97 protein-coding genes and 2 pseudogenes (1 of these 99 cut by a window edge) are annotated in these 94,924 nt (G+C 43.0%); 48 read left to right on the top strand and 51 right to left on the bottom strand.

What is annotated here, in order from left to right; genetic code table 11:
- Window positions 1-935, bottom strand: partial view of a formylglycine-generating enzyme family protein gene (locus ACFSYC_RS04335; protein ID WP_377123907.1) — the start only. Its footprint begins 1,198 nt before the window's first position; the window shows 935 of its 2,133 coding nt (coding positions 1-935); the start codon lies at window positions 933-935; the stop codon falls past the left edge of the window.
- A 368-nt stretch (window positions 936-1,303) separates the two neighbouring features.
- Here ACFSYC_RS04335 and ACFSYC_RS04340 point away from each other — a divergent pair, with 368 nt between their 5' ends.
- The 3 genes from ACFSYC_RS04340 to ACFSYC_RS04350 all read left to right on the top strand — a co-directional run bounded on the left by ACFSYC_RS04340 (window position 1,304) and on the right by ACFSYC_RS04350 (window position 3,384).
- Entirely contained in the window at window positions 1,304-2,473 is a 1,170-nt protein-coding gene (locus ACFSYC_RS04340; protein WP_377123909.1) for a Gfo/Idh/MocA family protein, read from the top strand.
- Between the two features lie 207 nt (window positions 2,474-2,680).
- On the top strand, window positions 2,681-2,977 hold the full coding sequence (gene trxA / locus ACFSYC_RS04345; RefSeq protein WP_377123911.1) for a thioredoxin: 297 nt from the start codon (window positions 2,681-2,683) through the stop codon (window positions 2,975-2,977).
- A 155-nt stretch (window positions 2,978-3,132) separates the two neighbouring features.
- The gene (locus ACFSYC_RS04350) at window positions 3,133-3,384 is read left to right on the top strand and encodes a hypothetical protein (protein ID WP_377123913.1); all 252 of its coding nucleotides are present in this window, start codon (window positions 3,133-3,135) and stop codon (window positions 3,382-3,384) included.
- Between the two features lie 4 nt (window positions 3,385-3,388).
- Here ACFSYC_RS04350 and ACFSYC_RS04355 read toward each other — a convergent pair whose 3' ends face one another.
- From ACFSYC_RS04355 to ACFSYC_RS04365, 3 genes are all read right to left on the bottom strand, one after another.
- Entirely contained in the window at window positions 3,389-3,874 is a 486-nt protein-coding gene (locus ACFSYC_RS04355) for a hypothetical protein (RefSeq protein ID WP_377123915.1), read from the bottom strand.
- A 57-nt stretch (window positions 3,875-3,931) separates the two neighbouring features.
- On the bottom strand, window positions 3,932-5,008 hold the full coding sequence (locus tag ACFSYC_RS04360) for a DUF3810 domain-containing protein (protein WP_377123917.1): 1,077 nt from the start codon (window positions 5,006-5,008) through the stop codon (window positions 3,932-3,934).
- Between the two features lie 123 nt (window positions 5,009-5,131).
- The gene (locus ACFSYC_RS04365) at window positions 5,132-5,665 is read right to left on the bottom strand and encodes a DUF2911 domain-containing protein (RefSeq protein ID WP_377123919.1); all 534 of its coding nucleotides are present in this window, start codon (window positions 5,663-5,665) and stop codon (window positions 5,132-5,134) included.
- A 262-nt stretch (window positions 5,666-5,927) separates the two neighbouring features.
- On the opposite strand from ACFSYC_RS04365, the gene ACFSYC_RS04370 reads away from it, so the two are divergent.
- The 14 genes and pseudogenes from ACFSYC_RS04370 (at window position 5,928) to ACFSYC_RS04435 (ending at window position 21,944) form a co-directional block, all read left to right on the top strand.
- Window positions 5,928-7,577: an ArnT family glycosyltransferase gene (locus tag ACFSYC_RS04370; RefSeq protein WP_377123921.1), complete on the top strand. Its 1,650-nt coding sequence runs from the start codon at window positions 5,928-5,930 to the stop codon at window positions 7,575-7,577.
- A 43-nt stretch (window positions 7,578-7,620) separates the two neighbouring features.
- Window positions 7,621-8,112: a D-glycero-alpha-D-manno-heptose-1,7-bisphosphate 7-phosphatase gene (locus ACFSYC_RS04375; protein WP_377123923.1), complete on the top strand. Its 492-nt coding sequence runs from the start codon at window positions 7,621-7,623 to the stop codon at window positions 8,110-8,112.
- 30 nt (window positions 8,113-8,142) lie between these two features.
- The gene (locus tag ACFSYC_RS04380) at window positions 8,143-9,648 is read left to right on the top strand and encodes a hypothetical protein (protein ID WP_377123925.1); all 1,506 of its coding nucleotides are present in this window, start codon (window positions 8,143-8,145) and stop codon (window positions 9,646-9,648) included.
- A gap of 250 nt (window positions 9,649-9,898) precedes the next feature.
- A complete protein-coding gene (gene hisG / locus ACFSYC_RS04385) occupies window positions 9,899-10,750 on the top strand; it encodes an ATP phosphoribosyltransferase (protein WP_377123927.1) in 852 nt (283 codons plus the stop codon).
- Between the two features lie 70 nt (window positions 10,751-10,820).
- On the top strand, window positions 10,821-12,104 hold the full coding sequence (gene hisD / locus ACFSYC_RS04390; RefSeq protein ID WP_377123929.1) for a histidinol dehydrogenase: 1,284 nt from the start codon (window positions 10,821-10,823) through the stop codon (window positions 12,102-12,104).
- An 85-nt stretch (window positions 12,105-12,189) separates the two neighbouring features.
- Entirely contained in the window at window positions 12,190-13,257 is a 1,068-nt protein-coding gene (gene hisC / locus ACFSYC_RS04395; RefSeq protein WP_377123931.1) for a histidinol-phosphate transaminase, read from the top strand.
- The gene (gene hisB / locus ACFSYC_RS04400) at window positions 13,254-14,396 is read left to right on the top strand and encodes a bifunctional histidinol-phosphatase/imidazoleglycerol-phosphate dehydratase HisB (RefSeq protein WP_377123933.1); all 1,143 of its coding nucleotides are present in this window, start codon (window positions 13,254-13,256) and stop codon (window positions 14,394-14,396) included. Before hisC ends, hisB begins: the two co-directional genes overlap by 4 nt.
- Window positions 14,397-14,413: 17 nt before the next feature.
- A complete protein-coding gene (gene hisH / locus ACFSYC_RS04405; protein ID WP_377123935.1) occupies window positions 14,414-15,004 on the top strand; it encodes an imidazole glycerol phosphate synthase subunit HisH in 591 nt (196 codons plus the stop codon).
- A gap of 3 nt (window positions 15,005-15,007) precedes the next feature.
- A complete protein-coding gene (locus ACFSYC_RS04410) occupies window positions 15,008-15,757 on the top strand; it encodes a 1-(5-phosphoribosyl)-5-[(5-phosphoribosylamino)methylideneamino]imidazole-4-carboxamide isomerase (RefSeq protein WP_377123937.1) in 750 nt (249 codons plus the stop codon).
- 101 nt (window positions 15,758-15,858) lie between these two features.
- A pseudogene (locus tag ACFSYC_RS04415) lies at window positions 15,859-16,085 on the top strand (endonuclease domain-containing protein); the annotation flags it as partial.
- A gap of 33 nt (window positions 16,086-16,118) precedes the next feature.
- Complete coding sequence (hisF, locus tag ACFSYC_RS04420) at window positions 16,119-16,925, top strand: imidazole glycerol phosphate synthase subunit HisF (RefSeq protein ID WP_377124092.1); 807 nt, start codon at window positions 16,119-16,121, stop codon at window positions 16,923-16,925.
- 2 nt (window positions 16,926-16,927) lie between these two features.
- Window positions 16,928-17,515 carry a bifunctional phosphoribosyl-AMP cyclohydrolase/phosphoribosyl-ATP diphosphatase HisIE gene (gene hisIE / locus ACFSYC_RS04425; protein ID WP_377123939.1) on the top strand — a complete coding sequence of 196 codons (588 nt, stop codon included), beginning with the start codon at window positions 16,928-16,930 and terminating at the stop codon, window positions 17,513-17,515.
- Between the two features lie 73 nt (window positions 17,516-17,588).
- Entirely contained in the window at window positions 17,589-18,494 is a 906-nt protein-coding gene (locus ACFSYC_RS04430) for a WD40 repeat domain-containing protein (protein ID WP_377123941.1), read from the top strand.
- A gap of 144 nt (window positions 18,495-18,638) precedes the next feature.
- The gene (locus ACFSYC_RS04435) at window positions 18,639-21,944 is read left to right on the top strand and encodes a T9SS type A sorting domain-containing protein (protein WP_377123943.1); all 3,306 of its coding nucleotides are present in this window, start codon (window positions 18,639-18,641) and stop codon (window positions 21,942-21,944) included.
- Here the strand turns inward: ACFSYC_RS04435 and ACFSYC_RS04440 are convergent.
- Together ACFSYC_RS04440 and ACFSYC_RS04445 are read right to left on the bottom strand one after the other, a co-directional pair.
- Window positions 21,941-22,702: a C40 family peptidase gene (locus ACFSYC_RS04440; protein ID WP_377123945.1), complete on the bottom strand. Its 762-nt coding sequence runs from the start codon at window positions 22,700-22,702 to the stop codon at window positions 21,941-21,943. The genes ACFSYC_RS04435 and ACFSYC_RS04440 overlap by 4 nt on opposite strands.
- A 114-nt stretch (window positions 22,703-22,816) precedes the next feature.
- Window positions 22,817-23,170: a 4Fe-4S dicluster domain-containing protein gene (locus ACFSYC_RS04445; RefSeq protein WP_377123947.1), complete on the bottom strand. Its 354-nt coding sequence runs from the start codon at window positions 23,168-23,170 to the stop codon at window positions 22,817-22,819.
- Between the two features lie 101 nt (window positions 23,171-23,271).
- Between ACFSYC_RS04445 and ACFSYC_RS04450 the strand changes: the two genes are divergently transcribed.
- The 3 genes from ACFSYC_RS04450 (at window position 23,272) to ACFSYC_RS04460 (ending at window position 25,298) form a co-directional block, all read left to right on the top strand.
- Complete coding sequence (locus ACFSYC_RS04450) at window positions 23,272-24,297, top strand: acyl-CoA reductase (protein ID WP_377123949.1); 1,026 nt, start codon at window positions 23,272-23,274, stop codon at window positions 24,295-24,297.
- Window positions 24,298-24,404: 107 nt separating this feature from the next.
- Window positions 24,405-24,608 (top strand): fructose-6-phosphate aldolase, encoded by a 204-nt coding sequence (locus tag ACFSYC_RS04455; RefSeq protein ID WP_377124094.1) that lies wholly within the window; start codon window positions 24,405-24,407, stop codon window positions 24,606-24,608.
- 6 nt (window positions 24,609-24,614) lie between these two features.
- Window positions 24,615-25,298, top strand: a complete 684-nt coding sequence (locus ACFSYC_RS04460) for a cell division ATP-binding protein FtsE (RefSeq protein WP_377123951.1) — start codon at window positions 24,615-24,617, stop codon at window positions 25,296-25,298.
- On the opposite strand, the gene ACFSYC_RS04465 is transcribed toward ACFSYC_RS04460, so the two are convergent.
- Window positions 25,295-26,209, bottom strand: a complete 915-nt coding sequence (locus ACFSYC_RS04465; protein WP_377123953.1) for an EamA family transporter — start codon at window positions 26,207-26,209, stop codon at window positions 25,295-25,297. The genes ACFSYC_RS04460 and ACFSYC_RS04465 overlap by 4 nt on opposite strands.
- Before the next feature lie 156 nt (window positions 26,210-26,365).
- On the opposite strand from ACFSYC_RS04465, the gene ACFSYC_RS04470 reads away from it, so the two are divergent.
- The 3 genes from ACFSYC_RS04470 (at window position 26,366) to ACFSYC_RS04480 (ending at window position 29,273) form a co-directional block, all read left to right on the top strand.
- The gene (locus ACFSYC_RS04470) at window positions 26,366-26,929 is read left to right on the top strand and encodes a nucleotide exchange factor GrpE (protein ID WP_377123955.1); all 564 of its coding nucleotides are present in this window, start codon (window positions 26,366-26,368) and stop codon (window positions 26,927-26,929) included.
- Between the two features lie 98 nt (window positions 26,930-27,027).
- The gene (dnaJ, locus tag ACFSYC_RS04475) at window positions 27,028-28,200 is read left to right on the top strand and encodes a molecular chaperone DnaJ (protein WP_377123957.1); all 1,173 of its coding nucleotides are present in this window, start codon (window positions 27,028-27,030) and stop codon (window positions 28,198-28,200) included.
- A gap of 137 nt (window positions 28,201-28,337) precedes the next feature.
- Window positions 28,338-29,273, top strand: coding sequence for a Ppx/GppA phosphatase family protein (locus ACFSYC_RS04480; RefSeq protein WP_377123959.1), 936 nt, complete (start codon window positions 28,338-28,340; stop codon window positions 29,271-29,273).
- A 24-nt stretch (window positions 29,274-29,297) separates the two neighbouring features.
- Here the strand turns inward: ACFSYC_RS04480 and ACFSYC_RS04485 are convergent, their stop codons facing one another.
- Complete coding sequence (locus tag ACFSYC_RS04485; protein WP_377123961.1) at window positions 29,298-29,870, bottom strand: Maf family protein; 573 nt, start codon at window positions 29,868-29,870, stop codon at window positions 29,298-29,300.
- A gap of 301 nt (window positions 29,871-30,171) precedes the next feature.
- Between ACFSYC_RS04485 and ACFSYC_RS04490 the strand changes: the two genes are divergently transcribed.
- The 6 genes from ACFSYC_RS04490 to ACFSYC_RS04515 are packed head-to-tail and all read left to right on the top strand — an operon-like array spanning window position 30,172 to window position 36,058.
- The gene (locus ACFSYC_RS04490; protein ID WP_377123963.1) at window positions 30,172-31,161 is read left to right on the top strand and encodes a carboxypeptidase-like regulatory domain-containing protein; all 990 of its coding nucleotides are present in this window, start codon (window positions 30,172-30,174) and stop codon (window positions 31,159-31,161) included.
- A gap of 8 nt (window positions 31,162-31,169) precedes the next feature.
- Window positions 31,170-32,135: a hypothetical protein gene (locus tag ACFSYC_RS04495; protein WP_377123965.1), complete on the top strand. Its 966-nt coding sequence runs from the start codon at window positions 31,170-31,172 to the stop codon at window positions 32,133-32,135.
- Window positions 32,136-32,144: 9 nt separating this feature from the next.
- A complete protein-coding gene (locus tag ACFSYC_RS04500) occupies window positions 32,145-33,158 on the top strand; it encodes a carboxypeptidase-like regulatory domain-containing protein (RefSeq protein ID WP_377123967.1) in 1,014 nt (337 codons plus the stop codon).
- A 12-nt stretch (window positions 33,159-33,170) separates the two neighbouring features.
- A complete protein-coding gene (locus tag ACFSYC_RS04505; protein ID WP_377123969.1) occupies window positions 33,171-34,127 on the top strand; it encodes a hypothetical protein in 957 nt (318 codons plus the stop codon).
- Window positions 34,128-34,140: 13 nt separating this feature from the next.
- Window positions 34,141-35,112 carry a carboxypeptidase-like regulatory domain-containing protein gene (locus tag ACFSYC_RS04510; protein WP_377123971.1) on the top strand — a complete coding sequence of 324 codons (972 nt, stop codon included), beginning with the start codon at window positions 34,141-34,143 and terminating at the stop codon, window positions 35,110-35,112.
- 7 nt (window positions 35,113-35,119) lie between these two features.
- Window positions 35,120-36,058, top strand: coding sequence for a hypothetical protein (locus ACFSYC_RS04515; protein ID WP_377123973.1), 939 nt, complete (start codon window positions 35,120-35,122; stop codon window positions 36,056-36,058).
- 2 nt (window positions 36,059-36,060) lie between these two features.
- Here the strand turns inward: ACFSYC_RS04515 and ACFSYC_RS04520 are convergent, their stop codons facing one another.
- The 17 genes from ACFSYC_RS04520 to ACFSYC_RS04600 form a co-directional block, all read right to left on the bottom strand.
- Window positions 36,061-36,621 carry a DUF4256 domain-containing protein gene (locus ACFSYC_RS04520; protein ID WP_377123975.1) on the bottom strand — a complete coding sequence of 187 codons (561 nt, stop codon included), beginning with the start codon at window positions 36,619-36,621 and terminating at the stop codon, window positions 36,061-36,063.
- A gap of 1 nt (window position 36,622) precedes the next feature.
- On the bottom strand, window positions 36,623-37,006 hold the full coding sequence (locus ACFSYC_RS04525) for a DoxX family protein (protein ID WP_377123977.1): 384 nt from the start codon (window positions 37,004-37,006) through the stop codon (window positions 36,623-36,625).
- 1 nt (window position 37,007) lies between these two features.
- Window positions 37,008-37,472: an SRPBCC family protein gene (locus tag ACFSYC_RS04530; RefSeq protein WP_377123979.1), complete on the bottom strand. Its 465-nt coding sequence runs from the start codon at window positions 37,470-37,472 to the stop codon at window positions 37,008-37,010.
- Between the two features lie 2 nt (window positions 37,473-37,474).
- Entirely contained in the window at window positions 37,475-37,798 is a 324-nt protein-coding gene (locus ACFSYC_RS04535; protein ID WP_377123981.1) for a metalloregulator ArsR/SmtB family transcription factor, read from the bottom strand.
- A 128-nt stretch (window positions 37,799-37,926) separates the two neighbouring features.
- Entirely contained in the window at window positions 37,927-38,448 is a 522-nt protein-coding gene (locus ACFSYC_RS04540) for a KdsC family phosphatase (RefSeq protein ID WP_377123983.1), read from the bottom strand.
- A gap of 21 nt (window positions 38,449-38,469) precedes the next feature.
- Window positions 38,470-38,712: a Fe-S cluster assembly protein IscX gene (iscX, locus tag ACFSYC_RS04545; RefSeq protein ID WP_377123985.1), complete on the bottom strand. Its 243-nt coding sequence runs from the start codon at window positions 38,710-38,712 to the stop codon at window positions 38,470-38,472.
- Window positions 38,713-38,764: 52 nt separating this feature from the next.
- Window positions 38,765-39,097 (bottom strand): 2Fe-2S iron-sulfur cluster-binding protein, encoded by a 333-nt coding sequence (locus ACFSYC_RS04550; protein ID WP_377123987.1) that lies wholly within the window; start codon window positions 39,095-39,097, stop codon window positions 38,765-38,767.
- Between the two features lie 19 nt (window positions 39,098-39,116).
- Window positions 39,117-39,953: a Rossmann-like and DUF2520 domain-containing protein gene (locus ACFSYC_RS04555; protein ID WP_377124096.1), complete on the bottom strand. Its 837-nt coding sequence runs from the start codon at window positions 39,951-39,953 to the stop codon at window positions 39,117-39,119.
- Between the two features lie 38 nt (window positions 39,954-39,991).
- Entirely contained in the window at window positions 39,992-42,469 is a 2,478-nt protein-coding gene (gene ccsA / locus ACFSYC_RS04560) for a cytochrome c biogenesis protein CcsA (RefSeq protein WP_377123989.1), read from the bottom strand.
- Window positions 42,470-42,485: 16 nt separating this feature from the next.
- Window positions 42,486-42,896: a cytochrome c maturation protein CcmE domain-containing protein gene (locus ACFSYC_RS04565; RefSeq protein ID WP_377123991.1), complete on the bottom strand. Its 411-nt coding sequence runs from the start codon at window positions 42,894-42,896 to the stop codon at window positions 42,486-42,488.
- Between the two features lie 101 nt (window positions 42,897-42,997).
- Window positions 42,998-44,707: a gliding motility-associated C-terminal domain-containing protein gene (locus tag ACFSYC_RS04570; protein ID WP_377123993.1), complete on the bottom strand. Its 1,710-nt coding sequence runs from the start codon at window positions 44,705-44,707 to the stop codon at window positions 42,998-43,000.
- Window positions 44,708-44,860: 153 nt separating this feature from the next.
- Window positions 44,861-46,297, bottom strand: a complete 1,437-nt coding sequence (locus ACFSYC_RS04575) for a Glu/Leu/Phe/Val family dehydrogenase (RefSeq protein ID WP_377123995.1) — start codon at window positions 46,295-46,297, stop codon at window positions 44,861-44,863.
- A 152-nt stretch (window positions 46,298-46,449) separates the two neighbouring features.
- A complete protein-coding gene (locus ACFSYC_RS04580; RefSeq protein WP_377123997.1) occupies window positions 46,450-46,659 on the bottom strand; it encodes a CcmD family protein in 210 nt (69 codons plus the stop codon).
- On the bottom strand, window positions 46,660-47,334 hold the full coding sequence (locus ACFSYC_RS04585) for a cytochrome c biogenesis protein (protein WP_377123999.1): 675 nt from the start codon (window positions 47,332-47,334) through the stop codon (window positions 46,660-46,662).
- A gap of 43 nt (window positions 47,335-47,377) precedes the next feature.
- Entirely contained in the window at window positions 47,378-48,562 is a 1,185-nt protein-coding gene (locus ACFSYC_RS04590; protein WP_377124001.1) for a carboxypeptidase-like regulatory domain-containing protein, read from the bottom strand.
- Window positions 48,563-48,675: 113 nt separating this feature from the next.
- On the bottom strand, window positions 48,676-49,887 hold the full coding sequence (locus tag ACFSYC_RS04595; RefSeq protein WP_377124003.1) for a carboxypeptidase-like regulatory domain-containing protein: 1,212 nt from the start codon (window positions 49,885-49,887) through the stop codon (window positions 48,676-48,678).
- Between the two features lie 74 nt (window positions 49,888-49,961).
- Window positions 49,962-50,645 (bottom strand): heme exporter protein CcmB, encoded by a 684-nt coding sequence (locus ACFSYC_RS04600; protein WP_377124005.1) that lies wholly within the window; start codon window positions 50,643-50,645, stop codon window positions 49,962-49,964.
- Between the two features lie 40 nt (window positions 50,646-50,685).
- Here ACFSYC_RS04600 and ACFSYC_RS04605 point away from each other — a divergent pair, with 40 nt between their 5' ends.
- Entirely contained in the window at window positions 50,686-51,210 is a 525-nt protein-coding gene (locus tag ACFSYC_RS04605) for a methylated-DNA--[protein]-cysteine S-methyltransferase (protein ID WP_377124007.1), read from the top strand.
- Here the strand turns inward: ACFSYC_RS04605 and ACFSYC_RS04610 are convergent.
- The 8 genes from ACFSYC_RS04610 to ACFSYC_RS04645 form a co-directional block, all read right to left on the bottom strand.
- Window positions 51,194-53,137: a response regulator gene (locus tag ACFSYC_RS04610; RefSeq protein WP_377124008.1), complete on the bottom strand. Its 1,944-nt coding sequence runs from the start codon at window positions 53,135-53,137 to the stop codon at window positions 51,194-51,196. The genes ACFSYC_RS04605 and ACFSYC_RS04610 overlap by 17 nt on opposite strands.
- A 26-nt stretch (window positions 53,138-53,163) precedes the next feature.
- Complete coding sequence (locus ACFSYC_RS04615; RefSeq protein ID WP_377124010.1) at window positions 53,164-53,751, bottom strand: chemotaxis protein CheB; 588 nt, start codon at window positions 53,749-53,751, stop codon at window positions 53,164-53,166.
- A complete protein-coding gene (locus ACFSYC_RS04620; protein ID WP_377124012.1) occupies window positions 53,741-54,571 on the bottom strand; it encodes a CheR family methyltransferase in 831 nt (276 codons plus the stop codon). The genes ACFSYC_RS04615 and ACFSYC_RS04620 overlap by 11 nt, the downstream gene beginning before the upstream one ends.
- Before the next feature lies 1 nt (window position 54,572).
- Window positions 54,573-58,016 carry a response regulator gene (locus ACFSYC_RS04625; RefSeq protein ID WP_377124014.1) on the bottom strand — a complete coding sequence of 1,148 codons (3,444 nt, stop codon included), beginning with the start codon at window positions 58,014-58,016 and terminating at the stop codon, window positions 54,573-54,575.
- A gap of 106 nt (window positions 58,017-58,122) precedes the next feature.
- Window positions 58,123-58,530 carry a hypothetical protein gene (locus ACFSYC_RS04630; RefSeq protein ID WP_377124016.1) on the bottom strand — a complete coding sequence of 136 codons (408 nt, stop codon included), beginning with the start codon at window positions 58,528-58,530 and terminating at the stop codon, window positions 58,123-58,125.
- A gap of 12 nt (window positions 58,531-58,542) precedes the next feature.
- On the bottom strand, window positions 58,543-58,875 hold the full coding sequence (gldC, locus tag ACFSYC_RS04635; protein WP_377124018.1) for a gliding motility protein GldC: 333 nt from the start codon (window positions 58,873-58,875) through the stop codon (window positions 58,543-58,545).
- Complete coding sequence (locus tag ACFSYC_RS04640; RefSeq protein ID WP_377124020.1) at window positions 58,875-59,141, bottom strand: hypothetical protein; 267 nt, start codon at window positions 59,139-59,141, stop codon at window positions 58,875-58,877. The genes gldC and ACFSYC_RS04640 overlap by 1 nt, the downstream gene beginning before the upstream one ends.
- A 62-nt stretch (window positions 59,142-59,203) precedes the next feature.
- Complete coding sequence (locus ACFSYC_RS04645; RefSeq protein WP_377124022.1) at window positions 59,204-60,550, bottom strand: DEAD/DEAH box helicase; 1,347 nt, start codon at window positions 60,548-60,550, stop codon at window positions 59,204-59,206.
- A 101-nt stretch (window positions 60,551-60,651) separates the two neighbouring features.
- Between ACFSYC_RS04645 and ACFSYC_RS04650 the strand changes: the two genes are divergently transcribed.
- Window positions 60,652-61,236 carry an NUDIX hydrolase gene (locus ACFSYC_RS04650; RefSeq protein ID WP_377124024.1) on the top strand — a complete coding sequence of 195 codons (585 nt, stop codon included), beginning with the start codon at window positions 60,652-60,654 and terminating at the stop codon, window positions 61,234-61,236.
- A gap of 30 nt (window positions 61,237-61,266) precedes the next feature.
- Window positions 61,267-62,601, top strand: a complete 1,335-nt coding sequence (locus ACFSYC_RS04655; RefSeq protein WP_377124026.1) for a dihydroorotase — start codon at window positions 61,267-61,269, stop codon at window positions 62,599-62,601.
- A gap of 87 nt (window positions 62,602-62,688) precedes the next feature.
- Here ACFSYC_RS04655 and ACFSYC_RS04660 read toward each other — a convergent pair whose 3' ends face one another.
- On the bottom strand, window positions 62,689-63,126 hold the full coding sequence (locus tag ACFSYC_RS04660) for an SRPBCC family protein (protein ID WP_377124028.1): 438 nt from the start codon (window positions 63,124-63,126) through the stop codon (window positions 62,689-62,691).
- A gap of 88 nt (window positions 63,127-63,214) precedes the next feature.
- Window positions 63,215-65,071: a Fe-S protein assembly chaperone HscA gene (hscA, locus tag ACFSYC_RS04665; protein ID WP_377124030.1), complete on the bottom strand. Its 1,857-nt coding sequence runs from the start codon at window positions 65,069-65,071 to the stop codon at window positions 63,215-63,217.
- Window positions 65,072-65,172: 101 nt separating this feature from the next.
- Between hscA and ACFSYC_RS04670 the strand changes: the two genes are divergently transcribed.
- Complete coding sequence (locus ACFSYC_RS04670) at window positions 65,173-68,028, top strand: TolB family protein (protein WP_377124032.1); 2,856 nt, start codon at window positions 65,173-65,175, stop codon at window positions 68,026-68,028.
- 25 nt (window positions 68,029-68,053) lie between these two features.
- On the opposite strand, the gene ACFSYC_RS04675 is transcribed toward ACFSYC_RS04670, so the two are convergent.
- From ACFSYC_RS04675 to ACFSYC_RS04690, 4 genes are read right to left on the bottom strand one after another with little or no spacing between them, the layout of a single operon-like run.
- Window positions 68,054-68,809: a copper homeostasis protein CutC gene (locus ACFSYC_RS04675; RefSeq protein ID WP_377124034.1), complete on the bottom strand. Its 756-nt coding sequence runs from the start codon at window positions 68,807-68,809 to the stop codon at window positions 68,054-68,056.
- A gap of 11 nt (window positions 68,810-68,820) precedes the next feature.
- Window positions 68,821-69,837 carry a N(4)-(beta-N-acetylglucosaminyl)-L-asparaginase gene (locus ACFSYC_RS04680; protein ID WP_377124036.1) on the bottom strand — a complete coding sequence of 339 codons (1,017 nt, stop codon included), beginning with the start codon at window positions 69,835-69,837 and terminating at the stop codon, window positions 68,821-68,823.
- Window positions 69,838-69,877: 40 nt separating this feature from the next.
- Window positions 69,878-70,114, bottom strand: coding sequence for a hypothetical protein (locus tag ACFSYC_RS04685; RefSeq protein WP_377124038.1), 237 nt, complete (start codon window positions 70,112-70,114; stop codon window positions 69,878-69,880).
- Window positions 70,115-70,124: 10 nt separating this feature from the next.
- Window positions 70,125-70,553 (bottom strand): putative signal transducing protein, encoded by a 429-nt coding sequence (locus ACFSYC_RS04690; protein ID WP_377124040.1) that lies wholly within the window; start codon window positions 70,551-70,553, stop codon window positions 70,125-70,127.
- 43 nt (window positions 70,554-70,596) lie between these two features.
- On the opposite strand from ACFSYC_RS04690, the gene ACFSYC_RS04695 reads away from it, so the two are divergent.
- Window positions 70,597-71,556 (top strand): helix-turn-helix transcriptional regulator, encoded by a 960-nt coding sequence (locus ACFSYC_RS04695; protein WP_377124042.1) that lies wholly within the window; start codon window positions 70,597-70,599, stop codon window positions 71,554-71,556.
- Window positions 71,557-71,702: 146 nt separating this feature from the next.
- Here the strand turns inward: ACFSYC_RS04695 and ACFSYC_RS04700 are convergent, their stop codons facing one another.
- Complete coding sequence (locus ACFSYC_RS04700; protein WP_377124044.1) at window positions 71,703-71,993, bottom strand: hypothetical protein; 291 nt, start codon at window positions 71,991-71,993, stop codon at window positions 71,703-71,705.
- 94 nt (window positions 71,994-72,087) lie between these two features.
- Here ACFSYC_RS04700 and ACFSYC_RS04705 point away from each other — a divergent pair, with 94 nt between their 5' ends.
- Window positions 72,088-73,257, top strand: coding sequence for a tetratricopeptide repeat protein (locus ACFSYC_RS04705; protein WP_377124046.1), 1,170 nt, complete (start codon window positions 72,088-72,090; stop codon window positions 73,255-73,257).
- Here the strand turns inward: ACFSYC_RS04705 and ACFSYC_RS04710 are convergent.
- Window positions 73,243-73,827: a riboflavin synthase gene (locus ACFSYC_RS04710; protein WP_377124048.1), complete on the bottom strand. Its 585-nt coding sequence runs from the start codon at window positions 73,825-73,827 to the stop codon at window positions 73,243-73,245. The two genes, ACFSYC_RS04705 and ACFSYC_RS04710, sit on opposite strands and share 15 nt — an antisense overlap.
- 43 nt (window positions 73,828-73,870) lie before the next feature.
- Between ACFSYC_RS04710 and ACFSYC_RS04715 the strand changes: the two genes are divergently transcribed.
- Window positions 73,871-74,341 (top strand): NUDIX domain-containing protein, encoded by a 471-nt coding sequence (locus tag ACFSYC_RS04715; protein WP_377124050.1) that lies wholly within the window; start codon window positions 73,871-73,873, stop codon window positions 74,339-74,341.
- A gap of 62 nt (window positions 74,342-74,403) precedes the next feature.
- Here the strand turns inward: ACFSYC_RS04715 and accC are convergent, their stop codons facing one another.
- From accC to ACFSYC_RS04730, 3 genes are all read right to left on the bottom strand, one after another.
- Window positions 74,404-75,882, bottom strand: a complete 1,479-nt coding sequence (accC, locus tag ACFSYC_RS04720; protein ID WP_377124052.1) for an acetyl-CoA carboxylase biotin carboxylase subunit — start codon at window positions 75,880-75,882, stop codon at window positions 74,404-74,406.
- A gap of 98 nt (window positions 75,883-75,980) precedes the next feature.
- Entirely contained in the window at window positions 75,981-76,514 is a 534-nt protein-coding gene (locus ACFSYC_RS04725) for a c-type cytochrome (RefSeq protein ID WP_377124054.1), read from the bottom strand.
- Window positions 76,515-76,578: 64 nt separating this feature from the next.
- On the bottom strand, window positions 76,579-77,421 hold the full coding sequence (locus ACFSYC_RS04730; protein WP_377124056.1) for an SDR family oxidoreductase: 843 nt from the start codon (window positions 77,419-77,421) through the stop codon (window positions 76,579-76,581).
- A 102-nt stretch (window positions 77,422-77,523) separates the two neighbouring features.
- Here ACFSYC_RS04730 and ACFSYC_RS04735 point away from each other — a divergent pair, with 102 nt between their 5' ends.
- The 3 genes from ACFSYC_RS04735 to ACFSYC_RS04745 all read left to right on the top strand — a co-directional run bounded on the left by ACFSYC_RS04735 (window position 77,524) and on the right by ACFSYC_RS04745 (window position 80,888).
- Window positions 77,524-77,886: a BlaI/MecI/CopY family transcriptional regulator gene (locus tag ACFSYC_RS04735; protein ID WP_377124058.1), complete on the top strand. Its 363-nt coding sequence runs from the start codon at window positions 77,524-77,526 to the stop codon at window positions 77,884-77,886.
- 5 nt (window positions 77,887-77,891) lie between these two features.
- The gene (locus tag ACFSYC_RS04740; RefSeq protein ID WP_377124060.1) at window positions 77,892-79,553 is read left to right on the top strand and encodes a M56 family metallopeptidase; all 1,662 of its coding nucleotides are present in this window, start codon (window positions 77,892-77,894) and stop codon (window positions 79,551-79,553) included.
- A 123-nt stretch (window positions 79,554-79,676) separates the two neighbouring features.
- On the top strand, window positions 79,677-80,888 hold the full coding sequence (locus tag ACFSYC_RS04745; RefSeq protein ID WP_377124062.1) for a carboxypeptidase-like regulatory domain-containing protein: 1,212 nt from the start codon (window positions 79,677-79,679) through the stop codon (window positions 80,886-80,888).
- Here ACFSYC_RS04745 and ACFSYC_RS04750 read toward each other — a convergent pair.
- Window positions 80,885-81,970 (bottom strand): DNA topoisomerase IB, encoded by a 1,086-nt coding sequence (locus ACFSYC_RS04750; RefSeq protein ID WP_377124064.1) that lies wholly within the window; start codon window positions 81,968-81,970, stop codon window positions 80,885-80,887. The genes ACFSYC_RS04745 and ACFSYC_RS04750 overlap by 4 nt on opposite strands.
- A 304-nt stretch (window positions 81,971-82,274) precedes the next feature.
- Here ACFSYC_RS04750 and ACFSYC_RS04755 point away from each other — a divergent pair, with 304 nt between their 5' ends.
- Window positions 82,275-83,303: an aldo/keto reductase gene (locus ACFSYC_RS04755; RefSeq protein ID WP_377124066.1), complete on the top strand. Its 1,029-nt coding sequence runs from the start codon at window positions 82,275-82,277 to the stop codon at window positions 83,301-83,303.
- A 42-nt stretch (window positions 83,304-83,345) separates the two neighbouring features.
- On the opposite strand, the gene ACFSYC_RS04760 is transcribed toward ACFSYC_RS04755, so the two are convergent.
- A complete protein-coding gene (locus ACFSYC_RS04760) occupies window positions 83,346-84,365 on the bottom strand; it encodes a threonine aldolase family protein (RefSeq protein WP_377124068.1) in 1,020 nt (339 codons plus the stop codon).
- A 72-nt stretch (window positions 84,366-84,437) separates the two neighbouring features.
- On the opposite strand from ACFSYC_RS04760, the gene ACFSYC_RS04765 reads away from it, so the two are divergent.
- Entirely contained in the window at window positions 84,438-85,115 is a 678-nt protein-coding gene (locus tag ACFSYC_RS04765; protein ID WP_377124070.1) for a hypothetical protein, read from the top strand.
- A 98-nt stretch (window positions 85,116-85,213) separates the two neighbouring features.
- Here the strand turns inward: ACFSYC_RS04765 and ACFSYC_RS04770 are convergent, their stop codons facing one another.
- Complete coding sequence (locus tag ACFSYC_RS04770) at window positions 85,214-86,389, bottom strand: glycosyltransferase family 87 protein (protein ID WP_377124072.1); 1,176 nt, start codon at window positions 86,387-86,389, stop codon at window positions 85,214-85,216.
- A gap of 28 nt (window positions 86,390-86,417) precedes the next feature.
- Window positions 86,418-87,632, bottom strand: coding sequence for a BaiN/RdsA family NAD(P)/FAD-dependent oxidoreductase (locus tag ACFSYC_RS04775; protein ID WP_377124074.1), 1,215 nt, complete (start codon window positions 87,630-87,632; stop codon window positions 86,418-86,420).
- Here ACFSYC_RS04775 and ACFSYC_RS04780 point away from each other — a divergent pair.
- The 4 genes from ACFSYC_RS04780 to purE all read left to right on the top strand — a co-directional run bounded on the left by ACFSYC_RS04780 (window position 87,631) and on the right by purE (window position 90,521).
- A complete protein-coding gene (locus ACFSYC_RS04780) occupies window positions 87,631-88,245 on the top strand; it encodes an NADH-quinone oxidoreductase subunit A (RefSeq protein ID WP_377124076.1) in 615 nt (204 codons plus the stop codon). The two genes, ACFSYC_RS04775 and ACFSYC_RS04780, sit on opposite strands and share 2 nt — an antisense overlap.
- Window positions 88,238-88,720, top strand: coding sequence for an NADH-quinone oxidoreductase subunit B (locus tag ACFSYC_RS04785; protein ID WP_377124078.1), 483 nt, complete (start codon window positions 88,238-88,240; stop codon window positions 88,718-88,720). The genes ACFSYC_RS04780 and ACFSYC_RS04785 overlap by 8 nt, the downstream gene beginning before the upstream one ends.
- Window positions 88,721-88,796: 76 nt before the next feature.
- On the top strand, window positions 88,797-89,936 hold the full coding sequence (locus tag ACFSYC_RS04790) for a 5-(carboxyamino)imidazole ribonucleotide synthase (protein ID WP_377124080.1): 1,140 nt from the start codon (window positions 88,797-88,799) through the stop codon (window positions 89,934-89,936).
- A gap of 87 nt (window positions 89,937-90,023) precedes the next feature.
- On the top strand, window positions 90,024-90,521 hold the full coding sequence (gene purE, locus ACFSYC_RS04795; RefSeq protein ID WP_377124082.1) for a 5-(carboxyamino)imidazole ribonucleotide mutase: 498 nt from the start codon (window positions 90,024-90,026) through the stop codon (window positions 90,519-90,521).
- A 72-nt stretch (window positions 90,522-90,593) separates the two neighbouring features.
- On the opposite strand, the gene ACFSYC_RS04800 is transcribed toward purE, so the two are convergent.
- From ACFSYC_RS04800 to ACFSYC_RS04810, 3 genes are all read right to left on the bottom strand, one after another.
- Entirely contained in the window at window positions 90,594-91,010 is a 417-nt protein-coding gene (locus ACFSYC_RS04800) for a hypothetical protein (RefSeq protein WP_377124084.1), read from the bottom strand.
- Window positions 91,011-91,190: 180 nt separating this feature from the next.
- The gene (locus ACFSYC_RS04805; RefSeq protein ID WP_377124086.1) at window positions 91,191-91,607 is read right to left on the bottom strand and encodes a hypothetical protein; all 417 of its coding nucleotides are present in this window, start codon (window positions 91,605-91,607) and stop codon (window positions 91,191-91,193) included.
- A 52-nt stretch (window positions 91,608-91,659) separates the two neighbouring features.
- On the bottom strand, window positions 91,660-92,223 hold the full coding sequence (locus ACFSYC_RS04810; RefSeq protein ID WP_377124088.1) for a YqgE/AlgH family protein: 564 nt from the start codon (window positions 92,221-92,223) through the stop codon (window positions 91,660-91,662).
- 117 nt (window positions 92,224-92,340) lie between these two features.
- On the opposite strand from ACFSYC_RS04810, the gene pdxH reads away from it, so the two are divergent.
- From pdxH to ACFSYC_RS04825, 3 genes and pseudogenes are all read left to right on the top strand, one after another.
- Window positions 92,341-92,988 (top strand): pyridoxamine 5'-phosphate oxidase, encoded by a 648-nt coding sequence (pdxH, locus tag ACFSYC_RS04815; protein ID WP_377124090.1) that lies wholly within the window; start codon window positions 92,341-92,343, stop codon window positions 92,986-92,988.
- A pseudogene (locus ACFSYC_RS04820) lies at window positions 92,985-93,446 on the top strand (NADH-quinone oxidoreductase subunit C); the annotation flags it as partial. The gene pdxH and the pseudogene ACFSYC_RS04820, both read left to right, overlap by 4 nt.
- A gap of 159 nt (window positions 93,447-93,605) precedes the next feature.
- On the top strand, window positions 93,606-94,733 hold the full coding sequence (locus ACFSYC_RS04825) for an NADH-quinone oxidoreductase subunit D (protein WP_377124098.1): 1,128 nt from the start codon (window positions 93,606-93,608) through the stop codon (window positions 94,731-94,733).
- Window positions 94,734-94,924 lie beyond the last annotated feature (191 nt).

The following is a 94,924-nucleotide window of genomic DNA, read 5'->3' on the forward strand; positions in this document are numbered from 1 at the left end:
GAAATGCGTCTGATACTTTCGGCGTCTCTTTCCGGGATTTGGTTCCAAATGGCCCAAACATTTTCCCAGGTATTATAACCTATACCGTTAAAAAAGGCGTATTGCAGGTCATCAGTTTTATTAGTTGCCCAGCGGTTGGTGATATTTACCTGATGTTTTGGCTCGAACCATTTGTAAATACTTATACCGGGATCATGCTCGTAGCCCCAAAAGTAGCCCCAGCTAAGGGTGTTCCATTCTATCATCTTCAGGTCCTTCAAACTTAGCTCGGGTTGAAACGCCAGTGGATAATTTTCGCTCTTGGCAAAGCCATAAAAATCATCAGACACGCCAGACATTGTGTCGCCATTCAATCCATCGGCCCCAAGGTCTTTCATTTCTTTTACCAGGGCTTCGGGCATGGTTTGTTTTATGCGTTGCGTGCCATGATCCCAGATCATTATCGGGAAGAAAACCCTTACGCCGTTAGCTTTAAAATCTTTGATCATTTGTTTTACGGCGGCTTTGCCACCGGGCATATTAGCAGTAAGGTCATACTGATTACGGTTATCAACACCTATGTTTGGGTAGGTGGGCCATATCAACACCGCATCTATGCCACCGTAGCGTTTTTTCAGGTCATTAAGGTATTTGGTTACAGTATACTTACGGGTTACAGGGTCATAAAAATAACGATCGTGTGCCATCATTTGCACATCTATAAAGGTGTGCTTAACCCATTGCAGCTTAGGGTTGGCATATAAGATATCGTTGTATTTGATCTGCGTCCGTTGCCGCTCGCGCCAGCTTTTTAAATCTGCCAACCATTGATCGCGCTTGTCCGGGCTTACCGGGCCTTTAAAAACTTCTTTCCAGGCACTAACCACTACTGGCTCCTGGGCCTGCGCTGTTGCAGCTGCCAGCAATATTAAAAATAGGTATAATTTATTCTTCATAAAGGTGATTCTTGTTTGAGCCGGTAAGCCCATTGGTTATCAGGACATGAAACTAAGACTTTTTACTGTTGAAACGAAATATTTGTATATACAAGTCACCAACCTAATCAAGTAGGTCCATATAAAGCCATAGATTTTTAAATGATGATCTGCTAACTAAGATCAGATACTTACAGACAAGTAATACCCCAGCTATTATCCATATCCTTCATCCTCCGCTCCCCTGTTACGTTTGATAAATTATTACTTACACCGTCGGTTGCTATTAATAATTTTTTTACCTTCAAAAAAATTATAACCCTATATCGCGCATTTTAGTTAGTAACCACTACGTCAATTAACACGTGTGCTGTAACCATATTATATTCATGAAAAGTTCATCATCATCTAATCGGCGTAATTTTATTAAAGATACCGCTGCACTTGCCGCAGGTATGGCTATAGCGCCATCCATTATCCCGGCAACAGCTACGGCAAAAATTATTTATGAGCCTGCGGTGTATGTGCCGGAGAAACTGATAGGAACCCGTATAAAATTTGCAGTTATCGGTATTAATCACAGCCATATTTATGGCATGATAGGCGCTGTTACAAAAGGCGGTGGCGAAATGGTGGCCTATTACATCAAAGAGGCCGACCTGGCTGCACAGTTTGCCAAGCGTTATCCAAAAGTAAAACAGGCAAAAAGTGAGAACGAGATTCTTGAAGACCCTGCCATACAAGTGGTATTAAGCTCTGGTATACCTATAGACCGTGCGCCGCTTGGTGTACGTGTAATGCAGCACGGTAAAGATTATCTGGTTGATAAACCAGGCGTTATCACCCTGGATCAATTTGTCGAGGTTAAAAAGGTTCAGAAACAAACCGGTCGCATTTATTCTATTATGTTTAGCGAGCGTTTTGAAAGCCGTGCTACCGTACGCGCCGGCGAATTGGTTAAAGCGGGCGCTATTGGCAAGGTGATACAAACCGTTAACCTGGCCCCGCATAAAATGAGCCCGAGCACGCGCCCTGAATGGTTTTTTGACCCCAAATATTGTGGGGCTATTTTAACCGACATCGGGTCGCATCAATTTGACCAGTACCTGTTTTTCACCGGCAGTAAAAAGGCCGAAATTACAGCCTCGCAAATGGGCAACGTAAACCATCCGCAATACCCTAAATTATATGATTTTGGCGATGTGATGCTGAATGGCGATGGTGGCATGGGCTATATCCGGCTGGATTGGTTTACCCCTAAAGGTGTAAGCACTTTCGGCGATGGCCGCTTAACCATTTTAGGCACCGAGGGTTATATCGAAGTTCGTAAAACAATAGATCTGGCCGGTAAACCGGGCGGAGATCACTTATTTCTAGCTAATAATGAAGGCGTTAAATACATTGATTGCAGCAAAGACAACCTACCGTTTGGTGAGCTATTTATCAACGATGTAATCAACCGTACAGAAACGGCGATGCCGCAAGCGCACTGCTTTTTAGCTACCGAGCTGGCGCTGCTAGCTACCAAAAAAGCTAAAATTCTTGATGTGCATTTATAATAATTAACGTAACATATAAGATAAGTAGAGACGCAATAATGCGTCTCTACTTGTTTAACAGCCTTTCACGTTCGTCACTGTGGGATTCTATGCAGAGGCATTGTAATGCGCTTATGGTTCTTTCCCCTAAATTCTGACCAAAAAAATCCACCTATCTAAAACAGATTGTATCCGTCGTTGGTTATGTATCTATAAACCGTTTGTGCCATGGCAAACTTTCAGGACATCATAGCATCAAAGATACCCGTATTGGTTGATTTTTCGGCCGAGTGGTGCGGGCCTTGTAAAGCGATGGGGCCAATTTTGCAGCAACTTAAAAGCACTATGGGCGACAAGGTAACTGTTATTAAAATTGACGTCGATAAAAATCCGGCGGCAGCCAGCGCTTATCATATTCAGGGTGTGCCAACACTGATGATATTTCAGAACGGCGAAACCAAATGGCGACAAAGCGGGGTTATACAAGCGGCGCAGTTGCAGCAAATTATAACGCAGTATTTATAACATAAACTTAACGACCATTTAGCGCTGATTTTATATTCTACCGTTACCTTAGGGTAATGTCTTTTGTAAAAGCAAAAGCAGCACCTTATACTATTGTATAAAATCAGTACTACCATTTGCCTTAACAATTTAGTAGAAATCTAAATCGAATCATTATGTCACAGCAAACCGGATTTATGCCGCATCGCCAGTTTCATGTACTGGTTGCCGAAGCTAACGAAGAGCAATACCTAACCGTTTTGCCCGACCCACAAGGCAACTTCAGGGTTATAAAGCACGGCGAAGTTTTGGGGGAGGTGAACTATCGCCCTAAAAACAAAATTGTATGCTATAAAGGTAAATTGAAACGCACTTTGATGGATCAGCTAAAGAAGCATATAGACCACCAATACAGCTACGCTTATTAAGCTATTATTGAACAAGCGCGTGTTTTTGAGTAATATCTATTACGCCTTTTGAATTATTAATAGCCAGGCGTATTACCACGTGGTACAAAAAGCTCTCATAGATATAAATATTATCTCTGGCATCAGACCCCTGAAAAAACATATTAAGGCCGGCTTTTTTTGTTTCAGCCACCAGATTGATAACATACTGAACATTTGGGCTTACGTAGCTCACCGTATGGAGCACAGAACCGGTAGCTGTTTTAAAACCCACACCCCCAATAATAGTTTCTTTTTTTACCGGTTGGGCAGTAGTTTGATAATGCTCAACAACAAAACCATCAAGCTCTTCGCCATACTGCATGGCCCAAACCTTATTAGACGTTAAGGTGCTACCTATTTGAGTATTATTAAGATTAGCTAAATTGATAAGATTTAATAACGATATACTTTGCGCCTGCAACTGGTTGCAGTACAGATAAAACAATACTATGAGCAGGTATTTTTTCATTAGTTTAAGTCCGGGGGTAAAAACAGCCGAAAATTACTAATTTTTTCTGATTCAAAGTCATCGCTTTGTGTACCAAGCCATTAGCAACAACACCATTTGGTTGTAAGTTTGTAAACCCTGGGGCTGGTTATTGGCTTTTAAATAATCGTCGTAAAACATACTGCTCACTATGCCCACATTACCCCTAAATTTCATCCAGTAAGCACGTTGTGCACGCAGGTCGGCCCGTACTTCTTTTGATATATAGGGCTTCATTTCTTTACTGGCTGTGCTGTCCCTCCGGTATAGCGCATGCATACACTCGTCCAAAGCCATTTGGTAAGCAGAGTATCGCAGCAGGCGGTCCTCAGATCCTATCCCAGCCAAAAAACCGGCGAAATTAGCTTCATCCTCCGGCCCGTAACCCATTTGGTGCGACATTTCATGACAAGCCACAAAAGGCCGCTCAGAAACGGGCATCTGATAATTTATTTGTGCTTCGGTTGTAAAAGGATTGTAATAGCCGGATGTGCCCAGGTAGTTCATGAAAGGAGTCAATAATGACGTTTTTATTCGCGGATGATACGTGCGGAAGCTTGCCGAATCCTTAGATATTTTCTTAATAGCATTAACAGCGGTTTGATAAATAGCAGCATTATTTTGCAACGTGTCAGCACCGGTGATACGTGCACGTGTAGCGTTAGCGCTGTCAATAATAATGCAGGTAACGGTTTGCATATCAGCCACGCTAAAAGTAGTATCGCGCAGGTTAAGACGTTGTGCGGCCGAGGGGCGGAAATAATTCAATCCCCAAAAAAGGTAAAAGACGATCATGCCTGCTTGCACGCCTGCTACAATACCCAATAGCAAATTGGCTACTCGCATAAATTGCTTTTTAAATAGCAGGTAAATAATTTTAAAAAGCAAATAGATAAAAAAGCCAACTACCCCGATGTAAACGATATCGCCAACACTAAACGGAATGATATTTAATATCGGATGCAGCACACGGCATATCCCAACATATAGTCCGTTTGAATAATACTTCTCAACCGTCTGTGGATGTTCTTGAAAGATCCCCAACAAAAACCATACTATCGCCAATATAAAAATGGTGAGTAAGCGTTTTTGTATGGTTTTAAGTTTGATGGGCATACCTAACAAATGTACAAATTAGCGACGGGTTTGAGACGCATTGCTATAGGTGGTAGTAATAAGCACAAAAAATAGCGATGGGGTCCTCTCCCATCGCTATCGTACATCAAATCTTATCCCGGTTTATTTAATACTTACTGGTATTGAGATGGTATCCCAAACCAGTTCGAACCCTTTTGAGGAAATTACATATTTAAGACGCTCGGCCATAGGAGCGCTTTTAGTTTTAACAGTTACGGCTATAACGTCTTTAGTTGGATCTTCGTTGGCTATCCCACCGCCTTTTATACCCCATTGGCCAACCTGCGAGTTAAATGTAACAACCGCGTCTTTATCGGTTAGTGTTACAAATACAGAGTACGAACCGGCAGGCAGTTTTTTACCTTCAACAGTTATTTCTTTGTCAGTGGTAAATTTTGTAGCCTCGTTAGCACCGGCCCTCCACATCTTTCCGTAAGGAACCAACTCTCCGTAAATTTTACGTCCTTTTGCCGCAGGTGATCCATAGTCGATGGTGATGTTTGCACCGTTAATGCTTCCGGTCACAGTCTCGCGTGGACTAGCCGGCACTTTACCACCTTGTGCCATGGCTGTGGCCGATATTAAAAACGCGATTACAAATGTCGCTATCGCTTTAAATTGAAATGCTTTTTTCATGTTTTAGTTGGTATTGATTTACAACATAAAGATAGGCTGATTTTTGAATGCTGCAAGACCAATAAAAAATCTATTTTTTATACCTGTTAAAACTTGGTTTACTTTTTGATGTTATAACATCGTACTCACCTTGCAGTTAGGAATTGACTGCGGGTTTCATAGCCCAAGGTTAAACAATTGTTGTGAGTTGGCCCTTGTCTTTCAAAAGATGAGGGTTTTTTTGTGCCCTAAAATCAGCTTCAAAACCCGTATTATTGCAGCAATGAAGAAAACCGACAAGCCGATATACCTGTTATTGTTTGTGGTAGCTTTTGCTGTTAATATGGCCGGCATCAATGTGAATTTCTTTACAGACGATCCGGGCTTGTATGCTGCAATAGCCAAAAACATGATCTACAAAAAGGACATATTGCAGCTGTTTACCCACGGGCAAGATTGGCTCGATAAACCTCACTTTCCATTTTGGATGGCGGCACTTAGCTTTAAATTATTCGGCATAAGTGTTTGGGCCTATCGCCTGCCTGCCTTGTTGTTCTTTTTAATCAGTGCCAGATACACCTACCTTTTCGCCCGTAAATATTATGACTGGGAAGTATCAGCAGTAGCGGTACTGATATTGATGACTTCGCAATATGTATTGATGGCCAATACAGACGTACGCGCCGAACCTTACCTTATGGGCCTTATTATCGGCAGTATTTACCACATAGCCGGTTTAGAGGAACGCTTTAACTATAAGGACCTATTGCTGGCTGCCCTGCTCACTGCCTGCGCTATCATGACCAAAGGCATATTTGTTATTGTGCCGATATATGGTGCTTTGCTGGGGCAATTGCTATTTAAGAAGAGGTTTGTTACTGTATTTAGTCCCCGCTTTATAGGCTTGTACTTGCTGACATTGTTATTTACCCTGCCCGAAATTTATGCGCTTTATGTGCAGTTCGATTTGCACCCGGAGAAGACCGTTTTTGACAAGCAAAATGTATCAGGCATTAAATGGTTTCTGTGGGACAGCCAGTTTGGGCGTTTTGTTAACACGGGGCCAATTGCCCGCAAAGGCGGCGACCCATCGTTTTACCTGCATACGCTACTATGGGCTTTTGGCCCGTGGTGCTTGATGTTTTATTACGCCGTTTACAAAAGTGGCCGTAAGATTTACAATAAGGTACAGTTACCTGAATACTACACCATTTCGGGCGGCTTGCTATTGTTGGTGTTATTTTCCCTGTCGGGCTTTCAACTGCCCTTTTATACCAATATTATCTTTCCGCTTTTTGCCATTGTTACCGCGCCCTATTGCTATAAGCAACTATCGGTACGCGGCAACAAATTCAGGCTGATAAACCAGTGGGCTTATATTGTTTTGTTTACGGTACTATGTTTTACTGTCAATTTACTACTAAAACCTGCTAATTGGTGGTTGTTTTACCTGGATTGCGCTGGGTTTTTCCTACTAATTACCCTTATAAACAAACAAATTAAAGACCTCCATCGTAAAGCATTTTTTATTAATTGCGCTGCCGCCCTTTTTGCCAATTTGTACCTGGTCACGGCACTGTATCCTATCATAGCTTCATACAACGGGCAGATAGCTGCGGCAAAGTTTATCAACCAAAATCAGTATGCCGACTACCGTATATATGCAGCGCGGCTAGAGAACAATACCTTTCAATTTGAATGCAATAAACCCGTTGATTATTGGCCAATAAAGCAATTTACCAGCTATAATAGCAATGAAAAAGCGGTCTTTTTTGTAACCCAATTTTCATTAAACCACCTTATTAATAACCATATACCGTACAAAATATTAGGCGCTTTTGAAAACTATTCGCAAGAGCGGATATTGCCAAAATTCATCAATGCAGACACCCGGCCGCAATTGCTGGACAAGGTGTATTTGATAACACGGTAGGCATTTGCGCTGTTTTTTGTAATTTTGCCCAAATTTAAATTTAATGTCTGACAAGAAAAAAGCTGTTTTTTTGGATCGCGATGGTGTTTTAAACCGTGAAATGGGCGATTACGTGTGCAAAGTGGAAGATTTCCATATCCTTGACAATTTTGACGCGCTTAAGACCTTGCAAGACAGAGGTTATTTGCTACTGGTAGCCACCAACCAGGGCGGTCTTGCAAAAGGCTGGTATACTGAAGATGAATTGGGCAAAATGCACAAGCTACTAAAGGAAACTTATCACCAGCACGGCGTTGAGCTTACAGACTTTTTTTACTGCCCGCACCACCCCAACTTCACCGGCGACTGCGATTGCCGCAAACCCAAACCGGGCCTGCTGTTGCAAGGCATAGCTAAATATAACATCGACCCATCAAAATCATACTTTATTGGCGACCGAGAGCGCGATGTGGAGGCAGGCACTACCGCCGGCGTTAAAGGAATTTTGATTGACAGCGACCAGCCGATAAGTACGGTGCTGAATATGATCGACTAATATCAAGGTGGTCATCTTTATATCTAGTGTATGAAAACAGCCGCTTACTTAAAACATATCGACACCCTAATAGCCGCCATCCTTGGCGCTATTGCTGTCTATATGTTGACTAAGTATAGCGGCGTGGGTATCTCTCCGGATTCTATCATGTATGCTAGTACGGCAACCAATATGCAGGCGCATGGTTCATTGCTTACTTATAACGATACGCCACTGGTATTCTTTCCGGTTTTTTATCCGTTCTTCTTAGCTGTTGTTCAGTTTATTTCCGGTGTCGATCCATTTGCTGCCGGGTCGATAATAAACATGGCATTATTTGCGTCGGTAATTTTGGTGAGCGGTTATATTTTAGAGCGATATCTTGTTAAGCCGAGGATTTATAAATGGTTGATATTGATAGCGGTTGTGCTTAGTCCCGCCTTGTTACAGATTTACAGCCTTTTATGGTCTGAAACCTTGTTTATACTTGAGGTGATGATATTTCTGTTGGCGTATCAGCGGTATAATCAGAGACAGTCCACGGGCAGATTAGTGGTTATTACAATTATTGCAGCCATAGCCTGCATTACACGCTATGCAGGTATTACGTTAATTGGCGCTGGTGGTTTGCTGCTTATATTGGACAATCGGCTTATCATTCGCTATAAAATAAAGCACCTCCTCGTTTTCGGTTTTGGCTCAGTTAGTTTGCTAATCGCCAATCTTATCGTAAATAGTATTAACACAGGTTTAAGCACCGGCAAGCGCCTACCTTCTATTACCTCACTTACCGAAAATTTACATTACGCCGGCGTAATGTTTTGCCACTGGCTGGGATTTAAAGAAAGCTTAGACCATTTCGCCATAATCGTTGCAGCATTGCTCCTTCTATCGCTCGCGGGTTTATTAATTTGCAAGTTCGTTAAAAGTAAGATCTGCAACAGCGAAACCATCATTATAGCGTTTGCATTTACCTATGGCATGTTTATGATATTACTGGCTACCTTTTCGCGCTTTGAGCGCTTAGATAGCCGGTTGTTGTCACCTATGTTTATTCCGCTGCTGATAGGCATTACGGCTTGGGTGCCCGATGCTATACAGCATATTCAATCAAAGACGATCAAATATGCTGTATCGGGCATAGGGATTCTTTTGATGCTGGCATTCAACTCCAATATCTTAAAAACAGACCTGCAACGCTACGATGATGAAAAGGATTATGGCGTACCCGGTTATGCTGATGATGACTGGAACAAATCGCCATTCGCGGCATTCTTAAGATCAAACAAAAACCTGCTGAAAACCGGCGTGCCTGTCTACACCAATGCAGATGAAGCCTTTTACCTGTTCACCGGCAAACCTTCAAAATTACTTCCGCACCGTTATTTCAAGGATGATGTCGCAAAATTCTATGCGACCACGCACTACTATATCATTTGGTTTAAGGCTGCGACTAATGTCGAGCTTATCGAGATCAAAGAAATTCAAAAAGCTCATCAGCTTAACAAACTTCATGACTTTGAAGATGGTGCTATTTATGAGTACGTTCATAAATAATCCGCAACAAATCTCATATCTCACGTCTCAAGTCTGATTTTAGTTTTGATTTTAGTTTTGATTTTAAAATCAACTTTCTATATTTGCTGTTCTTATCTATAGTTTTACTATATAATAAAAATGGGATTCAATAACTTACATCATCTTCATTTGCACCATCACCTTTTGGTGATGAATAGATAATGTATGTTTCTACGCGAAATAACAGCCCCAGTTTATAATTTTTATTATAGTTTCTTAATCTTAATCAGTGAAAACACTTAAAATAGCGATCCAGAAATCGGGTCGGCTCAACGAAAAGTCCGTTGAATTGCTAAAAAATTGCGGCCTAAATTTTGAAAATTACAAAAGCTCGCTTATCTCTCCTGTGTCAAACTTCCCGCTTGAAATCCTTTTTTTGCGCGATGATGATATCCCTGAATATGTGCAAGACGGCATTGCCGATTTAGGCATAGTTGGCGAAAACGTGATTGAAGAAACCGAGGTTTCTGTTAGCTATCTTCAAAAATTAGGTTTCGGTAAATGCTCGCTTAAAATAGCTATTACCAATAACAGTGATATTACTGACCTGAAGCATCTGGAAGGCAGGGCAATAGCCACGACCTATCCGGTGATACTAGGTAAGTTTCTGCAAAAACAAAATATACATTCTGACATTCGCACTATTTCAGGTTCAGTTGAGATTTCTCCGGGCTTAGGTTTAAGCGATGCGATATGTGACCTGGTATCAACCGGTGGCACTTTGAAAAGCAATGGCTTAAAACCATTTGCCGATGTAATGACATCAGAAGCGGTATTGATTGGCTCAAAAGGCAGCGAAAATAATGATTTAGTACAAGAGTTGATGCAACGCATACAATCTGTACTACGCGCTAAAGAAACCAAATACGTGGTCTTAAATGTACTGAAAGACAACCTTACGGCAGTGCTTGCATTGCTCCCTGGCGTAAAAAGCCCGTCCGTATTACCCCTGGCTGAAGAAGGCTGGGTTGCCGTTCATACAGTAATCCCCGAGCGTGATTTTTGGGATCGTATTAGCCAGCTAAAACAGGCCGGCGCACAGGGCATTGTGGTAATGCCTATTGAGAAGATTATTTTATAGTGGGCAGTTTGCTGTAGGCGGTTGCAATACATGCGGCTGGCAAATGCAAACTGAAAATTGCCAACTGAAAATGAAGACATACAATTATTCAGATCTATCCAAAGACGATATCATTAAATTGGTGCAACGCAATGTTGACCCGGCTAACGAAATACGTGCTATTGTTGAAGAGGTACTTAGTACTGTGCAACAAAACGGCGATCGCGCTTTGTTTGATTATGCATCAAAGTTTGATAAAGTAATACTTGATAAACTTTATTTAGACAAAGCCGAGCTGGAAGAACTTGCATCGAACGTTTCAACTGACCAAAAAGCGGCTTTAGATACTGCTTACAATAACATTTATAAATTCCATTTAACCCAGTTAAAAACTGAGGATAAGGTAGAAACTATGCCCGGCGTTACCTGCTGGCGCGAGTTAAGGCCAATTGAAAAAGTTGGCTTGTACATCCCCGGTGGCACAGCTGTTTTGCCGAGTACGTTTTTAATGCTGGGCATACCGGCACGCATTGCCGGTTGCCATGAAATTGTGGTTTGCTCGCCACCGCAAAAAAGCGGTAAGGTTAACGCGTTTATTGCCTATGTAGCATTGCTGTTGGGTATTGATAAGATATACATGGCTGGTGGCGCGCAGGCTGTTGCCGCTATGGCATATGGCACAGAAACCATTAGTAAGGTTGATAAGATATTTGGCCCGGGTAACCAATTTGTAACCAAAGCTAAAACCATTGTACAAAGCACCACCACTACCGCAATTGATATGCCTGCGGGCCCGTCAGAAGTATTGGTAATTGCTGATGAAACAGCACAGCCGGAGTTTATTGCTGCGGATTTGTTAGCACAAGCAGAGCACGGTATTGATAGCCAGGCGGTTTTGGTTACCACATCAACACACATAGCAGAAGTTACTTTGGCTGAAGTTGAAAGGCAAGCAGCTGTACTACCCCGTGCTGAAATCGTCCAGCAAGCACTCTATAATTCGTACGTAGTTATTACCAATACGTTAAGCGAAGCTATGAATTTCAGCAACGTTTACGCACCTGAACATTTAATATTAGCGACCGACAACTGGCAAGAGATTACCGGGGAAATAATTAACGCAGGCTCGGTATTCCTGGGTAATTTAACCCCTGAGAGCGTCGGCGATTACGCGTCAGGAACAAATCATACATTACCAACCAGCTCGTATGCCAGGGCTTACTCGGGCGTATCAGTTGATTCGTTTGTGAAGAAGATCACTTTTCAGCATATCTCGCCCGAGGGTATCAAGAACATCGGGCCCTCGGTAGAGATACTGGCAGAGTTAGAAGGTTTGCACGCGCATAAAAATGCGGTGTCTGTTAGGATGAAATAATTTAATAAACACTTTGCCATTCTGAGCAAAGCGAAGAATCTCAGAACTGTGCTTGTGGCGCTTGGCAGATGCTTCGTTCCTCAGCATGACAATAGACGACACGACAATGTTTGATATTAATAATATACTTAGAGAAAATATAAAAAACCTCACCCCCTACTCCTCAGCTCGCGATGAATTTAAGGGTGAGGCCAGCGTATACCTGGATGCTAATGAAAACGCGTTCGGTTCGCCGTTGGATGAACAATATAACCGTTACCCCGATCCCTTACAATACAAAGTAAAAATGCGCCTGAGCGAGATCAAAGGCGTTCCGGCTCGTAACATATTTGTTGGTAATGGTAGTGACGAGGCCATCGATGTGCTGTTCCGCAGCTTTTGTAACCCCGGTGTAGATAATGTGATACTAGTGCCGCCAACTTATGGCATGTACGAGGTATCGGCCAATATTAATGACATCAATACTAAAAAGGTATTGTTAACCGACGAGTTTCAGCTAAATCTTGAAGGGATTGCCGACGCTATAGATAAAAACACCAAATTAATCTTTATCTGCTCGCCTAACAACCCTACAGGTAACTCTATCAACAGGGAGGATGTAGAAACCTTATTGAACAATTTCCAGGGCATTGTGGTGGTTGATGAAGCTTATATCAATTTCAGTCGCCAAAAAAGCTTTATACAAGAGCTCACAGAATATTCAAACCTGGTAGTGCTGCAAACGCTTTCAAAAGCATGGGGACTAGCAGGTTTACGTGTGGGCATGGCTTACGCAAGCGAAGAAATTATTGAGGTAATGAACAAAGTTAAACCGCCCTATAATGTCAACGAATCATCGCAGCAACTGGCGCTTAAGGCGTTGTCAAATATTGAGCAAGTAAATGGCTGGATAAAAGAAACTTTAGCGCAGCGCGACAAGCTTGTGCTTGCATTGAAAGATCTTGATTTTGTGCAGGATATTTATCCAAGCGACGCTAACTTTATCCTGGTTAAAACGGTGGATCCTAAAGGTATTTACAACTTTTTGGTGCAAGCTGGTATTATAGTGCGCGACCGCTCAAAAGTTGAGCTTTGCGAGGGTTGTTTACGCATCACAATAGGTACGCCCGCCGAAAATGAAAAGTTAATTGAAACTATAAGAAACTTCAGATGAGTAATCTACAGAAACTACTTTTTGTTGACCGCGACGGCACCATGATAAAGGAGCCGGCTGATGAGCAGATAGACTCGTTTGAAAAACTGGAGTTTTATCCGGGCGCTATTGAATACCTCTCAAAAATCGCTACTGAGCTGGATTATGAGCTGGTGATGATCACCAACCAGGATGGTTTAGGTAGCGATGGATACCCGGATTCTATATTTTTTCCGGTGCATAATTTTGTACTGAAAACTTTTGCTAACGAGGGCGTAAACTTTTCGGCAGTATATATTGACCGTACCTGGCCGGCAGAGAATGCCCCTACCCGGAAACCGGGCACCGCATTACTTACAAAATACTTTGATACTGAAAAGTACGACCTGGCTAACTCTTTCACTATCGGCGATCGTCGTAACGACGTTTTGCTGGCTAAAAACTTAGGTGCAAAAGCCATTTGGTTAAATAATCAATCAAACCTGGGTGGTAGCGAAGTACAAAACAATGCCGACATTGAGGGAGTAGTTGCCATAGAGACCACCGACTGGAAAAAGGTATATGAGTTTTTAAAATTGGGGGAGCGGGTTTTTGAAAACAAGCGCACTACTAAAGAAACAGACATCTATGTAAAAATAAACCTTGATGGTACCGGCGAAGCGAAAATATCAACTGGCCTGCATTTTTTTGACCACATGCTTGATCAGATTGCGCGCCACGGCAGTATCGACTTAGAAATTACCGCTAAAGGCGATCTGCATATTGATGAGCATCATACTATTGAAGATACCGGTATTGCACTTGGCGAGGTTTTTGACGCCGCCTTAGGCAATAAAAAAGGTATTGAGCGTTATGGTTTCTGCCTGCCAATGGATGACTGCCTGGCGCAGGCCGCTATTGATTTTGGCGGCCGCAGCTGGCTGGTTTGGGAAGCGGATTTTAAACGCGAAAAGGTTGGCGATATGCCTACAGAAATGTTTTATCACTTTTTTAAGTCGTTTAGCGACGCTTCAAAAAGCAATTTGAATATTAAGGCCGAGGGGCAAAACGAGCATCATAAAATTGAGGCCATATTTAAAGCCTTCGCTAAGGCAATAAAAATGTCCGTTAAGCGTGATGTAAATAAGATGGTTTTACCATCAACTAAAGGTATGTTATAGCGTCAAGGGTCAAAAACATGATTGGAATAATTAGATACGGCGCTGGCAATATTTTCTCGCTTACTGCGGCATTAGAACGATTGGATATTTCGTACGGAATGGTTCATTCAGAGGCTGATTTGGGGCAGTTTGACCGATATATCATTCCGGGTGTGGGCCATGCGGGCGCTGCTATGGATAAACTCCAAAAATCGGGCTTAGTACCTTCTATAAAAGCACAACAGAAACCAACTTTGGGAATTTGTGTGGGTATGCAGTTACTTACTGCTTACTCAGAAGAGGGCGATGCAAACATGCTTGGCCTTTTCCCGGTGAAGACCTTGAAATTTGCCGGAAGCCCTGATCATAAGGTACCACATACTGGCTGGAACAAGGTTTTCGCCGAGCGTGACAACCCACTTTTTAAAGATATACCGGCTGGTTCACACTTTTACTTTGTACATTCATACTTTATTGAGTATGACGATGTTTATACATTAGCTGCCACAGATTACGGCATAAAATTTTCGGCATCAATTTGGCGTGATAATTTTTATGGGGTGCAATTTCACCCTGAAAAGTCTGGCCAATATGGCGAAACACTATTAAAAAATTTTTCAAAAATATAAGACATGTATATTATTCCTGCGATTGATATTTTGGATAAGAAGGTTGTGCGCTTGCGCGAGGGCGACTACGAGCAAGTAACTAACTATGACGTTACGCTGGAGGAGATGATAGAAAAATATCAGTCAAACGGTACAGATCTCATACATATTATTGATTTAAACGGCGCTAAAAACGACTTCTCAAATCAGGAGTATTTGTTTGAAGTTATCCGCAAAACCGACATGAAAGTGCAGTATGGCGGCGGTATCCGTAGTATAGACAAGGTTAAAGAACTGGTAGCTGCAGGTGTACACCGGGTTATTGTTGGTACCCAGGCTATTACCAATCCAATGTTTTTAGATGAGTTAAGCAAAGCCCTTTGCGGCCGCGATAAATGCTCTGATAATGTGGTGATAGCTATTGACGTACTTGATGAAGTAATTAAATATTCAGGCTGGATGGAAAGCTCGCCAATTAAACTGATGGACTATGTTGACCGTTGTTTAGCTTTAGGTTTCTTTCGTTTTTTATGTACTGATATTGACAAAGATGGCAAGTTAGGCGGCGCTGGTGTTGATCTGTATGCTAAGTTACTTGACCATTCGCCTTTTATTAAACTAATCGCATCAGGGGGCGTAAGCTCTATGGCCGATGTTGAGGATCTTAATAAATTAAAGGTAGAATCTGTAGTTGTTGGTAAGGCGATTTACGAAGGCCGCATAACCATTGAAGAAGTTAAAAACTGGAATTTAGAAAGCCTGATGTCAATCTAGTGCCCCCTACCCCCTAAAGGGGGAACACAATCATGAAACAGAAAATGTTTTTGGGTGCTGACCGACTAATATTCAAGAATGCCGAAGCACTTAGACGTAATATGACAGAGGCTGAAAATTTACTATGGCAGTATCTCAAAAATAGTCAGCTAGGCGAAAAGTTTAGAAGACAGCATCCAATTAGCATTTACATTGCCGACTTTTATTGTCATAATTATAAGTTAATACTTGAATTAGACGGCAGCGTCCATAACAGACTGGAAATAGTTGCCAACGACATAGAACGTCAAAAATATTAGAAGCTCAAGGAATTAAATTTTTGAGATTTAATAATGAACAAATTTTTAATCAACTTGAACAAGTGTTGACCACTATAAAAAACGAAATAACCAGCTCCCCCTTTAGGGGGCGGGGGGGGCTCGCTAAAAGAATTATCCCCTGCCTCGACGTTAAAGACGGCAGAACCGTAAAAGGCGTAAATTTTGTAGACTTGCGCGACGCCGGCGACCCCGTTGAGCTAGCTTGGAATTACTCAAATCAAGGCGCTGACGAACTTGTGTTTCTGGATATTACAGCCACACACGAGCGTCGTAAAACGATGGTGGAACTTGTTAAATCTATAGCAAGGCAAATCAATATACCGTTTACTATTGGCGGCGGTATTAATGAAATCGCTGACGCTGACGCGCTTTTAAACGCTGGCGCTGATAAGATTTCTATTAACTCTGCAGCAGTACGTAACCCGGCTATAATCGACGAAATGGCCAAGGCCTTTGGTGTTCAGTTTGTTGTGGTAGCTGTTGACACCCGGTTGAACAACGGCAGAAACTTTGTCCATTTAAATGGTGGCCGTATCCCAACAGAAAAAGAAACCTTAGACTGGATTTTAGAAGCCGAGAGCCGCGGCGCGGGCGAGATATTACTTACCTCGATGGACCATGATGGCACTAAAGCAGGTTTTGACAACGGGCTCCTAAAGAAAGTAAATGACGCTGTAAATATTCCAGTAATTGCGTCGGGCGGAGCTGGTTCTGTGCAGCACTTTGTTGACGTGTTTGAGAAAACGAATGTTGATGCAGCACTAGCTGCATCTGTATTTCACTATGGTGAGATATTAATACCTGAGCTTAAAAGCATTTTACGGGGCAGGCACATTGAAGTAAGATAAAAATGAATATGGAATTTAATAAAAGTGATGGCCTGGTGCCGGTAGTAATACAAGACGAGCAAACCCTTGAGGTACTCATGCTTGGCTACATGAACCGCGAAGCTTACGATAAGACAATACAGGAGAACATTGTAACCTTTTTCTCCAGGTCAAAACAACGGTTGTGGACCAAAGGCGAAACCAGTAATAACTTTCTGCACGTTAAAAGCATTCACCTGGACTGCGACAATGATACGCTGCTGATAAAAGTTAAACCTGATGGCCCAACCTGCCACACCGGCGACCGTAATTGCTTTAAAACCAGCTATAATCAAAACTTTATTTTGCAACTGGAGCAAATCATAGCTGATAGGTACGAGAACCCCATTGAAGGATCATACGTTAACAATTTGCAGCAAAAGGGGCTTAATAAAATAGCGCAAAAGGTTGGAGAAGAGGGTGTTGAAACCGTGATAGCTGCACTTGCCGAAACAGAGACAGACCTGATTAACGAAGCATCAGACCTGGTGTTTCACCTGTTGGTTTTATTAAAAGAAAAAGGCCTGACGTTAGATACCATAGCCAAAAATTTGGAAGCCAGGAACAAATAAATAAAGTTTACAGTAAGCAGTTGCAATAAGCACACGCAAATGCAAAATTTAGTAAGCCCATAGCAACTACCGCATGATCACAGTAGAAAAAGCCGCCGAACTTACCGGACACAGTAATCCCATTTTTGCTTTGACGCTATCGCAAAAACCGGGCATTCTGTTTACTGGTGGTAACGACAAAGGCGTGGTGGAGTGGAGTCTTAAAACAAACAGCTTCATTAAGGTTATGTTCCCGGTGATGGCATCTGTATATGCCATCCACTGCCCTGAAGATCATCCGCTAATGTTTACAGGTGTTCGTTCCGGCGAGGTTCTCGTATTCGATTTCAACCAGCAAAAACTATTGGCCGGGCTTCGCCATCATCGCAAACCTGTGTTTGATATCAAGTCGGTTAAAAGCAAAAAAGAGTTACTTGTTGCTTCGGAGGATGGCTGCGTATCTATATGGAATATCGATACTTTACAATTGGTGCACAACCTAAGGGTTTCCGCAGATACGGTGCGCTGCATCTGCATATCGCCGGATGAAAAACAGGTAGCTTTTGGCTGTCGCGATAACACCATTCAAATTTACGACCTGGAAGATTATACCCATATCAAAACCTTGGCAGACCACAGCATGGCGGTATTCTCTTTACAATATTCGCCGGACGGTAGCTATCTTGTTTCCGGCTCCCGTGATGCACAGGTGAAGATCTGGAACACCCAAAACTTTGAATTGATACAAAACATACCGGCACACCTATTCGCCGTAAACCATATCGCCTTTCATCCTAGCCAGCCCTATTTCGCCACAGCCAGCATGGATAAAAGCATAAAACTTTGGGGATCAGACGATTTTAAACTCTACAAAGTTATCAGCCGCGAAAAGGGCTATGACAATCATCGCCTTTCTATCAATAAAATACTTTGGTATAACGGCCAGTTGATCTCTGCCAGCGACGACAAAAAGATAATTTTATGGGACGTCTCATTTTAAAGCGGTGGTAATCAAGCGTTTTGTAAACTGTTGGTGTTCAGTTTCATTCAGTTATCGTTTCACGAAACATAATTCTGCTTTCACACGTACAACCTGTCAGAGTAAAGGTAATTGATCTCCCGATTTACCTTCTGGAAAGGAACGATGAAGAAACGCGCATATCTATTAACTTTAATACTACTTTTTTTAGGTTTACAAAGTAAAGCTATTGTAACTAACTGGACAGGCACAAATGGCACCAGTTGGACTCTTTCCTCAAATTGGAGCAACGGTGTGCCCGGCATAAATGACGATGCACAGATAGGAATATCAAACACCTATACTAATTCGCCGGTGATAGCTGTATCTACTACAGTTAATAGTTTGGCATTTGGAGTTCGTTCGTCCGGCTCAATAACTATCAACAGCAGTATAATATTTACTGTAACAAACGACATTACGGTTAAATATGCCAGTGCTACAGCCACTATCAATATTTTGGGTCAAACCATATCCGGCGTTTTAGGCGGCACCATCAACTGCGGCGGGTCGCTTCGCGTAGGCGATAGTACAGCGCCGGTTACACCTACACAGAATGGCACAATTAACACCACGTATGTGGTTACACTAGGGGTTGCCATTCAGCGTTTTAATGTCAACGGCAGCCTTATTTTAAATACTACTTCAAGCTCGGCTAACGTAACAAATGTAGGTTACTCAAGCAATGTAAACAACCCTGTATTTGGGCTCAAAAATGGGACTTTAGATGTCCTCCAAAATCTGCAAATCACTAATTCGGCCTATGTAAATACAGTGCTGCCGGGTTATACCACGACTACTAACACCGGGCGTTTAATAACAAACCCGATAGACAACAACATAACCGGGTCATCGTCCATACTTGCTTTCGGTGGATCTATAAGCATTGCTACCGCGGGTTTTCTGGATTTTTGTGGTGCTGGCGTAGGCTCAAGCACCGTTGTTTATAATGGTACGGCTGCACAAATAGTTTATACAACTGCTACAACGGGGCTTGGCGTATCCCCCTCCAACTATCAAAACATTAGTTTCTCTGGTACAGGGGTTAAAACAGTTCAGTCTGGTACCATGACGGTATCGGGTAATTGGAACTCTGCAGGCGCCAAAATTGATGCGGTCACCAACGCAGCAACTGTAGATTTCATGGGTACAGGACAAACTTTAACAGATGCAGGATCGAACAACGGCAATGGTGTAGTGTTTGCCAAAGTATTATTTCAAGGATCAGGAACCAAAACCTTAAGTTCAGGCAAATTCTCTGTAGCCAACAACGGTTTGCTAACAATGGCGGGTACTGCAACATTAGCTTCGGGGGGCAATTTAACGTTAATATCCGACGTAACGAGTTCTGCGACAGTTACCGCATTACCCTCAGGTACAGCCATAAATGGTAACGTCAATGTACAACGCTTAATAAACGGCAGTGCCACTAATTTATCAAAGCGCGGCTACCGCTTTATTTCCTCTGCTGTTTACACAGGTAACGTAGGCGGTGTTAAATACTACGATGTTAAATATTTGTTAGACAGCGCATACGTATCAGGCATGGCAGGTGGCGGGTTCAATACCTCATCAACAAACCCGTCCTTATATTTATATCGCGAGGATATTATACCTAACAACAATACTTTCACCGCCGGCAATTATAAAGGCATAGCCCAGATAAACAATGCCAACGCTTACGATATAGGCACCCAAAAACGTCTTACTACGGCAAATATAGCCGATACTACGATAAGGCTTCCTATCGGCAATGGAGTGCTCTTCTTTTTCAGAGGCAACAAATCAAACAATGCCACCCAATCAGGCAGTAAAGTAGCAGCGCCATTTGATTTTCCTGAAGATGTACCTTTTACTCAGGTTGGCCAATTAAATACCGGCACTGTAAGTGTAAAACCATGGTATGAGTTTGATGGCACTGTTAATACCAATAATTACCTGCCCTATACAAACTCACCCACGCTAAACAACTCAACGCTTCGCGGATTTATGCTGGTGGGTAACCCTTATCCATCAACCATTAACTGGGAAAAATTTAATCGTAACGGTGTAAACTCTTCTATCTATGGCGGCAACACGGCTGCTACTACAGCCGTAAATACTACCATATGGGTGTACAACCCAACCACAAAACAATATGACACATACATACAGGCGCCAACTGTAAGCGCGGCTGCCGATACAACAATCACGGTAAATCCTACAGGCAGCCTACGCACCGGTAGCGCAAGTAATATGATTGCCAGCGGCCAGGGCTTCTTGATCAGGTCAACTGCAAAAAGTCAAATCTTTACGTTTAGGGAATCAGCAAAGACAAGCACTCAACCAGTAGCGTCTGACCTTATTAAAGTGATGGGTGCACCGGTATTACCAACTGCTTTTGCTTTTTCATCTGCTCGACAGCCCAGCATCGAGTCCAACAACCGGACGCCGGTACTAAGTTTTAGGCTGATAAAAGACAGTATTAATACTGATGACGCTGTGCTGGCCTTCAATAACGTTACAGAAAACACTTTTACCACTAATTACGATGCCGAAGATCTAAATGGGAACGGAGCGCTGGTTAGTTTGTCTATTATGACAAGCGATGAGGTGGCAACGGCCATTAAGCAGGTTAAATTACCCCAAAGCAACAAGCAGGTTATTAAATTATTGGCAGACGCTACCAGTAGCGGCGCTTATCAACTTAAACTGAATAAAATTGATGGTATGCCCACAGCTTATGATGTTTGGTTAAAAGATGCTTTTACGAATGATTCGCTTGACATTAAACACAATAACACCTATGATTTTAATATCGACAAAAACAACCGGGCAACCTTTGGCGCAAATCGTTTTAAAGTAATAATAAGCCGCAACGAAGCATTAGCTATGCGCTCGCTTGGGTTTACAGCCGAGAAAACGCTACAGGGTGCAAAACTAACCTGGCAAACTGAAAACGAGGGCACCGATTTTGTGTTTGTTATTGAACGCAGCACCGACGGTGGTAAAACGTTTAAAGAGTTGGGACAGGTAACAGCAGCAGGAATTGGCGATTACAAGTTTTTTGACATACAGCCTGTTTTGGGAGAAAATCAATACAAAATAAGGATAGACAACTTGGCGCTTGCCAAAAAAGACTACACCGCCATAGCCAAATTAACGTACCAGGAAACGCTTTCAAAAACTGCAGCAAGCTCAAAAATATCGGTATACCCTAACCCTGCGGTTGACGTAGTAAACATTAAATTAGATAATGACGCTACAAGCCGAAGTAATTTTTCAGTTAGAATAACCAACAGCCTAGGCCTTGTGATAAAAGAGCTTACATCTACACAGGCAAACCTGCAAGAAGATATCACCAACTTAATACCGGGTACTTATATAGTAAGGGTGGTAAACACCACCCAAAACAAAATACAAGGCGAAACCAAATTTGTTAAGCTACGCTAGAAAAACCGCTTTATAAAAGCTAGTTTGTGCGTATAACGGCTATGCTCTTGGGAGTAAATTCCTTTTTCATCGATAAGATCGATTTTAGCTCTGCCAGATGCATGGATGATATGCTCGCGGTTAAGCAACATACCTACGTGAGTAATTTTTCCGGTTTCATTCTCAAAAAAAGCCAGGTCGCCTACCATGGCATCAGCAATACCATTGATGGCTCTTCCCTGTTCTGCCTGCTGGCTGGCATCGCGTTTTAACTGAATGCCTTTTAGCTTAAACACAAGTTGGGTAAAACCTGAGCAATCTATACCAAAGTGAGTCCGCCCTCCCCAAAGATAGGGGCTGTTTACAAAGGTTCTAGCTAACAGATCAATACTTTCGTTGTGCCCTATCTGGCCAATTATTTCAAATTTTTCCTTTTCAAAATAGCAGGTAGTGCCATTTAAAAAAGACAGTGAGCTACCGGCAGGTAAATACAAAACACTGTTATCGCGTATTTTCCAGGCTTGTGTTATTGCTTTGTAAGTTAGCTTAGGCGGGTTTTGCAATAAATGCTGGTAGTTTAAATGGCCGAGCATCATAAATTGAAGACGGTTAATCCACCCCGTATAGCCATCGCTAGCGGTTATAATTTGCGCCCACCCTTCTTTCCATTCTATTATTTCAAACGCTTCACCAAATAAAACTTGCGATATCTGCTCGCTGCGCTCATTGGGTTCGGCTCGCATAGGTATTACAGCTAAATTGCAAATTCCGTATTCCATTGTAAGGGTTTATGAGCTTGCTTGTACGTTAACAAATTTTAAAAGTTGCACTAACAAAAAAAAGGGAATACACGTTAATGTATTCCCTAAATTGTATAACAAGTATAATTATTTTTACTCGTTAAGGTGCAACCAATCTTTTTTCGCCAGCAGTTCTTCGCGGGTTTCGCGTATGTTTTCGTCATCTACACAACAGTCAACCGGGCAAACCGCGGCGCACTGCGGCTCATCATGAAAACCCACACACTCCGTACATTTATCAGGCACTATGTAATAAATATCGTCTGACAAAGCCGCTTGTGTCTCTTCTGCATTTAAAGTAACGCCATCTCCAAAATCAATTACACCTCTAAGGCCTGTACCGTCGCTAAAACGCCAGGCGGCACCCGCATCATAAATCGCATTATTTGGACACTCCGGCTCGCAGGCTCCACAATTTATGCATTCATCGGTGATTATAATCGCCATATTTTTAAATAATCTTATATTCTCAATTACCTTTGTCTGCTTAACAAAGTGTGCAAATATAACAAAAAAAGAAATTGCCGGTTTGCTTACTTAACATATATATGTCAAAAATCAACTCAAAAAGCCTAATAGCTGCATTTTCTGAACTGGGTAAACAGTTAATACATCCTGACGAAGAATTTAGGCAGATCATTAATACCGAACACATATACAACTCTTGGTTTACGCCCGAGAGCGTCGCTCAGGCCGTAACAGCCACCGGCATTTCGCTTAATGACAGCGATTTATCAGTTTGGGTAAGCAGGTATGACCTGGCTAAAAGTACATCGCCAAAAAAGATCGGGTTGATACTGGCAGGCAACATTCCATTGGTTGGTTTTCATGATGTTTTATGTGTACTGGTTACCGGTAACCATGCGCTGATAAAGGCATCAAGCCAGGACGCCCGCCTGATAAAACACGTTTTAGGCAAGCTGGTAGCCATTGATGGGCGCTTTGCAGATCAGTTTAGTTTTGTGGAACGCTTAGTAGACTTTGACGCCGTTATAGCTACAGGCAGCAACAACTCATCGCGCTACTTTGAGTATTACTTTAGTAAAGTGCCACACATCATTCGCAAAAACCGTAACAGCGTGGCCTTAATTACAGGCACCGAAAATCCGGATCAGTTATACAATTTGGGTCATGATATTTTTGATTATTTTGGTTTGGGATGCCGTAATGTGTCAAAGTTAATGATACCGAAAGGATATAATCTTGCCAGATTTTTTGAGCCTATTGAGCCATATAACAACATTATTAACCACAATAAGTATGGTAATAATTACGGATACAATAGGTCAATATACCTTGTAGGCCGCGAACCGCATCTGGACAATAACTTTTTGATTTTGCGCGAGGATAAAAACCTGTCGTCGCCCTTGGCTGTTGTGTTTTATGAGTATTACGATGACTTAGCATCGGCAGAGAAAACGTTGCACCAACAGACGGATAATATACAATGTGTTGTAAGCGCTACTCCTTTAAATATAAGCAATCAGGTGGTTGAGTTTGGCCAGAGCCAAAGACCAAAATTATGGGATTACGCCGATGGAATTGATACAATGGATTTCTTGTCAAATCTTTAAAATAACAATACCTTTGAAAAAGCTGGTCATTGCTCACTTGCCACTAGTCATTTTTTTAATTTCACTATTGGCCAATGACGCGAAGCAAATGGCCACTGACCAACAAGATGTATATTATTAAAGTTAAAGGCGTTGCCAAAATACCTGATTACGTGCAGCTTAGGGACGACGAATTTACTTTGCTGGCATATTTCAGAGTTGACAGGCCCGAAAAATCTTTAGATAAGGTTGGTCTGGCTGATAAGGCAGACTATATTATGAATGTTATTAAGGACCTGCCTTTTGGCAAGATACTTAAATTAGAACTATAAAAGACAATGATTGGAAAAACCATTATTAAGCTAAATAATGTTGATATATTTCAACAAAAGCACCTTGTACTATCTAAGGTAAATTTACACATAGACAAGGGTGATTTTGTGTGGCTGATTGGCCAAACCGGCTCAGGGAAAAGCAGCTTACTTAAGGTTATTTATGGCGATTTGCCGGTTAAGGTTGGCACGGGTCATGCCTGTGGTTATGATTTGGACAAGCTGGCAGAAAGAGACATTCCGTTTCTTCGTCGTAAACTGGGCATTGTTTTCCAGGATTTTCAATTATTGACCGACCGTACCATTGAACAGAACCTGCAATTTGTAATGCGAGCTACAGGTTGGACAGACCCCAAGCTGATAGCTGCTCGTACACTTGATGTGTTAGAGAAAGTTGGCCTGCGTTCAAAGCTTAAAAAAATGCCTCACGAAATTTCTGGCGGCGAGCAGCAGCGTGTGGTAATTGCCCGCGCGTTGTTAAATGATCCGGAGATTATATTGGCTGACGAACCTACCGGTAACTTAGATCCTGATACATCAGAAGAAATTGTATTGTTATTGAAGCAAATAAGCCAATCGGGCACCGCGGTAGTAGTTGCTACGCACGATTATCATATCATACGGACCTTCCCATCGCGCATTATAAAATGCGAAAATGGTAAAGTGTTGGAAGACGCTCAAATAGCTTAAGCAGCCGTACTAAACTTTACTTTATTAGCCAAATAAGCAGCTAATAATATTACTACCATGCCAAAAACCTGGCTGGTGGTGATTATCTCGTTAGCAACCAGGTACCCTAACAATACTGCAATTACCGGATTAACATACGCATAGGTACCAACTATCGGCGCGGGCCTGCGCTCAAGCAGCCAAAACATAGCTGTAAAAGCCACAATTGAACCGGCTATAGCAAGGTAAAATAACGCGCACCATGAACGCACGCTAACGTCGGCTATATGAAATTGTGCCCACTCACCTGTCGGTATGCCAACCAATAAGCATGCGACCGCCCCTCCCATTAATTGCCAGCCAATGTTTTTGAATAGCGAGCCCGGTGTATGGTTATACTTATACCATAGTGACGCCGTAACCCAACAGAAGCATGAAATAATTATCACAGCCGAGGCGATGTAGATCATCTTGGAAGAGGTGCCAATAACCGCCTGATCTTTAAACAACACCCAAACGCCAACCAATCCCAATACAATACTGAACATAGTTAGCTTACTTGTAAAATAGGTTCGCCAATGTCTTTTGTCGGCAATGATATACCAGATCGGCGCCGTCGAGATGAGCACAGCGGTTAAGCCCGAAGGAACATATTTTTCTGCCCAAAATATGGTGCCTTGTCCGCAGGTAAGCATAAAAGCGCCCAGCAGGAAGTTACTGGTAACGTTTTTATCAATCACTACTTCGCCCTTGATTTTGATATATAGCAGCATTAACACACCGGCTATTACATAACGCAGGCCCGCCATAATAAAGGGCGGCATGCTTTCAATACCTATGCGGATAGCCAGATAAGTAGTACCCCAAATAATGTAAACAGCAGCAAAGGCCAGTATAATTTTCCAGTCTGTTTTTGGTGCGGCTTTACTCATGATTGCTTTTGTACATGTTGCCCAAATATAAGTTTTTACCGTGGCAAACTGCGATAATGACAATTGCAACTGTCAGTGCTTCCGCTCAAAATATATAATTATGACACGATGACCGCTTTTAACGAATGGCAAGGCATTTGATTGGTGCTATAAGCTATGAATTTTAACGATATGTTGAAGAAGAAAAAGACCGAAACGCCTGAAGAAAGCGTTAACGAAATTATTGATAACAATACCGAAGAGGTGCAAACTACCGCCGTCGACGAAAAGTCGGCAGAAGATGTTTTAAAAGAAGAACTGGCCCTGGCCAATGATAAATACTTACGCCTGTACGCCGAGTTTGATAATTTTAGACGCCGTACTACCAAAGAGCGCGTAGAGCTTTTACAAACCGCCGGTAAAGAGGTTATTGTATCTCTGATACCTGTTATTGATGATTTTGAGCGTGCTGCCAAATCAATGGAAAACGCTACGGATATTAACGCCGTTAAAGAAGGTGTTGCCTTGGTGCACAACAAACTAAATAACATTTTGAGCCAAAAGGGTTTAAAACCGATGGAGGCCATCGGCCAGCCATTTGATGCCGATTTACATGAAGCTATTACCAATATCCCAGCACCTACTGCCGACATGAAAGGTAAAAATATCGACGAAATGGAAAAAGGTTATTACCTGAATGATAAAGTTATTCGCTTCGCAAAAGTTATCGTTGGGGCGTAAAGATATCGGTCGGATTTTCAATTTTCAAATTGATATCTGTCGTCTGATGAAATAAAACAAATCCGAAATCGAACATTCGAAATTCGAAATAAAAAGACATGTCAAAAAGAGATTATTACGATATACTGGGCGTAGCTAAAGGTGCGGATGCTGATGAGATAAAGAAAGCTTATCGTAAGATGGCTATCAAGTATCACCCCGACAAAAACGAGGGTGATAAAGAGGCCGAAGAGAAGTTTAAAGAAGCAGCCGAAGCATACGAAGTTTTAAGCAACCCCGAGAAACGCCAGCGCTACAACCAGTTTGGACATTCTGCCAATGCACAATCTGCTAACGGTGGCGGTTATGGCGGTCAAGGCATGAATATGGAAGACATATTCAGCCAGTTCGGCGACATATTTGGCGGTGGGAGCCCGTTCGAAGGCTTCTTTGGCGGCGGAGGCGGCGGCAGGCAACAACAAGGCGGCGGTCGCAGAGTAGCCCGTGGCAGTAACCTGCGTATAAAAGTTAAGCTAACACTAGAAGAAATAGCTAACGGCACCGAAAAGAAAATTAAGGTTAACAAGCAAATCGTTTGTAAAACTTGCGAGGGAACAGGAGCTAAGGATAAATCATCTTTCCAAACATGTAAAACCTGCGGTGGCCAAGGCGCGGTTAGGCGTGTAACTAATACCATTTTGGGCCAGATGCAAACTACCAGCACCTGCCCTACTTGTAATGGCGAAGGAAGCACAATTACCTCGAAATGTAATGTTTGCCACGGCGACGGTGTTGTACGCGGAGAGGAAACCATTACCTTAAACGTACCTGCAGGCGTAAGCGAAGGTATGCAGCTAAGCATGAGCGGCAAAGGTAATGCTGCCCCACGTGGTGGTGTACCGGGCGATCTGATCATCCTGATTGAAGAGACGCCGCACGAAACATTAAAACGCGACGGCAACAATGTGGTTTATGATCTTCATATCACTTTCATTGATGCAGCGTTAGGTACCAGTATCGAGGTGCCAACGATTGACGGTAAGGCAAAGATCAAAATAGATCCGGGAACGCAAGGTGGCAAGATCCTGCGCCTGAAAGGCAAGGGTGTACCAGAGGTAAACTCATACCACCGCGGCGACCAGCTGATTCACATCAACATTTGGACACCAAAAGCTTTGAGCAACGAGGAACGCGCTCTATTAGAGAAACTACAAAACTCACCTAACTTTAAACCAGCACCAGGTAAGAACGAGAAAAGTTTCTTTGAACGGATGAAGGAATATTTTGAATAATAGGCTAAACGATTAAGCGCGATGCTAAAGGCTCAAGATCCTAGGATTCTGAGCCTTTTTTGTTGGCTCGATTTATTTGAAGGTTGCTAAAACTTTAATCCTATTTTTAACTTTATTATGTCAGCCTGATAAACTGTATGGAGAATAAAGCATCTGCACCTGTAGCCGTTATGGACCTCGGCACCAACACTTTTCATCTATTAATTGCGCAAGGTACAGCTACTGATTACACTGAGTTGATCCATGAGCATGAGGCTGTAAAACTTGGCGAAGGTGGCATTAATAAAGACGTTATACAACCTGTCGCTTTTGAGCGCGGCGTTGCTACTATGCTTAAATTTAAAGCCGATTTAGACAAGTTCAAGGTAACCAAAGTGCGGGCCATTGCAACATCAGCGGTTCGGAACGCGGCAAACGGGCAGCAGTTTATTGACGAGGTTGCTGACAAGACCGGCATCCAAATTGAACTGATTAACGGAGAGCAGGAAGCCGAATATATTTACAAAGCTGTTAAACTAGCCGGTGGGCTGGGCGACAAAACCGCGTTGATAATGGATATTGGCGGGGGCAGCGTAGAGTTTATATTGGGCAACGCCCACGGCATACTTTGGAAACAAAGTTTTGAAATAGGCGCTGCCAGGCTAATGGACAAGTTTCACCAAACCGATCCCATCCCGGCCGATGCTATCAACTCACTTAATGTATACCTTCAGGAACAACTAACCACTTTGACAGGCGTTGCCCAAAAGCATCCAGTTGATACGTTAATAGGTTCGTCGGGGGCGTTTGAGACCTTTGTCGAGGTGGTAGAACTGAGCAAGGGCAACAACTTTAGCCTGGCGATTAAAAACTATACTTTTGACATTGCTGATTTAACCTCAGTAACTGACACCTTTATCAGATCATCTCATCAACAACGCGAAGGAATGAAAGGCGTTATACCTGTGAGGGTAGATATGATTGTTGTGGCATCGCTTGTTACCCGCTTTATATTGGCTAATCTGCAAATCAATCAAGTGTGTATGTCAACTTACTCACTTAAGGAAGGTGTGCTGGCAGAGATGATGGAATAGCGGGACGTATCGCGGTCTATGAATCTATTTGGTAAGCTTCTCTAATTCCCTATAGAGCCGTTCTGTAGGCAAACCTACTACATTGGTGTACGATCCGTTGATGCTGGCCATGCTGGTTACACCTATCCACTCCTGTATACCGTAAGATCCGGCTTTATCCATAGGTTTGTATTTCATAACATAGCTGGTAATCTCATCCTCCGTCAGTGTGCGGAAGGTGACATCAGACACCTCGCAAAAGCTATGATACTCTTGTTTGTAGAACAAACAGACCCCCGTAATTACCTGATGCATTTTGCCGGATAGCATTTTCAGCATCTCAATAGCGTGCGGTTCATCACGGGGTTTGCCCAGTATATTACCTTCTATGCTTACTATCGTGTCTGCAGTCAATACAACTTCATCCCCTACTATCTCATCAAACGCGGTGGCCTTTTGCCTGGCTATATATACGGCAATCTCTTCGGGCGTCAGGCCGTTGGGGTACGATTCGTCAACTTCGCGCAATACAATGCGGAAATCGAGATCCATTAAGGTTAACAACTCCTGGCGACGGGGCGATTTTGAGGCTAATATGATGGATGGAAATTTATTCATTTAAGTAGTATAGCGAATTGTAAAAATCAAAGGTAAACTGTTTCTGTAAATATATGAAACAGTTGAAACAGTGTTTTTATTTAAGCAACTGACAGTAAATAACTTATAAAAATAAGTGAAACAATGTGTAACAGTACCAACACTTTAGTTAAAAGCTGTAACAAACTGACCATGAAAATTTTGAGCTAAAAACGTCAAATGATGAAAAATGGGGTGAAACAGTAAAAGTGAATCACTACAAGGTCTGATTTTCTTACTTATAAGTATTTATTTTTATAAAACTTTAGTGATAGTTTAGTACATGCCAAACCAGCATTATCACTATTTTACCTGTTTTATATTGCTATGCCTGTTTCCTGCCCTTTTAAAGGCACAGACGGTTTATGAAGGGCAGGTAATTAATGCCGTTACTGACGAAGCCTTAGTTAAAGCTAGTGTTACATTGTCAAAAGCCAAAACAGGCACGGCTACTAATCAACAAGGATATTTTAGATTAATTGTTGACGAAACCATTGCTAACGATAGCCTTGTGGTTAGCTTTGTGGGCTTTAAAAGTTACAACCTCGCGGTGGCTGATTACCAGCCAAACATCTTTATCAGGCTGCAACCGGCAACCAACCAGCTATCGCAGGTAAATATTGGGGCTGCTGAGCATCAAGCATTAATCCTCCAAAACTTTAATTATGCCGATGTCAGGGATTTGCGCGGCCCGGCCTCTTACTACTATACCCAGCCCTATTATGCCCCCCTGGTATTTGCCAAACAATTTGAAACGTTCGCTGCCGGGAACGTATTAACCACAGTAACCTTGGGGCGACGGCTGGCATACGATATCCCAACACGGAAAGATGATTTACCACATGTATCTACCAACAAACTCACCAGATTTTTATTACATGTCATTACACCTGACACGATAACAGGCGAACCGGGGAAAAAACTATTTACAAAGGAGATTACGCTTAATGATAACTCATTAAGGATAACTTTCGATCTCAGTAATGAAAAAATTATCCTCCCTAACAGGAAGTTTTTTGTCGCTATTGAATGGATACATGCTCCGGTTAACGAAGTAGTAAGGCTTGACATAGGCGAAAAGGTGGATAAAGTTAAAAAAGATGGCTCCCAAAAAAAGCTGGATGTATCTGAATACTATATTATGTATCAGCCCTTTTTGGTGCTTATACCAAGGGCCAACAGAGCCGCAACCTGGTCAAGCTACGACGGTAAAACGTGGATTCAGCTATCCCAAAGATCTGAAGTCGCACTATCTGCAACTGTAACCTATTAACCCTGGCCATGAAAAAACTGCTCACTTTCGTTTTCGGCTTAATTGCATGCGCTGTTCAAGCCCAGGTAAAAAACAACACGTTTCATGTTGTTGATAAACAAACTAATAAACCAGTTGCCTCTGCTACCATAGCCATTTTGAGGGCATCATTATCAATAACTACCGAAAAAGACGGGATATTCTCCATACCCGGCGATCTGTCAATAATGAAGGACACTGTTGTTATATCCGCGCAACGTTATATTGCTTTTAAGCTGCCTCTGGCAAACCTTGGTAATCTTGATACCATTAAAATGCAGCAGCAGCCGATAATTATAGCTGATGCCAGCCTGACCATAAGTACAGACACCTTATTAAATAATTACAACCGTTTTGACGTTGGCAATTACGTAGGCCTGCACATGGGTAAAGGCGAGTTTAACTATTTGCAGATAGCCCAAAAGTTTGATGCAAAACGAGCCGGAACATTGCTCAAAAAAATTGACATCGAGCGCTTAGCATTCCACTTTGACAAGTTTAAACCTCTGCCAGACAAAGGCACGTCAATACTTAACGGGCAGTACGAATACACAGAACTAGAACACACCAAGTTTAGGTTAAGGGTGTATGACGTAAGCCCCTTAACAGGTGGACCGGGTAAAGATTTGTGTGATAAAATTATCGAAGTAAAAAGCCGTGAAGACAACTTATTGTCTATTAACTTAAAAAGCTACAACATCGTTATCCCCAATAAAACATTTTTTGTAGCCGTAGAGTGGATGCGCGATTACATGAATATGGGTTATGTGCATGTAGGCAATAATTATGGAACCAAAAAAGCTTATCCAAATTATCGCCCGGCGGTTGGCCTGTCTCCAACTAAAGGGGCTGCTTTAAATATTTGGGCGCTCAATTTAAATCAACAATGGAGCTTATACATCTATCACTCGCCTGATTTTACAGATCTGGCTATGAAAGCAACTGTGGGCTATTAAAACAATACTATGAAAAAACTGATCTATCGCGCCTTTATTGTTATGCTATTAAGTCTGCTGCCGGCTTTTTGCTTTGGGCAGGCTGTTTACGAAGGGCAGTTGATTAATGCCGATACCGAAGAAGGGCTGATGGATGCCACAGTTACTCTTTTAAAATCTAAACAAGCTACTGCCAGTAACTATCAAGGGTATTTTAGATTAATAGCTGATTATACGATAACAAACGATACTATAGTAGTGACCCATGTGGGCTTTAAAGCATTCAGGCTGCCCGTTACAGGCTATCAGCCCAACATATTCATTAAACTTGAGCCCACCATCGGCCAACTGGCCGAGGTTACCGTGGGTGCTACAAAAGCAAAAAAAGCGGTTATCGAAAACTTTAACTATGCTGACGTAAGAGACCTGCGTGGTAAAGAATTCTATCTCACCTACCCTTACAACACAATTGGGTTTTTTGCCAAACAGTTTGAGGCGCCGGTTGCCGGCACCTTACTTAATACCGTGCATTTGGGACGAAAAGTTGAATACGATATACCGTTCGACACCAAAGATTTCCCGCTGATAAATTCAAACAAGCTAACCCGCTTTTTATTACATATCATGTCTATTAATCCCTTAACCGGTGCGCCATTAAAAAAATTATATACTAAGGTAGTTACACTAACTGATAACTCGTTACGGATAACTTTTGATATAACTAAGGAAAGGATAACACTGCCCGAAAAAAAAATTTTTGTAGTGGTTGAATGGCTACTCATTCCCATTAACGAAATTGTAAAATTAGAAATCGGCGAAAAAATAAAGGGCACTAAAAAGGATAACTCGAGAGCAATGGAAGACGTGTCGAGATACAGGATCATGTATCAGCCTTTTTTGGTGGTGTTACCGCAATTTATCTATCCCAATGGTTGGCAACGCCGTTTAAGCAAGGTGCCTATCTGGAACAGCAGGGATGGCGTAAATTGGACACAAACCATAAACGCATATGATATAGCACTATCAGCAACCGTAACCTATTAACCACAAGGCTAAATGAAAAACCTACTCACCTGCTTTTTTATCCTTACCGCCTTGTTGGTTAACGCGCAGCAAAAAACAAATACGTTTTATATTGTTGACAGCACTACACGCAAACCGATGCCTGCAGTAACCATAGCTATTGTACGGGCGGCATTATCTATAACGACAGAAAACGACGGAGTATTTGCCATCCCCGGCGATTTATCAAAGATGCGCGATACCGTAATAATTTATACCCAAAACTATAACGTCGTCAAGATGGCCCTGGCTAGCCTAAACGGCCTCGATACCATTAAATTGGTAAAGCAAGCAACAGCCGGCCAACTTACCAAACTTAGTTTTAAAAATGACACGCTGATTAACGATTATAACCGATTTGACGTGGGCAACTTTGCCGGCATGCATACCGGTAACGGCGAGTTTAAGTATCTGCAAATTGCCCAACGTTTTGATGTGCAAAGAGCCGGCACACTATTAAAAAGTATTGCCATTGAACGTTTAGCTTTTTATCTTAATAAATCAAAACTTATAGGACCAAATAGCAAAAATGGGCAATATGAATACTCGGAGCTGGAACATACCACCTTTAGGTTAAGGATTTATGATGTAAACCCGGTAACGGGCGGCCCCGGCAAGGATATTTGCGATAAGGTGATTGAAATAAAAAGCAGGGATGATAAAAAACTGGCTAGCAATTTAATGAAGTACAATATTCGTATCCCTAACAAAACTTTTTTTATAGCTATTGAATGGATGCGCGACTATGCAAATATGGGTTACGTGCATATTGACGATAAACTTGGGGGATATAAAGGGCATACCAATTACCGGCCAGCCATAGGTTTATTGCCAACAAAAGGAGCTCAACTTAACATTTGGGCGCTTAGCCTAAATCAGCAATGGAGTTTATACACTTATCACTCGCCTGATTTTACTGATCTGGCAATAAAGGCAACGGTGGGCTATTAAGATTAATCCATTTATGAAAAGCTTAAATAACAATATCATCCTTTTAATGCTTCTGCTTCCCTCTTTCTGTTTCGGTCAGGATAGTTTTGAGGGCCAGGTGATAAACAAAACAACTGAGCTACCCATTTTGGGCGTAACCGTTAGATTGTTAAAAGGAAAAATAGCGACGCAAACTAACGAGCGTGGCTACTACACGTTGTCCAATGACGAACCAAAGCCAAACGATAGCCTGCAGTATAGCTATGTTGGCTACAAAACACTCCGTCTGGCAGTGTCGGCGTATGTGCCGCAAATGTTTATAGCCCTTGAGCCTAACGCTATTCAGTTAGCCGAGGTGCGCATTGCCAATACTAAAACCCAGATGATTACATTAAGCAAGTTTTCTGCTTACGACTTAAAAAGGATCGTCAGCAATTTCGGTTATAAGGGTATCTACTTTGTCACATCGACAACTACTATTGCCAAACTCTTCGAGGTACCGCAACAAAATGGAATTTTAATGAGCTTAGCCCTTGGCAGGCAAGATCATCCTATGAGCCCAACTTCTGCCACACAAAATAAGTTAGCGAAGTTTATACTTAAGTTGTACACACAAAACCCGTTTACAAAAGCGCCCGAAAGCGTTTTTTTTTCAAAAGAAATATCGTTAACAGACAACGCACGGTGGGTCAATATCGATCTGAGTAATGATAAAGTAGTTATCCCGGGCCGCAATTTCTTTGTTGCGATAGCGTGGATCATTGATCCTTACAACGAAATAATTAGCATGGGCGGTGGATGGAAAGTTGACAAGGTGACCAAAAAAGGCGAACAAGTTTACAAGGATGCTTCGTTTTACATGGTCGACTATCAGCCTTTTTTAATAGGTTATAACAGGCGAGACAATGCCCCAAATTCGCTGGTATACACCATCGCTGACAAAAAATGGGTGGAGTATAAACAATTTAATTTAGAACTGGCCTTATCTGCAGTTGTACATTATTAAGCCTGACATGAAAACACTAATAATCATAGCCGCCTGCCTGTTAGCGTTTGTAGCCAATGCGCAAGATAAGATGAATAAGTTTCATATTGTTGATAGCTTAACCGAAAAGCCTATGCCGCAAACGTCGGTTACGATAGTGAGAGCTAAACTATCTATAGCAACTGAAAAGGATGGCGTGTTTATTATCCCCGGCGATTTAAGCAATATGCAGGATACCGTAATATTGAACAGCCAAAACTACCGCCAGCTTAAAATACCGATTTACCTGATGGACGGGATGGATACCATACGGCTGTCTAAATTTGTTATTGAACATTTTGATGAAAAATTAAAATTTGATAACGACACACTACTAAATGATTACAACCGGAAAGATGTGGTGCATTATGCCGGCATCAACACGCGCACCGCAAATTTCGACTACCTGCAAATGGCGCAGCAGTTTTACATAGCCAAACCGGGCACTACACTAAAAAGTATTACTTTAAACCGCCTAGCCTTTGGATTAGATCTGTCGGGGCTGACCTGGTCGGGTATGGTTAGGATGGACAAAACAAAGTTTAGGATACGCGTTTACGCTATAGACCCTGTTACAAAAGGCCCGGGCCGGGACCTTTGCAACCAAGTTATAGAAGAAGATGAAAGCGTAGGACGCCAGGTAAATATCAACCTGAAAAAGTATAACATCCATATACCCGACACTACCTTCTTTGTAGCTATAGAATGGATTCGCGATTTTTACAATGCAGGTTTTTCACTGGGTTATGATCCTAAAACGAATCGACCAAAAAAAGAAAACAACTACCGGCCTGCCCTGGGCATATCCGGAACAACCGGCAACAAGCTAAACATTTGGGCCATGGCCTATAAACGCGAGTGGGTGCCTTACAAATACTTTATGCCTTATGGTACGGATATGGCTATGAGCGCATCGGTGGCTTATTGATACTAAACTTTTAACAAACCCCTAAACGCACGACCGGCGTAGTAAGATTCGGCGCCATTGTGGTAGGTAAATACGGTGTCATACCTGCGGTCGCAAAAAACAGCACCGCCCAGTTTCCTAATATCCGCCGGTGTACTGACCCAGCTTGATGTTTTCAGATCAAATTTGCCCAGTGTTTGCAGGTGGCGGTATTGCTGTTCTGTCAATAGCTCCACACCCATCTCTGCGGCCATATTTTCGGCGCTGTCAGCGGGCTTGTATTCCTTTCGGGCTTCTAGTGCCTGGTGGTCGTAACAAATGCTTCTGCGGCCTTTGGGGCTGTCGGGCGCGCAATCACAAAAGATGATCTCGCCTGTTTTTTCAACACCTATTACGTCCGGCTCGCCGCCGGTCACTTCCATTTCGTTGATCGACCAGAGCTTATGAGCATTGGCCGTTAGTCTCGCTATTACGTCTGACCAAGCAACGCTGCTATGGCGGGCCATATTTTTCTCAAAACGGGCTTTTAATATTCCCAGCAATTCTTCTTGCTGGCTGCCTGGTAATTGCTTGCTGTTGCTCATGTTATAAAACGGTTAAGGCTATCTTTCTGCTAACTGGCCTGTAGTACCACGACAAGATAATGAAAACGGTTTGAAATAACGGGCCGACAATCGCTTTGCCCCCATCGCCAATAATTAAATGTGATACAAGCGCGCCTGTCATCGTAAAAAACAAACCTGCATAGGCCCACTCTTTTATCAGCTTAAATCCCGGCAGTAAAATAACAATGACGCCCAGTACCTTCCATACCCCAATAATGGTCATAAAATAAACAGGGTAGCCCAAATGCGTCAAGATATCCGCCATCGCTTTTACCTGTAATACCTGGCTTATCCCGCTGCCCAGCATACCCACCGACATCAAGACAGTCGCTGTCCAATAAATGATCAAATTTCTCTTTTCCATATTATAATTCGCTTAAAATTTGTTGAAGGCGGTTATGCGCCATGTTAATGCCTTGGGCAAATGGCAGCTTTAATACCTGGTCGCGCTTGTCGTTTGATTCGTAGATGACGTGCATGGTCAGCTTACTGGTGTCGTCAGTTAAAGCTTCAAACTCATAAAACTCCAGCTGGATACCAAAAGGCATCCCCTCCATTTCAAATGTGCGTACAATACGTTGGTTTGGGCTAAACTGATGGATAGCGCCATTGGCCCTGAAAGCTACCTTCCCATCCGGAGTTTTCGTTTCTATACGATAGCTGCCGTGTTGCTTACTCTCCAGTTTAAGTACCGTGGTATTCATCCATTGTTCTATAATCCCGGGCTCTACATAGGCCTTAAAAAGCAGGTTCACCGGTAAATCAAATTCGCGGGTGATGGTCAGGTCATGCCTGCCATTTTCTGCATCAACTTTTGTTTTACGTTCCATAGCTATTTTTTGGTTTGATGTTGTTTCATGATACTTTCAAGTTTGTTAAACCTGTCATCCCACATCTGGCGGAATGGTTCGATGAATTCGGCCACATCTTTCATTTTCGTCGCGTTAATGTGATAGTATATTTCACGGCCTGTCTGCTCCTGTTTTAACAATTCGCACTCCGTAAGTATTTGCAGATGCTTAGATATGGTTGGCCTGGCCGTATCAAAATTAGCCGCTATTGCACCTGCCGACAGCGTCTGCGATGCTAACAATAGCAAAATAGCCCTCCGGGTTGGGTCGGCAATGGCCTGGAATACATCTCGTCTTAAATTCATTGCGTAGTTATTTGACTACAAATATAAGTGTAGCTATTTAACTACGCAAATTTTATTTGAATTTTATTAAACGAAAAAAGTCCCGACTCTTTACGATCCGGGACTTTCAAAATTTCTACCTCGATTACTTACCAGCTATACGCTTCGGCGCTCATCCATTTATCCTGTACTTTTAAAACCTTCTCTATTACGTCGCGAGCGCAGCCTTTGCCTCCACCGTAAGGCGACACGTATTGGCTCACCACTTTAATCTCTTCGCAAGCATCGGCAGGGCACACGGGTAGGCCGGCCAGTTTCATTACACCCAGATCAGGAATATCATCGCCCATATAAAGCACATTAGCAGGCAAGATATGTTTTGATTCCAGGTAATTTTTAAACTTGTCTGTTTTAATATGAGCACCCATAAACACATCAGTTATACCCAAGCTATTAAGGCGATAGATGGCCGTTTTTGAGCGGCTGCCCGATATAGCGCAAACATTATAACCACATTTTACAGCTAATTGCAGCGCATAGCCATCTTTAATATTGAAGGCACGGCTTTGCTCGCCGGTCTCTGTGACAAAAACAGAACCGTCAGTCAATACACCATCTACATCAAAAATAAAGGTGGTAATATCTTTTAGCTTGGTTAAAAACGATTCCATTTTCAGTTATTACGCTAATAATTATTGATTATCGCGCCACTCATAAACCCAGGCAGACTGGATTTGCTCCAGGTGGCCTTCGTTAGCTTCGGCACGGGTACCCGCAAAGTTAGGCAACGATAGCACCCACTCTACCAGTTCGGTAAAGCGTATGCGGTATATTTTTGATTCAGTAAAGTCATCACCAAATTTCTCGTAAAGAGACATGGCAATGTCTTCGTAATCGTTCCAGTTAATTGGCAGTGAAAATTTTCCGTCTGTCATTTTTGTTTTGTTTTCGTGGCCGGGATAGGCCATCCGTATTTACTTTGTAAAATTAGTGACCCATAAACTGCGACTGATCCGGCAGGGTAACCTCAATATCGCCGTCTATCATTACACATTGGCAACCCAGACGAGAGCTGATGCGCGGGTTAATCGCACGATCTATAAAATCCTCTTCCTTGTCAGATATCTCCTGCACATTATCCGCGCCTTTGTTAACGTAAATATGGCAGGTACTGCAGCCACAAACGCCGCCACAGTTGTGCTGTAACTCAATGCCGTGCTCCATGCAAACATCAAGTACAGATTCTCCCACGGCTATAGGTAGTTCAACAGATGCGTGATCTGCTTCTTCAAAGTTTATCTTTACTTTAAAAATATTCATTTGGGCAAAAGTAACAAAATTACTTATCCCCGCGCAGGTCAATGTCCATTTTGATAATACCCTGACTTAACAAGTTGTATATCTGTTGCAAATTAGGGTTGTCATTTAACAAAGTTAAGTGATTACCCATGCTAATCTCATCACCACGCACGGCAGGGCCGGTTTGAACAGTAGCAGGCAATGCTACCATGGCTTTTTGCGCGGTTTCTAAAATAAGCGGCCTTATCAGGTCAAAATCCAGATTGTGCTGCGTTAACAATTGCTGGGCGATATTGTATAGATAGTTAGGGAAGTTACAGGCAAACACGGCCGCCAGATGGAGTATTTTACGTTGAGCGCTGTCAACCTCAGCAACATTATTAGTAATGGTTTGTGCCAGTTCTTTCAATTGCTTTGAGATAAGCAGATTTGCGCCTTCAATGCATACCGGTACGGTAAGAAAATTAACCTCTTTGGTTTTACTAAAGGTTTGCAGCGGATAAAAAACACCCACGTTATCGCTAAATGCCAGCAAGGCATACAGATCTGTAGCGCCCGATGTATGCACCATTAATTTTTGATATACCGCCAGCTGCTCGGCAATCACACCGATAACATCATCTTTTACTGCGATTACAAAAATGTCAGTTTCGGAATCAATTTGCGTCAGATCATCTATGGGTTCGGCTTTGACATGATACGCCAACAGCGCGGCATTATCCATGTTGCGACTGTATACTTGCACGATGCGATGTCCGGCATTTTTAAACGCCGCCGACAAGTGCGTGGCAACATTGCCTGATCCGATGATGGTGATGCGCATATAGCCCGCTCTTAATCTCCCCCGGAAGGGGAGACCTGATGTTAATTTTTTAATTTTAAGCCCTTCCTTCCGGGGAGGGTTGGGTGGGGCCGCTAAACCGTTTTAATCTCTTTATTCCTTCTGAATATAGATAAGATAATACCAATAACCATAATGATCGTACCCGCCCACAACAGGTTAACAAACGGGAACTGTATAGCTCGCATTACAAGATACGGTTTGGCACTCTCTGGTTGTTGGAAAACAGTTATTTCTACCTTGTTTTGTTGCGGCAGTACTTTACTAAAACGCAGTTTTATGCCTGCATCATCCACCTTGCGCGAAAAATCAAAAGCGTTATTATTACGGATCATATAGATTGGCTCGGCAGCGTATTGCTTGCCATTGCTTACTATGTTTAGCTTGGCACCTATAGCTACATCAGTAGCTTTTAGTTCAATGTCCTGGATCTTATCAACGCGGCCTATACTGCCCAGCGTCAAATAACCTTCTCTAAAACGAATGGTATCACCTACAGCCACTTCGTATGTTAAAGGTGCTTCGTATTTTTTATCATCATTTATCTCATTATGGCCCGCCTGTTCGCCACCTTCATCAGGAAGAGTAATAGTGTTTGCCATGGTAACGTGCGTATATAAATCGCTAAATAAATAATGCCTGGTATCCGGGGATGAGATCAGACCCATTTTGGCGTTAGCCTGCGAGTTTGGCATCAGCATAAACTCTTCAACTATTTTGCCGGTTGCATCAAAGCGTTTGTAATCAACCTTAAAAAAATGATCAGGTGCGGCAATAGAGTCGCCCACGTAAGTCACTGTATAATCACCCATTTTTATTGGGGTGTTTTTGTAAAGAAAAATATTTTCACGCGGGTTATTTACTTTGGCAAAATCCTTGTCATAATGTTCGTCCGAATCGTTTACTGAAATCACTTTACTTGTACCAGCAGATATTACAGCGCCTATCAACATCACCGCGAAACCAATGTGTGCTACTGCCGATCCCACTAGTTTTAGCTTCCCCTTAAGCGCATCTATCATTACTTTGCCATTGGCTAGTACAGAGTAAATACCCCCCATTATAATTAGCAGAAAAACAGTATTAAGCTTGTTTGCACCGGTAAAATAAGCTATCGGCGTGGCAATCAATGCGGCAATAACCAGGTAAACTAAGGTTGATACAAAAAATTTGCTGCTATCTGTCTTTTTGTATTTTAAGAATTGGGTAAAGCCGGTTAACAGCGTGACAACCACGGCGAATGATGCCTGGATAGTATTATAATGTTTAATCGGATCAGTCGGCGGAGCTAACTTAGTGCCAAATATGGCGTTCCAAACGGGGATTGATGTAACCACCACCATATGAAAACATGAAAGGCATAAAAATATCGAGCCCACAAACATCCAAAACTCGCGCGAATAGGTTTCTTCGTCTTTAGTTGTTTTAGGCAGGTCCTTCCAACGGAGAGCTATCATAACAACACCCAACACCAGGAAGAATACTACATCAAAAACCAAATGCCAAAACATACCGGCATCCGTAAACGCGTGCACAGACGTTTCGCCAAGCACACCGCTACGGGTTAAAAATGATGCATATAATACCAATACAAAGCTAGACACGACCAGTATTAAGGTAGTGACGTATGAGTGACCTGTATTTTTATACACGATCATTACGTGTACAGCTGCAACTAATATCAACCATGGTATAATAGATGCATTCTCTACGGGGTCCCAAGCCCAAAAACCACCGAAGGTTAAAGACTCATAAGCCCAGAAAGCGCCCATAATGATCCCGGTGCCCAATATCATGGTGGCAAATAACGCGTACGGAATAGCAGATAACACCCAATCTTTATAGCGCTTAGTCCACAAACCCGCAATAGCATATGCAAATGGCACCACCATTGAGGCAAAACCTAAAAACAGGGTTGGCGGGTGTATTACCATCCAATAGTTTTGCAGTAGGGGATTCATACCGTTACCGTCTTTTATATAGGTAAGGTAATTTTGATAAAGCTCAGGATTGGCTGCAAATGCAGGTGCCTGTATTTTAAGATCCACCGCTTCGCGCAGCAAAATAAACGGCGACGAACCAATACGTGAGCCAAATATTTCAACCCCGATGAGGAAAGTAGCCAATATAGCCTGTGATACGGAAATCACCGCCATAACCGAGCTTTCCCATGATTTAGCTCTCCATAATAGTATGCAGCTTAGTACGGCTTGCCAGAAGTTCCACAGCCAAAAGCTGCCTTCCTGCCCGTCCCAAAAGCTGGATATGATATAATGCGTAGGTAATGCTCTTGACGAGTGTTGCCAGGCGTAGTAATATTCAAAAAGGTGGTTAATGATGATATAGAACAAGCAGGCGCCAATACCTACAACAGACACAGCGTTAACTAATGTACCTATGCGACCAAGGCGTTTCCACGAAGTATCAGTAGGATTAGTAGTTGCAAAATAATAGCTGATAGCCGCAAACAGCGCCGAGCCGAATGCCAGAATAGTAAAAAATTGCCCAAGGTGGCCGGGCAAAAGGTGTTCGCCTTTAAAAGCTATTTCCATTAAGTGTGATTATATGTTATAGGCTGGCTTGCTTAGCCTTAACCTCGGTAATTTCTACTTTGTCCTGGGTGTATTTAGACGGGCATTTCATCAGTATTTTTGATGCATGAAACTCGTCGCCACGCATAGCGCCTGTTAATACAATTTGCTCTGAGCGTTCAAAATCTTGCGGCTTAGCGCCTGTAAATACCACCTTGCATTCTTCGCCTTTATTATCTTTCATATAAAACGAAAAATAGTTAGCATCCTTAGTTGCATCGTAGTACAATTGTTTGTCTTTATTAAGATGCCCTACAACATGCAATTCGCCAGTTGCTGCTCCGGCATCTTTAAAGGATCCGTAAGTACTTGAATTTGAGTACACGCTGATAATTACCGCTATAGCAATAGCAATAACAACAAGGCCAAATATGGAAGTTTTTTTCATTAACGATTTATTTCCTGTAATTCGAGTCTACAAAGTTAAAAAACGTACATAGAATAAACTTTATTACAAGTCATATATACTATTTAGAATTATTCTTAATATTAACGGACAATAGAAACGTAGCCATTTTTGACGACAGCCTTGTTATAATAAGTATCAAGCCCGTTAAATAACCAGTAATACGTGCCTGTTGGGAGTGGCTGGCCCTTAAAATTACCATCCCATAAATCAGAGATTGAGTGAGTGTTAAATATGAGTTGACCATTACGATTAAATACATCTATGCTGTTGAATTTTATAAACCCGTCCAGCTTTATTCCAAACCTGTCATTAATGCCATCGTTATTAGGTGTAAAAGTATTGGGCACAGTAACTACAAAAGGCAATGGCGGTAATAGTTCAACCCGTACAGATGTGGTCGACTCGCAACCCAGTCTGTTTTTTGCTTTGATGTAATAAGTCCCGCTTTTATTAATTGTTGCGTAGTTTATTAATGGAATCGTCGCATCGGCATCGGTAAAGTACGTGTAGGTAAGGTCGTCCCGTTTTATATAAGTTTTAGTAAGGTCTATCGTCTCCGGATATCGTGCCGGCGCCGGATCAAATGTTTTTATATCGGGCGGCGTGAAAACCACTTTTACCGTTTTCACATCAGCACAGCCACTCTGTGCGGTACCTAAAATATAATACGTGCCGGACAATGACACCCGGGTAGAATCGCGTACGTGGTTACGCAAAGACGCCTCAGTATAATAGGTATAAACCAGTCCCGGCGTGCTGCCTGCCGTTACTGCAGCGGCTGTAAGGTCCACCCCGGTTTCGGGGCAACCGGTTTGATCATGCACTACCAGTTCAAAGTTGTCGGCTTGCCGTATTATTTCAGTTTTGAAATCACTCGGACAGCCCAGGTCCGGGTATGGCGTAACGCGCAAACGATAACTGGTATAATCAGGCGGCGGCGGAAATATGCTTAAATTTTGGCTTTCGCCCACCAATTGGCTATTATCACTAAACCACTGGTATTTGTAAAATCCCTCGGGCCCTCTTAAAGTGATGTTGGACTGGCCCGCGCAATAAATATTGCCGGTAACAGGTGCCGAGGATTTACTTTCATCTACATCGATATAAGCGTAGCCAAAATGGCCCCCCTTGGTGCAATCGTTGGTAATAAACTCTATACGCATTAATTTACCTAAATGCTGGCTCAGATCAATAGTAGCTGATGACCAGTCTTTGAAATAGACGTCCGCCTGGGTAGAAGTGTTGTTTTGGTTATTAGCTTTTACATTGGATAGTTGAAAACCGGGCAAAGAAGATGAGGCCGAAAATTCCAAATAAGGGCAGTCTACATATTTATTGTCGGCAACATCAAAAACCCGGGCAGTAAACCTGGGTTGCTCATAATCTTTATGGTCAGGGTTTTGAAAAACTACGGCGTAATTAAAAGTGATACTGTAACCCAATGTTGCATTGGCAGGCACAAAAAAGGTGTAATAAATACTTTCTGCCTCGCCACCGGCTTGTTCGTTGCCTAGCCTGACAGAGTATTTACCACCGCCATTAGGGCATATTTTTGGGAAGCCGCCAAAACGGTCTCTTTCATCCCCAATTACATCCTGGCTGTAAACAACGTGCCGCTCGGCAATTTGGTAAGAATCGGCTATGGTTAAATTGCCAGCGGTATCGATTTTACCGACTTTACAATTCCAGCCGTTCAGGGATCCTGCTTCAAACCCTATGTTGCGCGGCAAGTTTTGACCAAACGTGTTTGATCCTAGTAACACAAACCATATGACCAGGTATTTAAGCACAGGGGTTATCTTAAATGATTGAATTTAAGAATACTATTTTATGTAAACGTAATCGACTTTAATCACTACGGGAATACGCTAGCAACCGTTGCCCTTAAAATAAAAAGGGGCGGATAATAACCCGCCCCCCGTTTTACTAATGCTAATAATATATCACGGCCAAACGCCTAAGTTTTGATATGACACTGCAATTTTATTGATAGCGCCAACCATTGCTGCAGTGCGCAAGGTATCTATCTTGTCATCGCTGTTCCAAACATTTCTTATCTCTTGATATGAGCGGATCATGGTGTCCTCTAAACCTGAATTCACCAACTCCAGTTCAGACGCACCTTTAACAATTGTAGCCCGTTGGGCGGCTGATAATGACAAACCGGTAATACCCTCAACCATGTTCACCAGGTTTAAGTTCGAATTTTCCTCGAACCTGCGGTTGATACGGCCAAACGCTACATGCGACAGATTTTTTAACCACTCAAAATATGATACGGTTACACCGCCAGCGTTTGCATACATGTCGGGCACGATAATGCCGCCGTTTGCGTAAAATATCTTTTCGGCTTCAGGGCTGGTTGGGCCGTTTGCGCCTTCGACAATGATTTTTGCTTTGATGTTACGGATGTTATCCTCTCTTAACTGGTTCTCCAGCGCAGCCGGAATCAGGATATCACAAGGCTGCTCTAAGCCCTCGCCCGTATTTTTAAACTCTTTTTTTGCACCCGAAAAACCCAGGATAGATCCAGTTGCTTTGCGATGCTGAAATACGGCTTCAACGTCTAATCCATCCTCGTTGTATACAGCACCTTCAAACTCACATAAGCCTACTATCACACCGCCAAACTCTGCCATAAATTTAGCCGAGTAGTAACCCACATTACCCAACCCCTGCACAATTACTTTTTTACCAGCAATACCCGGGGTTAAACCCAGCTTCTGCATATCTTCTGCAATGCTTACACATTCGCGGGCAGCAATAGCCACTCCCCTGCCGGTAGCTTCGCGACGCCCTGCAATACCATGTAAAGCAATGGGCTTACCGGTAACCGCACCCATGGCATCTAGTTGCCCGGGGTTCATGGTGGCATAGGTATCGGCTATCCACCCCATTTCGCGCTCGCCACTACCGTAATCCGGTGCGGGTACGTCAACGCTTGGGCCTATAAAATTTTTCTTGATCAGTTCTACAGTATAGCGGCGGGTTATATTTTCCAGCTCCTGTACAGTATAGTTTTTAGGGTTAATTTTTATGCCGCCTTTTGCACCGCCAAATGGCACGTTTACAATGGCGCATTTGTAGGTCATTAACGCGGCGAGCGCCATCACCTCATCCTCGTTTACCATTTCGCTGTAGCGAATACCGCCCTTAGTTGGCGATTGGTGATGCGAGTGCTCAACCCGCCAAGCGTCTATCACCTCGAAACCGTTGCCCCTGCGTATTGGGAAACGAAAACGATAAACGCTGTTACATGATTTTATTTGATCTAATAAACCGGCGTCGTGTGTGGTAAACTGTGCTGCGTAATCAAAGTTATTGCAAACGTCCGCAAAGAAGTGTGTGTCTAATTCTAAGATTGAATTATTTGTAGCCATAGTATGGTGATAAATATGAATGTATTAATATACAACGCAAATTTGATAGTTTTTTTATCAATATCGCAATAAAAAATACGCGTATACCTAATACCTATATTAACAACAGTTTAAAAACTATGTTTAAACAGTTATAGCCTATTTTTTAACTGCTATTTTTGTTTTTCAATTTTTTTCAGGCGTCTGTCTATCGCGAACAAATAGATAGCTAAACCTATAAAAATGATAACAATAGTGCCTATCACCACATAGATTTTGCCCGAGCTGCGAAGGGTATCAGCCATTTCAACTGATGCCGGGTCCTGAGCGAAAGCAGTAACAAAATTAAGGAGTAATAATATCAGGATAAGTGATCTTTTCATTTAGTTTATGCTGTTTCTTTTGTTTTCAATTAAACGGATGCGGTAGCGTATGGTAGCTATCCAAACGGCTATAAAGGTCCAGCCCAACATTGCGGGATAAAAGGCTAACTTCATGCCGTTGTCTAAATCGTAACGTCCAAAAGCGGGGTTACCACCGCTGCCCGGGTGCAATGAGTCTGTTAAACGCGGCAAAACAAATATCAGCACCACCATAATCGGGAAAGCAAAAATGTTATATATAGCCGATATTTTAGCTCGCTTTTGTTCTTCGTCTATAGAGTTACGCAGCACCAGATAAGCGCAATACAGTAAAAAGGCTATAGCTGCGCTGTTTTGTTTGGGGTCGCCGCTCCAATACTCGCCCCAGGTATATTTGGCCCACAGCATTCCGGTTACTAAACCTAATGCATAAAAAACCAAGCCGGTGTTAACACATTCTACCGCTGCAAGGTCATCGGCTTCGTCGCCTTTGATCAAGTATTTAATGCTGAAGTATACAGAAAGGGTAAATACAGACAGCATTCCCATCCACATCGGGACGTGAAAATAAAGGTTCCTGATCGTCTCGTGCAATATCTCTAAGCGCGGCACCGGTAATAGAAGGCCGGTAATAAATGTTGAAAGCACCAGTACTACCGCTACTACTTTCCACCATGTTTGATATATAAATTTCATGCTTTATTGGTGTAGCAAATGTACTAATTATTTAAATGGAGGGCTAATTATGTTGCGCCGACTCTAAACTCTGCGTGGGCACATAATCTACCGGCAAAAGTTCGGACAAACGAGATTGGCTCCAGGTACCTTCGTACAATGGTTCGCCGTTAACAACAATTCCGTTCTTATCAAAAAGGGCAAAAGGTGGGTTATTAAACAAGGTTATTACGCTGGTCTCGTAATTCGGCATATCAAGCGGGCGAAAAATATCTTTGTAATTATTTTCATCGCGCTTAAATGTATAGCTCACATACAAATAACGAGGGAAGCTTATGGCATAAATTCCCGGATCGGCGGTGGCTTTCAAAATCTCGAACGAATACCATGGAATTTGTGCCAAGCGCTCATTTACGTACTTTGAGCTGTTAGCTATGTCTATCCAATAATTAGCCGAATCAGGGCGACCGATTGATCTGTACATGTTAATTTTTTGGCGAATGATATAATCTTCGGGCCTTGCCGGGTTTGGGTAACGGGTTAGCTGGCGCACCTCAAACCCTTCTTGTTTTAGTTTATCAGTATATAACGAACGGTAAAAATGCATTGCAGATCCATAATAGGCCCTATCCCTGGCGGCGGCCCATTTCTTTTTCTGCGCGGCAGATCCCGGCAGATCTTCAAATAAACGCTCGCCGCCGTAAGTAATTACCTGCGATATGCCATCACTCTTAAAGTTTTTGAGCAAAAATTTTACGCGATAACCTAATCCGCGATTATCTATAACCAAAAATTTATCGCTCTCTGCCTCGAGTGCGAGGCGTTTTTTGCTGTAAGTAAGATAAAGCACATCGGGGTTCAAGATCAGGCACAATTTAGCGTTGGCATCGCTCCCCAGAAAGTCCTTTTTAAATTGCTCGAAGTTTCGTTTCCAATCGGCCTTACTATTAGTTGATATCACAACTTCACGCAGTTGGATAGTTTTTGGCACCAGCTGGATGTTAACGTTTAGGTCAAGGTCGCCTACCTGAATTTTTTGAGTATATTCTTCAAAACCAACAGCGGTAACCACCAGGGTGTACTGCCCGGGTTTAAGATTACTCATACTGTAATTACCATCGGCACCTGTAATGGTACCATAAGATGAGTTGCTTAAAAATACGCTGGCGCTTTGTATAGCTCCCTTTGATAGTTTAGCCGTTACCCTGCCCGACAGCGAAGCTTTTTGCGCTATAAGGCTCAAAGGCATCAAACAAAATAAAAATATAAACCGCCACAAGCGCATAAACTTACAATAGCTTTTAAACTGCCAGAAAAATGTTTGACAATTAATTTGGGGATAAAGATAGCATTGCGCGCTGTTTATGGCAAACTTCTTGGCAGCTTGCCGTACGGCAGATAATCTACCGGTAATTGTGTTGATATACGTTGTTGAGACCAATCGCCTTCGTAAAAAGGGCCATCGCCTATTATAGCACCATTTTTATCAAACACAATAAATGTTCGTTCGCCTGTCATGCTCACAATTGTAGTAGCGTAATTAAGATCATCAGGGCTACGATATACGTCGCGATAAAAATTAGTTTCCCACCTTTTGTTGTATTGCACATACAAATTATCCGGAAAACGCAGGCCAAATAAACCGGGCTTTTCTGATTGCTGCACAATGTCTTTCACCAAAAATTTACCTTTAAACTTATTATTGATGTAATGCGACGATCGTTGCAGTTTAGCCCAATACATCACCGAATCCCTCTTAAACCGCGAGGTACGTACCAGCGCTTTTTCAATCTCCTCGTCGGACGGGCGCGCATTATTCATTTGGCGGGATAAACGATAGATTTTAAACCCATTGGCTTCTAAACTATCCTTAGCCAGCGATCGGTAAAAATGCATTGCAGATCCATAATACACGTTGTCGCGCCTTTGATACCACTTGCGCTTCTTTGAATCGCCGCCTTTCATTTCTTCAAAAACGCGAGCACCTTTATAAACAATATCGCCTGTGTAAACATTACTCTCGTAACTCTTCAGCGTAAATTTAATGCGATAGCCCAAAGCATCGTTATCTACTATTAAAAAGTCGCTGGTTGATGCCTGCAGGATAGCCTTGTTGTTTAAAAACGAAAAGCTAAGCACATCCGGATTGACAATTTTACAATCGGCAGCATATGGCCCGGCACCAATAAATTCTGTTTTAAAACGGGCAAGCGCTTCCCTCCTGTCCGACTTTGACATGGGTGTTATACGCACCTCATTTAACGCTATAATTTTAGGTGATAGGGAAACATCAAGTTTAACCTCCTGATTGTTTATTAATATTGTTTGTGTGCTACTTTCGTACCCTACAGCAGAAACTACCAGCATATATTGGCCCGGGTTCAGTCCATTTAAGGAAAAACCACCATCGTTACCTGTTGATGTGCCCACAGACGAGTTACTCAGGTAAACACTGGCGCCGGGTATTGTTGCTTTTGTATCAGCAGATGTAACTTTGCCGCTCACACTAACTTTTTGAGCCAGGGTAACCATTGGCAGTAGCAGTGCGATTATGATGATTCGGATTGTTTGCATTTACTTTAAGTACCCTTAGTAAGGATTTGTTGAAACCAATTAACGCGTTTTAGAGCAGATAATTACCGTTCGGTTTAATCGCGCCATAAAAATGGGAACAACAACAGTGCCGTAGCCATAACAATGGCATTAATAGCGCATAAAACGCCAATATCGCCGTAACTCAAGCTGCGGTCAATGCCATCCATGGCGCTTTTGCTTAGCTTAATAAGTATCATAATTACCGGAATGATAACAGGAAAACTCAAAATTGCCATCAGCGTACCGTTGTTGCCGGCTTTAGATGCAATGGCAGATATCATTGTAAAAACAGTAGAGAAACTAAATGCGCCCAAAATAACCACTGTAAAGTAAAATAATGGGTCGCCAATAGTATTGGTAAAAAATAGTAGGTAAACCACCAGCGCTAACACGCTAAGTAGCGACATTAGCAAAATATTATAAATGGTTTTTGATAAGATGATGGCCTGCGGACTGGCTATAGAATAGTAATAAAGCAACCGGCTCCGGCTTTCTTGTAAAAAGCTTTTAGCTATGGCATTTACAGATGCAAACAGAATAATGATCCAAAATAAAACATTCCACACCACCTTGTAGCCCTCGCTTTTACTAAACCCCGCCGATAAGTTAAAAGAGATGTAGCAAATAAAAACTGTAGAAACAACATACAACAACACCCCATTAAACGCGTATTTTGAGCGCCACTCCAGCACAACCTCTTTCTTTAAAAGCTCCCACGTTTGGTCAATGAGTTTCATGCGGTAAAAGTAATGATTAGCCAGCAGTTAATCATTGCTGATGAAGAAATGGCTTATGCATTTTTATTACCTTTACCTTATGCCTTTTACCTATTATAAAACGCCGGTTGGCACTTGCCAAATTACAGAAGAGGATGGTTTTATAACCCGCGTACATATTTTAGATGAGGAGCACAACCCTACTGAAGCCGAAACTTCTTTAATGAAGCAGGTATTAACAGAATTTGACGAATATTTTGCGGGCACCCGCCGGACATTTACTTTCCCGATTAAACAGGGGGGATCTGATTTTCAGCAACTGGTTTGGCAGGAGTTGCTTAACATCGACTATGGTAAAACCATCACTTACAGTCAACAATCCAACTTAATGAAAAATCCGCTGGCTATACGGGCAATAGCCGCCGCCAACGGAAAAAATAATTTGTGGGTTGTGGTGCCTTGTCACCGGGTTATTGGCTCAAATGGCAGCCTTACGGGTTATGCAGGTGGTATTTGGCGCAAAAAATGGCTGTTAGATCACGAAGCCAGGGTAATCGGCGTAGGCCAAACTAAGCTTGAACTTTAGCATGTTCGCCCAGTAATTTTTCCATCTTGGCATGTAGCTGCTCCGGCATAAAAGGCTTAGCCAGTACATCGTTCATACCGGACGCCAAGGCTTCTTCCTGCTCATTTTCAAATGTAGCAGCAGATAGTGATATAATCGGTATACTGCGTTTAGGTTCATCAAACGCTATACGTATTTTACGAGCCGCCTGGTAGCCGTTCATTTCGGGCATGTGCGTATCCATTAAAATAATGTCGTAATGGTTTTGTTGTAGTTTTTCAATGGCCTTTTGCCCGTTGTTCACTATTTCGGCTGTAGCCTCCCAATCTTTCAAAATTTTACTTAACATAAACTGGTTAACCAGGTTATCCTCGGCAACTAAAACGCTCACATTAGTAAAGGGCTTAAGCTGCTTGTTCTGTATTTTTGGTTTTTCGCCCTTTGGTTTATCTGCAACAGTATACCAGTTGGTAAAAGTAAAAACACTGCCTTCGCCTATGCGGCTATCTACATTAAGTTCGCCACCTTTTAGTTCAACCAGTTTTTTCACAATGGCAAGGCCCAAACCTGTACCGCCATATTTATAAGCGGTATCTTCATCAGCCTGCTCAAATGATTCAAAAATATCTTTTATACGATGTTTTGGGATGCCGATACCCGTATCCTCCACAGAAAACTGCAAGCGTAGGCGCTTCTTCTCTTTGCTCAAAATTGACACAATTAGCTTAACATGCCCGCGCTTGGTAAACTTTATGGCATTGCTCAGCAGGTTCATCAATATCTGATTCAATCTTAACGAATCTATCATCAAATATTCAGGTATCTCCGGATCAATATCCAGGAAAAACTCAATATGCTCTTCGTCAGCTTTAAATTTAAGCAAACGATATACCGATTGTAAAAGATCGCTTAATTTATTTGGCGATCTTATAATGCTGAATTTTCCGGCCTCAATTTTTGATATGTCCAGGACATCGTTAATAACTCCCAATAATGATTGCGATGAAACTTCAAGCAAGTCCAACATGCTATCTTGCTGATCGTTTACTTGCGTTTTTCGTAATAGACTGGTTAACCCTATAATGCCATTAATGGGTGTGCGGAGTTCATGGCTCATATTAGCCAAAAAAGTCTCTTTTGCCTTCTTGCCAGTTTCGGCAGCTTCTTTTGATTTGATCAGCTGGGTTTGATAGCTTTTTTGCGGCGTAACGTCGTTTATGTTAAAAAACAACGTTTTATTGCGATAAGCCACCCTGCACTCAACTGATATTGGATTTTTAGAGAAAGTTTCAAACTGGTAATCTAATACAGCCAGTTTAAGGTTATCCTTAATAATCTCGCCCAGGCGCTTACGAAATGCGGCTTTATCATTAACTATAGCACAATCTATAATACTTTTCCCAATCAATTCACATTGTCTGAAACCTAAAATAGTTTCGCAAGCCGGGTTGATGGTTTTTATCCTAAGCGTCTCCGCATCAACCACACAAATAATATCCGCCGAATTTTTTACTACCAAAGCGAAGTCTTCAAGCTCTTCATTTTTAAGCTTTACCTCCGCCTGTGCGCGGGCAAGCTGTATAAAAGAGTCTACTTTGGCCGAGGTTATATAAGGGTCGAGCGGCTTGTACAGATAATCAACAGCCCCTACTCCCAAACCTTTAACGGCATACTTGGTTTCCTTTGATATAGCGGTAACAAACAGTACTAAAATATCTTTGGTACGTGCGTTTGATTTCAGCATCTCTACAAACTCAAAGCCATCCATTTCGGGCATCTGCACATCAACCATGGCTATGGCAATATTGTTCTCCCAGGCTATTTTAAGTGCTTCGTTAGGCGATGTTGTAGAGAAAAGTTTTATGTCAGTTCGGGTCAATAAAGCTTCAAGCGCAATAATATTCTCTTCGCGGTCATCAACTATAAGTATGTTTACAGGGTTCGGCATTGTGATAATAAGTGGATCAGTATAAATTATAGTTGAAAAAGTTCCAGTATTTCGCTTGATCTTAAAACATATTGTGCAGCTTCTAAATTAATAGCCGACTGCGGCATTTCTGGCATTTCAGCTTCGTTAGGGTCTTGCACAATTGTTAAAGCCCCGTTTTTACGTAACCTCAACAACCCTTCTGCCCCATCAGCATTAGCGCCCGAAAACAAAACTGCTGTGCATTTGTCGCAATATATATCAGACGCACTGTCAAATGCCACATCTATTGAGGGCTTTGAATACCATACAGCTTCTGAAACATCCAGGCTAAACGACTTGTCTTTTTCAATTAGCGTATGGTAGTTTGCAGGCGCAATATAAACAGTATTGTTTTGTAATACATCTTTGTCACTAACTTCCCGCAATGACATACGGCTACTTTCGGCAAAGAGTTTCTCTATTTCGCTGAAAAAATTCTTTTTTCGGTGTATGATCACCAATACAGCTTTATTTAAATCGACAGGGAAAATCTTAACAGCGTTGTAAATGTGCTTGAACGAGCCCGCAGACCCAGCCAATAACAATAACTCAGAGTTACGCCACCGTTGTACTATATCTTTATCAAGAGCCAATTTTTTGGTATATATTTTCTTTTTGGTTTATAACTTTAAATTTCTTTCGGAAATAGTCTGAGCGGATAGTTTCTTTAGCCCCGAGGCATAAAAAACCTAACGGCGCCAAACTTTTATAAAAAAGTTCCAATATCTGCTCCTGTAAAGCTATCTCAAAATAAATGAACACGTTACGGCAGGTTATTAATTGAAACTCGTTGAATATACTATCTGACACCAGGTTGTGTACGGAGAATAAAGTATTTTGTTTCAATTCACTGTGTATCGTTGCGGCGTCATACAACAAAGTAAAATGATCCGTAATAGATCCCTCAAGACCGGCCATTTGATAATTCTCGGCATAGCTCTTTATTTTGCGGAGGCTATAAATACCTTTGCGTGCTTCTTTTAAGCATTCGGTATTAATATCGGTACCATAAATGAAAGATTTTTTACGGATACCTGCCTGCTGCAATAGTATAGCTAACGAATAAGCTTCCTCGCCTGTTGAGCAGCCTGCACACCATACTTTACTGTGTTGGTACGATGCCAAATACGGCACCACTTGCTGATTAAAAGCTTTGTAATAAGACGGATCGCGGAACATTTCGGTGACGTTTACCGTAATCTCTTCCAGAAAATGCTGAAAGAAATCGCGATCATTTACCAGCGTATGTTTTAGATCATAAAAGTGCAGTTTTTTCAACTGCATAACACGTGTAACCCGCCGTTTTAGCGACGCCTTAGTATAACTCCCAAAATCAAACCCGTATATTTTTTTTACCAGGTCAATGATCTCGGTTATTTCCGGGGTGGTTATTGTTTCGGTAGTTAGCGGCATACTATTTATCCAGCCAAAGCTGCATCAAAGCTATCAAACGGTCAATATCCACAGGTTTGGTGATATAATCGTTAGCGCCGGCTTCTATACATTTCTCTCTATCGTCCTTCATCGCTTTAGCGGTTAAAGCAATAATTGGCAGTCTTGCCCACTTGCTTTGCTTGCGTATATAACGGGTAGCCTCGTAGCCATCCATTTTAGGCATCATAATATCCATTAGTACGATATCAATATCTGCTATTTCGCTTAATTTAGCAATTGCTTCCTCGCCATCTCCGGCAATTTCAACGTTCATGTCATAACCCTGCAAAGCGCTGCTTAACGCAAATATGTTACGCATATCATCATCAACAATCAACACCTTTTTATTCTTAACGCCGTCTTGCCCTGCAATAGAAGACCTTCCGGCAGCGGCACTACCCGCAGCGCGCTGCGGCATATTAGTAATTTTATTTAAAAACAAATTCACTTCGTCTATTAACCTGTCCGACGATTTATTTGTTTTAACTACCATGGCATTTGCGTATTTCATCAGTCTGCTAACCGATGTTTTGTCAAGTTCCATAGCGGTGTTGACAATAACCGGTAATGAAGCAAAACGATCAACCTCCTTGATTTTATCTAAAAGATCGAGCCCCGAAATATCAGGAAGGTTAAGATCAAGGATAACGCACTGGTAATCGTTTTGATGCAGCATATCAAAGGCCGACTGGCCGTCAAAGGCCTGATCAACAGTGATACCGTTGTTTTGCATCATTTCTTTTAGGGCCTGGCTTTGCGCCTGGTGGTCCTCGACTAATAAAATCTGCTTAAATGGCGTATCGGTACTAGCCATAATATCGCCAAACAGTTTATCGAGCGCGCCTGTATCGATAGGTTTTTTAAGGAAACTTATAGCGCCTTCTTTATGTACGCGGTTAGCCGCAGCATCGCCGGCCGACATTAGATGTACGGGTATGTTGGCCGTGTCTAAATCAGCTTTAAGCTCTTTAAGTATTTGCCAGCCGTCTTTGCCGGGCAGCATAATATCCAGTATAACCGCATCCGGGCGTTGTTCTTTGATAATCTGTACGGCATTGGTACCTTCGTTAACTATCACAGACTTGTAGCCATGATCCCTCGAGTAATCCTGTAATATGCTTGCAAAGTTTTTATCGTCTTCAACAATAACTACCAGGGGATCGCGGTCTGCCGTTTTGCGTTTTAGTGGTGCCGGTTTTAAAAAATCTCTACCCGGGACAAAGCTAGCCACAGTTGGCACGGTACCCCCGGCATCTTCTACAGGCTCAACAGCTTTCGCCTGTACCGGGATGGTTAGGGTAAATTCGCTGCCCTCGCCCGGTTTACTTTGTAAGGTGATACCTCCGCCTAATAACGAAGCCAATTCGCGGCTTATTGATAAGCCTAGGCCCGTGCCACCATATTTACGGCTGGTTGAGCCGTCGGCTTGTTGAAATGCTTCAAATATGATCCGTTGTTTATCCGCGGGGATACCTATCCCGGTATCCCGTATGCTAAAGCTAACAGTCTGAGGAGATTTTCCGGCATCGACATTAATAGCTATGGCGCCATTTTCCGGCGTAAACTTAAATGCGTTTGATAACAGGTTTTTAATTACCTGCTCTACCCTAACCTTATCTGTAAATACGGTTGGCGATACATTTTTAATACTTGTAGTAAATCGTATTTGTTTATTTGCTGCAACCTCTGTAAACAGACTTTCCATATCAGCCAGTATTTCTGAGATCTGAACGTCCTCATTCTGCATATCCAGCTTGCCCGATTCAATTTTTGAAAGATCAAGAATATCGTTGATCAGCGTCAATAAGTCATTACCTGCATTAAATATTACGCTGGCATATTTTATCTGATCTTCAGAAAGGGTACCCGGTTTATTATCTTTTAAAATACGCGCCAGTACTAATATGCTATTAAGCGGGGTACGCAGCTCATGGCTCATGTTAGCCAAAAATTCTGACTTGTATTTCCCGGTGGTTTCAAGCTCCTCAACCTTTATATTGATAGCGGCGCGAGCCTCTTCAATAGCCTGGTTCTTTTCTTCCAGCAAACTTGCTTTTTCTTCTAACTCGGCATTGATAGTGCGCAATTCTTCCTGTTGAACGCGTAGCTCTTCTTCTGATGCTTCTAACATTTCTGTCTTGTTCATCAGTTCTTCGTTGGTTACGCGCATTTCTTCCTGTTGTGCAGAAAGCTCTTCGGCCTGTTGCTGTGTTTCCTCGAACAGGTCATGCATTATTGTACGTGCTTGCGCCGTGTTTACAGCTATCGCTATATCGTTGGAAACAAGGGTTAGATACTCTTTATCGTTGTTATCAACTTCGTGATCAAAGGCAATTTCTATTACCCCTTTAAGCGTTTTGTCAAAAAAAAGTGGTGAAATATAAGCGCCCGTAAGTTCATTAAGCAATACCGATGATTGCAGCTCCAGCCTGTCATTTATCTTACCTTTTATAACGGCTGCTTTGCCGGTTTTGGCGACTTCGCCAAGCCAACCTTCGCCTAAGCTAACTGTCCTTTTTATGGCACTGAGATTTGAAAATGCATAGGTAGAATAAAGGTCAAGTCTGTTTTCAGTTTCATTGTACAGATATATCGTACCAGCCGATGCTTCTGTGTACCTGCAAACGTCGGCAAGCACATTTTCTGTAAGTTCTCGCTCGCTTTGCTGGCCGGACATCTTTTCATTAAGTTGCCCTGAACCTGTGAGCAGCCAGTTTTTAGCTTTATTCTCAGCTAATACCTCGGCAAGTTCTCCGTTAGCCACCGTAATCTTTTCCTCTATCTTTTTCTGCTCAGCAAAAGAGCGTTGTATAAACCTGAACAGAAATAATATGATGATCAAGAATACTAAAGAACCAACACAAATAAATAGTATGGCATTTGTTGAAGCAGCTTTGGAGCTTGCTTTACGTTCTGCCAACAACTGATTTTCAGTGTTCATAACGTGCGACAGATCAGTCCTGATGGCGTCCATGCTGCGCTTACCGTTAACAAACATGTTGTTAGCCACCATAAAGGCAAGCCCTTTTTCGTCGCGGGTATCTATGTTTAGTTTCAGCAATCGTAGCTGTTCGCTTACTAATGCTTCTATGGTATCTACCCTGACAACCTGTATAGGGTTATCAGAAACTAGGGTACGCATATCTTCTAAACTGGCATACACAGCAGGTAAAGCGGCATTATATGGATCTAAAAGCACCTTTTTGCCAGTAGCGCAATAGCCACGCATCCCTGTTTCGGCATCAATAAGTTGTTGTAATAGGTTAGTTGATGTTTTAATTACCTTTTGAGTATGCTCAACCATTGCGGTGTCTTCGTCGAGCTGGGTTATACTATTGTAGGATAAAATACCAACAAGCAATACCAATAAAATAGAGACGGAAAAACCGGCTAAAACCTGGTTACGAAAGGAGAATTTGAACATTTAGTGGATATTTGGTATTACAAATATGTAAAAAAACTTTTTTGCATTTACGCAGACAGGCGGTAAACAGATGTATTTAATATTTGTTGACAGATATTTTTACTACCTATCTGGAATACTGCGAACGTTTAAGTAATGATCCACCAAGCGCAATGGCAGAACCGGCGTATAACACATACCACCCCCACTTAAATTTGATTTGTTTAGACAAAAAGCCGGCGAATGATTTGAAAGGAATGAAGCTAAAACTGGCGTTTACTTTTAAATAGGCGGCAACAAATAATAAAACTACCAGCACTAAAGACAACCAGGCGGTTGTACGAACCAGTTTGGCTTTATCAAGCCCTATGCCTATCACCCCTATTACCCCCACTAGCAGTAGCACAAAACCATAAGGGCGGTTAAGATCATACACATCCATATTAAGTAAACCAAACGGACGTAGCAGCGGGCACCAGGTGCCTGCTATAAGCAATACAAAACCTATAAAAGCAATAAGGGATGGTATCCTCATGGTATGAAATGATTATTTTTTGGCGATCTCCATTTTTTCGGCGAAGTGCGCGCAATAGTCGCGCAGATCTTCAATAATATTTGTTTCACCGGTAGCACGCAAAAAGCTGTCGCCCATCGTCATCAGCGTTTGGTAAAAAAATATCTTCATCTCGTCAACCGGCATGTCTTTAGTCCAAAGGTCAATACGTAAAGCGTTTTGATAGTTGGGATCCCAAAGGGCCATCATTAATGATTTAACCGGCACAGCATCTTTATTGGCAGAGTCGGTGGATTCCCAAAGGATATTCTCGGGTACGTTATTCTCGTCAAGTTCAACAGTAACTTTTAATTCAGCTTTCTTCATTATCTAACAAGTAAAAATATTATAGCTACCAAAGTTATAAAGCTTAGTTCAATAAGCCATAGTTTTTTAATCTCTGGAAAGAAATTACGAAACATTATGTCTATAAATGACACTACAAAAGCAAACAGAAAAAAAATCAAACTGATTGCCCCGCTCAAATGGGTAAACGTCATCCCGGTAATGGCGGCACCGTTTATCCATATGTAAATGGCCATTATCAGCAAAAACGCGCTGGCAAAGTTTAAGGGGGTTATTCTTAATTTCATTGTGCTATTATTCAAATATCCACGTGTCATCTCAAAACCTAATTACACGTAGTTTATCTTTTCTAATGCTTCTTTTTAAAACTCTTCGGTTTTCCTTTTTTGGGTGGGCCGCCGGCGCCTGTACGTTTGGCTTTTACGGCGTCAAACTTTTTGCGTTGATTCATAGTTTTCTTCTCGTGGAAAGCACCTTTAAAGTCAGGATCTTCCTTCCGTTTTTGAAGATCTATCTCCCGGTTTTGATCCTGGCGTTCTTCGTAAGGCGTTTCTTCAACAAAAACATCAACTGGCATATCCAACAGTGGGATAGTTTGCTTTATTAGTTTTTGTATTTTATTGATATAATATTCCTCGGTAGGGTTGCAAAAGGTTATGGCTACGCCAGATTGCAGGGCACGCCCTGTACGCCCTATACGGTGCACATAATCCTCGGTTACCACTGGTACATCAAAATTTATTACATGGCTTACATCACTCACATCAATACCGCGCGATGCTACGTCGGTGGCTACTAAAATCTTCACCTCGTCGTTTTTAAACGCGTTCATGGAGTTGATACGGGTATTTTGCCCTTTATTAGCATGCAATACCTTTACATGCCCCTCCCCATATTTACGCAGTAAAAACTTATACACATCCTCTGCAACAATACGGGTTTTGCAAAAAATCATGAGCTTGGTAATATCGCTTTCATCTTTCAGCAGCTCGCGCAGCAGATTGATCTTGGTTTTCATGTTGGGCACATGATATAGCTTTTGCTCCACCGTTTGTGCCGGGGTAGCCTGCGGCGTAACCTCAATAACTGTCGGGAACTCCAGGAAATTACCAGAAAGCTCATGCACCTTGTCAGACATAGTGGCAGAGAACAGCAGGTTTTGCCTTTTAACGGGCACAATTTCCAGTATCCGGTTTATTTGAGGCATAAAGCCCATATCCATCATCTTATCGGCTTCGTCCAGCACCAATACCTGAATGGTTTTGGTAACAATATGGCCAGCCAGATAAATATCCATAAAGCGGCCGGGAGTGGCTACAATAATATCAACCCCTTTATTTATTATTTCTATTTGCGTTTTAGGGCCAAGACCTCCGTATACTGATACAATCCGAAGATCGGTGTATTTTGAGTAGATCTTTACGTTTTCCTCTATCTGCATAGCAAGCTCGCGCGTCGGCGCTACAATGAGCGCGCGGGCATGATCGCCTTGCGCATATTTTAGGCGCATTACTATAGGTAAAACATAAGCCGCAGTTTTGCCCGTGCCAGTTTGTGCAATGCCCATAACGTCCTGACCGTTCATTATTGGCGGAATGGTTTTTTGCTGCACTGGTGTGGGCTCTGTATAGCCAGCATCGGCAATGGCGTTTAAAATTTGCCGGTTAAATTTAAGATCCTCAAAGGTTACTGCCATGCCGCAAAGATAGGGTTTATAGTCGGAAACTCGGTAAGACCGTATGTCTCGAAGACAAAAACGGTTTGAAACCATGGTGTTAATCTACTACTTTTATAGCCATGCAAGCAGATAAAGAAATTAAGAAATGGACGGTATTGAGCGAGGAAGATGTTTCGCCCAGCCCGTGGTTCCCGGTTATAAAACATACGGTGCAACTGGCCAACGGCAACGTGGTCGACGATTACTTTTTTTCGCCGCTGGGCGATGTGGTGCAGGTATTACCATTGACTAAAAACAATGAAGTGGTACTGGTAAAACAATACAAACACGGCATGGGCGAAATACTGCTTGAACTACCCGGCGGCATGCAGCAAAAAAACCGGTCGGTAATAGAATCGGCCCTGAACGAGCTGGAGGAAGAAACGGGTATTAAAACCACGGCCGATAAGCTGATATCGTTGGGTAAAATAGCCAACAACCCCACCAAACTGAAACAAGTTACCTATGGCTTTATAACGTTTGATGCCGAGTTTAACGCCGTGCAAAAGCTTGACGCTACCGAAGATATACAGGTGCTTATTGTCCCTGCACCGCAGGTATTACAAATGGCCTTGAATAATGAGATTTGGGTAACCGATTCTTTAAATTTTATTTTGAAAGCAGCGCTGGCCTATCCGGAGGTGTTTGGGTTGGATAAGCGATAACTAATAATTTATAACGACTATATTTGCCTTATGTCTTCCATACTCATAAAATCTGCCACCGTAGTAAATGAAAACAAGCAATTTGTTGCTGATTTGCTGATCAAAAACGGGCTTATCGAAAAGATTGCCCCACAAATAAATGCACAAGCCGACCAGCTAATTAATGCCGAAGGTTTGTATCTGTTACCTGGCGCCATTGACGACCAAGTGCATTTCCGCGAACCGGGATTGACGCATAAGGCCAACATCCACTCAGAAAGCCGCGCGGCAGTAGCCGGGGGTATTACATCTTTTATGGAAATGCCCAACACCGTGCCTAACACACTTACCCAGCAATTATTAGAAGATAAGTACCAGATAGCCGCCCAAAATTCGTTGGCTAACTACTCGTTTTTCATGGGTGCATCTAATGACAACCTTGACGAGGTTTTGCGTACCGATGTTAAAAATGTATGTGGTATTAAGGTTTTTATGGGATCATCGACCGGCAATATGTTGGTAGATAACCCGGGCACGCTTGAGAACCTTTTCAGGCAATCGCCTATGTTGATTGCTACGCACTGCGAGGATGAAGCTACTATACAGCGCAATATGGCGCATTATAAGCAATTATTGGGCGACGACATCCCGGTGAGACTACACCCTGAGATCCGCAGTGAGGAGGCTTGTTACCTGTCATCATCTATGGCGGTCGCTTTAGCAAAAAAGCACAATACCCGCTTGCACATATTACACATATCTACAGAAAAAGAAACGCACCTATTTGATAACACCACGCCACTAAAAGAGAAGCGTATTACTGCCGAAGCGTGCGTGCACCACTTATGGTTCAGCAGCGAAGATTACGAGACAAAAGGCAACCTGATAAAATGGAACCCGGCGGTAAAATCCGTAGGTGACCGCGACGGTATACTGAAAGCGGTACTCGACGGACGCATAGACGTAATAGCTACCGACCATGCCCCACACACCATAGAAGAAAAAGCCCAACCGTACCTGCAAGCTCCATCAGGTGGACCATTAGTGCAACACGCCCTAACCGCTATGCTTGAGCTATATCATGATGGTAAGATCAAACTAGAACAAATAGCCGAAAAGATGGCGCATAACGTGGCCGTTTGCTTTGAGATTGAAAAACGCGGCTTTATCCGCGAAGGCTATTTTGCTGATTTAGTATTGGTTGATCTTAACAAACCGTGGCAGGTACAAAAAGATAACATCCTGTACAAATGCGGCTGGAGCCCGTTTGAAGGCACAACCTTCCGCTCAAGTATTAAACACACTATCGTATCGGGCAACCTTGCCTGGAGCGAGGGTAAGTTTGTAAGTGAGGTGAGTGGTAAGCGGATGAGTTTTGTAAGATAAACCCTTTTATGTCATTGCGAGGAACGAAGCAATCGCATGTTGCAAAGTTCGCGATTGCTTCGTTCCTCGCAATGACATATAGCTTTATTAGTCCACCTGCCCACGCTCAATCATATCTGTCATCTGGCCAAAAATGTATTGCCAATTTGCTTCGGAGTGCTCTTTGGCGGCTTCGCTTTTCACATTATCCTGGCTGATGAGCATGGTGGTTACGCCGTCGGCTTCTGACAGGTTGTAGGTAACAGTCTGATAATTTTCTGGGATGTCGGGCAATCCGCCCATGCTGCTCCAATAACTGTACTGCAGGTAGCTGCCGGGGACAATGTCTAAAATATTGCCGTGGTCGCGGTAGGTTTTGCCGTCCCAGACGCCGGTCCACACAATTTCGCTTCCTTTTTTAAAATCGCTTAGCTGCTGGGTGCCAAAAAAGTATTTTTCTACAACAGCAGGATCAACAATGGCTTTCCAAACCTTTTCGGCAGGAGCGTTGATTGTAATGGAGGTATTTAAATTGATACTTGTCATGATAGCTGCTTTTAATTTGAACAGGTGAATTATTTATCTGTTTCAAATAAACTACCATGCAATGACAACCCTATGTCAGCAGCGATAATTAATCAATACTTTTCCCCCGCATTGCTGTACCGATAGCATGATCCATCAAACGCTCAGCAAACGGGCGGGTATACTCGTTAACGGCATCAATTTGTTTTAATATCGCATCCTTCTCGCCATTAGCTAAAAGGTCTTTCAGGTCGGCAATGTATTGCCGGGTGATTGCTAATTCGTCTTCTGATAAAAAGCTGTTATTCTTTTCAATAAAGCGCTCTACCGTGTAAACCATTTGCTCGCCTTCAGTGCGGGCCTCAATCAGCATACGCTGGCTTACGTCATCTTTAGCGTGGGTTATACTGTCCATCAGCATTTGCTCTACCTGGTCGTCTGTAATACCATAAGTTGGTTTTACATCAACTTCCTGCTTAACGCCAGAGCGTAGTTCAACAGCCTGAATCTTCAATATTCCATCAGCATTCAGCAAAAAGTTTATATCCACTTTAGGAAATCCTGCCGGCATAGACGGGATACCTCTCAAATCAAACTCGGCCAGCTTACGGTTTTCTTTGATCAGATCGCGCTCGCCCTGGTAAACTGCAATTTTCATGTTTACCTGGCCGTCTTTTGATGTAGTGTATTGCCTGCCTGCCTTAGTTGGCACTTTACTGTTACGGGGAATGATGACATCCATCAAACCACCCATAGTTTCAATGCCCAGCGACAAAGGCGTAACATCCAATAACAATATATCTGTACGGTTGCCGGCCAAAATATCTGCCTGTATAGCTGCACCCAGCGCTACAACCTCATCAGGGTTTACATCGTCATGCACGGGACGTTTGAAAAAATCGGCCACCATCTTTTTAACAAGCGCAGTGCGGGTTGATCCGCCAACCATTACTACTTCATCTATTTGCGCTACGGTAAGTTTCGCATCGCGCAGGGCATTTTGGCACGCTGTAATGGTTTGTTGCACTTTAGGCAATATCAATTGCTCGAATTGATCCCTGTCAAGTGTACACCAAATATCACCCACCTTTTCGTTAAACAAGCTTTGATGGCTAAGCGCTTTCTTAGCTTCTTCGGCCTTAAGGCGTAATTGCTGCGACAGTTCATTGTTAGCAGCCAGTTCTGCTTTTTTAAGCTGATTCTTTTCTATCCAATAATCAACAATAGCGCGGTCAAAATCATCACCACCCAAAAAGGTGTCGCCATTGGTTGATAGTACCTCAAAAATTCCGTTTTGTATCTGCAGCACAGACACATCAAACGTACCGCCACCCAAATCATAAACCGCAATGGTTTTAGTTTCTTCGGGATTTAAGCCAATGCCATACGCTAAACTTGCAGCTGTAGGCTCATTTACAATGCGTAACACATCCAATCCGGCAAGTTTACCGGCATCACGCGTAGCCTGGCGCTGCGAATCGTTAAAATAAGCAGGTACCGTAATTACAGCGCGGTTAACCGGGGTTTTAAGGGCATGCTCGGCACGGGTTTTTAGCTCTTTCAATATCAGGCCCGATAATTCAATGGGGGTGTAAAACTTATCGCCAACTTTAATTTTGACCAAGCTGTCGCTATCATCATCAATAACTTTATAGCTAAAAAAGTCTTTGTAGTTTTCAATATCCTTATAACTGCGGCCCAACAAACGTTTAACCGAAAAAACAGTATTCTGCGGATCGGTTGTTAAGTATTCTTTAGCTTCGTTACCGACGGTAATATCGCCGGCCTGGCCAAAATGTACTATAGATGGCACCAATACGCCTTTGCCTGTATCATTAATTACCTGCGGATTTTTGTCGGGGTTGATAAAAGCCACCAACGAATTGGTTGTACCCAGATCAATACCTACAATAATTTCTTCTTTTTGTATGGAGCCTGTTGCCAGGTTGATAGAAACTTTAGCCATTATATATACTTAACAAGCGGCAAATGTAGCTAGTTTTAAAACACAGTATGTCATGTTATTGTGAATTGGCTTATTTATTTGCAAATTGCCCTTGCATAACCATGCTAAATTATATTACTAAAAAATCCCCCTACATTGTTCTTACCATGCTGCTGGTATTGGTAAGCTATATTGCGAGCGCCCAGCAAATCGGCGGCAACCCACCATCTGTTAAGTGGAACCAGATCAATACACCAACGGCCAGGGTAATTTTTTCAAAGGGGCTTGACTCTACCGCCCAGCGCATTGCCAACGTCATAGCGCATATGAACAGCCTTACTGTTGCTACCATTGGCAACAAGCAAAAAAAGGTCAATATATTACTTCAACATCAAACCGTAATATCAAATGCCTACGTGGGTTTAGCCCCCTTTCGCAGCGAATTTTATTTAACACCCGATCAAAATAGCTTTGAGCTGGGCACCCTGTCATGGCCGGACCAACTGGCTATACATGAGTTTAGGCACGTGCAGCAGTACAATAACTTTAACGTCGGCCTGTCTAAAGGTTTAAGCATCCTTTTTGGCCAGGCCGGGCAGGCGCTAGGTAATGACATCGCTATACCGAACTGGTTTTTTGAGGGCGATGCCGTATATAATGAAACTTTGGTAAGCCGCCAGGGCCGTGGCCGTTTACCTTACTTTTTTAACAGCTTCCGGTCGCTTTGGACAGCGGGTAAAGACTATAGCTGGATGAAGCTGCGTAACGGCTCGCTTGTAGATTATGTGCCTAACCACTATCCGCTTGGCTACATCATGGTAGCTTACGGACGCGAAAAATATGGCGACCTGTTTTGGAGTAAAGTAACTCACGACGCGGCTGCCTTCAAAAGCCCTATCTATCCATTTCAATCGGCTATTAAAAAATATGCGGGTGTTAATTATAAAATCTTCCAAACTGAAGCGTTTAACCATTTTAAACAGCAATTTAAAGCTGATGGTGTAGTTAAGCCGACAAAGAAAGCCCAGCATTTTGTTGTAGATGAAGAATACCCTGCCTACATTAATGATACCACCATTATTTACGTGAAATCAACCTACTCGCAGCGGCCCCATTTTGTTATCCGCACTGGTGAGGTAGAGCATGAGGTGGGTGCCATGAGCGTTAGTTTAGATCATTATTTCAGCTATCGCAACGGCAAAGTAATATATACTACTTACAAGCCTGATATCCGTTGGGGTAACCGCATGTACAATGATTTGATGCTGCTTGACCTTCAAACCGGTTTAGAACATCGTATCACCCACAAACGACGGTACTTCTCGCCTGCTTTTAGCGCCGATGGCAAACGCATTGTTGCCGTCCAAATGGACATGAGTGGCAAAAGCCAATTGCACGTTTTAGATGCTGTGACCGGTAAATTGATAACCGCTTTTGCTAACCCTAAAAAATACACACATACCTACCCGCAGTTTTATGACGATAAAACCATCGTATCCACCTCGCGCGATTCGGTAGGCTTTGTAAACATAGTATTGACCGACATACAAACCGGCGAAAGAAAGTTTGCAGGAGGATCTGGCACACCGGTTGGCTTCACAAAAGTTAAGAGTGATGGCATACTGTTTACCCGTACTTATGAACTTAAGGACAGGATGTTTTTGTTGAAAGACTACAACTTGTTTGAATTGCAATCGCCGGCGCACAACGGGCAGTTAAGTTTTTACCAACCGGCATCAACGCTTAATAAGATAGCCTGGGTAGCCCCCACAGCTTACGGTTTCCGTATCAACCAGGCAGACAGAAAAGACACACGACTTATTGAGCGGATAGATAACGGCGTTTACGACGCCCCGGATATGGGCATTACATCACTTACAAAAGATTCGGCAGCAAGTATCCTTGAATCAATGCCTGCAGATACCTTTGCTATAAAACCGTACAGAAAAACTACCGGCTTATTTAATTTCCATAGCCTTTTGCCAACTTTTAGCGACCCTAACTACACCGTTGCTTTGCAGGGCGAAAACGTTTTAAACACCTTCCAGTCGCAGGTGATGTTTAACTATAACCGCAATGAAGGCTATAAAGAAACCGGGTTTGATGTGGTGTACGCTGGGCTATTCCCATTTATCTCTGCCGGGTTTGACTATACGGTAGACAGGCGTTTACTTGTACAAAACATCAATGTGTATTGGAATGAGCTTGATTTTCATGGCGGCTTGCAGGTACCGCTAAATTTAAGCGGCGGCAAAAACATCTCGGGACTAACATTTGGCAGCTCGTTGCATTACAGCAAAACGGCTTTTCAAGAGGTATACGCCAACGTATTGAACCGATCATACACTTATGTAAGCAACACCATAAGCTTTAGCAACCATATACAACAGGCCCGACAAAATATTTACCCGCGCCTGGGCCAAACCTTCACGGTGGATTACAGGCAGGCTATTAACGGTTTAAAGGCTAACCAGTTATTTTTAGCCGGCAATATTTTTCTGCCGGGCTTGTTTAAAAATCACAGCTTTGTAACCAACCTGGCCCACCAGCAAAGCGGGCAAGACAATGTATTCAGCTTCACCAATAACTTTCCGTTTAGCCGCGGTTATGTAGCCGAAAATTTATTCAATCAGGATAAATTTGGCTTTAACTACCACTTCCCTATAGCCTACCCTGATGCCGGCATTGCCAACCTGCTTTACATTACGCGTGTAAGAGCTAACGCGTTTTATGATCAAACCCACGGCAGCTATTTTTATACGGTTAAAACCATTAAAGGGACTTCAACGGTTACCGAAACACGCAGCACTTCAAGCAATTTCCGTTCTGCCGGTGCCGAATTATACTTTGACACCAAGTGGTTTAACCAGCATCCGCTGACATTTGGTGTACGCTACAGCCGTTTGCTAGATAAAAATATTTTCGGAGGATCAAATCCTAATGTAATAGAACTGGTGTTACCGGTAAGCTTTTTTTAAAAGCAACCAGCCATGGAGTGATTAACTATCCCTGCGGATCCTGATTGGCCCTCTTAATTGTCTCTCTCACTCTATCAAGACTGGTAACATCAACAGCGTATTCATCGCCAAAATTGGTCCCCATAACAATATGATCGTTATGGTATTGCATTCGGCTTTGCACGCGGGTTTGCAGCGTGCCATGTATTTCTGATACGCCGGTAAATAATACCAGATCAGCAACGTTTATCTCGGTAATACCACTGCCTGCCATAATAGCTATGCGGCCATCAGCTTTTTTAACCAGGTCGGCAATTGCGCGCGAACCCTCTAAAGCGGTGCTTTTACCACCAGAAGTTAATATCCGTTCAATGCCCAGCTCAATGATATCCTCTAAAGCCTGAGCCTGGTCTGCACACATATCAAAAGCGCGGTGAAAAGTTACCCCTAAACCGGCTTGTTTAGCCATCTGTACCAGTTTGCCACAACGCTCCTTGTCTACAGTACCATTGGCATTTAACATACCTATTACTATACCATCGCAGCCTGCGTTAATACAGTATTGTACATCGGCAACCATGCTGTCAAACTCGATATCGCTGTATAAAAAATCAGCACCACGGGGGCGTATAATTACATATAGTTTGATGTTTAATAGTTTGCGTGCCACGGTGATCTGTCCCGGCGATGGCGTAGTGCCGCCGTCTGCCATATTATCGCAAAGCTCAACCCTTACAGCGCCGCCTTCCTGCGCGGCGAGTGCCGAAGCAACCGAATTAGCACAAACTTCTAATGTTATCATAGGTAATAAAATTAGCCTTTAGCATCGGCGTAGTGACTTTCGCCGGGGATAAGCAGGTCCTGCTTTTTAGCGTCGCATACAGCATAGGTAAAACCTTTATGCAGGGCGTATGCGCCATATTCGCCTTTTTTATTGATCGCCAAAAAGCCTACTTGTATTTCTTTAGCTATTTCAGGTTTCTTTTTGATGATACGCTTGCAGGCTTCTTTACAGGCGTCCCTTGGCGAGTACCCCTGGCGCATCAATTCGACCACCAAAAAGCTACCCACGTTGCGGATCACTTCCTCGCCCACCCCGGTCGAGGTTGCGCCGCCTACTTCGTTATCTACGTATAACCCCGCGCCTATAATGGGGCTGTCGCCTACGCGGCCGTGCATTTTCCAGGCCATGCCGCTGGTAGTACAAGCGCCTGATATATTGCCTTTAGCATCAATAGCAAGCATACCAATGGTATCGTGATTGTATTTATCGCCGGGGCGTTGGTTTTCAATATTCATTACCGGTTTGTACTCGTGCGTAACCAGCCATTTTTTCCAGGCTTTTTCAGATTCGGGCGTCAGTAGCTTTTCGTTTTTAAAACCCTGCTCAATAGCAAACTGCCTGGCACCATCGCCAACCAGCATTACGTGCGGCGTTTTTTCCATCACCAAACGGGCTACAGATATGGGGTGGGCTATGTTTTCCATACCTGCTACTGCGCCGCAGTTGCCATTCTCGTCCATAATGCAGGCATCAAGGGTAACGTGTCCGTCACGATCAGGATAGCCGGCGCGGCCAACACTATGGTTATTCATATCAGCCTCGGGGATCTTAGCGCCTGCCTCAACGGCATCAAGCGCGCGGCCACCTTTCGACAGAATTTTCCAGGCTTCTCTATTAGCAGCAACGCCAAAATCCCAGGTTGAAATTACAATGGGCAAAGTTTGCGCGGGCGCTTTTAAAACAGACTTGGCCATAGCCGAGGCAGACAACGCTGCCAGCGACGCGCTTACTGATGATACCCTGATAAATTTGCGACGATTATACATAACGCAATATAAAAAATATCCTTAGTATTTATAGCTAACGCTATTCTGCCAATGGCTCCTCGGGTTGCGATAGTATTTCGCGGCATTTTTCCAGATCGCGCTCAAATACTTTTACTTTAAAGCCGCCTAAGCCGCTGGCAAATAAAGGGTAAACCCCGGCCGCATTCTCGTCCATAAAGCCGGCTATCCCCCCTGATTCTAATTTAGCCAATACAATCTGGGCCTGCATCAGGTCCAGATAGGTGTCAAGCGTAATAATTTTTTCGTCGTCGTTCATAGTTTTATATTTAGTTTTCTATAGGTTCTTCTTTTAACAGCTTGAAATTTGCTCCGCAATCTTTACAAATCCATGTCCTGTTAAAATAAGGTGGATAGGTACCACCGGTAAAAAGCGCGACAACGATGTAAAACCAGTTGCGTATTAATGGTGCCGGCCCATAAAATACGTTTGTCGACGCGCAATCAGGGCAAGCCCATAGTTCTCCACCATCTTGTACAATAACCTCCTCTGCCAATACTTTGCGACAGGCGTCAATATCGTGCTCAAACACCTTAACCTTAAAACCGCCTATCATTTGGTTATAAGCCGGATTGCTGGCCAAAATATTGTCGTCTGCTATAAAGCAGCTAATATCGTTGGCTTCCAGTCGCCCACGGATTATTTCGGCCTCCATTAAGCTATAATAAGCGTCCAGGGTTACTATTTTATCTTTCATAAATAAAGAACTAATGTACTAGCTTTTTTTTAATTTGGCAGTAATGAACCGCATCGACCGTATTTCAGCCATTTTAATTCAGCTACAATCGCGCAGGGTTGTTAAAGCCGCTGATATTGCAGAGCGGTTTAATATTAGCCTGCGCACCGTGTACCGCGATGTAAAGACACTGGAAGAAGCCGGCATCCCCCTAATTGGCGAAGCCGGTGTAGGCTACTCTATAATGGATGGTTACCGCTTGCCACCAGTGATGTTTACTAAAGAAGAAGCTACCGCGTTTTTAACTGCCGAAAAGTTTGTGGAGACGCTGACAGACGCGTCGACCACGGCGAACTATAAATCGGCCATGTATAAGGTTAGGGCGATATTAAAAACAACGGAAAAGGATTTGCTGGAAAGCATGGACAACCGGATTAAAGTTTTTAAAACCGTCCGTATGCCCGAGTCGGCAAATAATGATCACATCCAAACCATACTGTATAGCATAGCGCAAAAAAAGGTAATAACATTAAACTACTTTGCCCAGCACAGCCAGGAACATACCAAACGATATATTGAGCCTATAGGGATATTTTTTCAGTCGGGCTATTGGCACCTCATAGCATTTTGCAGATTACGTAAGGCTTACCGCGATTTTAGGGTAGACCGTATAAAAAACCTGGAAGTAACTGATGAGCACTATAAAGACGAACACCCGGCGCTTAAAGAATACATAGCCCAAACCGTCCATGATAAGGCTGAGCTGGAAGCCGTAGTTATTATGGTAGATAAGAACGCGCATCCCCATCTGGAAAATCATAAATACTTTAGCGGCTTTATCTCAGAAAGAAGAATTGGCGACAGCATGGAGATGACCTTTTTAACCAGCTCATTGGAAGGCTTTGCCCGCTGGTATATGATGTTTGGCGAAAGCGCAGAGATTATTAGCCCTGATAGCTTGAAGGACCGCGTGCGCGATTTAACAGAGCGGTTATTGCAACGAAATTTTTCTGTGACCTACTAGCCCTTAAAAAGAATGTCATTTCGACCAACGGGAGAAATCTATACATTGACAGGTCGGTGACCTGTAGATGTATAGATTTCTCTCTACGTTCGAAATGACAAATTGCTTATAATAAAACAGGCCCCGATTTCTCAGGGCCTGTTTTATTACAAATTATCTATAGCTTCCTGCTCTTTTAAAGCAGTAACATTGTTTTTATTGCTAAACTGATCTGTTTGATTTGCAAAATCTTCCAGCAATCCGGCAATAGAATCAAGATTATCCGAAACCCTTTGGTGCATGTCAGGTAGTACCTTTTCTAATCTTTTATCGCCAAGGTCCATATTGTCAACCTCAATTTTTGTCAGTTTGGTTATGATAGCAGTTTGACTGTTTTTCAAGTCTTCTAATTCATGGACGATTTTCTCCATCAGTCCAAATTTCTTTAAAGTATCCATACGTTATATTTAAATTATACTTATTAGTACATCACTACTAACCAAAAATCGTTCCGCATTTGGAATTATCAATTTAAACTAATAATTTAGTTTAATGAAATCTGCCTTCATCACCTTGATAATTATAGCTATAACGGCCACATTTTGCCGGGCGCAACAAACCCGCCAAACAGATGATGCGCTGCTTTTAGAATATTACCAAAGCCAACGTTATGCCGAAGCATTGACCTATTTAAAAAGCACTTATGCCGAACCTGTAGCAGATTCGAAAGAATTATCGCGATTGGCGTACTCGGCAAATATGGCAAGATTGCTACCCGAAGCCGAGGGCTATTACCAACGGATCTACGATAAAGATTCGAGCAATGTTTCGGTACTATTCAATCTTGCTAACATCAACCAGCGCAGAGGTAACAACCCTAAGGCCGAGGTTTATTTTAAAAAGCTGGTTGCTTTAGATACCCTAAACTTTAATGGTCATAACCGTTTGGGACAGATTAACAAAATCAAGGGCGAATTTAAGATTGCGGCCTATTATTTTGAAAAGGCCAATAAAGTAAATCCTGCCGATGCAGATGTGGCGACTGATTTGAGCGATGTGTATATCGCTTTGAATGAGCCTCTAAAAGCCGACAAGGTTTTGAACGTCGCTATAGAAGCTGACCCAGAAAATATAACACTGCAGCAAGCGCTGCTAAGACTAAACTACATCGAAAGCAAATGGAAGCAAACCGTTAAAACCGGCGAGCAGCTATTACTTTTAGGCGACAGCACAACGTCTACCCTATCAAAGTTAGGAATAGGATATTTCTATGCAAAAAATTACAACTGTGGTATCGCTATGCTACAAGCTATCCCCGAAACTGATCAAAGCGAGTTAAGCGCCTACTATATTGCGGCTTGCTATAAGTTATTAAAAGATCCAAAAAAAGCCATTACCTACTTTAAGAAGGCTATAAAGCTAAGTACATCGCAAGGCACCGCCACCTATTTTAACGAAGTTGCTGATAGCTATGAAACCTTGGGCTTGTTTACAAAAGCAAAAGAAAATTACCAGAAAGGATTGTTGTACGAAGAAAAACCACTTACCTATTATTACCTGGCAGCCATGCATGATACTAAACTTAAAGATAAAAAGACCGCCCTTAAGTATTACAAAAAATATATAGCCGCTGATACAGACGAGAAGGAAAAAAAATACAAGGACTACAGCACCGCCCGCGTAGCCGAACTAAACAAGAAAACTGTTTTAACGATTCATTAACCGGGCGACGTATTTGCCGATGATGTCAAACTCGAGGTTAACTGCTGTGCCTGCCTTAACATTGTGCAGATTGGTATGCTCAAAAGTGTAGGGAATAATTGCTACCGAAAAACTATTGGCCCGCGAGTTTACAACTGTTAAGCTAATACCATTTACGCAGATAGAGCCTTTCTCTACCGTTACATTGCCGGTGGCGGCATCATACTCGAAAGTATACTCCCAGCTGCCGTCAAGGGTTTTAAGCTCGGTACAAATTGCTGTTTGGTCGACATGCCCTTGTACAATATGGCCGTCAAGGCGGGCATTCATTTGCATACAGCGTTCAAGGTTTACCGGCTCGCCAATCTTTAGGTGTCCCAGGCTGGTTTTGCTTAGCGTTTCGTCAATAGCGGTTACAGTATGGATCCCATCGGCTACAGCCACCACAGTTAAGCAAACGCCATTATGCGCTACAGACTGGTCGATCTTTAAGTCGTTTGATATAGCCGACTCAACCGTGATATGCAGATTGCTTTGATCTTTTTGCAGATCAACAATTTTTCCTAAGGTTTCTATTATTCCGGTAAACATAAAGGCAAAACTAATTATATTAATTAAGGTTTATCTACCACGTATGCATATCTCAAACCAAAGCGCCGGAATTTTACTGTACCGCAACATTAACAAGCTGTTAGAGCTGTTTATTGTGCACCCCGGGGGGCCATTTTTTAAAAACAAAGATGCCGGCGCATGGTCAATCCCCAAAGGCGAGTTTATGCCGGATGAGGACCCGCTACTGGCTGCCAAGCGCGAGTTTGAAGAAGAGACGGGCCAGCCTGTTACCGGAGACAACTTAATAAAACTATCGCCGGTAAAATTAAAAAGCGGCAAAACCATACATGCATGGGCAGTCGAAGGTGATATTGATGCCGGGAAGATTGTCAGTAATTTTTTTGAGATGGAGTGGCCGCCCAAATCAGGCAAACAGGCCAGCTTCGCCGAGATAGATCGTGGTGGATGGTTCGGGGTTGATGAGGCTAAGTTGAAGCTTAACCCGGCGCAGGCGCCGTTGGTTGATGAATTAGTTACGATTCTGAACCCGTAGAGACGCAATGCCTTGTGTCCCAAACCATGCAGCCTTTACATTAGACGCAAAGCATTCCTTCTCTACATTACTCTTCTCTTTTTAACCCAATCAGATTCATCGCCCGCTACATTATCTACCGTTGTTTTAGCGGCGCTTAGCAATTGTTGCATCAACAGGGCTGCAATGCGTGCCTCGTCTTCATCGTCTGCTTGCAGCACTTCCGGCGTAAAGTATTTCTTTACAAAATGCGTATCAAAGTTGCCTGATTTAAAAGCCTCGTGCTGCATTACAAACTTACCGAACCCTAAAGTAGTAGTAATGCCTGTAATCTGGTATTCGTCAATGGCGCGTGTCATGCGGGCAATGGCTTCTGCGCGATCTTTGCCATAAGCAACCAATTTGGCTATCATAGGGTCATAATAGATCGGTATCTCCATGCCTTGCTCAAAACCGTCGTCAACGCGTATACCCGGGCCTTTTGGGGTGATGTAGGTCTGCAGCGTACCAATATCTGGCAAAAAATTATTGGCTGGATCTTCGGCGTACACACGCAGCTCAACCGCGTGGCCTATTATTTTCAGGTCTTCCTGCTTAAAGCTGATTGCTTCGCCACGGGCTATCTGTATTTGTTCTTTTACCAAGTCAATACCGGTAATCATTTCTGTTACCGGGTGCTCAACCTGCAGGCGCGTGTTCATCTCCAGGAAATAAAAGTTGAGCTGCGCATCCATAATAAACTCAACAGTGCCTGCACCTGTGTAGTTAACAGCGCGTGCTACATCAACCGCGCATTTGCCCATTGCTTCGCGGATCTGGGGTGTTAAGGTCGCTGATGGCGCTTCTTCTATCACTTTTTGATGCCTGCGCTGTACGGAGCAATCGCGTTCAAACAGGTGGATAATATTGCCGTGCGTATCGCCCAAAATTTGTATTTCAATATGTTTTGGCGATGATACATAACGCTCAATAAAAACGGACCCATCACCAAAAGCCGATGTAGCTTCGGACACGGCCAGTTGCATTTGCTCTTCAAAATCGGCCACGCTATCAACAATCCGCATGCCCTTGCCACCACCACCGGCGGCCGCTTTAATTAATATTGGGAAACCCACCTCAACCGCACGATTTTTTGCTTCATTAACGTCGGTAATTGCTTCTTCCGTACCAGGCACCATGGGGATGTTGTATTTCATTGCCGCTGCTTTGGCAGACAGCTTATTACCCATCACTTCCATAGCCTCCGGCGATGGCCCGATCAGAATCAAACCTGCCTGGCGCACCTGGCGGGCAAATGCCGCGTTTTCGCTCAAAAAGCCATAGCCCGGGTGTATGCCTTCGGCCCCGGTTTGACGGCAGGCGGCGATTATCTTATCGCCAACCAGGTATGATTGATTTGATGGCGCTTCGCCGATGTAAACAGCTTCGTCAGCGTATCTGACGTGCAGGGCATTCCTATCAGCAGCAGAATATACCGCAACCGTTTTAATGCCCATTTCGCGCGCTGAACGCATTACCCTTAAAGCTATCTCGCCCCTATTGGCTACCAATATTTTTTGCATACCTAACAAATGTAGCAGATTTGTTTAATCCTCCACAACATCCCCGAAAACAAAAATGCCCCCGTTTTGCGGAGGCATTCATTTTATTTTCTATTGGCTTAGCGGGCCCCACCTTGTGCCGGCGGAGTACCCTGCGGACGCGGCGCGCCACCCGGACCGCCCTGACCCGGAGCACCTTGCGGCCTTGGAGCACCACCACCGCGAGATGGCCAGGTTGCCTGCTCTAAGTGAGCTACACCACGGTGACAGGTGTTACAGTTTACACTTAGCATTTTAGCAACGCCTAATGAGTCGTTTTCGCCTTTAAAATATTTGCTGTTAAGCTTGGCGGTCATTTTATACATGTCGCGGGCCATTTGTTTTTCAGGTTTTGCATCGCTGGCGTAGTCGGTTTTACGGGTTTCCTCGTTACGCACATGGCAAAAGTTACAACGTACACCCAAGGCTGCCGACCATTGATCCATAATATGATCTACTTGTTTAAAAGTAAGTTTTTTAGGTAGTACTTTTATATTCATCAACTTAGGCTCGGGCCCTTGGGGCTGCTGCAACGTCATCGAGGCTAAAAGTATCACGCCTGATAAAAGGCTGGCAGTTATAAGTAGTTTTTTATTAAGAAGCATTATTGTCATGGTTAAGTCATCTAAAGTAAATCAATACTTTCAATGTTGCAACATTATTTTTTTTGAAGGACTCTTACACTTTAAACGGAGCTACAAATTCTTCACTCAAAGCCCACAGTTTATTACGGGCATCTAAATCATTAACTATTGCTGCGGTGGCCTTTGCTTTACGTTTAATATAGTATGATCCGCTTTTGATGGCCAGTTTAGGGGCTGTAGCAAGGTATACAGATGTATCTGCCCCTTTTTCGGGTGTGATAGCAAAAGGTGCAGACAAGGAGAAAAAGAATTTCAAAAACCCGCTCAGCTTTGCGTTAAACTGGGTTTTAACTACGCCCGGGTGCAGCGCGTAGGCCGTTACGCCGCTGTCAGCAAATCGCTCTGCCAATGATTTGGTGAAGTATATATTGAACAGCTTGCTATCGCTATAAGCTTTAACTGCAGAATAACCTTCAGGGCTTTTCAAATTACCGTACCGTGGCTTGCCGGTTTGGTGCATATCAGAACTTACGTTAATAACGCGTGCGTGCCCCCTTTGTAACAACGGCATCAGGCGCACCGTCAGTAAAAAATGGCCCAGGTGATTTGAAGCGAAGGTCATTTCAAAGCCGTCTTTACTGGTTGCATAATTACTGAACATACCGCCGGCATTATTAATCAGCACATTGATATTAAAGAGCTTGCCGCTTAACTCATCAGCGGCTTGAGCTACACTGGCCAGATCAGCCAAATCGCATTTAATAACATGGATGTTTTTATTGCCGGTGTCTGCTATGAGCTTTTGCTTGAGGGCCGCGCCTTTTTCAATATCCCTAACTAATAAATGTAATGCGTGGCCTTGCTTTGCTAACGCAATAGCCGTGGCCTCGCCAATGCCTGATGTGGCGCCGGTTATAACAGTGGTAATGGTTGCCATGGTGTTAAATTATGTTAAAAGTAGCCTTATTTTCAGAATTATAGGAAAATAAATTTGGATATCTACGAGATAGTCGTAGATTTACGAAACAATCGTAATGCTATGGAGAAATTATCGCAACAAGAAGAAGAAGCTATGCAGGCCGTTTGGCAGCACGGCGAAGGTTTTATAAAAGATTTTTTAGATACCATTACCGAGCCTAAACCACCCTACACTACCCTGGCATCAACCATAAAAAACCTGGAGCGCAAAGGCTTTTTGGGCGCCGAAAAAATTGCGAACTCCTTTAGGTACAAAGCCATTATAAAAGAAGAAGAATACAAAAAGCGCTTTATGAACGGCTTTGTGAGCGACTATTTTGAAGACTCGTACAAAGACCTGGTTACCTTTTTCGCCAAAAATAAAAAGATCAGCGCCAGCGACTTAAAAGAGATCATTAACCTGATTGAAAACCCTAAAGAATAGTAGCCATGCCCGCATTATTTATCTTTTTGCTCAAAGTAAACTTAGCGCTCATTATATTTTGCCTGGGTTATTACCTGGTGCTGCGCAAACTTACTTTTTATACGCTAAACCGTATATATTTGGTAGGCGCCATTGTTTTATCATCAGTTTACCCATTGATAGATGTGAATGATTTGCTTGCCGGTCACCAGGAGATAGCGGCGCCGGTGCAGGTAATTGCTATCAACTGGCAGGCATCACAGCAAATTATGGAGCAACCCGCCTACTGGCTATGGGCCATTATACTATTTTGGCTTGGTGCAGCGGTATTTGCAATGCGATTGTTAATACAATTTTTATCACTTTACAAACTCTATCGCAAATCTACGCCGGCCGTTATACAACAATATAGCGTGCGTGTAACTGACGCCGACATTAGTCCTTTCTCCTTCTGGAAGAACATCTACCTTAACCCCGGTAATATAGAAGCGGCCGACTTGAACAGCGTTTTAGAACATGAGCATGTGCACGTTAAACAATGGCATACGCTGGATATACTACTTACCGAATTCAGCGTGATATTTTATTGGTTTAACCCGGGTGTTTGGCTCATGAAACGAGCCGTGCGCGAAAACATTGAATTTATAACTGACCGTAAGGTATTGCAAAAAGGCACCGACACCAAAGCTTACCAATACAGCTTGCTACACGTAAGCATTGCCGGCACTACAACGGTTGGCATTAGCAATCACTTTAATTTTTCTACACTAAAAAAACGTATCAAAATGATGAACACAAAAAAATCTTCGAACCTAAACCTAACCCGGTACGCTGTACTGGTGCCAATGGTTGTTGTCCTGTTAATGGTTTTCAGCTTTTCAAAAGCAGAGCTGATCAAAAACAATCGCGAACAGCTGACTGAGTTTATCAGCGAAACAGTAAATATTAAACCTACAGAGCCTAAAAAAGATGAAATGATAGCACCTGCCGCAAAACGTTCAAAAATTAAATATCAAACAAGTAAGGACACGACCAAAATCGAATCAAAAGTTCAATTTTTAAGTATAAAAGGGATTAACTTACCTATCGGCGTTCCTTACGCTTTTTTTCCAAAAAACGATAACAAAGCTGCCGACACCGTCATAAAAACCGTGCCTACACGCTGGGAATACCGCCCTGACTCGGCTACAATCATCATTAACGGCAAAGTTGCAACACAGGAAGAACTTGCTAAGTTAGCACCCAACATAAAAGATATTCACATTCAGCAAGCAAATGGCCCTGCCCAGAAAGTAGTTGGCTTAAAAGTAAATGGCGAATTGAAATTTGTACAACAGCCCGTAAGTTTTTCATTTAGCTACAATAATGATAATGACACAACCTTCCGTGCCAGTAAGATCAAGGCCAATCAAAATGTTAACCTTAAAGAGTTTGCAGCAAACCCAACGGTAACTTACAGCTACACCGCGAAAAGCAATTTAAACAACAATCGCTCGGAGGCAACTACTATTGCGGGTAAGCTTACCATTATTGACGGCGAAGAAGCAACCGAAAAACAAATGAAAAAGTTACCGGCGTCAGAGATCGAAAAAATACAAGTAAAAGATGCCAATAAAGAAATGACCGACCAATATGGCGACAAAGCTAAAAACGGTGTAGTTTTTATTACCACAAAAAAGAATAAATAAACCTTATCACCTACCTATGATAGGCCGGGTTCTGAAAGGACCCGCCTTTTGTGTGATTTTTTGGTAAGTTTATAGGGCCAAGCTAAACAGAGGAGTGTATTTGACTAAAAATTAGGCCTATCTATGAAAATTGGTATATTAAATATTATCTTTTTGCTGATGGCGTTTTGTGCCTCGGCACAGCTTCGGCTGTCCGGGAGGGTAATCGACTCGGCTACTTTGAAACCGCTGCCTGATGCCGGCGTATATATTGCCAACACTACCTCAGGCACAAAGGCCAATGCCGAAGGCATCTACCGGTTTTCAAATTTGCCGCCGGGTGATTATACCTTAATGGTACGCTATGTTGGCTATACCACTAAACGGTTTGATGTCTCACTTACTAAAGACAACGAGGATTTTACAGTAGCATTGAGTGCAAAAAGTATTGATCTGAAGGAAGTAACGGTAAGATTGGATGCCGACTGGGCCAAAAACCTGGAGATGTTTAAGTGGGCATTTTTGGGTACTAACAATGATAAGCTATGCAGAATACTCAACCAGGAAGCGCTTAACCTTAAATTTGACAAAACGACCAATATCCTGCATGCCAGTTCTGACGATTTTTTAGACATCGAAAACTATGTACTGGGATATAAGCTGCGTTTCCTGGTGAAGGAGTTCTTAGCTAATTATGATACCCACAGAATGGGTTATGATGGGAATGTGACATTTGAACAATTAAAGGGTGACGGAACCTTTGAAGATCAATGGAAGCAAAACCGGGCGTATGCTTATGATGGCTCATTCAGGCATTTTTTAACCACTTTAAACCCGGGTGAGTATGTGGAAAGTAAATTCATTATAAAGCGACTCATAAGAACACCAAACCCGGCCCGTCCGCCCGATAGTGTGATCAGCAACAAGATCAAACTGTTATCTGAGCAGATAAAAAGCGGTACCGGTAACCATGCTACCGACTCGCTCAATAAATGGACCAGCTTATCAGCCAGGCCCCATTTAAATTATAAGCTTAGTAATGCCCCCGTTTCTACCGCGGAAATAGTAAAAACATCATCCCAACCGGGATTTAACGCTTTGCAATTTGATGGTAGTTTGTACATTATTTACAAAGGTAAACCTCAGGAAAATAACTTTGACAACCTGTATCGTTTTAACGAAGCAGGTACCTGGCAAGTTTCAGCCTTTAATTTGCAGGATCCTCAAAAACCGGTTTTGTATGATAAACGTGGAATAACTTTAACACGGAACAATTTGTATTTTGAGGGTGGATGGGATTTCAGGATCATGAAACTGTTACCGGAAGATTATATACCAGGTTGGTTTAATAATTAACTGGCCTCTGCCAGTTTCTCCTTATCCAGTATCTCTAACAAAACTTTTTCTGCCAACCTCAGTTCGGCTGCTTGTTCTTCCTTGTCTTCATCAAGTACATTGATATAGTTAAACAATTTCCCATCCTCATAAGTCTTTATTATGGTAGGATGCACATAGTATTTTTTGCAAACTGTGCGCGTATTGCCCAGGTTAATAGCAACCTCGTCAAGCACGCTGATTATCTTCCGTTTACATTCGGTAAGTGTTTCAAACTCGCCGGCTTCTTTAAAGGCATACAGGGCGCTCACACTACCTGCCCAAGTCCTGAAATCTTTAGCGGTAAAATCTTCGCCAGTGATGTTTTTTAGATACGTATTGATATCGCCTGAGCCAATAGTACAACGGTCGCCATTATCATTATAAAACTGAAACAGCTCCTTACCTGGGATATCCCGGCATTGCTTCACCAGTTTGGCCAGTTTACGACTTTGCAGCGACACTTTATGAAACACACCCTTTTTGCCTTTAAACTCAAAACGCATATTTGCCCCCTCTATCTTAACGTGCCTGTCTTGCAGGGTGGTAAGGCCAAAAGAGCCATACAGTTTTTTGTATGATTCGTTGCCTATACGGATGCTGGTCAGTTCCATCAGGCGCACCACCAGGGCCACCACTTTATCATGATCCAGATTTTTTCGGGCCAGGTCCTGATCTATTTGTTGACGGATGGCCGGTAAATGCGCGGCAAAAGTTTGCAAGCGATGATATTTGGATTGATTGCGGATTTTATTCCAATATGGATGATAGCGATATTGCTTGCGTCCCGCCGCATCGACGCCCGTAAACTGCAGGTGTCCGTTTTCATAAGGCGAGATCCAGACTGTAGTATAGGCAGGCGGAATAACCAGCTTATTAAACCGCTGGACGAGCTCTTTGTCTTTAACCACCTTGCCATCGGCATCCAGATAACTCCAGCCCGAGCCGGCTTTTTTGCGGGTGTAGCCGGGCGTTGAGTCGGCCACATAGCGCAAGCCTACCGCTATAGCGGTGGTTTTAGGGTCGCGACCAATTTTTTCGAGTTTTTTTACCAGGCGGTTCATGGGGGTAATAACCGTTTTAAATGAAATAAGTTTGGGACCAGGATTTTTATGATTAAGAGGTGTACATATTGCACGTTTAGCAATCCTGTAATCTTTTATCCTACAAATCTTAGTTCAGACTTAGCCGCGGGGACTCACTTGATGATCTCGAAAGTTGGGGACTGGACAGCAGTTTCCTTCTTTGGCGAAAAGGGGACATATAAAATTTGATTTGAATTTAAAGTCTTTACCTCGCTCTGACCAATAATGAAAACACTATTGCCAATTTTATACTTATTAATTCACATCAAACCATACAACTTATATGAAATACAATCTTTTAGGCAACACAGGCGTTTTTGTGTCCGAGATCTGTTTTGGTACCATGACCTTTGGGGGCAGCAATGGCGGCATTTGGAGCGACATTGGTAAGGTGCAGCAGGGCGAGGTTAACGATATGATGAAAACCGTTATCGATTCGGGCATTAACTTTATCGATACGGCCAATGTATACTCGTTTGGCGAATCGGAATCCTTACTTGGCCAATCCATCATTGATCTGGGTCTTAACCGTAACAGCCTCATTATAGCTACAAAAGTGCGCGGGCGTATGAGCAAAGATGTTAACGATGTTGGCTTAAGCCGTTTTAACATCTTTCAGTCTGTTGATGCCAGTTTAAAGCGGTTGCAGCTTGACCATATCGACCTTTTATATGTGCATGGTGCAGACCTGCTTACGCCTGTTGAAGAAACGGTGCGCGCACTTAACGATATCGTGTTAACGGGTAAGGTACGCTACATTGCCATTTGTAACTGGCCGGCCTGGATGGTGATGAAAGCGCAAGGCATCGCCGAAAAAAATGGCTGGAATAAATTTGTTGGCCTGCAGTACTTCTATTCGCTTTCGGGCAGAGACATTGAACGCGAAATTGTGCCTTTAGCACAGGATCAAAACCTGGCTATCATGCCGTGGAGCCCGTTGGCAGGTGGTTTCCTTTCCGGCAAGTATACGCGTTCAAACGAGTCGACCGGCGACTCACGCCGGGACAAGTTTGATTTTCCGCCTATCAACAAAGAGCAAGCTTATGATATAGTTGATGTTTTGGGCGATATCAGCAAAGAACATCAGGCATCGGTAGCACAAGTGGCTTTGGCATGGGTGCGCTTGCAGAAGGGCATTACCAGCACCATTATTGGCGCAAAAACCATTGACCAATTAAATGATAACCTCAAATCAATTGAGATTACCTTAACTGATGGCGAACTGAAACGCATTGATCAGATCAGCGCATTACCACCTGCATATCCCGGTTGGATGGTGGAAAGACAAATGGGCGACCGCCTGGTTAAGTAGTTTACCAATCAATAGTTCATCGGTATACTATATACCGATGGACTAATTAGCTAATGAACCAATTACCTTAACAACATGTTCCACCTGCTCAGGCTGCACATCCAGATGCAGCACAAAACGGATCCGGTGTTTATCTGTCGACATAGCCTGGATGCCTTGCGCTGCTAATTTTTGCAGTACAGCTTCGGCAGTGTCAATGGTGTCAAATAAAACGATATTGGTTTCAACAGGTAGCACCTGGCTTACTGCAGATGATTTGGATAGCGCTTCGGCTAATATAGCAGCATGGGCGTGATCAGTCTTTAACCTTTCTACATGATTATCTAAGGCATAGATAGCCGCAGCAGCTAAAAAGCCAGCCTGGCGCATGCCACCACCTAATACTTTGCGGATACGGCGGGCGTATTTTATAGTTGCTTTGTCTGCCAGCAGTACCGAGCCTACCGGTGCACCCAAACCTTTTGACAAGCAAACCGAAATACCATCGAAATATTGACCATAACCTACAGCCTTATCGCCCGTATGGGCAAGGGCGTTAAAAACCCGCGCGCCATCTAAATGCAGCTTAAGGCCTTTTGCCCGGCAAAGCTGAGCAATGGGATTGATCTGTTCTAATGTATAACAACTGCCGCCACCTTTGTTTACCGTATTCTCTAACACTACCAGGCTGGTATGTGGGTAGTGTATATTATCCGCGTTGATCTCGGGCTCAATCATGTCAGCAGTAAGTATGCCGCGGGGGCCATTCAGCAAACGGGGTGATACAGCCGAATTAAAGGCTATGCCCCCACCCTCGTAACGGTAAACGTGCGCGGTTTGGTCGGCAATCAACTCGTCCAGCGGTTGGGTAAAGCATTTAATGGCTATTTGGTTAGTCATGGTGCCCGACGGGCAGTAAATACCAGCTTCCATACCAAACATGGCCGCCGCTTTTTCCTCCAGGGCGTTTACGGTTTCATCTTCGCCAAAAACGTCGTCGCCTACTTTGGCGTTAAACATGGCATTTAACATGCCGGGCGTTGGTTTTGTAACGGTATCGCTGCGCAGATCGACAGTAATCATATTAAATTTGTTAAAAATGCGTTATTTGTATTTTTGAATCTTATGCGTCCAATTTTAATCATTTTATTCTTGATGTCGCTGTTTCTAACAGCAAAATCACAAAACTGGCAGCCGGGGGCTTTTTACGATGTTAAAGGCACCAAAAGCACCGGACTAATCAGCTTGTATCCCGGCGGTAAGGGGCCCATTAAAGATGAAGCCTTTATTGGTTATAAAGAAGATGCCAAAGCACAACCCATGACCCTAAGCGCCAGTGATCTGCGGTCGTTTGTTGCAGGCCGCGATAGCTTTATTGTGGCTGCCCCACAGGGTTGGTCAAAATACCGACTGGATTTTGTACATGTTGCTGTTGATGCGCCGATACGCTTGTTTGCCGTTATTGGCGGAAGCAACAGCGGTGGCGGCGGCGGCTTTAAGCCGGGGATCAGCATTGGCGCGGGTGCCGGTACAGGCGGTGGTTTTAACGGTGGCGGCGGTTTTGGCGGCGGCATGAGTGGTGGCATCTCTATACCGATTGGCCGTAACAGCGGCGGTAGTGGCGGTGGTGGCCACAGCGGCAGGGCACTATACTTTTATGGCGTAAACACTGCCGAAATGAAACCCGTCACTGACGAAAACTTCGTAGACGTAATGACCGAGATTATGGGCGATGAGCCCGACGTGGTCGAAAAAATCCAAACCAAAAAATTCGGTACAAAGACAATTAGCAAATTGATTGAATATTATTACCAGGTGGCAGCATCGCACTAAAACTTAACGGCGCTTTTAATAAAAGGGAAACGATTTGCAAACCACCTGCTTTTACTCGCCTTTTACTGGCAAACTACTGCTGTTTTACTGCTGTATAACTAGTTCTGCACTACTAGTTTACCGTCTTTTTCTACGAATTTTTCTGTTAAAAGCTGATAAATAATTATCCCCCAAATAACTATCACCGGCCAGGCTTTCACGGAGTACCTGGCGATGTATGGCTCGCGGATAAACCTGGGCATGGCGTCTGTTAGTCCCAGTCCGGTTATCACCAACGTTAGCACGATCAGGATGATATTGGTGGTGGTGTAAGGCTTGTCTTGCACCAGCATCCAAATGAACACGCCCATTACGGCAATGATGAAGGTAGGATGTTCTGCCCCGGTGCTAAATATCACTATAAATATCAAGGCCGATGCCAACATCATTATTCGGTATTTAAACGATTTGTACTGGCTAAATCTCAGCAATGGCAGCAGGTACAATATAGCCCCGGCTATGATAATCGGCGGGTTGGGTATATTGATATTACCTGTAATACGGCGCACTACCCCCATCACGCAAATATCCTGCGAAGAATCGAAATAGGCGTTCAGGCCCACCTTACCATGCAGCGCGCTCAACCATTGCGGGTAGGAATTAAGCACAAACTCAGGGCTGCTAATCAGCATTGGCAAGGTAAAAAACACAACCGACCAAACTGCTGTCCATACCACAAAGCGGCCTTTGTTCTTCGAGAACAGGAAGAAAGTTAACCCTATAACGGGGTATAGCTTTATCAGCGCGCCAAGCACGATAAACAGGGTCGCCCATTTCTCGCGCCCCCGCTCCACCAGTATAAAGCTTAGCAATATTATGCCCGTTATGGCAGGGTTAGCCTGCATGTAAAAGATAGAATTGGCGTATTCTATAGCACAGAGTAACAATAGCTGGGTTTTCTGCCGTAGCGTGAAAGGCAGCAGGTGTACAGCTACCAATATCATTATCGCGTTAGCTACCTCCCACAGCAAAAAGCCCCAAAAGTGTGGCAATAAGGCCGATGGCGCTATAATAGCCGTAAAAAGCGGACCGTAAAAATACTCGTCGCCGTACTCTTGCGGGTAAAAGCCGTACAGGGTTTTCTCCTCGCGGGCGTGGCCGTATGATGCTCTGAAGATCTTGTAGTTATTGTCAATATTACGCGAGTATTTGAGCACACTGGTGAATATCGCCACAGCAATATACAAAACCCACACCCATTGATAACCGGTTAGCTTGAGGACCCTTTTTGACATGTTAGCAATTATACATAAAAATCAGACGCTAAATATTCTGGGCGATAACAAAGCCGCTGGCCCAGGCCCATTGAAAGTTATAGCCACCTAACCAACCGGTAACGTCAACACATTCACCACCGAAAAACAGGCCGGGTACTTTCTTTGCTTCAAGCGATTTTGATGATAGCTCATCGGTGGATACCCCACCACGCATCACCTCGGCTTTATCATACCCCTTATCGCCGGCGGGCTTAACCTTAAAATTATGGATCAGATCTTCTATTGTTTCCAGGTCGGCTTTACTTAACGATGCCAGGTTTTTATCAATAGGCAAATACCCTTCTAAAGCCTCGGCAAACTTACGGGTGTATATGGTAGCTAAGTAATTAAGCAGGCTTTTCTTACCGTTTAGCTCACGTTCCTGTAGTATTAGTTCGGTTATATTTTCATTGGGCAACAGGTCAATATTTATAAACTCCCCGGCTTTCCAGTACGATGAAATCTGCAATATGGCTGGCCCGCTTAATCCCCAATGGGTAAAAAGGATATTCTCTTCAAAGCTTGCCTGGTCGTTCCACACACGGCAAAATATAGCGTTGCCTGATAACTGCTCATACCATTGCTGATCTTTACCAGTGATGGTTAGCGGTACCAGCGCGGGGGCGGTATCTACTATCTTCATCCCAAACTTACGGGCGGTGCGCAAGCCAAAATCTGTAGCGCCCATTTTTTGTATGGGCAGGCCACCGGCTGCTATAATCACATTAGTAGCACCTACCCGCACTTCTCGGCCGTGCTGCTCATACACAACCTCAAAACCGTTTCCTGTTTGTTCAACGCTCTTAACCTCAGCTTCGCACTTAATTATCTGACCAAGATCATGACACAGATCTGTAAAAATTTTGACAACATCGCGGGCCTTATCGCTGGTCGGAAAGAGTTGACCTAAGGTTTTCTCCTTACCGCTAACGCCATAAGTTTCAAAAAAACTAACGGTATCATCAACCGTCCACTGCGCAAACGCAGATTTTACAAAGTGCTCATTTTGAGATATAAACTGTTTTGGTGATGAGTACAGATTAGTGTAATTACAACGCCCGCCACCACTAATGAGGATTTTGGCGCCTACCTTATCATTCTTCTCTAATATCAGCGTGCGCTTGCCTAAAAAGCCGGCTTGCACGGCGCACATTAGTCCGCAGGCACCTCCGCCAATAATTATAGCATCAAAATCTGTTTGTTTTATTAAATTTGTCGACATGGGCGAAGTAGCGCAAATATCTGAATTTGGTAAGATACTTATCTTTTTAATTGTCGGAATTATCGCCGTAGGTGCTTTATTTTTTGTAAACCGCCTTATAGCCCCTCATAATCCTACTGCCGAGAAGTTAACCACGTACGAGTGCGGCGAGGAACCTACCGGTAATGCCTGGCTACCTTTTAACTCACGTTTTTACGTTATTGCCCTGGTATTTTTGTTGTTTGATGTGGAGATGGTTTTCATTTTTCCGTGGGCTACAGTATTCGGCAGTCATGAAATTGCCGCTGCCGATGCACGCTGGGGATGGTTCTCACTGGCAGAAATGTTTATCTTTTTGGGGATATTGATACTGGGCCTTGTTTACGTTTGGTGCAAAGGCGACTTGGATTGGATAAAACCAAAAGTTGAGTTACCAACCAGTAATACTAACATACCGGCATCGTTGTATGATCATGTAAACGCAGAACAAAGCGTATTTAAAGTTCGCCCATTTGATACTGAGACCTTGCTGCCGCAATCTGTTTTGGCCGCTGCTGCCGCTCCACCGACAGACGCGGTGCCGATAAGAAAACCAATGTTTAAACCAGCCTTTAAAAAACCAGCCGATGAGTAACGATATAAACAGCGAAGGCGGTGGCGTTATTGTCACCAAATTAAACGATTTGCTTAACTGGTCGCGTTTGTCATCATTGTGGCCAATGGGTTTTGGTATCGCCTGCTGCGCGATAGAAATGATGGGCGCATACGCATCCACGTATGATCTGGACAGGCTTGGTGTTTTTCCAAGGCCATCGGCCCGTCAGTCTGATGTTATCATTATAGCCGGCACCGTTACCTTTAAAATGGCCGAGCGTATTAAACGTTTGTACGAGCAAATGCCCGAGCCTAAGTATGTAATCTCTATGGGGTCCTGCTCAAACTGCGGCGGCCCTTACTGGCAGCATGGCTACCACGTGGTTAAAGGCGTTGACCGGGTTATACCTGTGGATGTTTATGTACAAGGTTGCCCCCCACGCCCCGAAGCTTTGATTGGCGCCATACTTGAGTTGCAAAAAAAGATAGCGGGTGAGCAGCTGATTAGCGTTTAAAATTACGAGTTGACACATACTTCATATCAAATTCCTTATCCATTTTTGAAAGATTAACGGTAAACTTGCACAATCAATGAAAGCATTTTACGGAGATCTGAAACTTGGAATTTTAGGCGGTGGACAACTGGGCCGCATGCTAATACAACAAGCCATTAATTATAACGTAACCGTTAAGGTACTTGACCCTGACCGCGAGGCACCTTGCCGCAAACTATGCGACGAGTTTACCGTAGGCTCATTAGGCGATTACGAGACCGTTTACAAGTTTGGCAAAAAGGTAGACCTATTGACGATAGAGATAGAAAAGGTTAACGTAGACGCGTTGGAGCAGCTTGAAAAAGAAGGTGTATTGGTTTATCCACAGCCCCGCGTTATTCGCCTGATACAGGATAAAGGTTTGCAAAAGCATTTTTTTAAAGAAAACGATATCCCTACTGCGGATTTTAAGCTGATATCGAATTTGAAGGACTTGAAGCAAAATGGCTTTGAATATCCATACATGCAAAAGTTAAGGCGCGATGGTTATGATGGCCGTGGCGTATACAAGGTGGTTGACGAAACTTACCTGCCAAGCGCCTTTACCGAGCCCAGCCTTATTGAACGTTTAGTTGATTTTGAAAAAGAGATAAGCGTCATAGTAGCCCGTAATGAGAACGGCGAGGTAAGCACCTTCCCTTTAGTTGAGATGGAGTTTAACCCGCAGGTTAACCTGGTGGAGTTTTTAATATCGCCATCTACCCTATCCTTTGAAATACAGCAAGAAGCAGAACGCCTTGCTAAAAAAATAGCCGATGACCTTAAAATTGTTGGCTTGCTGGCTGTAGAGATGTTTTTAACCAAAGATGGCGAGATACTGGTAAATGAGTTAGCTCCACGCCCACACAATAGTGGCCACCAAAGTATTGAAGGGAATGTGGTGTCGCAGTTTGAGCAACACTTACGCGCAATATTTAATCAGCCGCTTGGCGACACCACCTGCCTGAGCAATGCCGTAATGATCAACGTTTTAGGCGAAGAAGGCTATGAAGGCCCGGCCGTATATCAGGGTATTGAAAAGATACTAAAATGCCCGGGCATATATGTACATTTATATGGCAAAGCGCTAACAAAACCCTTCAGGAAAATGGGGCATGTCACTATCGTGGATAATGACAGGGAGAAAGCGATAGAGAAGGCTAGATTTGTGCAGAATACTTTAAAAGTGATTAGTTAAATTAGTTTATAGTCGATCGTCAATAATCCGTAGACGAAATATCAATAACGCAAAACTATTGACCATCGAATGGTCTATTGACAAAATATGAGCCAACCAAAAATAGGAATCATCATGGGCAGTAAATCGGATCTTCCGGTAATGCAGGACGCTGCTGATGTATTAACAGAATTAGGTGTCGAATACGAGATCACCGTGGTATCGGCACACCGTACGCCCGACCGTATGTTTACTTACGCCCGCGAAGCCGCCGGCCGTGGTATCAAGGTAATTATTGCCGGTGCGGGTGGCGCTGCACATTTACCGGGTATGGTGGCATCGTTAACGCACTTACCTGTTATTGGCGTACCGGTAAAATCAAGCAACTCAATTGATGGGTGGGATTCTATCCTATCTATACTGCAAATGCCTAATGGCATCCCCGTAGCTACTGTGGCGCTAAACGCTGCTAAAAACGCGGGCATATTAGCTGCACAAATCATATCTATTGCTGATGAAGCAGTGGTTAAAAACTTAATCGACTTTAAAGAAACGCTGAGAAGGAAAGTTGAAGAATCGGCTGCCGAGATGGAAGCTGTTAAATAAGAACAAATCACATTCATAAAAAAACCTCATTATTAATTAATGAGGTTTTTTTATTGGGGAAAGTTTTAGCTTCTATTCGAACACTACTGTTTCCGGACCGTATATTTTTTCAACGTGACATTTACAATCGCCTGATATTAAATAAGTAACGCTTTTTGTTTCGCCGGTAGCAGGGTTTGTGGCCGATATTATTACCTCATCGCCAACAGCGGCAAATTTGCTTTTCATGCTATCATCAGTAACAATGTAATAGCTTTGAGTAGCTGTTGTTGTTTTAGCAGGCGTTACACTTTCTTTAGTTCGTTTGTTTGTTGCCGAAAACGCTTCAATATTGATAGGCTGCCCTTGCTTGTTATTGAAATATATGCCTATTGAATCGAAGGATTCCGTGCAAGCAATCACATCGCAACCAGTTGCTTGTGGCTTCTTTTTACTGCAGGCCATGCAAATCAGCATAGCCGCTGTTAAAACAGATAATTTTTTAAACATAACATTCATTTATAATCAGATATAAATTTAGGAATAGTAAGGCAGACAATCAAACGAAATTATTGTAACAAAGCGAAGATTGAGGCATTGCGCCTTTGCAAGCGCAACACCACAACCTTATTAAATTCCTCACTTTTCATAAACGCTCCCGATATGCATAGCACTACAAGTGCGGGATGTTTAGTCGAATTTTATAGTTTGCGGGCCGGATAGTTTTTCTATATGGCAATTACAGCCGCCGGATATTTTAAACGTGGCTGTTTTTGTTTGGCCGGTAGGCGCATACGTTGCGCTTACTACAACTTCATCGCCATCGTTTGAAAATTTATCCTTAGCGCCATCATCAGTAATTGCATATTGTCCCTTTACAACCAGGTCATGCTGATTTGTGGGTAAAACACTCTGCTGTGTACGTTGGTTTACTGCAGTAAAGTTTTGTACTGCCACAGGGTTTCCGTCTTTATCGGTATAATTTACCTGTAATATGGCAAACGATAGCGTGCAGAGACCGGTACCGCACCCGCCTACTTTTTCTTGTTTCTTTTCACACCCTAAGAGGCTGACGATCAGCAATAACGCAAATAGTTTCTTTATCATATCATATTGGTTTTCAGGTTAAAACTTACGACAACCAATCACTGATAAATTATTAATTCAGCTGCGGGTTCTCGGGGAAGTTTGCAATATGGGCGTAACGATTACCTAAACTAATCACTACCTCTTTCCACATGTTTTGCTCTGAAACGGAGAAGATGGTGCTAGCGCTACACTTCTCGGCAATAATCCAGCTATTTTCTTTTATCTCGCCGTCCAGCTGGCTTGGTGTCCAGCCCGAATAGCCCATAAAAAATCGGACATCGTTTTCATTAAGGCTATAACTTGATATCAATTCTTTAATTTGTTCAAAATCACCTCCCCAATAAATGCCATCACAAATTTCAATGCCACCATCAATTTTATCTGGTACGCAATGTATAAAATGCAGGGTGTTGGCCGCTACAGGCCCACCAAGGTAAACGGGGATTTCTGAATATGAAATATCGGATAAGACATCACCCAATAGATAATCGCTTTGATGATTTAAAATAAAACCCATGGCACCACTGTCTGCATATTCTGTAAGTAAAATTACAGAACGCTTAAAGTTTGGGTCCAGCATAAATGGTTCTGATACCAATAATCGCCCTGCTGCGGCTGTGATAGAATTTAACATAACCCTGTTTTTTTATTATGACTAAATTAACAATACAAAGTAAAATATGTTCATAATGGCCAATTTATAGCTCATATGTTAAACTTACGGCATAATTAATTTGTAAGTTTGCGGTAGATGAATCAAGAAGAATTACAGAATTTAAGGCAAGACTATACGGCAGCATCGCTAACCGAAAAGGAAACTTCACAAACTCCGTTTAAGCAGTTTGAGAAATGGTTTGACCAAGCTATAGAGGCCAAGGTACTTGAGCCAAATGCCATGACATTAGCCACAGCATCGGCGGATGGCCGCCCATCTGCCCGGGTAGTTTTACTAAAAGGCGTTGACGCCAATGGCTTTGCTTTTTACACCAACTATTTAAGCCGGAAAGGTAAAGAGCTTACCAAAAACCCAAATGCCGCAGTTGTATTTTTTTGGGGCGAGTTAGAGCGCCAGGTACGGATAGAAGGTACCATTGAAAAACTGGGCAAAGAGCAGTCTGAAAAATACTTCCACTCGCGCCCGGTTAGCAGCCAGATAGGCGCGCTGGTATCGCCGCAAAGCCAGGAAATTGAGGACCGTAAGGTACTTGAAACTAAAATGGCTGAATTGGAAGCCGAATACGCAGGTAAAGAGATACCCAAACCATCATACTGGGGCGGATACATTTTAAAGCCCCGCCTTGTTGAATTTTGGCAGGGCCGCAGCAGCCGCCTGCACGATAGAATAGTTTACAAAAAAATTGATAATAAAAACTGGAAAAAAGTACGTTTGGCGCCATGAGTTTTGACGACATTAAGTTATTGCTTACCACTAAGTTTGGTACTGAGGTACTTATTGGCGAAGAATCGACTGGCTTACAATCTGCTCTGATTATTGCAGCCGACCAAATAGCTAATGTTTGCCTTGAGTTGCGTAATAACCCTAAAACTTACTTTGATTTTTTAGCCTGTTTAAGTGGCATAGATTATGGCGCCGAGAGTAATCGCTTTGGTGTTGTATACCATTTAACTTCCATCCCATACAAACTTACATTAACTTTAAAGGTAAGTAAGGAAACCGATCGCAATGGCGATGAACTGCCTACCTTCCCTAGCGTCGCGCAGGTATACCGTACTGCCGACTGGCACGAACGCGAGGCCTTTGATCTGGTAGGCATATTTTTTGAAGGCCATCCGGACTTACGCCGCGTCCTGCTACCGGATGAATGGCAAGGTTTTCCCCTAAAGAAAGATTACAAGGCTGCCGAATATTACAAAGGCGTGCCAATTGAATATCCACCGCAGCCGTCAGATCCTAATTTACAGATCGAATACCCTACCTATAAGCCGCTACTGCCTAAATACACCCGTGCATTAGATGCTTATGACTTAAAGATAGCCTCTGCAAGCGTGGAAGACATGGTACTTAACATGGGGCCGCAACACCCGTCTACACACGGGGTTTTGAGGCTGGAGCTGATAACCGATGGCGAGATCGTGAAGGAGGTTATCCCACATATGGGCTATCTGCATCGCTGCTTTGAAAAGCATGCTGAGTCGCTTACGTACCAACAAACCATTCCTTTTACCGATAGGCTGGATTACCTGGCGTCAATGAATAACAGCCATGCCTGGGTAATGGGCGTTGAGCGCATGCTAGGCATTGATAAAGATATCCCTAAACGGGTTGAATACATTCGCGTGCTGGTTTGCGAAATGAACCGGATAGCGTCGCACCTGATTGCAATTGGTACTTATGGCATCGATATAGGCGCCTTTACACCGTTTCTGTGGTGTTTTAAGGACCGCGAGCATATCATGGGTATGCTCGAGTGGGCGTCAGGCTCACGCATGTTGTATAACTATATTTGGGTGGGCGGATTATTTTATGATCTACCCGTTGGTTTTGAAGAGCGCTGCCGCGAGTTTATAGAATATTTTAAGCCAAAGCTGGTTGAGCTTAATCTGTTATTAACCGATAACCAGATATTCGTCAGCCGTACAGCAAACGTTGGCGTTTTGCCACGCGATGTGGCCATTAATTACGGATGCTCCGGCCCTTTACTGCGAGGCTCGGGCCTTAAATGGGATTTGCGCCGTATTGATAATTATTCGGTCTACCCGGAAATTGATTTTGAGATACCGGTAGGTAAAGGTGAAATGGGGACCACAGGCGACTGCTGGGACCGCTATAAAGTGCGTGTTGATGAGGTTGAGCAATCTGTCCGCATTATGGAACAGTGCTTGGATCGACTACAGAAAGAACTAAAACGCACAACGGATTTTGACCCGCGCGCCAAACTACCCCGTAAACTTACTCCAAAACCGCAAGACTACTACGTACGCTGCGAAGGTGCCAAAGGTGAACTGGGTTTTTACTTTATGCACACCGATCCACGGTCTGAAGTACCATTTCGTGCCAAGGTACGGGGGCCAAGCTTTAACAACCTGTCTGTACTGCCTGAGCTTGCTAAAGGGGTTATGATAGCCGATTTGATAGCAATAGTAGGCAGTATTGATTTTGTGTTGGGCGAGGTTGACAGGTAGTCTGAACCCGGATTTTTAAGATTGAAAAATTTCCTTGAAATCAAAATATCATGGCAATCCAACAAACAAGAATATAATAAAAAAGGCGCTTTACAGCCAGTCATGGTCGGAAGATTAATCTTCCGACTTTTTTGTTTTGAAGGATTTGGTTTTATTTGATATAGATATCTGAATATCAAATATTTATCTTG

Origin of the sequence: Mucilaginibacter antarcticus, assembly GCF_042686155.1 — a bacterium.
Lineage (GTDB): Bacteria > Bacteroidota > Bacteroidia > Sphingobacteriales > Sphingobacteriaceae > Mucilaginibacter > Mucilaginibacter antarcticus.

Bases quoted from the DNA above. Each gene is read 5' to 3' on its own strand.
- ACFSYC_RS04340 (WP_377123909.1), top strand. From the start codon at position 1,304: ATGAAAAGTTCATCATCATCTAATCGGCGTAATTTTATTAAAGATACC.
- trxA (WP_377123911.1), top strand. From the start codon at position 2,681: ATGGCAAACTTTCAGGACATCATAGCATCAAAGATACCCGTATTGGTT.
- ACFSYC_RS04350 (WP_377123913.1), top strand. From the start codon at position 3,133: ATGTCACAGCAAACCGGATTTATGCCGCATCGCCAGTTTCATGTACTG.
- ACFSYC_RS04355 (WP_377123915.1), bottom strand. From the start codon at position 3,874: ATGAAAAAATACCTGCTCATAGTATTGTTTTATCTGTACTGCAACCAG.
- ACFSYC_RS04360 (WP_377123917.1), bottom strand. From the start codon at position 5,008: ATGCCCATCAAACTTAAAACCATACAAAAACGCTTACTCACCATTTTT.
- ACFSYC_RS04365 (WP_377123919.1), bottom strand. From the start codon at position 5,665: ATGAAAAAAGCATTTCAATTTAAAGCGATAGCGACATTTGTAATCGCG.
- ACFSYC_RS04370 (WP_377123921.1), top strand. From the start codon at position 5,928: ATGAAGAAAACCGACAAGCCGATATACCTGTTATTGTTTGTGGTAGCT.
- ACFSYC_RS04375 (WP_377123923.1), top strand. From the start codon at position 7,621: ATGTCTGACAAGAAAAAAGCTGTTTTTTTGGATCGCGATGGTGTTTTA.
- ACFSYC_RS04380 (WP_377123925.1), top strand. From the start codon at position 8,143: ATGAAAACAGCCGCTTACTTAAAACATATCGACACCCTAATAGCCGCC.
- hisD (WP_377123929.1), top strand. From the start codon at position 10,821: ATGAAGACATACAATTATTCAGATCTATCCAAAGACGATATCATTAAA.
- hisC (WP_377123931.1), top strand. From the start codon at position 12,190: ATGACAATAGACGACACGACAATGTTTGATATTAATAATATACTTAGA.
- hisB (WP_377123933.1), top strand. From the start codon at position 13,254: ATGAGTAATCTACAGAAACTACTTTTTGTTGACCGCGACGGCACCATG.
- hisH (WP_377123935.1), top strand. From the start codon at position 14,414: ATGATTGGAATAATTAGATACGGCGCTGGCAATATTTTCTCGCTTACT.
- ACFSYC_RS04410 (WP_377123937.1), top strand. From the start codon at position 15,008: ATGTATATTATTCCTGCGATTGATATTTTGGATAAGAAGGTTGTGCGC.
- hisIE (WP_377123939.1), top strand. From the start codon at position 16,928: ATGAATATGGAATTTAATAAAAGTGATGGCCTGGTGCCGGTAGTAATA.
- ACFSYC_RS04430 (WP_377123941.1), top strand. From the start codon at position 17,589: ATGATCACAGTAGAAAAAGCCGCCGAACTTACCGGACACAGTAATCCC.
- ACFSYC_RS04435 (WP_377123943.1), top strand. From the start codon at position 18,639: ATGAAGAAACGCGCATATCTATTAACTTTAATACTACTTTTTTTAGGT.
- ACFSYC_RS04440 (WP_377123945.1), bottom strand. From the start codon at position 22,702: ATGGAATACGGAATTTGCAATTTAGCTGTAATACCTATGCGAGCCGAA.
- ACFSYC_RS04445 (WP_377123947.1), bottom strand. From the start codon at position 23,170: ATGGCGATTATAATCACCGATGAATGCATAAATTGTGGAGCCTGCGAG.
- ACFSYC_RS04450 (WP_377123949.1), top strand. From the start codon at position 23,272: ATGTCAAAAATCAACTCAAAAAGCCTAATAGCTGCATTTTCTGAACTG.
- ACFSYC_RS04455 (WP_377124094.1), top strand. From the start codon at position 24,405: ATGTATATTATTAAAGTTAAAGGCGTTGCCAAAATACCTGATTACGTG.
- ACFSYC_RS04460 (WP_377123951.1), top strand. From the start codon at position 24,615: ATGATTGGAAAAACCATTATTAAGCTAAATAATGTTGATATATTTCAA.
- ACFSYC_RS04465 (WP_377123953.1), bottom strand. From the start codon at position 26,209: ATGAGTAAAGCCGCACCAAAAACAGACTGGAAAATTATACTGGCCTTT.
- ACFSYC_RS04470 (WP_377123955.1), top strand. From the start codon at position 26,366: ATGAATTTTAACGATATGTTGAAGAAGAAAAAGACCGAAACGCCTGAA.
- dnaJ (WP_377123957.1), top strand. From the start codon at position 27,028: ATGTCAAAAAGAGATTATTACGATATACTGGGCGTAGCTAAAGGTGCG.
- ACFSYC_RS04480 (WP_377123959.1), top strand. From the start codon at position 28,338: ATGGAGAATAAAGCATCTGCACCTGTAGCCGTTATGGACCTCGGCACC.
- ACFSYC_RS04485 (WP_377123961.1), bottom strand. From the start codon at position 29,870: ATGAATAAATTTCCATCCATCATATTAGCCTCAAAATCGCCCCGTCGC.
- ACFSYC_RS04490 (WP_377123963.1), top strand. From the start codon at position 30,172: ATGCCAAACCAGCATTATCACTATTTTACCTGTTTTATATTGCTATGC.
- ACFSYC_RS04495 (WP_377123965.1), top strand. From the start codon at position 31,170: ATGAAAAAACTGCTCACTTTCGTTTTCGGCTTAATTGCATGCGCTGTT.
- ACFSYC_RS04500 (WP_377123967.1), top strand. From the start codon at position 32,145: ATGAAAAAACTGATCTATCGCGCCTTTATTGTTATGCTATTAAGTCTG.
- ACFSYC_RS04505 (WP_377123969.1), top strand. From the start codon at position 33,171: ATGAAAAACCTACTCACCTGCTTTTTTATCCTTACCGCCTTGTTGGTT.
- ACFSYC_RS04510 (WP_377123971.1), top strand. From the start codon at position 34,141: ATGAAAAGCTTAAATAACAATATCATCCTTTTAATGCTTCTGCTTCCC.
- ACFSYC_RS04515 (WP_377123973.1), top strand. From the start codon at position 35,120: ATGAAAACACTAATAATCATAGCCGCCTGCCTGTTAGCGTTTGTAGCC.
- ACFSYC_RS04520 (WP_377123975.1), bottom strand. From the start codon at position 36,621: ATGAGCAACAGCAAGCAATTACCAGGCAGCCAGCAAGAAGAATTGCTG.
- ACFSYC_RS04525 (WP_377123977.1), bottom strand. From the start codon at position 37,006: ATGGAAAAGAGAAATTTGATCATTTATTGGACAGCGACTGTCTTGATG.
- ACFSYC_RS04530 (WP_377123979.1), bottom strand. From the start codon at position 37,472: ATGGAACGTAAAACAAAAGTTGATGCAGAAAATGGCAGGCATGACCTG.
- ACFSYC_RS04535 (WP_377123981.1), bottom strand. From the start codon at position 37,798: ATGAATTTAAGACGAGATGTATTCCAGGCCATTGCCGACCCAACCCGG.
- ACFSYC_RS04540 (WP_377123983.1), bottom strand. From the start codon at position 38,448: ATGGAATCGTTTTTAACCAAGCTAAAAGATATTACCACCTTTATTTTT.
- iscX (WP_377123985.1), bottom strand. From the start codon at position 38,712: ATGACAGACGGAAAATTTTCACTGCCAATTAACTGGAACGATTACGAA.
- ACFSYC_RS04550 (WP_377123987.1), bottom strand. From the start codon at position 39,097: ATGAATATTTTTAAAGTAAAGATAAACTTTGAAGAAGCAGATCACGCA.
- ccsA (WP_377123989.1), bottom strand. From the start codon at position 42,469: ATGGAAATAGCTTTTAAAGGCGAACACCTTTTGCCCGGCCACCTTGGG.
- ACFSYC_RS04565 (WP_377123991.1), bottom strand. From the start codon at position 42,896: ATGAAAAAAACTTCCATATTTGGCCTTGTTGTTATTGCTATTGCTATA.
- ACFSYC_RS04575 (WP_377123995.1), bottom strand. From the start codon at position 46,297: ATGGCTACAAATAATTCAATCTTAGAATTAGACACACACTTCTTTGCG.
- ACFSYC_RS04580 (WP_377123997.1), bottom strand. From the start codon at position 46,659: ATGAAAAGATCACTTATCCTGATATTATTACTCCTTAATTTTGTTACT.
- ACFSYC_RS04585 (WP_377123999.1), bottom strand. From the start codon at position 47,334: ATGAAATTTATATATCAAACATGGTGGAAAGTAGTAGCGGTAGTACTG.
- ACFSYC_RS04590 (WP_377124001.1), bottom strand. From the start codon at position 48,562: ATGCCTTTGAGCCTTATAGCGCAAAAAGCTTCGCTGTCGGGCAGGGTA.
- ACFSYC_RS04595 (WP_377124003.1), bottom strand. From the start codon at position 49,887: ATGCAAACAATCCGAATCATCATAATCGCACTGCTACTGCCAATGGTT.
- ACFSYC_RS04600 (WP_377124005.1), bottom strand. From the start codon at position 50,645: ATGAAACTCATTGACCAAACGTGGGAGCTTTTAAAGAAAGAGGTTGTG.
- ACFSYC_RS04605 (WP_377124007.1), top strand. From the start codon at position 50,686: ATGAAGAAATGGCTTATGCATTTTTATTACCTTTACCTTATGCCTTTT.
- ACFSYC_RS04610 (WP_377124008.1), bottom strand. From the start codon at position 53,137: ATGCCGAACCCTGTAAACATACTTATAGTTGATGACCGCGAAGAGAAT.
- ACFSYC_RS04620 (WP_377124012.1), bottom strand. From the start codon at position 54,571: ATGCCGCTAACTACCGAAACAATAACCACCCCGGAAATAACCGAGATC.
- ACFSYC_RS04625 (WP_377124014.1), bottom strand. From the start codon at position 58,016: ATGTTCAAATTCTCCTTTCGTAACCAGGTTTTAGCCGGTTTTTCCGTC.
- ACFSYC_RS04630 (WP_377124016.1), bottom strand. From the start codon at position 58,530: ATGAGGATACCATCCCTTATTGCTTTTATAGGTTTTGTATTGCTTATA.
- gldC (WP_377124018.1), bottom strand. From the start codon at position 58,875: ATGAAGAAAGCTGAATTAAAAGTTACTGTTGAACTTGACGAGAATAAC.
- ACFSYC_RS04640 (WP_377124020.1), bottom strand. From the start codon at position 59,141: ATGAAATTAAGAATAACCCCCTTAAACTTTGCCAGCGCGTTTTTGCTG.
- ACFSYC_RS04645 (WP_377124022.1), bottom strand. From the start codon at position 60,550: ATGGCAGTAACCTTTGAGGATCTTAAATTTAACCGGCAAATTTTAAAC.
- ACFSYC_RS04650 (WP_377124024.1), top strand. From the start codon at position 60,652: ATGCAAGCAGATAAAGAAATTAAGAAATGGACGGTATTGAGCGAGGAA.
- ACFSYC_RS04655 (WP_377124026.1), top strand. From the start codon at position 61,267: ATGTCTTCCATACTCATAAAATCTGCCACCGTAGTAAATGAAAACAAG.
- ACFSYC_RS04660 (WP_377124028.1), bottom strand. From the start codon at position 63,126: ATGACAAGTATCAATTTAAATACCTCCATTACAATCAACGCTCCTGCC.
- hscA (WP_377124030.1), bottom strand. From the start codon at position 65,071: ATGGCTAAAGTTTCTATCAACCTGGCAACAGGCTCCATACAAAAAGAA.
- ACFSYC_RS04670 (WP_377124032.1), top strand. From the start codon at position 65,173: ATGCTAAATTATATTACTAAAAAATCCCCCTACATTGTTCTTACCATG.
- ACFSYC_RS04675 (WP_377124034.1), bottom strand. From the start codon at position 68,809: ATGATAACATTAGAAGTTTGTGCTAATTCGGTTGCTTCGGCACTCGCC.
- ACFSYC_RS04680 (WP_377124036.1), bottom strand. From the start codon at position 69,837: ATGTATAATCGTCGCAAATTTATCAGGGTATCATCAGTAAGCGCGTCG.
- ACFSYC_RS04685 (WP_377124038.1), bottom strand. From the start codon at position 70,114: ATGAACGACGACGAAAAAATTATTACGCTTGACACCTATCTGGACCTG.
- ACFSYC_RS04690 (WP_377124040.1), bottom strand. From the start codon at position 70,553: ATGAAAGATAAAATAGTAACCCTGGACGCTTATTATAGCTTAATGGAG.
- ACFSYC_RS04695 (WP_377124042.1), top strand. From the start codon at position 70,597: ATGAACCGCATCGACCGTATTTCAGCCATTTTAATTCAGCTACAATCG.
- ACFSYC_RS04700 (WP_377124044.1), bottom strand. From the start codon at position 71,993: ATGGATACTTTAAAGAAATTTGGACTGATGGAGAAAATCGTCCATGAA.
- ACFSYC_RS04705 (WP_377124046.1), top strand. From the start codon at position 72,088: ATGAAATCTGCCTTCATCACCTTGATAATTATAGCTATAACGGCCACA.
- ACFSYC_RS04710 (WP_377124048.1), bottom strand. From the start codon at position 73,827: ATGTTTACCGGAATAATAGAAACCTTAGGAAAAATTGTTGATCTGCAA.
- ACFSYC_RS04715 (WP_377124050.1), top strand. From the start codon at position 73,871: ATGCATATCTCAAACCAAAGCGCCGGAATTTTACTGTACCGCAACATT.
- accC (WP_377124052.1), bottom strand. From the start codon at position 75,882: ATGCAAAAAATATTGGTAGCCAATAGGGGCGAGATAGCTTTAAGGGTA.
- ACFSYC_RS04725 (WP_377124054.1), bottom strand. From the start codon at position 76,514: ATGACAATAATGCTTCTTAATAAAAAACTACTTATAACTGCCAGCCTT.
- ACFSYC_RS04730 (WP_377124056.1), bottom strand. From the start codon at position 77,421: ATGGCAACCATTACCACTGTTATAACCGGCGCCACATCAGGCATTGGC.
- ACFSYC_RS04735 (WP_377124058.1), top strand. From the start codon at position 77,524: ATGGAGAAATTATCGCAACAAGAAGAAGAAGCTATGCAGGCCGTTTGG.
- ACFSYC_RS04740 (WP_377124060.1), top strand. From the start codon at position 77,892: ATGCCCGCATTATTTATCTTTTTGCTCAAAGTAAACTTAGCGCTCATT.
- ACFSYC_RS04745 (WP_377124062.1), top strand. From the start codon at position 79,677: ATGAAAATTGGTATATTAAATATTATCTTTTTGCTGATGGCGTTTTGT.
- ACFSYC_RS04750 (WP_377124064.1), bottom strand. From the start codon at position 81,970: ATGAACCGCCTGGTAAAAAAACTCGAAAAAATTGGTCGCGACCCTAAA.
- ACFSYC_RS04755 (WP_377124066.1), top strand. From the start codon at position 82,275: ATGAAATACAATCTTTTAGGCAACACAGGCGTTTTTGTGTCCGAGATC.
- ACFSYC_RS04760 (WP_377124068.1), bottom strand. From the start codon at position 84,365: ATGATTACTGTCGATCTGCGCAGCGATACCGTTACAAAACCAACGCCC.
- ACFSYC_RS04765 (WP_377124070.1), top strand. From the start codon at position 84,438: ATGTCGCTGTTTCTAACAGCAAAATCACAAAACTGGCAGCCGGGGGCT.
- ACFSYC_RS04770 (WP_377124072.1), bottom strand. From the start codon at position 86,389: ATGTCAAAAAGGGTCCTCAAGCTAACCGGTTATCAATGGGTGTGGGTT.
- ACFSYC_RS04780 (WP_377124076.1), top strand. From the start codon at position 87,631: ATGGGCGAAGTAGCGCAAATATCTGAATTTGGTAAGATACTTATCTTT.
- ACFSYC_RS04775 (WP_377124074.1), bottom strand. From the start codon at position 87,632: ATGTCGACAAATTTAATAAAACAAACAGATTTTGATGCTATAATTATT.
- ACFSYC_RS04785 (WP_377124078.1), top strand. From the start codon at position 88,238: ATGAGTAACGATATAAACAGCGAAGGCGGTGGCGTTATTGTCACCAAA.
- ACFSYC_RS04790 (WP_377124080.1), top strand. From the start codon at position 88,797: ATGAAAGCATTTTACGGAGATCTGAAACTTGGAATTTTAGGCGGTGGA.
- purE (WP_377124082.1), top strand. From the start codon at position 90,024: ATGAGCCAACCAAAAATAGGAATCATCATGGGCAGTAAATCGGATCTT.
- ACFSYC_RS04800 (WP_377124084.1), bottom strand. From the start codon at position 91,010: ATGTTTAAAAAATTATCTGTTTTAACAGCGGCTATGCTGATTTGCATG.
- ACFSYC_RS04805 (WP_377124086.1), bottom strand. From the start codon at position 91,607: ATGATAAAGAAACTATTTGCGTTATTGCTGATCGTCAGCCTCTTAGGG.
- ACFSYC_RS04810 (WP_377124088.1), bottom strand. From the start codon at position 92,223: ATGTTAAATTCTATCACAGCCGCAGCAGGGCGATTATTGGTATCAGAA.
- pdxH (WP_377124090.1), top strand. From the start codon at position 92,341: ATGAATCAAGAAGAATTACAGAATTTAAGGCAAGACTATACGGCAGCA.
- ACFSYC_RS04825 (WP_377124098.1), top strand. From the start codon at position 93,606: ATGGTACTTAACATGGGGCCGCAACACCCGTCTACACACGGGGTTTTG.